We start from the raw sequence: 115,343 nt of genomic DNA, 5'->3' as shown, positions 1-115,343 counted from the left end.
GGCAATTGCGCATGGGCCGGGCGCTCGACTATGGCATGGTCGCCATCAACCGCGTCAAGATCACCGGCGCGCCGGTCCCGTTCGGCGGCGTCAAGCAGTCCGGCATCGGCCGCGAGGGTTCGCGTCACGGGCTCGAAGCCTTTACCGATCTCAAATATCTCTGCCTCGACGTGGCGTGAGCCGCGCCGACACATTTTCCTCAGGAGTAGAAAAATGCTCGACCAGTCAAACGAACTCGCCGCGTGGGATCGCGATCACTTCTTCCATCCCTCGACCCATATGGGAACGCATGCGCGTGGCGAGAGCCCGACGCGTGTGATCGCCGGTGGCGAAGGCGTCACCATCTGGGACAATAACGGCAAGAAGAGCATCGATGCCTTCGCCGGGCTCTATTGCGTCAATGTCGGTTATGGCCGCCAGAAGATCGCCGACGCCATCGCCGCACAGGCCAAGAACCTCGCCTATTACCACGCCTATGTCGGGCACGGCACCGAGGCGTCGATCACGCTTTCCAAGATGATCATCGACCGCGCGCCGCAAGGCATGTCGAGGGTCTATTTCGGGCTCTCCGGTTCCGACGCCAACGAAACCAATATCAAGCTGATCTGGTACTACAACAACGTGCTCGGCCGGCCCGAGAAGAAGAAGATCATCTCGCGCTGGCGCGGTTATCACGGCTCCGGCATCATGACCGGATCGCTGACCGGCCTCGACCTGTTCCACAACGCCTTCGACCTGCCGCGTGCGCCGGTCCTGCACACCGAGGCGCCCTACTATTTCCGCCGCGCCGACCGCTCGCTGAGCGAAGAGCAGTTTTCGCAATACTGCGCCGACAAGCTCGAGGAGATGATCCTCGCCGAAGGGCCGGAAACGGTCGCCGCTTTCATCGGCGAGCCGATCCTCGGCACCGGCGGCATCGTACCGCCGCCGGCCGGCTACTGGGAGAAGATCCAGGCGGTGCTGAAGAAGTACGACGTGCTTTTGATCGCCGATGAAGTGGTCACCGGCTTCGGCCGATTGGGTACCATGTTCGGCTCCGACCACTACGGCATCAAGCCCGACCTGATCACCATCGCCAAGGGCCTGACCTCGGCATATGCGCCGCTCTCCGGCGTCATCGTCTCCGACAAGGTGTGGCAGGTGCTGGTGCAGGGTTCAGACAAGCTCGGCTCGCTCGGCCATGGCTGGACCTATTCGGCGCATCCGATCTGCGTTGCCGCCGGTGTCGCCAACCTGGAACTGATCGACGAGATGGACCTGGTGCGGAACGCCGGCGAGACCGGTGCCTATTTCCGCGCCGAACTGACGAAAGCCGTCGGTGGCCACAAAAACGTCGGCGAGGTACGCGGCGACGGCATGCTGGCGGCGATCGAGTTCGTCGCCGACAAGAACGATCGCGTATTCTTCGATGCCTCGCAAAAGATCGGACCGCAGGTCGCGACCACCCTTGCGGCAAGCGGCGTCATCGGCCGCGCCATGCCGCAGGGCGACATTCTCGGTTTTGCGCCGCCGCTCTGCCTGACGCGGCAAGAGGCCGACATCGTCGTCTCCAAGACGGCCGACGCGGTGAAGAGCGTGTTTGCCAATATCTGAAAACCGACATGAATGCCATGACCAAGACCATCCCCGCCACCATGGCCGCCGTGCAGTTGATCGGTCACGGCGGACCGGAAAAGCTCGTCTACCGCACCGACGTCAAAGTACCTTCGCCCGCTCTGGGCGAGGTGCTGGTCAAGGTCACCGCTTGCGGCATGAACAACACCGATGTCTGGGTGCGCCAGGGCGCCTATGGCACTGAGGAGGATGCCGCGGCCGTGTCGACCTGGCGCCGCCAAGGCAACACGCTGACCTTCCCGCGCATCCAGGGCACCGACACGGTCGGCAACATCGTTGCCGTCGGCGACGGCGTGTCGCCGGCCCGCATCGGCGAGCGGGTGATGGTCGACTTCTCCATCTACAATCGCGACGACGATTCATTGGCCGACATCGACTATATGGGCCATGGCCGCGACGGCGGCTATGCCGAGTACCAGACAGTGCCGGCCGAGAACGCCCATATCGTCGACACCGATCTGAGCGATGTCGAACTCGCCACTTTCTGCTGCGCCTATCTCACCGGCGAGCAGATGCTGGAACGCGCCGCATTGAAAGCCGGCGAGCGTGTGCTGGTCACCGGCGCCTCCGGCGGCGTCGGCTCCGGCCTCGTGCAGCTGGCGCGGGCGCGCGGCGCCATTCCCTATGCAATTGCCGGCAAGGGCAAGGAAAAGGCGGTGCGTGACATCGGCGCCGAGGCGGTGATCACCCGTGGCGTTGCCGATCTGCCGGCCGCCGTCAGCGCTGCGACCGAGGGCCAGCCGATCGACGTGGTGGCCGATCTGGTCGGCGGCGCGATCTTCAACGACCTCCTGCGCATCTTGAGGCCGGAAGGTCGCTACACCACGGCTGGTGCAATTGCCGGCCCCGTCGTGCAACTAGATCTGCGCACCATGTATCTGAAACAGCTGCAACTGCACGGCTCGAGCCAGGGCACGCGGGCGGATTTCCGCCGCATCGTGCGCTACATCGAGGAGAAGAAGATCCGGCCGCTGGTCGGCGGCGTCTACAAGCTCTCCGATTTCCATCGCGCCCAGGCCGATTTCATCGCCAAGGACTTCGTCGGCAAGCTGGTCGTTGTGCCGGACGCGGTCGGCGTCGCTAAATAGCGCGATCAGCTCTGCGATCGGACCTGCTTGACCGCAGCTTCGAGCGACCGTTCAAACGAGTCGATCACCTGGTCGACCTGCGGCTCGGTGATGATCAGCGGCGGGCAGAAAGCCAGCGCATCGCCCATATTGCGCGAGATGACGCCGTTCTGCTGCATGAAGCCGTTGACGAGTCCGCCCAAGGCACCGACCGTGCCCCACGGCGCCTTGTTCGCCTTGTCGCCGACCAGCTCGACCGCCGCGATCAGACCGATGCCGCGCACCTCGCCGACAAGCGGGTGCGAAGCGAGCGTGCGCAGCCGCTTCTGCATATGCGCGCCGACCGTACGCGCATTGCCGACAAGGTCGCGCTCCTCGATCAACTTCAGGTTCTCGAGCGCGACCGCTGCCGCAACAGGATGGCCGCCGCCGGTGAAGCCGTGTCCGAAGGTGCCGATACGATCGCTTTCGTCGGCAATCGGCTCGAATACCTTGTCGTTGATCAGCAGGGCCGAGATCGGCAGATAGGACGAAGAGATCTGCTTCGACAGCGCCACGATATCGGGCCTGATGCCGAAGGTCTGCGAGCCGAACATCTCACCTGTTCTGCCGAAGCCGCAGATCACCTCGTCGGCGACGAGCAAGATGTCGTATTTCGACAGCACCGCCTGGATCTTCTCCCAGTAGCCGGAAGGCGGAACGATGACGCCGCCAGCACCCATGATCGGCTCGCCGAAGAAGGCGGCGATGGTTTCCGGTCCTTCGGCCAGGATCAGCTTTTCCAGCTCGTCGGCAAGCCGCGTCGAAAACAGCTCTTCGCTTTCACCCGGCAGCGCCTCGCGCCAATGGTGCGGCGTCGAGGTATGCAGCACATTGGCAATCGGCAGATCAAAGGAAGTGTGGTTGTTGGGCAGTCCGGTCAGGCTCGCCGATGCGATGGTGACGCCGTGATAACCCTTCTTGCGGCTGATGATCTTCTTGCGCGCCGGCCGGCCGAGCGCATTCGACCGGTACCAGATCATCTTCATGGCCGTATCGTTGGCCTCTGAGCCGGAATTGGTGAAATACGCCTTGCTCATCGGCACCGGCGCCATCTGCACCAGTCTCTCGGCGAGATCGATCAGCGGCGAATGCGATTTGGAGCCGAAATCATGATAGTAAGGCAGCTTCGACATTTGCCGTACTGCCGCATCGACCAGCCGCTTCTCCGAAAAACCGACCGCGACGCTCCAAAGCCCGGCCATCGCCTCGATATAACGGTTGCCGGCAAGGTCCTCGACATAGATGCCGTCGCCCTTCTCGATGACGAGCGGTCCCGACTTCTGATGCTTGCGGGCATTCGTGTAGCCATGCATGTGAAAGCTTATGTCGCGGGCTTCGGGAGAATTCGGTCGTGCGTCCATGATGGCTCCTGTGCTGCACGCGGAAACAGTCCTGCCGCCGGTCCGCCTCGGCAGGTCCCCGTGCATTATGCCGTTTGATGCATCTTTCCCGAACGGTATAGTGTCAAGCGCTTTCGACAGGGCCAGCGGATGGATGGACGCATGCAGAACTTCGGCTTGACCTGACCGTGGACCATGTCGACTGCATTGTCGCCGGCGCCGGCGTTGTTGGCCTGGCGATCGCGCGAGAGATGGCGCAGCGCGGCATCGACACGCTGGTCCTGGAAGCCGAGAGCGCTATCGGCACCGGAACAAGTTCGCGCAACTCGGAGGTCATCCATGCCGGCCTCCACTATCCGGTTGGATCGCTGAAGGCCCGGCTCTGCGTGGCGGGCCGGGAAAAGCTCTATCGCTACTGCGACGAGCGTGTGATCCCGCATTCGCGCTGCGGCAAGCTCATCGTCGCCACAAATGCCGAACAGGAGCCCGTGCTCGCCTCAATCCGAGCCAATGCACGCGCTTGCGGCGCCGGCGACCTGATGCCGTTGCGCGAAGCCGAGGCGCATGCGCTGGAGCCCAGCCTTAAGTGTACGGCGGCGTTGCTGTCGCCCGCCACCGGGATCATCGACAGCCATGCCCTGACGCTTGCCTTGCTGGCTGATGCCGAGGCGCACGGGGCGGCACTTAGTCTCAACACCCGCATCGCCTCCGGCCGCATCGAAGCGGGCCGCGTCGTGCTCGAGACGGTGGACGCTACCGGCGGCGAGCGCTTCGAGATCGCCACTCCGCGCTTCGTCAATGCCGCCGGGCTTGGCGCCGCAGCGCTTGCCGGTTCGCTTGAAGGGCTCGACCAGCAATTCGTGCCAAAGCTCCATTATGCCAAGGGGAATTATTTTTCGGTTGTCGGCGGGGCGCCGTTCTCGCGATTGGTCTATCCGGTGCCCGAACCCGGCGGGCTCGGCGTTCATCTGACGCTCGATCTCGACGGCGTCACCCGCTTCGGGCCGGACGTCGAATGGACCGATCAACTCGACTATCGCGTCGATCCAGCTCGTGGCGAGCGCTTCTACAGCGAGATCCGAAAATATTGGCCGGACCTGGCCGATGGCAGCCTGCAGCCCGCTTACAGCGGCATCCGGCCAAAACTGTCCGGTCCCGGTGAGGCCAATGCCGACTTCGTCATCCAGGACGTGGCGGTGCACGGCGTGGATAGCCTGGTCAATCTGTTCGGCATCGAAAGCCCCGGCCTGACCTCCTGCCTGACGATTGCCGACCATGTCGCGCAGTGCCTCGCGCCGAAGTTGTAGCGTGCGGCGCCCCGCGCAACGATCTGCACTGTATCAAGGCGCATTGCGTTAACTTTCAGACGCAAGTCGCCTATGAGGCACATCGCGCACTTGCAGCCCGCTCCGCGCTCTGATTCCCTGCATTCTGGGCTGTCCTGATTCGCACTGCCCGGTTCAAAGTTTTCGCAGTGCGCCCGGGACAAGCTTCCAGCGACCACTCGGCGTATCCAGGGAGAACGGCAATGAACACCGCGACGAGGCCGGTAATCTCGGAAATGAGGCCCAAGATCACCGTCGTCGGGGTCGGCGGCGGCGGCGGCAACGCCGTCAACAACATGATCGCCGAAGGCCTGCAGGGCGCGGAATTCATCGTCGCCAACACCGATGCCCAGGCCCTTGCCATGTCGAAGGCAACGAGGCTGATCCAGTTGGGCGCTCATATCACCGAAGGTCTCGGCGCCGGGTCCCTGCCCGAGGTCGGCCGTGCCGCGGCCGTGGAATCCATCGACGAGATCATGGATCACCTTGCCGGAACGCATATGTGCTTCGTGACCGCCGGCATGGGAGGCGGAACCGGCACCGGTGCCGCGCCTGTTATAGCGCAGGCAGCGCGGGCAGCCGGAATACTGACCGTCGCCGTCGTTACCAAGCCATTCGTCTTCGAAGGCAGGCGCCGCATGTACGCTGCCGATGAGGGCATCGAGCGCCTGCGCGAAAGCGCCGATACCGTCATCGTCATCCCCAACCAGAACCTGTTCAGGATCGCCGACGCCAGAACCACGTTCGCCGACGCCTTCGCCATGGCCGACCGGGTTCTCTATGCGGGGGTCGGCTGCATTACCGATCTGATCGTCAAGGAAGGCCTGATCAATCTCGACTTCGCCGATGTAAAGTCGGTGATGCGCGACATGGGCCGCGCCATGATGGGAACCGGCGAGGCCGCCGGAGAAGGCCGCGCCAAGAAGGCGGCGGAAGCGGCAATCGCCAACCCGCTGCTCGACGAAGCTTCGATGATGGGCGCCAAGGGCGTCCTTGTCTCGATATCGGGCGGCATGGACATGACGCTGTTCGAGGTCGATGAAGCGGCTACCCGCATCCGCGAGGAGGTCGACAACGATGCCGACATCATCGTCGGCGCCATCTTCGACAAGGCACTCGCCGGAAAATTCAGGGTGTCGGTCGTGGCGACCGGCTTGCGGCGTGGCCTGGAGATTCCACTGCTGGCGGAACCGGAAGTTCGCATGAACTGAACGCGTATCGCGTGCGGCTCGCTCAGCTGATTGCCAGCCTCGCGTCACCAGGGCCGCGCGCCGTCGATGACTTCCATGGCGCGTACAGCAAAACGGCCGGCCAGCGGTCCCACGTCCGCCGCATCGGCCGCAACCGCGCTGCCGGCCAGCACGCGGTCGGCGATGCCGACGAAGATCACCGCAAAGCGGAACATGGCGAACACCAGATGGAACCGCTGCAGCGGCGCCGTCGGCACGGCGTGGGCGAAGTAATGATCGAGGAATTCGCGCTGTGTCGGAATACCGAGCGCCGCCTGATCGAGGCCGAGGATGCCGCCATATTCGTCTGATGAGGAGTGCCAGGGCATCGAGCAAAAGCCGAGATCAGCAAGCGGATGGCCGAGCGTCGACAATTCCCAGTCGAGTATGCCGATCACTTCGGGCCGCTCGGAATGAAAGATGAGATTGCCGAGACGGAAATCGCCATGCGCGATCGAGACGCGGCCGTCGTCTGGCGGAAGATTTCGCGGCAGCCATTCGGCTACGGCTTCGAGCGCGGCGATGCGGTCGCTCGGCGATTCCCGCAACTGTCTGGTCCAGCGCGCAATCTGTCGTTCGAAGTAATTTCCTGGCCGGCCGTAGTCGCCGAGCCCGATCTCTTCCGGCCGGACGGCGTGCAGCTTCGCCAGCGCCTCGGCCATGCCAAAATAGACGCCGCGCCGCTCGTCCCGCGCCAGTCCCGGCAACGAGCCATCGTGGAACACCCGGCCGTCGAGCCGCTGCATCAGATAGAACGGCGTGCCGAGCGGCTCGTCGCCGTCGTGAAGGAGCACCGGCCGCGGCACGGGCACGTCTGTCGCCGCTAGCGCTTCGATCACCCTGTATTCGCGATCGACGGCATGAGCGCCGCGCAGGATCGGTCCCGGGGGTTTCTTGCGCAGCACCATGCGGCGGCCGCCGTAGTCGACGAAATAGGTCGGGTTGGATTGGCCGCCGACGATCCGCTCAAGCGACATCTGGCCATCGCCAAAATGCGCTCTCAGAAAATCCTCCAGGCGTACTGGATCGAAATCCATCCTCATTGCCGGCTCAGCGGTTCCCGCCGCGACCTGTTTCGTCTTGTCTGCCGGCTTCGACATGCCAGCGCCAGAAGCCTGTACCTTCCTCGTTGAGGAAGCGGTTGAGCACCATCTTGTGAACCTCGTCGGCGCCGTCGACCAGGCGAGCCTGGCGGGCATAGCGGTAGATCCATTCGAGTACAGTGTCTTTCGAATAGCCGCGGGCGCCGTTGATCTGGATCGCCACGTCGGCGGCGTCATGCAGCACGTTGGCGACCTGGATCTTGGCCATGGAGACCTCCTTGCGGGCAAAGCCGCCGCGGTCGAGCTCCCAGGCCGCCTTCACCACGAGCAGCCGCCCGATCTCGATGCGCATGGCAAGGTCGCCGAGCATCAGCTGGATACTCTCGCGGTCGGCCAAAAGCTGCCCGAAGCCGCTACGCTCGGCGGCATAAGCGCGCGCGATTTCGATGCAGCGCTTGGCAAGGCCGAGCCAGCGCATGCAATGAGTGAGCCGCGCTGGACCGAGCCGGACCTGTGTAACCATGAGGCCGCTGCCTTCACCAGCAAGCACATCCTCGACCGGGATTTCAAGCCCGTCGAATTCCAGCTCGCAATGGCCGCCATGCTCTTCCGGTCCCATGATCTCGATGCGCCGCAGGATCCGCCAGCCCGGCTGGTCCTTGTGGAACAGCAAGGCCGAAAGGCCATGACGCGGATCGTCCGAAGTGCGCGCTATGAGAATGAAGTGGCTCGCGTCTTGCGCCCCGGTGATGAACCATTTGCGGCCTTTGACGACGTATCTGTCGCCGCGCCGTTCGGCTCTGGTCATGATCATCGACGGGTCGGAGCCGCCGCCCGGATGCGGTTCCGTCATTGCAAAAGCCGAGCGTATCTTGCCCTCGACGATCGGTTTCAGCCATCTTTGCTTCTGCTCCGGCGTCCCCAGCCGTTCCAGCACCATCATGTTGCCATCGTCGGGGGCCGCAGAATTGAACACGACCGGACCGAAGATCGAGCGGTTCATCTCTTCATAGCAGACGGCCATATCCACCTTGGAAAGGCCGGCCCCGCCGGTCTCGGGTTTCAGCTGCAGGCACCACAGGCCGGCTGCCTTCGCCTTGCCCCGCAACGTTTCGAGCAGCGGCAGTGCGATATTGCCATGGCCGTCATAGGAAGCCTTGTCTGCCTCGAGCGACAGTATCTCGCGCTCGACGAAGTCGGCGATCCGGCTACGGAAGGCCTCGGTGCGGACGGAAATGTCGAAATTCATGGCGCTCACAAGGATGAAACGAGATGCCGCCATCGGCTCCGATGGTCGCGCCGGTAGTGTAACTGCCGTCGTTGACTGGGAGCAACAGCAGTGCGCCGGCCGTTCCTTGCGCACGTCAAAGCGCCGGTTCGATATGGATCGATGCCGGCGTGCTGCCGATGCCGGTCGAATTCCAGGATCAAAGAGTACTCAGGTTTCGTATGGCTAACGTCCGCGACAATGCTCAGATCAATTCGATGACAGCGCAGCCATAGCCGTCCAGCGTCAACACTCCGGAGACAGGCACTTCGCTATCGAGCAGGTTGCTGCCGGAGGGAACGCCGGTTACCGCAACGGGCGTGTCTTTGATGTTTTGCACGAACAGCAGCCGGCGTTCGTCATACTCGCGCATCGTGACCTCGACGCCGTCCGGCAGATCCGGAACCAGAGGCCCCACATTCGCATCCACGAAAGTGCGCGTAGCGAGTTGAGCTGTCAGCTCCGGGGTTAGATAAGTGCCGACATAGAGCACACGGCCCTTGCCGACGGCGCGGGAGGTAATTGCAGGCGCTCCCACCGCGTAGCGGTTCGACCAAGCCCCGATAATTTCGACTTCCGGTTCGACTGCGAGGTTCTCATAGAAATAACCGGCATCGAACTCGTGGTTTCCGACGGTAAAACGACGGATACGGCGGCTGGATTCGGCCGGTCTGTCGGGAGGAATGACGAGCCCGCCGGAGCGCGACATGGTGTTGAACAGGCCATTGGCCCCAGGTGCCGCCAGCCGCCCGAAATCCTCGACGCGAACGCCAGTCAGCTTGGACAGCGACCGGCCCGGCGCTGTCTCGCGGATGACGTGGTTGTTTTCGTCGCGGGTTCCCGTGCGCGCGCCGATGATGACGGTACCGCCATTTTCGGCAAAGACTTGCAGCCGCTCGGTCCAGCTGTCCTTCCAGATCACCCAATGCGGCACGTAGAACACCTTGAGCTTCGACAGATCGTCTTCCGGGTGGATGAAGCCGCAGGCGATGCCGCGGTCATAGCAATACTGATGCAGCAAGGTTGCATCATCCTGCGGACTTGGCAGGCCGATGGGGAAGGTCTTGTGGGCTTCCTGATTGTCGAAGTCCGAGCCGGCGATGCCGACATCCATCCGCACATGGGTGCCTAGGATCTTGTCTTTAAGCGCCGTCATCTCGGTGGCGAACTGCCTCGCTTCGTCATAGCGGCGGCGAGCGACATCATCGTGATCGATGATGCCCATCCAGTATATCTCGGCGCCGAAATGCGCGGGACGCCAGCGGAAGAACATGATGCCATCGGCGCCACGCGCAACCGACGACATCGCCATGCGCCGCATTTCGCCCGGCTCCGGCGTCAGCGTGCAGAAGCCCGGCTGGGCGCCAAAGCCCGACTGTTGTTCCGGCACTATGTAGTTGCCGGAAAATCCCCTGCAGATGTCGAGATGCAGCGCCTGGATCTTGGCGTGGTTGCCTAGGCGAAAGAACTCGTCATAGAGGAACGGATAGATGTCGTAGCCGACGAAGTCGAGATCGGTGGAGAACTGGCCGCGAAAGTCGATATCGCGCAATCCGCCGAGATTGTGGAAGATAAACCAACTGGCATTCGCTTCTCTCAGGATCTCGACCTGGTCGTGCTGGAACCGTGCTGTCGAAAAGGCGAGAAAGCGGTGGTAGTCCTGGAGGTGACCGGGACCGGGAAAGGACGGTGAGAATTCCAGCGGGAAGACAATTTCGCTGAAATCGCTGTAAGCCGTCGCCCAGAAGTCGCCACCCCAGGCGAAATTCAGCCTATCTATCGTCTGGTAGGTTTCCTGGAGATAGGCTTGGAATTCCTTCAATGCCGACGGCGAATAGGATTCCGGCATGCTGGTGTTGAGTTCGTTGTCGGTCTGCCAGCCAATGACATTTGTGTTGTCGCGGTAGTGGTCCGCCATCGCCTTGGTGATCTTGCGGCTATAGTCGCGAAACACCGGGCTGCTGGTATCGGCATACTGGCGTGAGCCGTGGCTCATCGACCGGCCATTTCCATCACGCCGCAGGATTTCCGGATGTTTTGCCGTCAGCCAGCGCGGCGGAGTGGCGGTCGGCGTGCACAAGATCGTGTTGACGCCGTGACGCGCCAGCCCCTCGATTGCCCGGTCGAACAGGCTGAAATCGAAGATGCCTTCACGCGGTTCGAAAATGTGCCAGGCGAATTCGCCGAGGCGGGCGACGTTGAAGCCGGCCTCGGCCATGCGCCGGGCGTCGTTGTCCAAGTAACTCTCGTCCACATGCTGGGGTAGTGCGGCGCGCCGACCAGAAAGCGGTCGGTCTGGATCGTGCGCCAGACCGACAGGGCGCGGCCTTTTGAAGTCTTGTTCACGAAGGATACTCCTGCAGATCAGTCGGTGATGGTGGATTTGCGGGCACTGATCGTCCGCTCATCGACAGAGGAAAAGAGCTAGACGTCACGCGGCTCGACCTTGAAGCCGACGGTCGCATCCGCAGCGACGGCACTTGCATGGCCGATCTGGACGGTGACGTTGCCGCTGCCGCTTTCGGAACTGACGCATTGCAGCGGGCCGGCGTCGGCATAGAGGATGGTCTCGCGGCCGAGATGCTCGACCAGCCGTGCCCGTCCGGCAAAACTCGCCGTCTCTTCCGCGGCCAAGCTGATGCTCTCCGGCCGGATCCCCATCGTCACCCTATCCCCGACCTGTACGGATGCAGCTTCCGTCAATTCGACAGTCAAGGGAGAAAGACCGGCGGTCGACAGCGTGGCGGCGCCGCCGGAGACAGCGGCGACCGTCACTTCGAAAAAATTCATCCGGGGTGCGCCGAGGAAGCCGGCGACGAAGAGATTGGCCGGATTTCGATAGAGTTCGAGCGGAGCGCCCACCTGCTCGACCGAGCCGCGATTGAGCACGACGATACGGCTTGCCATTGTCATCGCCTCGGTCTGGTCGTGCGTGACATAGACCATGGTGGCGCCGAGCCTGGCATGCAGATCGGAAAGCTCGACGCGCATCTGCGTGCGCAAAGCTGCGTCGAGGTTGGACAATGGTTCGTCGAACAGGAACACGTCGGGCGAGCGGGTTATCGCACGGCCGATGGCCACACGCTGACGCTGGCCGCCGGAAAGCTGTTTCGGCTGCTTGTCGAGCTGGTCGGCAATGCGAAGGATCTTGGCGGCTCGCAGCACGGCGGCGTCGATCTCGGCCTTGGGGCGATGCGCCATGCGCAGGCCGAAACCCATGTTCTCGGCGACCGTCATATGCGGGTAAAGCGCATAGGACTGGAAGACCATGGCAATGCCGCGCTCACCGGGCTCGGTGGTGGTGACATCACGGCCGTTGATGAGAATCTTACCGGTCGAGACGGTTTCAAGCCCGGCGATGATCTTCAACAGCGTTGACTTGCCACAGCCGGACGGCCCAACGGTGACAATGAACTCGCCCTGTTCGACGCTGAGATCGATGCCGCGCAGCGCGTGGTAGCTGCCATAATTCTTTTGTATCTGCCGGAGTTCAAGACTGGTCATGGAGCCCTGCTTGCGAAATCAGTTTCGGATCGGGTGGGCGACGCCTTGAAGCCATGGTCGCTCATCCCTTGACCGCTCCCATGGTGAGGCCGGTGATGAAGTGCTTCTGCATTAGGAAGAACATGGCAACCGGCGGCAAAGCCACGACGATGGTGCCAGCCGAGATCAGGTTCCAGGCCGAGACCCATTCGCCGCGCAGATTGGCGAGGCCGGCGGTGACCGGTTTGACGGTATCGCTGATGGTGAGCACGACCGCCCAGAAATAATCGTTCCAGATAAAGGTGAAGAGCAGGATGGCCAGCGCTGCGAGAGCCGGCCGCACCAATGGGACCACGACATGTACCAATGTCTGAAACGGCGTCGCGCCCTCGGCCCTGGCGGCCTGAAACAGTTCTCCCGGCAAGGCGGCGATGAAGTTGCGCATGAACAGTGTCGCAAACCCGGTCTGGAACGCGATGTGGAAGATGATCAGGGCCGCCATCGTGTCGTAGAGGTTGAGCCGCACCATGAGATCGCGCACCGGGATCATCATGATCTGGTGCGGCAGGAAGTTTCCGCCGACGAACAGGGCGAAGACGAGCATGTTGCCGCGAAACCGATAACGGGCGAGCACGAACCCGGCGAGCGTGCTCAAGATGAGAACGCCCATCACCGAGGGGATGGTGATGGTCAGGCTGTTGAGGAAGTAGCGGGCCATTGGCGTCTGGGTGAAGACCGCCGTGTAGTTGTCGACCAGGCCGAATTGCGTCGGCCAGCCCCACAGATTGCCGCCCATGACATCCTGCGTAGAGCGGAACGAGGTGAGAATGATGGCAAAGAGCGGTGCCAGCCAGACAATCAGGATGCCGGTCACCAGCACGACATAGAGGCGACGCCGCCAAATAGCAGTTTCGGGAAACGGGCGAGGAAACATCAGCCGCCCCTTTCATCGGCGCGGATCATCCGCGTCAGGTACCAGGCGATGAAGACCGCCATGATCACGAACAGCACCGAAGCAATGGCCGCGCCATAGCCGAAGCGGTAGGAAAAGATGGACTGCTCGAACATCTGATAGGCAAGCACCTCGGACGAACCGAAGGGGCCGCCGCTGGTCATCACCGAGACCATGTCGAAGGAACGCAGCGCGCCGACGACGGTGACGGCGATGGCGATAAAGGTGACCTGCGTCAGCTGCGGCAACACGATGTGGCGCAGCATGTTCCAGCCCCTGGCGCCGTCGACCCGCCCGGCGCCGATCAGGTCCTCGCTGAGATTGTTGAGGCCGGCGAGATAGAGCACCATGCAGAAGGCGATCTGCGGCCACAACGCTGCGATCACGACGGCGAAGGTGACGAAGTTTTCATCCGACAGCACTGCCGGGGCGGTCGCGCCGAAGGTGCGGAAGATCAGCGCGAGAAGCCCGAATTCCGGCGTATAGACCCAGGTGAAGACAACGCCGACGGCAACCGAAGCCAGCACCAGCGGAATGAAGAACAGCGATTTGAGCAGGCGCATACCTCGGATTTTCTGGTTGACGAGCAGCGCGATGGCGAGGCCGAGCGGCGGCGCCAGCATGAACATCACCAACCAGATCAGATTGTTCTTCAGCGAAACATAGAACTGCGGGTCGGCGAACAGTTCGCGGTAGTTGCCGAGGCCGATCCAGACCATCGGGCTGAAGCCGTCCCATTCGTGCAGGCTAATCCATAGGCTCTCGACCGCAGATGCCAGAATGACGACGGAAAACAGCACAGCGGCGGGCAGAATCAGGAGTGTCGGTGTCAACCACCAGCGATGGCGGCGCCAAAGCTTCGTCATTTTGGGAGACCTCATTCACGGAAAGCATCGGGGAGCAGAGCACGAACCCCGCTCCCCTCCGCTGGGAGGCGCTAGATCTTGAAGATCCGGCGACGAGTTCCCTCGAGACGCTGAAGAATGACATCCCGGCGCTCCGGCTTGGCCATGAATTCCTGGAAGCCGACCAGGCCGGCCTGGGCCATGTCGGGATCGGTATCGCGGTCGTAATATTGCGACGTGCCGGCCACCGTCTTCGGGCTTTCCACAGCCGCGTTGACCAGCGGGTCCTTGCTGGCCGGAAGGTCGTTGCGCGGCGGAACGTTGCCGCCAGGTTCCAGATAAGGGCCGAAATTTTCCGGCTGGTAGAAGAAGGCGAGGAACTCGCGGGCACCCGCCTTGTTCTTGGCGTTGGCCGGGATGTGGACCGAATTGACCGAGAATTCTTCGTAGCGGTCGAGGGCGCCGTCAATCTTCGGGAAAGGCGCGAATGTCAGCTGCTCGAGATCCTGCTCAGGGAAAGTAGCCTTCACGAAGGCGCCGAGGTTCATCATGCCGGCCTTCTTCTGGGCGAGGAAGGCGCCGGCCTCCTGCCAGCCGAACGACGTCTGATCCGGCGTGAAGAAACCCTGCTTGATCAGTTCTTCCCAGTGGTCGAAAACAGCCTTCAGCGCCGGGTCGGTATAAGCCATCTTGGCGTTCATCAAGGCAAAGTGCTTGTCGAGACCGTTGATCCGCAGGTTCATCTGGTCGAACCATCCGGCCGCCGGCCAGAGTTCCTTGGTGCCGATGCTGACCGGAATAAGGCCGGCAGCCTTGGATTTCTGGCCGTAAGCCAGGAATTCGTCCCAGGTCGCCGGTACCGTCAGTCCGTGCTCGGCAAAGACGTCCTTGCGATAGAACATGCCCCACATCGTGCCGCCGGTCGGCAGGCCATACTGCTTGCCGTCGACCGTGACCGCACCGGTCGTGGCACCCAGCACGTCCTTATATTTCTCCTTCTCGAACAGATCCGAAATGTCGTCGAACAGGCCGCGGGTGACGAAAGCGCGCATGCGGTTTCCGGAGAACCAGAAGCAGATATCCGGCGCGCCGGCCACAAGGTAGTTGCGGATCGCGGTCTTGTGGGCCTCGTGATCCATGTTGTTGATTACAACTTTGGTGCCTGACTGCTTCTCGAAATCGGCCGCGATGCGCCGCAAAATCTGCAGGGCATCGGCATTGTTTTCGTCTGAAATGATGGTGACTTCGCTCGACTGGCTGAGTGCCGGCATCGGGAAGCCCGCGAGCGCTGCGGCGGAAATGCCGCCCGCTCCCTTCAGGAAATTGCGCCGCGTAGAGGGCTTTCCAATCCACTTGAACGTCATTGTTACTCCTCCCGTGTTGTCAATTCTCTACTGGCACTCCGGCCGGCGCGGTTGTTCTTCTTCAACGGCGCGGATCGGCAGCTCACCTCCCGGGCAAGAGAATATGCTTGCCCGCCCCTTCAGAGCGCGGTGACATTGCTAACCGGATTAATTTCGCTGACCACGGTTCGGGTGTTGAACAGTCGGGCAACTTATGCATATGTTTTCTCGAGATGCAATAATTAATTTACAAAATTAAGAAAGCGGATCCGTGAAACTCAAGGGTGACCCGAGTACGACTCGGGCGATGAACCGCAGACTGATCCTCAATCTCTTGCGGCAGGAAGGAGCGCGCAGCCGGGCCGACATAGCGTCAGTTACGGGCCTTAGTCCGGCAGCGGTCACCTTCGTCGTGGCCGACCTCATCGAGGAGGGCCTGCTGATGGAAGGCAAGACAGTCGTGGGCTCGGCTGGGCGCCGCCCTATTCCGGTGGATATCAACTATGCCAACGGCCTTGCCATAGGTTTCAAGCTGATGGTCGGATCGGTCGAATGCGTGGTCGCCGATCTTGCGACCAATCCGTTGGGCTCTCTGCGCGTCAAGCTCTCGGACAGCGATCCCGACCATATCATAGCGACCTTGGCCAAGGCGGTACCGGAGCTGATTTCGATTGTCGATCGGCCCGCTGCCAAGCTTGCCGGGATCGGCGTTTCAATGCCTGGCGTCATAGACAACCAGAAGGCTGTGTGTATCCGCAGCAATCGCTACAACTGGGACAACGTTCCCCTTGGCCCGATGCTGGCCGACCTGGTAGACGTCCCCGTGTGGCTTGAGGACGACACCAATGCCTATGCCATTGCCCAGCAACTCTTCGGCCTGGGACGCCAGCACCGCAATATGGCTGTGCTGGCGATCGGCGTCGGAATCGGCTGCGCGCTCGTCTTCGATGGCAAACTCTATCGCGGCGCGAACGGTGCCGCCGGCAAGTTCGGCCACAGCTCTTATGAGGAGAACGGCCGCCTTTGCGAGTGCGGAAAACGCGGCTGCTTGATGGCCTATTACGCCGAGCCGGCGATCCTGCGCACCTGGCGCGAAGCCACCGGGCACGACGAAGCGGATAGCAAAGTCAGCCTTATGGCAGCCTTGGCAGACCGCGAACCGCGAGCCGTCGCCATTCTCGAAGAAGCCGGACATGGCATCGGCCGGCATCTCGCCAATCTTGTCAACATCACCGACCCGGAGGTCATTGTCGTCGGCGGTGAAGCCGTGTCGTTTGGCGATGCGCTGTTTGGCCCAATGCGGCTGACGCTTGGGAAAAATACCTTTCGCGCGGCACCACCAATGCTGCTGGACTGGGAGGACAATTCCTGGGCAAGGGGAGCGGCTGCACTGGTGACGCAGAAGCTCTTTGATTTCGAAACATCGGCCGGCAACGCCGCGCCGCTTTCAAAGCAGGTCCTACGGTCGGCATAGAGCGATGAACTGGGCAGCCCTGCCCTGCTCGACAATGAACAGCCGAGTGGGATTGGCGCCTCAGGCCGCCCGAACGCTGCGCGCTCCGCGCGCCCAGGCCGGCAGCCAACCGCCATGCGCAACCAGCAAATCATCGACCAGCGACCATATCTGGTCGAGGTCGAGCTCGGCCGCCGTGTGCGGGTCCATCATCGCCGCGTGATAGATGTGCTCGCGGTTCTCGGTCATCAGCGCCTGGACCGTCAGCTCCTGGACGTTGATATTGGTGCGGATCAGCGCGGTGAGTTGCACCGGCAGGTCGCCGATGAACGTGGGTTGAATGCCCGAGGCGTCGACGAGGCATGGCACCTCGGCGGCGCAATTATATGGCAATGACGTGATGCAGCCATTGTTGCGGACGTTGCCGTAGATCACCGACGGCTCGCCGGTCCAGACCGAGTTCATGATCGAGGACGCATATTCCTTCGACTGCTCCACTTCGATCTTGTCAGCCGAGCGATAGGCTTCCGCTTGCCCCTTCCAGCGTTCGATCTGCTCGATGCAGCGCTTCGGGTATTCGTCGAGCGGGATACCGAATTTCTCGATCAGATCTTCGCGCCCGTCCTTGATGAAATAGGGCGTGTATTCCGCGAAATGTTCGGAGCTCTCGGTGACGAAGTAACCGAGGCGCTTCAGCATCTCGTAGCGCACCTTGTTCGGGCAGCGCGGGTTCCACCCCGGCTTCGGCGCCCGCCCTTCGCTGTAGGCGCGCAGCAGATCCGGATAGAGATTGCGGTAGGAGCCGTCCGGCTGGCGATGCTCGAACTTCAGGTAGAAGGCCATGTGATTGATGCCGGCCGAGCGGTAGCGAATTTCCTCGTAGGGAATGTCGAGGTCATGCGCCAGCTCCATCGCCGTGCCTTGCACCGAATGGCAAAGGCCGACCTGCTTGATGTCGGGGTATTTTTCCGCGATCGCCCAAGTGTTGATCGCCATCGGGTTGACATATTGCAGCATGATCGCCTGCGGGCAGATGGCGCGCATGTCTTCGCAGATCTTCCAGAGATGCGGCACGGTTCTCAGGCCCCGCATGATGCCGCCGACGCCGAGCGTATCGGCGATGGTCTGGCGCAGCCCGTATTTCTTCGGAACTTCGAAGTCGGTGACCGTGCAGGGCTCGTAGCCGCCGATCTGGAAGGCGACGACGACGAAATCGACGTCCGCCAGCCCCTTGCGCTGGTCCGAATAGGTTTCGGCTTTGGCCTTTACGCCAAGCGTCGAGATCAACTTGCCGACGACGATTGCGCTTTCCTCGAGCCGTTGCGGATTGATGTCCATCAGCGCGATCGTCGCGCCGGATAAAGCCGGACGCTGCAATATGTCGCCGACGATGTTCCTCATGAACACCGTCGAGCCAGCTCCGATGAAAGCGACCTTGGGATTTCTTGCCACAACGACCTCCGGCATAAGCAATCAGGCTACCTCGAAAGCGGCTTTGACCAGCCGTTCGGTGTAAGCGGTTTTGGGATGGGACAGGACTTCGTCGACCGGCCCCTCTTCGACGATCCGGCCGTGCTGCATGACGATGACGCGATGGCACAGCGCCCGCACGACCTTGAGGTCGTGCGAGATGAAGATGTAGCTCAGGCCCCGTTCGCGCTGCAGCTTGCGCAGCAGTTCGATGATCTGCGCCTGGACCGAGAGATCCAGCGCCGATGTCGGCTCGTCGAGCACGATGAATTCGGGTTCGAGCGCGACGGCGCGGGCAATCGCAATACGCTGGCGCTGGCCGCCGGAAAACTCGTGCGGGAAGCGCGACAGGATATCGCCGGGCATGCCGGCGCTGATCAGCGCCTCGCGCACCCGCTCGATCCGATCGTTCCTGGTGGCGCCCATGCGGTTGACGACCAGCCCTTCCTCGATGATCTGGCCGATCGTCATGCGCGGGTTGAGCGACGAGAACGGATCCTGGAAGACGACCTGCATGCGCGACCGCAACGGCCGCATCTGCGCCCGCGAACAGCCATGGATCGGCTGGCCATCGAAATAGATCTCGCCGCTGTCCGTGGTGTTGAGCCTGAGCAACGCCTCGCCGAAGGTGGTTTTGCCCGATCCGGATTCGCCGACGAGACCCAGCGTCTCGTGCCGGAGAAGTGTCAGGCTGAGGCTGTCGACGGCGACGAGTTCGCGCAGGTCCGGCCTCATGAACGTGCCATGCCGCAGCATGAAGGAGACGCGCACATCCTTGGCTTCAAGAATGACGTCGGCGCCTTCCGGCAACGGATTTGCCTGGCCGCGCGGCTCGGAGGCAAGCAGGTGACAGGTGTAGGGATGCTGCGGATTGGCAAACAGCTTCTCCGTCACATTGTGCTCGCGCATCTCCCCATGCTGCATGACGTAGACATAGTCGGAGAACTGCCGCACCACCGTCAGGTCGTGCGTGATCAGGATCACCGCCATGCGCAGTTTCTTCTGCAGGTTTCGGATGAGATTGAGGATCTGCGCCTGAACCGTGACGTCGAGCGCCGTCGTCGGCTCATCGGCGATCAGCACATCCGGATCGTTGGCCAGTGCCATGGCGATCATCACACGCTGGCGTTGGCCGCCGGAAAGCTGGTGCGGGTATTGCTTCAGCCGCGCCTGGGGTTCAGGAATCTGCACCTGCTGCAGCAGCTCGAGCGCTCTTGCTTCGGCCTGCCTGCGGCTCATCTTGCGATGCACCCGTATCGCCTCGACGATCTGGCTGCCGATCGTGTAGATCGGGTTGAGCGAACTCATCGGCTCCTGGAAGATCATCGAGATGCGGTCGCCGCGCAGTTTGCGCCGCGCACGCTCGGAAAATTTCAGGATGTTCGCGCCGTTGTATTCGACGGTCGATTTCGGCGACACCACCGCGCGCTTCGACAACAGCCCCATGACGGTGCGCGCCGTCACCGACTTGCCCGATCCGGACTCGCCGACAATGGCGATCGTCTCGCCGCGATAGAGCTGGAACGAGATGTCCTTGACGGCTTCGACCATGCCGTGTTCGACCTTGAAATCGACGGCGATGTTGCGGGCATCGATGACCGGGTTTTCCGAACGGCCGTCATGGTCGAGCCGGACAGGCGGTGCGAAGGATTTGACGAGCGCGTGTTGCATCATGTCACGTCAATACGGATCGACCGCATCGCGCAGTCCATCGCCAAGCGCGTTGAACGCGAAGACGGTGACAAGCACGAAGCCGACCGGCGAGAGGATCCAGGGATAAGTGCCGATGACCGAATAGGTCGCGGTGTCTTGCAGCATCAGGCCCCAGGAGATCAGCGGCGGCTTCACCGCGAAGCCGAGAAAACCAAGGAAGGATTCGAGCAGGACCACGCTGGGGATTGCCAACGTGACCGCAACGATGACGTGGCTCATCACGTTTGGAAAAATATGTTGCATGATGATGCGGCCGTCCGTGGCGCCGACCGCCATCGCCGCACGAACGTAGTCGATCCGCGCCAGTGCCAGGGTCTTGCCGCGCACCTCGCGCGACATCTGCGCCCAGCCGAGTGCCGACATGACAACGATCACGAAGGCCAGAAAGACATTCGTCGGCGCCGTCACCGGAACGAGTGACGTCAGCGCCAGATAAAGCGGCAATTGCGGAAATGCGAGCACCAGTTCGACGAAGCGCTGGACCCAGACATCGAATGTGCCGCCGAAATAGCCCGACACCATGCCGACCGTCGTGCCGATCACGGTGACGATGAAGACCACGGTCAATGCGATCATCAACGAGATGCGCGAACCATAGATCGCACGAGCCAGCACATCGCGGCCGAATTTGTCGGTGCCAAGGAAATGCACCGGCTGGCCGTCGGTCGAGCCGAAGAAGTGCCGGTTCGCGGGAAGCAGGCCGAGCAGTCTGTACTCCGCTCCCTTGACGAAGAAGCCGAGCAGCCGCGGATGGTCGTAGTCCGGCCCGACGACGGGTTGGAAGGTAACCGGGTCGAGGTCTTCCGAATCCGCCAGGGCATAGACGCGTGGCTGGAAGACGAAGTTGCCGTCTCTGTCATGGAAGCTCATCATCTGCGGCGGGGCAAAGCCGACATCGGTCACCTTGGGATCCATCGGTGCGAAGAAGTCGGCAAACACCGCCAGCAGCACCAGAAACGCAACCAGGATGAGCCCGGCCATGCCGGTCCAGGACCGTTTCAGGCGGCGCCAGACGAGCGCGATGTAGCTCTCATTGCCGCGCGGCTTGACCTTGGCCGGTTGCTCGGCAAGTGGCGGCAGCGAGGGCTCGAAAGCAAGCATCTCAGGACCCTGCATATTGGCGCACACGCGGGTCGAGCATAACGAGCAGCATGTCGGCGATGATGTTGCCGACGATCAGCGTCGCCGACAGCACCATCATGAAGGTCGCCGTGACATAGACGTCGCCGACCGCCATCGAACCAACGATCGCCGGGCCAACGGTCGGCAGGGCAAAGATGATCGCAGTCTCGATCTCGCCGGTCAGCATATAAGGCAGCACCACGCCCTGATACATGACCAGCGGATGCAGCGCATTGGGCACCGCATGGCGCATGACGACCGCACCGCCGCTGAGGCCCTTGGCGCGAGCGGTTTCGACATATTGCGCGTTCAGCGTGTCGAGCAGATTGCCGCGCATCACCCGCATGTTGTAGGCGAGCCCGCCGAAGGTGGCGATGGCGACAACCGGCCAGACATGTCGGACGAGATCGACGAACTTCGCCCAAGACCACGGCGCCCCGCCAAATTGCGGCGAAAAGAAGCTGCCGATCTCGGAGACGTTGAACTGGAAGACCAGCAGATAGACGATGATCAGCGCCATCAGGAAGCGCGGTACCGTCATGCCGAGAAAGGAAATCGCTGATAGCGTACTGTCGATCCAGCTGTACTGCCGGGTCGCCGCCCAGATGCCAAAGCCGATTCCCAGCACCGAAGCCAACAAGTGGCAGACAAGCGCAAGCAGCAGCGTGCGCGGCAGCCGCTCGCCCACCACGTCGGCGACAGGCTTGTTGTAATACAGGCTGTGGCCGAAATCGCCGCGGGTGACGATGCCGGCGATCCAGTTCAGGTATTGGAGCGGAACCGGCTTATCGAGGCCATGCTCCACGCTGTAAGCCTTCGCCTGGGCATCGGCCTCGGCAAAGGAGGCTCCACCCTGGTTGATGAGCTGCAAGCGGATATAGTCGGCATAGTTACCCGGCGGTGCCTGGATGATCGCGAAGGTAACCACGCTCAAAATGGCGAGAACCGGTATTGCGGATGCTATGCGCATAAGCAGAAATCGCAGCATCGACCGTTTTTCTCCTCGCTCAGGTTCTCAGTTATCCCTCACCGCTGGCTTTGTCCCGGCCGCGCCAGCAGCGCGGCCGGGAATTTTCAAGTCAGGGGAGGAAACTCAGTTCGTCGGACCCTTGTCGCCGGGCTTTCCGGGAAGCTGCTCGGGAAACAGTTCATATTTCTGCTGCTTGTCGGCGGCCACCCAGACCCGCTCGCGGACGATCGAGTCCTCGGCCCAGTTGAACATGAAGATCGGCGTTCCCTGCGGGATATTGGAGAAACGTTTGTTGATGATCAGCGCGCCGGGATATTCGGTGAGCCCGACGGTATAGACGTGTTCCGTCGAGACCTTCTGGAACTGCTTCATCAGACTGGCGCGCTGGTCATTGTCCTGCGCCGAGACGAACTTGTTGACGATGTCGACAAGGTCCTTCTCGAACGGCATCAGATCAACCTGGCCGTTTTCCGGAGCGCGGTGGTTCCAGCTGGTGCGTGGACCGACCGGCGCCAGTTGCTCGGTGTTCTGCACTACCGAGGTGAGCTCCGTTTCGTTGCGCCTTACCAGCCAGTCGAAGCGACCGGAGTAATTAGCCTGATCGCGCTGGGTACCGTTCAACCCGTTCAGGACAACGCGAAGACCTAGCTTCTCCATCTGGCCGACGATGCCCTCCGCGAGGCTCTTGTCGGTGGTGTAATCGTTGTTGACGAGCATCACGATCTCGACATTCTTGCCGCCGGCGGTGCCGGCAGGAAAATTGACGAACCCGTCGCCGTCGGTGTCCTTCAGGCCTGCCTTGGCGAGTTCCGCCTTGGCGCCTTCGAGATCGAAGGGGTAGTAGACCGTCGACTTCCGGTCGTAGAAGCTCGTACCCGAGGAGAAGCCGCCCGGATAGATGGCAGTGAACGGACCCTTGACCAGCGAGTCGCCGAGCGCCTTGCGGTCGAGCGCCATGGTGACGCCCTTGCGGAAATCCTCGTTGCGGTTCAGCTCGCGTACCGCCTGTCCGCGCTCGTCGGGGTTGCCCCAGCCATTGGCTGAGAAATTCATGCGCAGATTATAGCCGATCAGCCGCGGGCCGAAGGCAAGCCGTGCCGGCGCGTCCTTTTGCGCCGCTCGCTTCAGCGAGGCGACGAAGTTCTCCGGCTGCTCCAGATTGGAGAAGTCGCCCGCCCCCGACACCGCCTGAACGTCGCGGTCGGCCCAGGTCGACAGCTTGTAATGCAGCTCGTTGAGATACGGCAGCTGGTTGCCCTTCTCGTCGACCTTCCAATAGTACGGATTGCGGCGCATGACGATGATGTCGTCGGGGCGGTATGCCACCGGCACCCAGGCACCCATCACCGGCATGTTCATATATTCCGGCGGGAAGGCGTTCTTGAACTGCTCGTAGGTGTTCTTCGAATATTTCGGATGCTGCGGCTTGAGGATATGCGACGGGCCCGGACAGAAGGTGCCGTAAGCCATGGCGTAGAGATATTGCTTCGGAAAGGCGTCCTTGAAGGTCCACTCGACGGTATAGTCGTCGATTTTCTTCAACGTCGTGCCGACGCCGAAGGTCTCCTGCGTCGCGCCGTTCAGCGGCGACACATTAGGGTCGATCACCTCGTCGTCCCAGTAGAACATCACATCGTCGGCGTTGAACGGAACGCCGTCCGACCATTTCGCGCCCGCGACCAGATGCATCGTCAGCGTGTGGCCGTCCTTCGACCAGTCCCAACTCCTGGCGAGGTTAGGCAGCGGCTCCGTGTCCTTGGCCTCGACCTGGAAAAGCGGTGCGGTGCGCGTCAGGCATTCGGAAAGGCCGATGTCGATGCCGCCCCAGCCCTGCGTCTGGCCGGCGCCATAGTTCCAGCCCTCCGGCCGGCCGCCGATGACATGGCGCATGGTGTCACCGTAGACACCGACGCCGTCCGGCATATTGCCGGTCTTGAAGACCAGCGGCTCCTTAGGCAGCCGGTCCTTGACCGGCGGCAGCTTGCCTGCCTTGACGTATTTGTCGGTGACCCAATCGGGTTCGTGGTATTCTGGAAGTGCCTTGAACTCCAGGATCGAGTCGCGCGCGACGTGTTTGATCTTTCCCTCGGCGGGAAATTGCGCGGGCACCGGCGGCACCGTCGGCTCGGATGCATATGCGCTCAGCGCCGAGGCCGAGACGCTAAGCGCCAGCCCGGCGAGAATGCCAATGTTTCGAAAGTTCCTCATCGTCTCTCCTCCCTGTTGTTCAGGAGCGCGTTGACGCCGCTCCATTTCTCCTCGAACGATATGCAGACGGTGCGGCGCCGAAAATCCCTCCGAAACTTTACCGCAGTCCGTCCTGATGAAATTCAGACGGCCTGCTTGAGAGCCGATTTTTCCGCACGCAATTCCTCGATCGAACGGACGTCGCGTCGCGCCGCACCGGCCCATTCGCGGGTCTTGACCCTGGATTTCGAAAGCCGCTCCTTCGCGGCCGGCACCGCATCGGCATATTGCGGGAGCCAGCGGGACTGGGCGACGACCATCTCGTCCACCATTTGCCAAACCTCTTCCGGCGTCGAAACCGCGCCGACCAGCGGGTCGTGCAGGACCGCGAGCTTCAGCAGGTCGATATCGCCGGAGATTGCCGCATGAACCGACATGCGCTGGACGTTGATCGAGGAAATGCAAGTGGCAGCGCAGGCCTCCGGCAGCGTGATGCCTGCCGCCATGTTGATACCGAAGCGGTCGACGAAGCCGGGCGACTCGACAATCGCGTCCTGCGGCAGGGTGGTGATGATGCCGTTGTTCTTGACGTTGAAGTGGCCGCGATAAACGCGGTTCGTCTCCAGCGCTTCGAGAATGTGGCTGGCATGCTCGTTGGAGCGTTTGGCGGGGTCTATCGGCCTGGCGGCGGATTCGAGAAATTGTGGGAATTCGGTTTCGAACCAGTTGCGCGTTTCGGTCGAATAACGAAGGTAGCCGCCGGTCTCGCCGTGGATCCAGTCGGACATGTCGATCCAGCGGGTGATTTCGTCCGGCCGCTTGCGATACCATGGCAGGTATTCGGAAAGATGGCCGTTGCTTTCGGTCGAATAGACGCCGAAGCGCTTCAGGACGTCGATGCGCAGCTTTTCCTGCTGCGAATAGACCGGATGCGCCTCGAAGGCGGCAACCAGCTCGTCCTTGCCGATCTTGCGGCCGTTGAGACGCAGGTCGATGAACCAGGTCTGGTGATTGATGCCGGAGCAGATGTAGTCGAGCTCGGTGCGCGACTTGGCGCCGAGCACTTCGGCGATCTGGTCGGCGCCATGCTGGACGCCGTGGCAGAGGCCGACAGTATCGACCTTGCCATATTCGATCGCCGCCCAGGTGTTCATGGCCATTGGGTTGGCGTAGTTCAGGAATTTCGCCCCAGGCTCGGCGACTTCGAGGATGTCCTTGCAGAAATCGAGGATTACCGGAATGTTGCGCTGGCCGTAGAGGATGCCGCCGGCGCAGATCGTGTCGCCGACGCATTGGTCGATGCCATACTTCAGCGGAATGCGGATGTCGTCGGCATAGGCTTCGAGACCGCCGACGCGAACGCAGCTGATGACGTAGCGGGCACCCTCGAGGGCAGCACGGCGGTCGGTCGTTGCCGTAACCTTGGTCGGCAGCCTGTTGAATTCGACGACCCTGTCGAGGATCGACTTGATCATCTGAAGGTTGCGCTCGCTGAGATCGGTCAGCGCGAATTCGACATCCCTGAATTCAGGAACGCACAAAATGTCGGTAAAGAGCTTCTTGGTGAAGCCGACGCTTCCGGCACCGATGATAGCGATCTTGAAACTCATCAGTCTCACCTCGACCTGATCGAATGCTAGGGCAAAGGCGGCGAAAAGAGGCCCGGCCCGCCTGCCGTGGCATGCAGGCTGGAATCCGGCACTTCCTCCCGTCCGCTCTTTGACCGCGGTTTCTTTTGCTTTTCTCGAGGGATTATGCGCCTAATTCAGCACGCGACCAGAGAAGGATTATGCTTTTAGGGGTAATTTTGTGCTGCGGAACTTGATCGACGCCGGGCCGGCGGGCAGGACGGTATCGCTGCCGCGCGGCCGCCAGCGCCTGCACACCATGCCGACAAGCACCGGCTATGAAGTTCGCGAGAACGAGGTCTACGACTGGGATGGGCGCAGGCGCGGCCAGACGCCGTTTACCGTGCTCCAGCACACGATCAGCGGCACCGGCCGATTGCGCTACGAGAACCGGAACTACCGCCTGCAAAAGGGCGATACGTTGCTGGTTCTCGTGCCGCACAACCACCGTTACTGGCTGGCCAGGGGCGAACGCTGGGAATTCTTCTGGATATCGATGAACGGCGAGGAGGCACTGCGCATCCACAAGTCGATCCTTGCCGCCGTCGGTCCCGTGCTACGGCTGAAGCCCTCGACGATCGATCATCTGGCCGATTGCAGCGTGCGCCTGATCACGGGCGCGGTCTCGCCCGGAGCCGCGTCGGCCGTCGCCTATGAAGCAGCCATGGCGCTCTACGACGATGTCTTCGGCTCGCATGCCGTCACCGACGACAAGAGCGCCATGCAGCCGGTCATCGATCACATCAAGGCCAACCTCGACAGGCCGCTCCGCGTTGCCGATCTCGCCGAGATCAGCGGCCTGAGCCGTGCGCATTTCTCGCGCTGCTTCGCCGAGAGCGAGGGACTTCCACCCGCCGAATTCGTACTGCAGCAGCGACTGCAGCGCGCGGCGAAGTTGCTGACGAAGGCCGATTTCCTGCCGGTCAAGGAGGTCGCCATCATGTGCGGCTTCGAGGATGCCAATTATTTTTCGAAGGTCTTCCGCCGCCTCTACGGCGTCAACCCGACGCAATTCCGCACCAACGGAATGTATGCCAGCCTGGGAACCGCCCGATAGGTTGGCATCGCTTGGCATCGGATGTGGGAACGCTTTTGCTTCCCCTTGGTTTAGGACAGGAGAGCCTGCTCGCCGCTGCCGCAACCCGCTCTTGGCGGAGATCAGGCCACAGATGTCACGGGAGTGATCGATGAACAATCCCGATCCGAACAACCCGAATCCACTGCCGGACAATCCCAATCCGGAGCCGGCCCGGCCGCCTGCCCCGCCGGAGACTCCGCCGGCAGAACCTCCAGGCGTACCCCCGCCCTCGCCGGATCCAATTCCAACGCCGGACCAGGAGCCAATCGGAATTCCTCCTGGCACGCCTTCCGAAATTCCTTCGGAACCGACCTTTCCCGGGCCGACCGCCTGAAGGGCGGTCGGTATGGAGGATGGCAAGGGTGATTTTGGCGAAGCGCTCGAAACGGGTCTTGCCATGGAACGTTTTGCGCTGGCGCTCATTCACCCTTCCATCATGGAAACCGGCGGCGGGCCCTGCAACCAATGGAGGTTAAAATGAAAGTCGGCAACTGCATGACAAAGGACGTCGAGATCGCCAGTCCGCAGCAAACCCTGCGCGATGCGGCAGAAATGATGGGTCGCCTCGATGCCGGCGCAATGCCGGTGGGCGAGAACGACCGGCTTGTCGGCATGGTAACCGATCGCGACATCGCAATCCGCGGCGTCGCCCAAGGCAAGACACCTGACGCCAAGGTACGGGAAGTGATGAGCACCGAGGTCAGGTATTGCTTCGAAGACGAAGACGCGGAGGATGTTCTGCGCAACATGGCTGACCTGAAAGTGCGCCGGTTGCCGGTGCTAAACCGCGACAAGCGCCTGGTCGGCATCGTTTCGCTGGGCGACCTCGCCACCAACAGCGAGACGGCGACAGCAGGTGAAGCGCTAAGCGGCATCTCGCAACCCGGCGGCGAGCATTCGCAAACGATACACTGACCCCGCACGACCGGCCGGCCTTTGCTACGACCGAACCGCCGGGTGGATAGACGCCGGCCTGCCGGCGAAACTGTTCAGAGGCGAACTGGACTGCAACCCGATGAGGAGCAAGCCATGATTACTATGAAGGCCGTCCGTATCCACGATTTTGGTGGACCGGAGGTTCTTTCGCTGGATGCGGTTCCGTTGCCTCAGCCGCATGACGACGAGGTCACGCTCAAGGTCTACGCGGCAAGCGTCAATCCCGTCGACTACAAGGTTCGCGAGGGCTCTTCGGGCGCGGATCTGCCCGTCACGCTCGGCCGCGACGTATCCGGTGTGGTGGAACTGTGCGGCACGCGGGCCCATACGCTGAAGAAGGGCGATCCGCTATATGCCATGCTCGGCAACGACCGCGGCGGCAACGCCGAATATGTCGTCGTCAAGGCAACGGAGGCGGCGGCGAAGCCGCAACGCTTAAGCCACGCCGAAGCCGCCGCCGTGCCACTTGCGGGCCTTACCGCGTGGCAAGGCCTTTTCGATCACGGCGGTCTCAAATCCGGGCAGCGGGTCCTCATCCATGGTGGCGCCGGCGGCGTCGGTCATCTGGCGGTGCAGTTTGCAAAGGCTGCGGGCGCCTTCGTCGCGACGACCGTTTCCGCGCAGGATTTCAATTTCGTCCGCGCGCTTGGCGCCGACCAGGCGGTCGATTACAAGAACCAGCGCTTCGAGGAGGTTGTCGAGGACGTCGACCTCGTCTTCGACCTGGTAGCGGGTGAAACACAGGACCGCTCGTGGGACGTGCTCAAGCCCGGCGGGACGCTCGTCTCAACGCTTTCCGAACCGTCGGCGGAAAAGGCCCGCCAGCATCGGGCTCGCGGCGTTTCCTATTTGACCAAGCCGAACGCGGCACAGCTTGCCGAGATCAGCCGCCTCATCGACGCCGGGAAGGTCAGGCCATTCGTGCAGGCAATCTATCCTCTTGAGGAAGTCGCCAGAGCCGAGGAACAGCTCGAGAAGCAGCACACGCGCGGCAAGATTGTGCTTCAGGTAGCTGCCTGAGCACTCGCCGAACAACAGGCCGCAGGCCCGTTTGCGGAGTGCACGGACACAGGCCGTCTTCTGCTGTCCAGAAGCCCGGCGGCCGAGAGTTTGACACAGGACGGCGCGCCGGGCCTGGCCGGCTTAGACAGGTGCCGGCTGAAGCAGCATGCGCCGGGTTTGCCGGGATGCGCAAATCAAACAAATCAAGGAGATGCAACGGATTGTGAGGCACGTCGCGACGACACCGTCGCACGGGCCGCCGTCAGTTAACTGCGAAGCGAAGGGCACAGCGTTTACCGACAGGCGGGCTAGGTTCCTACCGGCCGCAAGCCGCAAAAAACCGCTTCAAACTGTCGGACACCGGCGATAGGTTCGAACCATGTCTCAATCCGCCAATCCGACCTCCATTGCCCGTCGCGATCAGATGTTTCCAGCGCTGACTGAGGCGGACCTGGACCGCATGGGCCGTTTCGGCGAAGCCGTGTCCTATGCCACAGGCGAACAGATCGTCAAAGCCGGTGAGCTGGCGCCCGGTCTGATCGTGGTCCTGTCCGGCAAGGTGGATATCATCCAGGGCGGCAGCTTCGGCCGGCGCGAAACAATCGTCACGCACGGTGCAGGCAATTTCGTCGGCGAGTTGGCGCAGCTTTCAGCCCGACCCTCACTGGTGGATGTGGAGGCGGTCGAGCCGGTCGACGCGCTCGTCATCCCCTCGCAAAGGCTGCGGGACCTGATGGTGCAGGAAGCAAACCTCGGCGAGCGCATCATGCGGGCGCTGATCCTGCGTCGTGTCGGCCTGCTCGAGAGCGGCACAGCCGGACCGATCATTGTCGGACCGGTCGACAGCGGCGACGTGTTGCGGCTGCAAGGTTTTCTGGCCCGCAGCGGTCAGCCGCATCGGGTTCTCGATTCGGCTACCGATTCTTGCGCCAAGACGCTGATCGAACGCTTCCATGTCGATATCCACCATTTGCCGATCGTGCTCTGTCCGAACGGCAAGCTGCTGCTCAATCCCGGAGAGAACGAGCTTGCCCGCTGCATCGGCCTGGTGAGGCCGATCGACGCCGGCAAGCTGTACGACGTGGCCATTGTCGGCGCCGGACCGGCCGGCCTCGCGGCGGCCGTCTACGCGGCTTCCGAAGGGTTGTCGACGATCGTGCTCGATTGCCGTGCCTTTGGTGGACAGGCGGGCGCCTCCTCGCGCATCGAGAACTATCTCGGTTTCCCGACCGGCATTTCGGGGATGGCGCTGATGGCGCGCGCCTACAATCAGGCGCAGAAATTCGGCGTCGAGATGGTGATACCGGACGAGGCGAAGCGGCTGGGCAGTGCAAGCGACACGTCCGGCGCCCACTACACGCTCGCTGTCGGCAGCGGGGAGACCGTGCGGGCACGGTCGGTGGTGATCGCCAGCGGAGCGCGCTATCGCCGCCTCGACATGGCAAACCTGGCGCAATTCGAGGGAACCTCCGTGCATTACTGGGCTTCGCCAATCGAAGCGCGGCTTTGTGCCGGGCAAGAGGTAGCCCTGGTCGGCGCCGGCAATTCGGCTGGCCAGGCTGCCGTCTATCTGGCGGCGCATGTGAACAAGGTATGGCTGCTGGCGCGCGGCAGCAGCCTCGATGCGAGCATGTCGCGTTATCTGGTGGAGCGCGTCAGGGCACAGCCGAACATCGAAGTGCTGGCTGAGACGCAGATCACGGCGCTGGAAGGCGACGACGGCAATCTTAGCAAAGTGCGCTGGCGCAACCGCGACACCGAGACAGCACGTCCGATCCGCCACCTCTTCCTGTTCATCGGCGCCGACCCGAACACCGACTGGCTGGCGCAATGCGGCGTGGCGTTGGACGCGAAGGGCTTCGTTCGCACCGGGCCTGACATTGGCCAGGAACGTGGTGCACTGGAGACGAACCGCGGCGGCGTGTTCGCCATCGGCGACGTGCGCTCCGGCTCGATCAAGCGCGTCGCCGCTGCCGTCGGCGAAGGCGCCCAGGTGGTTGCAGCGCTGCACGCATATCTCGCGCACGATGGCAGTCTCGCCGTGGCGCCACAACTGGTCAGGAGCGTATGATGGCAGACGAATGCAGGCATGCCGGGGATATTCGCGACGTGACGCCGAGCGCGCTCGGTTGCGAGGAATGCCTGAAGAGCGGTTCGCAGTGGGTGCATCTGCGGCTCTGCCGCACATGCGGCCATGTCGGCTGCTGCGACGACTCGCCCAACCGTCATGCCACCAAGCATTTTCGGGCAACCGGCCATCCTGTCATCGAAGGCTACGATCCGCCGGAAGGTTGGGGATGGTGCTACATCGACGAAATCTTCCTCGATCTCGGCGACCGCACCACGCCGCAAAACGGACCCATACCGCGCTTCATTTGAGCTTTTTGCGAGCGGGCCGCTACAGCAATTCCAGGAAAAGTGTGAACGGTTTTCGTCCGGAATTGCGTCAAAACAAAAAAGATGGAGCGGTTCGGCGTTTCCGTGAAACGATGAACCGTTCTGATGCATGTCGCGCAAAAGTGTGCAGCGGTTTAGCGATAACGACATGGATAAAAACAAGAATCTAAAGCGCGTCGCATGAGGCCGATCGAACGCGACGCGCTTTAGTCCAAGGCTGTTTCGGCTTGAGCGGGCGCATCGCGTCCCTCTGGTGGTGCCGATGAACGCTCGCGCATATGCCTGACGGTCTGAAGGACACGATCGGCAAGAGATGCAAGCGCACCCTGTGCCGTGCGCGTTCCGATGACGGATTCCAGCGTAACCGCCTGCGTTGAGAATTTGTGTTTGAACGACTCTGCGCCACAGAGGAAATCGACAATGCTCAAGCCGTGATCGATCGACCACTGTACGTAATCCATCAACAGGATCACACCCGGCGACGCCCGGCCGAAATCCGGATCGAACGTCGTCACGAAGGCCATCATCACATCGTGCTGGACGAAGTTGATCGACACCGCGACCATCACGCCATTGCATTCGAGGACGAAGATATGCAGCACGCCGGCGCGCGCCAGCGCATCGACGAGCGCGGCGAGTACTGGCACGCCCTCTTCGAAGAGGTCTGACTCACGCATGCGCTCGGTCAGCCATTTCCGTTTCAAGGCCGCGAGGCGTTCCAGTACCGGTTGCAGCGGCTCGTCGGGCGCAAGCAGGCGAAATCTCACCTCTCCGGCTTCTTCCAGCGCTTTGATGCCGCGCCGATAGTTCTGGCGCGTCTTTTTCGACTGGTCCGCAAACCATGCCGCTCCGCTTTCCCATTGTCCGGCAACGCGATAGCTGACTTCCGTTCGGTGAAAGTGACGAAGCCTGATGCCGCCGGAAGCTCCCGGCGTGAAAATTTTGCGGGCCGCCGCATCCGGCGAGAGACGACTGATCAAGGCAAGATCGAAGCCACCTGCATCGCAGAGTTGGGTCCATAGCTCCTGCAGCGCCGACAACGAGCATTCCGGAGCAACGAGAATATCCCCATAGTCGGTATAGCTGCCGGCCGCCCATTCGAGAAACCGCAGCCCCCTGCGCCTGCCGATCGCCAGCGGAACGACGCCGACGAGTTTCTCGCCCTTCCAGACCAGGCCGATCCGCAATGCGCGCTGGTCACGGCGTTGTACGGTACTCCACCATGCCGAAATCCAGGCATGGCTTTGAAAGATCAGCCCGTCGGTGCGATGCCAAAGCTCCATCCAAGCGGCTTCGACCGCAGCCAGGCGATCCGCCGAACGGACGATTTCCAGGCGCTCCGCGCCTAGGACGTCGATGGAAACGGCGGTGTTCATGAAGGAGAACTGTCCTGTGGCTGCGCGACCACATTGGGCCGTCTGTGAAACAGTCGCATGACATGCCTTGCCATCTTCTTGAGCGGCAGGATGTAGAGCCCAAAGAGCGACTGGTAATCGCGCACATCGCGATCGACCAGGCCAAATTTCAGGTCTTCATCCGGCTCCGGGACAAATTGCGTTCCGAACAGACGATCCCAGAACGAAAAAAGCAGGCCGAAATTCTTATCGTAGTGACGCGGGTCGATGCTGTGATGCACCTGGTGCCAGTGCGGACACAGGATGATGTTGTTCAACGGGCCGAACGATATCTTGAGATGCGTATGGCGAACAAAGTCCATCATCAGGATGTTGCGGATGACGTAGACGTTGATGCCGAAGATAGCGACCTCTACCGGATCGAGTGCGATCAGGCTCCAGATACCGAAGCAGATGCCCGGGATGACGCCATCCCACATACGGTTCATCAGATCGTCCAGCGGATGAACCCGGTCCTTGGTGATCCCCACCATCACCTCGGCCGAATGATGCACCTTGTGCAATTCCCACAGGAACGGGAAGCGGTGCTGGGCGACGTGGTACAGGTAGTATGAAATGTCATAGGCGACCAGCATGGTTGCGGTGAAGATGACGATCGTCACCGGTCCCGCCGGGCCGGCGAGAAGCAGCGCGTGGATGTTAAAGAGCCAGCCGATTGCCTCGCGTGTGCCATAGCCCACCGCGACGACGAAGGTGACGCCGGCAGGAATGAGCAGGAAAGGCATCATCGCCCGTTTCGTAATCCAGAACAGGGCGTCGGCTCGCGCCGACGGGTGCAGGATGACTTCCGGCGGGAAGGCGAAGTCGAAAAAGTCCCTGAGGGATTTATGTTCGACAGTTCGCCAGTAGGCGATCACCGCGCTGCCCAGTGCGGTGAGGAGAAGCAGGCCGAGCGTGGTCAGATTGACGTTCGAAAGCTTTTCCACAATCGCTCTGGCAAATTCGGAAAACATCGTTGCAGCGGCTCCTGGTCGTAAGAAGGCAGTCTGGGGTCGTAAGAAGGCGATCTGGCGAATAGCAAAGCACAAAATTCCCGCCAAACTCGCTACGCCGCCTGCAACCAGTGGCTGTTGCGGGCACGGCGGGCAAAGCAGGCTGGATGGTGCGAGACTAGCAGATCAACGGTAACGAAACCGCTAAATGTCCAAACGTAATTAATGTCGAATACGGCTGGAACTCGCCCGGCAACTCTACGTTGGCGCCGGTTTTTTCCGTTGCGGCGGGTGAATTGGGGCAAGATGGATATCGATCCCGGTTTCGCCCACTTCGCCGTGCCAAGCGAGCCGTTCGGCTTGCTGCCTGGTGCCAAAACGCAGTGAAACCCAACCGCCTCGGCCCGGCATGTCACCGCCGGCGCCGATATCGAGCGCAGCATCAGGAAAGCGGATGGCCAACAGCGCCTCGTCGCCGCGCAACACCGTGACCGTATTTTCGTGCCGGTCGGCATGGAGACCGGCCGCCAGCTGGAAGACGATCTCGGACTGGCGCCTGCCGCCGAGCAGTTGGTCGGTGATGAGGATGCCATCGGCCTGGCGCGCCAAAGTGCGCTGATGCACGACGCCGAAGCGGCTTCTATAGCCGTCATGCCGGGCGCTCAGCCTCCAGTGCGTTCCCGGCTCGCTCTCCACCAGCGCTGCGACTGCCTTGTGCGACCAGTTGAAATTTCCAGCGATGGTGCTTTGGCTTTTACCCTCGATGTTCAGCGTGTTGTGCGCCGGTGTGGAGCGGAACCAGTCGCGCCATGCGCCTCCCGAACCGTAGAGCCAGGTGCCGGGATCGACCAGCACCGGCTCACCGTCGATGCACAGGGTAAGCGACAGCGCGTCGGCATGGCCGTGCGCCGCTATCGAGAGATAGCCAAGCGGTCCATGATCGAACGTCAGTTCGACATTGCGGCCATTCATTGCTCCGCGCCAGACTGAGAGCCCGCCTTGCGCGAATGTCTGCAAGCCATGCACCGCGGGCGCCGGGCCCGACGGCGCACCAAAGAAAAGCGAACGAAAATCGTCAGGCTCCGGCGTGTTGCCGGGCGTCCCCAGTAAGCCGTGGATGGCGGCCGCGACGGATCGGATATAGTTCGGCTCGTCGCCCAGCTTCAGCACATGGCCCTCATCGTCGTCGCCGAAGCGGGCGGCTTTCTGTGGCAGCCAGCCGACGAAATTGGCGAAGGCGCCCAGACGCGCTTCGACAGCCGAGGGAAACGGCGTTCCCGCCTGGCGTGCCGCGGCGGCGCACAGCAAGATGAGTTCGGCGCTGAAGGCTGCATAGGTCGGCGTTTGCTCGGCACCGGCGCCGTCGGCAAGAATCTGCTTGTGCGTCTCATTCAGGAGGGCGCTGCGGGCAATTTCGGTTTCGGCTCCGAGCGCCAGGCCGACCAGATATTCGCCAGCCAATTCCGCGACGAGATGGTTGTTGGCGGAGGAATATCGCGATGGAAACCGCGGCAGCCAATAGGCGCTTGCCGCGAGTATTTCACCGGCTTTCCGCAGTGTCGCCGGGTCAAGCCGGTCGCGGACGAGGTCCAGGGTGACGATCAGGCTGATGGCTCGCAGCGCTACTTCGATGCCGGAAGCCCAGCCAATGCCTCGGAACGGCGGATTGGCGGAATACCAACTGCCGATCGCCAACTCAATGGCACTCCGGGACCGATTATCCTCGCTGAGGAGCAGGTGTGCAGCCAGTGGCGGCAATTGCTGCAGCCGGTTGATCTCCCAGACATATTTTATATCGCCAAGGTCGCCGCCATGGCGAAAATCGATGTCGAAAGTATGAGCCTCGGGGCCAGGCCAAAGCCTGCCGGTCACCGGATCAAGACGCCAAAGCTCAGCAGGAAACAAAAGATCGGGCTCGCGCTTTGGCCATGTCCGCCCGAGTGCCGAAAAACGGCCCTGAAGCATCTCTTGCGCGGCCGCCGCTAGGGCTTGCCGTTGAGCGTCGGTCGCTGCCAGCGCAGCATGACGAAATCCGGGCAGCACCGGGTGCAACTGCGGCGATGGATAGCGCTCCCACCCATCATCGCGGCGGCGCGACGCGATCCTTCGACGTTGCTCCACCAGCCGGTGCAACACCTCGGCCGGTCCCATGCTGCGCAATCGGTTGATGTACCAGCCGATTCTCATGCAGGCTCCGTCCGGGTTTCGGTCCTTGTATACCATGCCGTCGAAAAGCTGCGGGCCGGCAATCTTCTTTCCCGTTCGTTGCGGTTAATATCTCCCGCGAGCATGCGGAGGGAGCGATGGGAAAAGCGGTGTATGTTGTTGCCTGGGTGCTCGCCTTGCTTGTGGCGGCCGACGCAGCGCCCATCCCTCTCAAGCGCGGCGTTGGCGTGCATCAGTGGCTCAACTGGTCGCCGGTGGAGAAAGACGGAACCTACGTTTGGCCGCCCTATCGCAGCGAAAAGGAGTGGCTTGCGGAAAGCAGGCCGCTCACCGACTGGCCGTCCGGGGAGGTGTTTGCCCACATCCGATCGATGGGCTTCGACTTCGTCCGGCTGAGCGTCGATCCCGGCCCGCTGCTTGCCAGCGAGGGCGCCAGGCGGCAGCAGGCGCTGGACATACTTGCCGCCGCCGTCGAGCGGATCACGTCGACCGGCCTCAAGGTGGTTTTCGACCTGCATGGCGTCACTCAGGTTCCCGACTACAGCATGGAGATGATCTATGGCGGCGCCGACAGCGAGGGCGTTGCCCGCTATCGTCAAATGGTTGTGGCGGTCGCCGCCATGCTGGTCAAGATAGGCACCGACAGAGTCGCCCTCGAACCTTACAACGAACCCGCATACTACCCATGCGATGCGAGCGGCAGCGATGACTGGCAGCGGATCATGGCAGGGACCGTCCACGACATTCGAGCGGTCAGCAGCGAACTTACCATCGTTGCAACCGGCGCCTGCGGCGGCAGCATTGCCGGATTGGTCAACCTCAGCCCCGGCTTTGATGACCCAAACCTCTATTACAGCTTCCATATGTATGAGCCGCACAGCTTCACCCACCAGCGGCCCGATGACACAATCAGCTTTGCTTCGGGACTTCCCTGGCCGGCCGACAGCAGTACACCCGAAGTGGTGACCGAAACCCTTAGAGCGCGGATGGAAGCTGCCGGCTTGAGCAGGGTCGAGCAGATGATGAACATGGCCACCGCGCGCCAAGCAATCGCGAAATATTTCGAGCAGAACTGGGGCCAGAGCCAACTGGAGGCGAGCTTTCGCCAGGCTGTCGACTGGGCTGAAGGCCATGGCATTCCCAGCCGGCGGCTCTTCATGGGCGAATTCGGCGCTATCCTCATGTCAGCGGACGGCCGCATGGGCGCCTTTGAGGCCGACCGTTCGCGCTATCTCAAGGCAGTGCGCCGAGAGGCCGAACGCTTTGCGATCCCATGGTCTGTCTGGGAGTTCTCCAATCCCTATGGGATGAGCCTCATCCGGCCCGATGGCCCCCCGGTACCCGACCCGGAGATGCTGCAGGCATTGGGCCTGCCATAGGTGCCGTCACTCCCCCTCACCAGCGAACAACCGGTGGCAACCCCTGACCGCCAGGCTTGATCGAGGAACGGCCCGTAGCAGCTTTTCTCCCGGTTGGGTTGTATTGGCACGAAGTGTTTAACACATTTGTTGTACTGAAGTGAGGAATGCGCGCGCCTAGGGGGGACAATGTGTGGAATTGCCGGATGGATCGGTCGAAGGGCCGAAAATCCACAAGAGCGGGCCGCCAGAATGTCAAATGCATTGCGGCATCGCGGTCCCGATGCCGAAGGCACCGAGATATTGGACCTGAATACCGGCGAGGAACAATTGGCATTGGTCCATCGCCGCCTGGCGATCATTGACTTGGCGCCCGAGTCGAATCAGCCGATGCAGATTGAGGACGGCCGTCTCAAAATAATTTTCAACGGTGAGATATATAACTACATCGAGCTGCGCCAGGAACTGATCGGCCTTGGTCATCATTTTCGAACGCGCTCCGACACCGAGGTGCTGCTCCGAGCCTACGATCAGTGGCATTTGTCCATGTTCGACCGGCTGAGCGGCATGTTCGCCTTTGCCCTCTGGGATGCTCAGAGGCAGGAATTGATCCTCGGCCGGGATCCCTTCGGGGAAAAGCCGCTTTACCTCATGCAAAGCGAAAAATTGCTGCTGTTTGCCTCGGAGATCAACGCATTATTGTCGTCGCGGCAAGATGCGCAGCAACTCGATCTGGATGCCGTGCACGAGTATCTGAACTGGCGTTATGTGCCGGGACCACGCACGCTTTTTAAACAGATCCGCAAGCTCAATCCCGGCAGCTATGCTGTCTGGTCGCAAGGGGTAGTCAAGGAAACGCGCTACTATACGCCTCCGGACCAGGCGGCCCTGACCGAGCGGATTGACGGAAAAACCGCCAAGCGGCGATTTCTGGAACTGCTCGACCATTCCGTCGAGATCAGGATGCGCAGCGATGCACCTTTTGGGGTCTTTCTCTCCGGAGGACTCGACTCCTCGGCTATCGTCGCGCTGATGGCCAGGCACAGCGCCACGCCCATTCGCACGTTTTCTGTCGGGTTCGACGACGCAGCCTATAGCGAACTTGCATTCGCCCGGCGCGTTGCCGATCATTTCAAGACCGAACATTGCGAACTTGTCATCCAGCCAGGCGATCTGATGGATCACCTGCCAGCGATGGTTCGCCAACGCGGGGCACCTGTTTCGCAAAGCAGCGATATTCCAATTTACCTGATGTCGGAGCGAGCCTCCCAGGACGTCAAGATGGTGCTCACCGGAGAAGGAGCCGACGAGATTCTCGGCGGCTACCCCAAGCATCGCGCGGAATCACTGGCCGGTATCTACCGGTCGCTTGTCCCAGCCTCGCTGCACGATAACGTCCTTACCCCTTTGGTACGCGCCATGCCGGGCGCGTCGGCCAAGGTCGATACGTTTGCCCGCACCGCGGGCGAAAGGGACTTTGCCGCCCGGATGGTCTCCTGGTTTGGAGCCGTTTCGGCGCGGCAGCGCGCTTGCCTGATCGGTGCGTCCGCAAATCGCCGTTATGAGCGCAACGACTTTCCGTTCTCGTCAAGCGCTGCGGCCTCCCATCTTCGCCGCGTGCTGTTTTTCGATCAGACATCGTGGCTGCCCGACAATCTCCTGGAACGAGGCGACCACATGATGATGGCCGGTTCAATCGAAGGAAGAATGCCGTTCCTCGATCGCGACCTGGTTTCGTTCGTCAGCAAATTGCCCGATCGCTACAGGTTGGGTTGGTTGCACAGCAAGCAGATCCTGCGCGACAGCATGGCCAATATCCTTCCGGAGGAAATTCTCAGCCGCCGCAAGGTCGGGTTCAAGGTACCGGTCGCCGAATGGTTTCGCGGATCGATGAGGAACTACGTGCATGACCATCTTTGCTCGCCTCACTCCGTTATTCGCAGCTATCTGAGTCGGAAACAGCTTGATCAAATCGTCTCGGAACACACCACGCGTGCTGCAGACCACGAAAAGCTGATATGGGCGCTGTTGAATTTGGAGATATTCCACCGCGAATTCAGGCTCGAAGCGCCGCCGCGATCGTCGGCCTCAGCGCTTGACCGGTTGACGGCTTGACGCGGCCGACCGCCAGACATCGCAGATTGCGCCGACAAATGGGGCGAGCTCAAGCCGTTCCCGATGCACGGCCATGGCACCGGCACCAAGCCTTGCCCTTAGTGCCGGGTTCTCCACGAGGCGGCTCAACGCGTCGGTCAACGCTGTAATATCGCCTGGCGGCACCAGCAGCCCGCATTGCCCGTCGGTGATTATGTCTTCGACCGCGCCAACCGGGGTCGCCACCACCGCCAAACCGGCTGCCATGCCTTCGATAACCGACATCGGCAGATTTTCGGCGAACGAGGGAAGAACCAGAATATCGGCCGAAGAGATCAGCGATGCGACATCGTCAGGTCCCACCCAACCCGGAAAGGCGATCCGGTCTGCAATCCCCAGCGCGGCTGACTTTGTCCGTGCCGCCTCGACTTCGCCATCGCCGGCAATCGTCGCGCGCCAATTCTTGACAGGGGTCATGCGGTGCAGCGCCTCCAGCAATTGCGGTACGCCCTTGCGGTCGCCGATGCGACCGAGGAACAGGATATGCACATGGTCGCCGCCGCCGACATGCGCCAGCAACGGGACTTCGGTCGCATTGGGCACGATCACGATATTGCCGGCAGCGCCCGGCGCCCGGTCGGCGACGAAATCGCGCCAAAGCCTGCCCAAAACGATCACCCGATCGGCATGCTCGAACAGAGCTTTGATACGGCGGCTTATGAAACCACGGTCGGCTTTCCAGAATGTCTGATACTGCGCCCCGTGCAAATGCAGGACATAGGGTATCGACAGCAGCCGTGCGCAGGCGGCGATCACCATCTTGCGGTAGGTGCTACCGGAAACTGAGATGTTGATATGAATGACATCGGCGCGTCCAGCCAGACGCGCTTTAAGCATCCGTAAGCAAAAGCCGAGCATATAGAAGACCGAAAGTCCGACATGGCCCGGGCCACGGCTGGCAAGGAAGCACACATCGATGTCGGCGATTTCTTGCCGTTCGAACTCCTGCTTCAGCGCCCCCATGATGCGGTCGATGCCGCCCTGCCCCGAAACGCCCGACGGCGTCGCGACCAGGACATGTATTTTTCGATCTGATATGAGGCGCTGCAACATGATGGTACTCTAAATAACACAGACCGGGTAACTGCAAAGCAAACGTTCCCGATAAGGTTTACGGCAAATCTTTTAGTTCAAACTGAATCTGTTCACCCTTCGCCGTCATCGCGCTGGATTTTCCGCCAGTCGGCGGCTAGTCGAAGGTGAGTTTTCCAGGGACACGCCCTTGCTGCTCCGTTCCACGCTCATTTATGCTCCGGCGATCCTGCTGACGCGAATTTCGGCGCTGCTCCTGCTGGTCGTCGTGACGCGTTTGATCGACCAGACCGAGTATGGCCTGCTCACCCTGGTGGTGACCGTCGGTGAAATGACCGACATTGCCGTCACCAACTGGCTGCGCATCGCCTTGCTCAGGCTGGGCGGCAAGGGCGAGGTCAGCCGCGGCAGCCTGATGCTGGCAGGGCAGGTGCTGCTTGCGACCACGACCCTGGCGCTGGTCATATCGGTAGGCGCGTCGGCGCTGGTCGTGCCGGAACGCTGGGTCGAGTTCGCGATCGCGGTCTGCGGCTATCTGGTCGCCGGATCCATCAGCCGCTTCGCGTTGACGGTGCTGCAGATGCAGCAGCGCCATTCGGTCTATTCGATGCTAGAAGCCCTGCGTGCCCTGCTGCAACTCGCGTTGCCGATCGGCGCCATCCTTGTCTTCCAGGATAGCTTTCTGACGGTCTCGCTGGGCTCGAGCCTCGGCGCCTTGATTGCCGGCATCGTGGCGGGCATCATGGCATCCCGGCGCGTCGTTACCGGTCCGCCGCGCTTCACCCACAGGGACTTCTTTGCGCTCGGTGTGCCGCTGATCATCATGGCGCTGGTAGGCTTCGGGCTCAACAGTGCCGAGCGTCTGTTCCTCAAGATCTATTACGATGCCGGCGCTGTGGCGATCTTCGCCGCAGCCTATGCGCTGGCCCGCCAGCCGATCGACATGGTCGCCAACGCCATCAACATGGGCGCCTTTCCCGAGGTGGTCAGCCGGTTCGACGAGGATGGGCCCGCGGCGTCGGGCCGGCTGCTGTCGCAACTGATGGCGCTGATGATGCGGCTTTGCCTGCCGATTGCAGCGATGCTGGTCGCGCTCAGCAGCGATATCACCGAGCTCATGCTGCCCTCGCAATATCACGGCCGCTTCGGCCTGCTGTTTCCGATCATTGCCTTTAGCGTGCTGTGTGCCAACCTCACCAGCTTCGTTTATGGCGTCGTGGTGCACGCGCACAAGCGGCCGTGGCTGCTGATCATCGCCAATCTCTTCGGCTCGGTGGCAACAATCACATTGTCCCTGCTGTTGATCCCCCCGATGGCCGAGATCGGCGCCGCTTTGGCGCTAGCGGGCGGCTCGGTGGTGGGCTCCATAACCTGCATTATCATCAGCGAGCGGCTCACGCCGGTGCCGGTGCCGTGGCGCGACATCGGTGTTTCGGTGATCATCTCGCTCAGCACGGGGGTGGCCGCCAAGCTTGCCAGCATGGTGGCCGGCGACGTGCCTGCGATCTTCTCGCTTGTCGCTGGCGGCACCGCCGGCGCTACGGTTTTCTTCGGGCTGACCTCGTTGTTCCACCCTGTGGAAGCGACGCAATTCATCGCCCAGCTGCGGGCTCGGCTGCGGATCGCATAAAGCAAAGTCCAGAGCCAACGCGTCTATTTGTGGGTGAACGCGAACCTATAAACCGGCGTTTCGGCGCCAGCGACGCTCCCAGAACTCCCGGCACAGCAGCCCGGCATAGGCAGTGTTGGTGTCGTAGTAGCGGCGCCACAAGCGTCGCGGCTCCTGGACCACGCGGAACAGCCACTCCAGGCCCGCCGCTTGTATCAGCTTCGGCGCACGGGCAACCTTGCCGCCATAGACGTCGAAACTGCCGCCCACGCCCATCACGAAGCTTGAGGCGAGTTCATCGCGGTAGCGTTTGAGAAAGCGTTCCTTGCGCGGTGTCGGCATGGCCACCAGCAGGCAGTCGGCGTCCGAGGCGTTGATCGCCGCGACGATCCCGGCCTCGTCCTCCGGCTTGAAATAACCGTTGCGCATTCCCGCTATGCTGAGGCTCGGATGGTCTTTGGCAAGTCTCGCTACAACCGCGTCGAGAACGTGCTGTTCGGCCCCCAGCAGATACGGCCTGAATCCACGCTTCGCGCAGAGGCTCAGCAGATTGATCATGATGTCGACGCCCGCCACCCGCTCGGGCAGCGCGACGCCGCACAGACGGGCGCCCCAAAGCACGCCGATGCCGTCGACATTGACCACGTCCGCCCCTGCCACGTCCTCGCGCAGTTCGGCATTCTGGCGCATGGTCACCAGCTTGGCGACGTTCACGACCACATGATGCAGCGGCCGTCGCAGGGTCATCGCCTCGTCGGCGATGGCCAGCGTCTCTGCCATGGTCAGCGCATGGATAGGTGCGCCAAGGAACTCCCGGCGCCGTGACGCCAACAGGGAATGCTGCGCCCATGCCGGGGCGTGCGCGTTCATGCGGCCTGCTCCCTTGCAAGCGTCACTTGTGCTACCTCTGGTTTCTTGCCTTCGATGCGGGCGTCGGGCTTGCGTGCCTTGCGCCACGTCCACAGGCCCCTCGTATCGACGAGCTTCTTGTCCTTGAGCGCTTCGGGGTCGACCAGATTGAATTGCCGATGGTCGACCAGGAGGACGACGATATCGGACTTGTCGATGGCTGAAAGTGCGTCGGTGAACACGATGCCCCTGCCCTCGAGCTCATGCGGCAGCGCATTTGTGTTGGGTTCAGCCGCAATGATCTTCACATTGGGGATATCGGACAGAAGCTTCACCACCTCGACGGCCGGGCTCTCGCGCAAATCGTCGATGTTGGCTTTGAAGCTGAGACCAAGACAGGCGATCGTCTGTTTGCGGGAGGGGTCGAGCAAGGCCTCGATATCCCTGACCACCGACATGGGCCGCTCGGAATTGATCCGGCGTGCCGAAGCCATCAGCCGCGTGCTGTTGGGTGCGGCGTCGATGATAAAATAAGGATCGACCGCAATGCAGTGACCGCCAACGCCCGGGCTCGGCTGGAGGATGTTCACGCGAGGGTGCCGATTGGCGAGATCGATCACTTCCCATACATTGAGCGACAGGTCCTGACACACTGCGGCAAGCTCGTTGGCAAAGGCGATGTTGACGTCGCGGAACGCGTTCTCGGTCAGTTTCACCAACTCAGCACTTTCGGCCGTTGTCATGAACAGGTCGCCGGTGACGAAGGTCGAATAGAGTGCCGCGGTCCGTTCCGACGATTTGCGGGACAATCCGCCGATCGAGCGATCGTTGTTGATCAGCTCGGTCAGCACCTTTCCCGGCAGCACGCGCTCGGGCGAATAGGCAACCAGCACATCGGCGTCTTCGCCGTGCTCGACAGGAAATTTGAGATCGGGCCGCAACTCGGCAAGCAGCCCGGTCATGATACGCGTGGTTCCGACAGGCGATGTCGATTCCAACACCACAAGGTCTCCCCGCTTCAGCACCGGCGCGATGCTTCGTGCCGCCGCGAGCACGTAGGTCACGTCCGGCTTATGGTCGTGGGTCATCGGGGTCGGCACGGCGATGATATAGGCGTCCGCCGGCTGCGGCGTGCTGTAGGCCATGAGCTTGCCGTTAGCCACGACCTTCTGGATCAGGCCGTCAAGGTCCGGCTCGACGATGTGGATTTCGCCGCGGTTGACCTTCTCGACCACCGCCCCGTTGACATCGACGCCAATGACGTTGAGCCCGCGGCTGGCGAAAATGGCGCAGGTCGGCAGGCCGATATAGCCCATACCGATTACGGAAACGGTTTTGATTTCAGCCATGATGCAGCAGTTCCTCAACAATCCGGTTACTGGCCCGGCCATCGCCATATGGGTTGTGTCGTTCCGCCATGCCGCGATAGGCAGCCTGATCGTCGAGCAGGCGATTGGCGTTGAACAGGATTTTCTCGACATCGGTCCCGACAAGACGGGCGGTGCCGGCCACGATCCCCTCGGGTCGCTCGGTATTTTCGCGCATCACCAGCACCGGCTTGCCGAGCGAAGGCGCTTCTTCCTGCACGCCGCCGCTATCGGTAAGCACCAGATAGCTCTGCTTCTGCAGGTACAGAAACGGCAGATAATCCTGCGGCTCGACCAGATGGATGTTCGGCACGCCTTCCAGCTCTGCGTTGACCACCGAGCTCACATTGGGGTTTGGATGGACAGGGTAGACGATCTGCACGTCTCCGCGCGCCGCCAATCCCGTCAACGCCGTACAGATGCGCTGGATGCCGCCATCGAAATTCTCGCGGCGATGGCCGGTGACGAGGATCATTTTCTTGGAAGGGTCGAGGAAGGGGAAGCGGGCAGCGAGCTTCGCGTTCATCAGCCTGTCGGCATCGATCGCATTTGAAAAATGCAACAGCGTGTCGATCACCGTGTTGCCGGTCACGAAGATGGTGCTTTCGGCCTTTCCTTCGGCGATGAGATTGTCGCGCGCCTGAACGGTCGGCGCAAAATGCCAGGTGGCGATGTTGCCGGCAATCTTGCGGTTCAGTTCTTCAGGAAACGGCGAATTGATGTTGTGGCTGCGCAATCCTGCTTCGACATGAGCGACCGGGATACGCTTGTAGAAGGCAGCCAGAGCCGCGGCCATCGCCGTGGTGGTGTCGCCCTGTACCATGACGATATCGGGCTTCGCCTTGTCCAGCACCTCGGCCATGCCCAGGAGCACGCGCGAGGTCACGTCGAACAGCGACTGGCCGGGTTGCATGATGTTGAGATCGTGATGCACAGGCAGGCCGGTCAGCTCGACAACCTGGTCGACCATTTCACGATGCTGGGCGGTAATGCATATTTCGGTGATGAAGCCTGGATGAGCAAGGGCGGCACGCGCCACTGGAAAGCATTTGAGTGCCTCCGGCCTCGTGCCGAACACGATCAGCAGTTTCTGCCTGGACGGCAGTTTTGGACGTGAAAGGACGTTCATCGCTGATCCTGGTCGCCTGCAGCCCTCGGGACATGCCGACTATTGCCCGCAAGAGCCATAATAGCGCCGGACAGCGCCTTCGTGATCTCAATTCTTAATATATGATTAACAACCAAGGCCGCGTTCTCCTGGATTAACTCTTGTGAAAGGTTGGGCTGACAAGTAGTCTATGGTAATAGTCTTGAAAAAGAATATATTGGATTGACTAATATTTTAATCATCGGCCACGCCAACGCATCCCGGCGCTGGGAAAATGAGCTTCTGGCGCGGTTGAGTGCGGCTGGACATGCGGTTTCGAGTAGCCGCGCGCCGACGCCTGAACCCAATGCGCGCGGGATGGATAATGTGCTGGCGCTCGAGGGCCGGCGCTTCGGCCCCTCACTGGCAAGCCGTTCCGGGCCGTTGCCGTCCGGCGATACCAGCCCAGTCGATCTTATAGTCGATCTCACCGCGACCGCCGTACGACGGGGTACGCCTGTCCTGACGCTCGAATTTTGCGGCCACAGCAGCTTTGCCGCGGGCATGACCGAGATGCTGGCGAGCGGGCGGTTGCCCGAACTGACCGCGCGCCTCGACGGCGTTGCCGTCGCCAGGGCGCGGCCGATGATCAGCGACCGGTTGTGGCTTTCCCGAACCAGCAACGACCTGCTCGCCGGCACCATCTCCCTGATTGCCCAATGTGTCGCCCGCTTCTCCACGGGCAAACTTGCGCCGATTGCCGAGAGCCCGGCGCCGCCCCTGCAGAAAGGCGGATTTATCAGGCACTATCTGCCCTTTTTCGGCAGGGGATTGGTTGACCGCGCCGTGCAAAAACTGCGACGTGGTCGGCGCCCCTTCTATTGGCAGGTTGCTTACCGGCTGATCGACGGTCCAGGCGTCGCCGAAACCGGACAGCTGGATGGCAAGCCGTTCACCGTGCTTGCCGATGACGGGCAGCGATTCTACGCCGATCCGTTCGTTCTCGAGCGCGACGGCCGCCACTTTCTTTTTGTCGAGGAGTTCCCCTACGCCATCGGCCGCGGCGTGATTTCTGTCGCCGAACTTGGCACCGACGGCACTTTCGGCGTGCCGAAAATGGTGCTGGAGGAAGCGCATCACCTGTCATATCCGCAGGTGTTCGCTCACTCCGGCGAGATTTTCATGATCCCCGAAAGCGCTACGGCGCGAGAACTGGTGCTCTACCGTGCCGTGCAGTTTCCCGATCGCTGGGTACGCGATACGGTGCTGATGACGGACAGGGATTTCAACGACGCCACGCTGCTCGAATCCGACGGCCGCTTCTGGCTGTTGGGGACTGAGCGGTTCGGTCACGGCAGCGCGTCCGACACGATGGCCGTCTATTCCGCTCCGGCGCTGCGTGGGCCCTGGGCTGCGCACGCGCTCAATCCGGTCGCGGTCGACCACTCCGCCACTCGGCCGGGCGGCGCCTTTATCCGCCAGGGCGAAGCTTTGCTGCTGCCGGTGCAAAACGGCTCGAGAGCCTATGGCGGTGGCCTGGGCTTGATGCGACTGGATCGGCTTGATGATTTCGACGTCCGTTTCGAACTGCCCCAGCCAATCGATCCCGGGACGGCATGGGCTCGGTCCGGCATTCACACGCTCAACCGCGCGGGACGTGTCGAGGTCGTGGACAGCGCCGGCTGACCGGATTTGAGGCCCGTGCTTAACGGATCTCAGCCGGCTTCAGGTTGGAATGCAGCGACCGAAGACGTGCTCTCCGGCTGGTTTCTGTAGGGCTGGTTCCTGTAGGCAAGTAGCAACACCACGATGATCGTCATGTCCGGCGTTTTTGACGAAAGCGCGTTATTTGACAGCGCGGCAAGCAAGAACGTTATAGTGCCGATCCATGCCGGCAGCGGCGCCCCGCGCAGCAGCCGGAAGACGAACCAGAATATCAGCGCTATAAACAGCAGGGCTATGGGCAGGCCGAAGAGCAAGATAATTACCACCGGCGCGCTTTCGATGTAGGGAAGATGCAGCTTCTGCCGGACGATCGCCAGCAGGTCGTCAACGTTCATGCCGAACAGGATGTCGTTCCAGCTGACCAGTCCGAACACCTGGTAAATCGTCACCCGGGCCATGAAGTTTTCGTCGAAGATGGTGTTGCTGAACCGATTCAGCAGACCACCCGCAAACAGTACTGCCACGAGCACCGCGCCACCCGTGACGGTGAACATCAGTACGACAAATTTGGCCTGCCGCTCGTATTTGAGCGATAGGCCCGGCCAGGGCACGAACAGCAGCAGAATGAGGATTTCCGCCGTGGCGAGCATCAGCGCAGCGCGAGCGCCTGATGCAGCGCACCCGATGAACAACAGGAAGATCGCCATGACCCGCACCCAGATGCGCCAGTGCGTCAGCGGCACGAATCCGATGGTTGTGGCGCAGAGCGCGCCCAGTGCCAGCGGATGGGCCGACAGGCCAGTTGGCCTGAATTGCAGTTCGTTCAAGCCATAGGGCAACAACCGATGTTGAGTCACCGCCTCGATCGTGCCGATGACAGCGCTCAGGATCGCCATTCCAAGCACGACGTCTCCCAGCGCCCGCCGCACCTCTGCATTCAATGCCAGCATCAACAGGCCTGTGGCGCCGGCCACCAGATAGGTATCTATGATGAACCCGGAGGAGCCCGCACGGCCGGTAACGAACAGATAGGGCACCAGCACGAACATCAGCACCGAATAGCGGATCAGCGCCTTGAATATTCCAATTTCGTCGCCGTGCAGCAGAAACGGCCGGCTGAAAAGAACGATAGGAAGCAGCAGGATGATCGCATAGGTGCCGAAATGCAGCTTTTCGTAGAACGAGCCTCCCTGGGCCGTATAGTCGACGACCATGTTCATCACCTGCGGCGACACCGTAAAGCGAAGCAGGAGCGCGAACGCCGCGCATAGGAAAAACAGCAGCGACAGCGCGTTCTGACGGCGCGCTCGGCTGGATGATAATCGTTCCGAAGCGGCAGCGGGATAGCTCATGGCCCATCCAAATGGCGATATTCGAACGGCATTCTGGGCAACGAAATCCCTTCAACGTCCGCCGGACGGACGGGGTGTATGAACAGTAAAATGGGCCAACTTGGAAAATAAGATGTTAACGATGTTTCTATAGAGCAGGCCAAGCGTAATGATTTAACAAGGGTTGTCACCATGTCTGCCGGTTCCGGCACACCCCCTATCTCCGCGACGGCTTCCAATAACAGTGCATTCGAGCGTATCGCCAATGCACGGCGCAGGGCATTGCTGCAACAGCATGGCCTAGTCGCGGCGCTAAGCTCCGCGCCGGTGACGCCGCAACCTCCAGAGCCTGTCGCAACGGTGACCCTGGACAAGATCGGCGATTTCCTCGAGCTCGATTTTCGACGCCTGTTCGTCTGGCTACGGGCCGGCCTCGCCCTGGCGTTCATGCTGGCGGTAATCGGCGGCATTGTCGGCGGCGCCTATGCATTGCTGAGCAAGCAGCGTTACACCGTCACGACGGAGGTCCTCATCAACCCATCCAATTTGCAGGTTGTAGAAAACGACCTCTACTCACAACCGGGCCAGGTCGATAGCCAGCTGCTCAGCACGCGCAGCAAGCAGCGCATCCTGACCTCGGGCAACGTGCTTTCCCGTGTGGTGGACGAACTGAATCTGACTCACGATCCGGAATTTTTCGATCCGGACCGGGGCACATCCTCGTCGGGCGCTGTGGCGAAGCCCGACCCGAGGCTTATCGCCTTGAAGAACCTGGCGGACCGGGTAGACGCCACCGCGGACCCGACCTCGTTTGTCACAACCCTCTCGGTATCTGCGGAAACCACCGCCAAGGCGATCCTGATCTCGCAGGCCATAGTTAAAAACTTCCAGGAAGAACTGGCCAAGGCCGAAGCTGCCGGCGCCAGCCGTGCCGCGGCTGCCCTTGACAGCCGGCTTGGCCAACTCAAGAGCGACGTGCAAGCTGCCGAAGAGAAGGTCGAGAGCTACAGGCGCAGCCACAACCTGTCGTCCAGCAATGGCCAGCTCGTCAGTTCGCAGACGCTGACGCAGCTCAATGGCGAAATCGTCGATGCGCAATCGCGTGTCATCGCCGCGCAGGCAAGTTACGACGCCCTGGTTGCCTCCGGTATCAACGGAGCCAATCCCGACCCCACGGTTTCGGAAGCGCTCGCAGCGCTGCGCGACAGGTCAAACAGCCTGGGGCAGCAGATCGATTCACAGTCGATGACCTTCGGTCCGCGTCACCCGACGATTGTCAGGCTCAGGACGGAACTCGAGACCGTCAACTCGCAACTCCGGGCCGAGTTCTCCCGCACCGTCGGCACGGCAAAGGCCAGCCTGGACAAGGCTAGGGCCTCGTTGGCTTCTCTCAACGCCAGGATGAACGATCTGAAGAGCAATGTTTTCACCGACAGCGAGTCCGAAGTCGCCCTGCGTGAGCTTGAACGCGATGCCGCGTCCAAGAGAGCGGTCTATGAGAGCTTCCTGTCACGTGCGCGCCAAATCAGCGAGCGCGAGCAGATCGACACCACAAACGTACAGGTGATTTCGACCGCGGTGCCGCCACCAGGGCGCTCCTGGCCACCGCGCCCTGCCTTGGTGGCAGGCGCAGGAGCGTTCGCAGGCTTTGGCCTGGGCATGCTACTGGCCATCGGCATGGGCATCATCCGCGACATGCGCCGGCCGCCGAACCGATCAGGCCTTGCCGCCAGCCGAGCCTGAAGCAAGGCATGGTGAAGCGCATCGTTTTTCACATTGCCAGCCTGAGGGGCGGCGGCGCCGAGCGTGTCTTCGTCCTGATGGCAAATGAACTGGCGTCGCGTGGCCACGAGGTCACGCTTTTTACCTGGAACGCGGAAGGCCCTAACGCCGCGCTGCGCTCCGCTGCCGTGCATCTGGTCGACTTCGGCCTTCTCTTGCGCGGCGAGGGTTACGCCAAGTCAGCGACGCTGAAAGGCATCGTGCGAAGCGCAAATTTGTTCCGCCGCCTTGATCCTGATGCGGTCTATAGCGCCCCGGAATTCGCCAATCTGGTGATGGCGCTGTCACTCATGTTGGCCAGAAGCCGGGCAAAATTCTTTCCAAGCTTCCACGCCGCCGCCTCGCTGCCTGCCAGCGGCCTCGGCGCGAGGCTGGCGATCTGGCTTTACGCGCTGGTTGCAGCGCGTGCAACCAAAGCCATCGCCGTTTCGGCGGGTGTCGGCCGTGACATCATCGCGCGCGGCTTCCCCGAATCCAAGGTCGTCGTCATCAACAACCCGCTGCCGCCGGCTGAAGCACCGCAGGGGACTTCCTATGCCTGGCAGGCAGCGTTGGCGGCGATGGGCGATGGCCCGGTCATTGCCACCGCCGGGCGCCTGGTGCCGGTCAAGGACCACCGGACTTTGCTGCGGGCCTTCGCTGCCCTGCGCGCCGGCCGCCCTGCCCGGCTTGTCATCTTCGGCGAAGGTCCGCTGGCTGCCGAATTGCACGCCTATGCCGAGCAGATCGGCATTGGCCAGGACGTACTCTTTGCCGGCTACGTCAACGATCCCGCAGCCTGTTATGCCGCAGCCGATCTGTTCGTCCTTACATCCACCAGCGAAGGCTTTGGCAACGTCTTGGTCGAGGCCATGGCTGCTAGTGTCCCCGTAATCTCCACCGATGCTCCGCATGGCCCGCGCGAGATACTCGGTGACGGCCGTTTCGGCACCTTGGTGCCGGTCGGTGACGCCGCAGCCCTGACGGAGGCGATGGCCGAGATGCTGGACCACCCCACCCCTGCTGCCGTGCTGAAAAGCAGGGCGGCGGATTTCACAGTCGACAAGATTGGCGATCAGTACGAAACCTTGCTCTAGTTGTCGCGCACGGCAGCAGGGTCGCGGTTGGATGCGATCGACGTGGTCGGGCTTTGATTGCCGTAATCTCTTCACGGGCTGGGGCGCAACGATTCATCGTGAGGCGTTCCGTCGTTCCTTGAGTTGTTGGGCGAGGAAATCCTTGACCGAATCGAGAACCGCGTCCCGTTCATGAGATACGCCTGGCAGCAAATCGAAGCGCACGCGCGCACCCGCTGCCTCGAACGATCGACACAATGCCATGAGGCGTTCCGGCCGTGTTCGCCCCGCATCGTTAGCACCCGGCATCCAATGGGCGCTGCCTTGGACATGAGTGATTTCCCAAGTCTCCAGGTCGGCGTCGCCGACGATCATCTGGAAAGGCACTTTTGCCAGCGCTGTGGCATCGAAGGTGATGCAGAACTTCTCCGGCAGATCACGAATGCCCACCCACCAGTCACGCGTCGGATCGAGCAAGGTCACCGAGCCTGGCGCGCCGATTGAGGCCGCCCAGAGCCTGTCGGGATGCAGGATAGCAAAACGATGCGTGAAATGCCCGCCGCCGGAAAATCCGAACATGGCAAAGCGGCTCCAATCCTGACTGTATTTGGCGCTGACCTCCTCAACCATGGCGAGCAGCACCTGATCGTAGCGTATGTTGCCCTCGAGCATATATTTGTACCCGCTGCGGGCATCATCCCCGAGAACGCCGATTGGAAACAGCGGACACAAAACGGCGCAGCCGTTCCAGCGTCCGAACTCGGAAAACGCGTCGCGGAATCCAAGAAAAGAGGTGCGGCCGGTGCCATGGATGGCGACCATCAGATCGACTTTGGCCCCTTCCCCAACCGCGGGAGGCACATACAGGCAGTAGTGAAAGCGCGGGTCTAATTTGGAAGCAAAGATGGCCGTCCCGCCAAGATCATAGGTAGCACGACCGCGATCCGCGACCGACTTCTTGGCAATGGTAGTCAATTCGACGACTCCTTAGTAGGCTCGGCGTTCATGGCAATCGTATACCGGTCGGCCGACCTAGTGAACTGGAGACGCCTCCAGGCAGCCACGAGGAGAACCTCGTCGTGCATCGGAAGCAAGGCGCCGGCGGGGCGATCGGAGGCAAAAAGAATGCCTCCCCCAACGCCTCGGGAAGCCGCCATTAACTTTTCGTTAACCATGCCGGGCTAGCCTTAACCAATCAGTAAGGACTCGCCTCTGTGACCTGCGTCGCTCCCATCCAAAACAAGTCCATACGCTTTCGAGCGCGCTCGTTTGTAGCCTTCACCCTCACCCCTGAGGCCCCTTTAGGGGAATGGCTGCAAAGCCTCGATCACTGGACCGAAAACTCTCCCGGCTTCTTTGCCGGCCGTCCGGTCGTGCTCGATCTGACTATGCTCAAGCCCGAGGTGGGCGAGATGCGGGATCTGGTCTCCCAGCTCGCAGAGCGCGGGATTCGCATCTACGCGATCGAGGCCGATGGCAACGTTGCTCTCGACGCCGATCTGCCGCCGCTCCTCGTTGGCGCCAAGGAGGCCACCGCTGACGCGCTTTACGTGCAGCCGGACCCGAAGGCCGCCACTGAGGCCAAGACGGAAGAGCCGCAGGCGCCGAACTCATTGATGATCAAGGCACCGATCCGCTCCGGCCAGTCGATCTTTCATCCCGATGGCGATGTGGTCATTGTCGGCTCCGTCAGTTCCGGATCCGAGATCATCGCCGGAGGATCGATTCACGTCTACGGCACGCTGCGTGGACGTGCGTTCGCCGGCGCCACGGGAAATTCCGCGGCTCGCATCTTTTGCCGGAAAAACGAAGCCGAACTTCTGGCGGTGGACGGCTGGTACCGCACCGCCGAGGAGATGGACGCCTCCTCGCGAGGAAGGCCGGTACAGGCCTTTCTCGAGGACGGCGCACTTTGCGTCGCACCGCTCAACTAACAACATTGGAGGCACAAATATGGGCAAGGTAGTGGTTGTCACATCCGGCAAAGGGGGTGTCGGCAAGACGACCTCGACGGCCGCTCTCGGCGCCGCGGTCGCGAAAACCGGCAAGCGGGTGGCCCTCGTCGATTTCGACGTCGGCCTGCGCAACCTCGATCTGATCATGGGCGCCGAGCGGCGCGTTGTTTTCGATATCGTCAACGTCATTCAGGGAACCGCCAAGCTCTCGCAGGCGCTGATCCGTGACAAGCGACTCGAAACGCTGTTCTTGCTGCCGGCCTCGCAAACGCGCGACAAGGACGCTCTCACCGAGGAAGGCGTCGCCGATGTCATCGACAAGCTGCGCTCGGTTTTCGACTACGTCTTCTGCGACAGCCCCGCCGGCATAGAGCGGGGCGCGCAACTTGCCATGCGCTTTGCCGACGAGGCGGTAATCGTCACCAATCCGGAAGTGAGCTCGGTCCGCGATTCCGATCGCATCATCGGCCTGCTCGACTCCAGGACGATGAAAGCCGAGCAAGGTGAATCGATTGCCAAACACGTGCTCGTCACGCGCTACGATGCTGCGCGCGCCGCCCGCGGCGAGATGCTCAGCATCGATGACGTGCTCGAGATCCTGTCGACGCCCTTGCTGGGAATAATTCCCGAGAGCCAGGACGTGCTGCGCGCATCCAATGTGGGCGCGCCGGTTACGCTCAGCGAAAACACCAACCCCGCCGCACGCGCCTATATCGACGCGGCAAGAAGACTCGAGGGCGAGGACCTGCCGGTCATTCTGCCTTTCGAGCGGAGGGGCCTCCTCGACCGGCTGTTGGGAAGGAGGGCAGCATGAACCTGCTCGATATCTTCAAGCGCCGCGGCAGCGCGCCCGTGGCGCGCGAGCGCTTGCAACTGCTGTTGGCTTACGAGCGTCGAAGCCGCAACCAGCCCGATCTCGTCTCCGTGCTGCGCGAGGAGATCATGGCGGTGATCGCCCGGCATGTTCAGGTCGATCAGGATTTCCTGCAGGTGAGCATGGATCACGGCGAAACGACTTCGAGATTGGAGATCGACATCCAGATCCCCAACAAGGTCGCAATGCCCATGGCCGCGGCGTTCTAGCGGAATCCTTCAGTCAGGGCTTGCGTCGGCAGCTGCCGAGGTTGCGGCATGGTGGTTGGCGTGTTTGACCGGTCGCCACCGCCAAGTCGCGCAACTCGAGGATAATAACCACTGCCTCACCAAAACCCCGCGGCCGTTTCCAGCCGCGGGGCGCCTTGGGAGGGCCTTTCGAAACCCGTGGTCAGATGTTGGCGAGCAATTCGTTGACGCGACTTTCCATGTCGGCAAGGGCGGTGTCGACGTCCTTCTGGCCGCTGATTGCTGCACTCATCTCTTCGCCCATGATGTCCTGGATCGCAAACTGACGCTGTACGGCGGACGGCAGCGGCTTGCCGAGGTCGGCGACCGCAGAGATCGTGTTGCGATGCGGCAGGGCCTTGAAGGCGTCCGAGGTGATGACGGCCTTATAGGCCGGCAGGTGACCGGTGCGCGACCACTCAAAGTCGTTGTCGGCGAAGAACTTCAGGAATTTGCCGATCGCCGCGATCTGTTCAGGCGTGCGGTCTTTCTGCGAAACGGCCCAGGTGTGGCCGTCGGCATATTGCGCGTGGGCGCCGCCAAACAGCTGCGGATACGGATAGACCGCATAGCCGCCCTTATTGAGCGCCGTACCCTTGGTCTCGGACTGGGCGTTGTAATCGCCGACCACCCAGGTGCCGTTAAGGTGGACACCACCCTCGCCGGCAAGGAAGGCGTTGATCGAGCCGCCATAATCGAGATCCTTGGTGGTGTAGCCCTTCTCGAAGATCGCCTTGTACATCTCGACGACCTTCTTGGCTTCCGGCGTATTCAACTTCACATGCTTCGGATCCGCAAAGAAATCGGAATCCTGCTGGAAAAGATAAGTGTAGAGGTTGCGTGTGTAGAGTGCAGTCTCATTGGCCAGGTTCTGGACGAAATAAGGCTTGCCCGTCTTCTGCTTGAACTGTTCGGCCTGGGCGAGCAGTTCCTCGGGCGACTTTGGAAAAATCGGCGTGCCGTCGGCATTGACGAGGCCGGCTTGTTTGAAAAGATCCAGGTTGACGTGATAGAGCATCGTCCAGCTGTCGATCGGCAGGCCGTAGATCTTGCCGTCTTTGGTGGCGCCATTGCGCGCCGCGTCGGTGAAGGCGTCGGGTGTCACGCCGACCGACTTCAAGAGATCGTCGAGCGGCATCAACAGGCCCTTCGACTGATAATCCGACAGTACGGATTCATGGATCGTGACGATGTCCGGAGCGTCGCCTGAAGCGAACTGCGCGGTCAGCTGATCATAGCCGGGCCATTCCACGGTGGTGACGTTGACGTGGACATCGGGATTGTCGGCGTTGAACTTGTTGATCAGCGAGGTGATGATGCCGCATTCGCCAACGGCCTTGGTGGGATCGGTGTTGGTGCCGAAATCGGCATCGCAGGCGCCGAAAAAGCGCTGCACGCTCAGTTCCGTGGCCGCGAAGCTTGGAGCTGCGAGCATCATTGCGCCCGCAGAGACTGCGGCAAACAGCATTTTCTTCAGTTTCATATCAGTTCCTCCTACTGAGTTTCCGCCGCTCCACCCTGGATTGGCTTTCGTGCTTCAATTGCTGGGCATTCCCCCGGCCGTCAGGCAAACTTCGTTATCTCACCGCAGCGCCGGAGACCGCCGTGACGATGTATTTCTGGAAGAACAGGTAGACGATCAGGATCGGTGCACCGGCAAACACCGCCTGCGCCATCAGAAAGCCGATGCCTTCGGACTGGGCGAAGTTGGTCTGGGTCGAGGCCATGCCGACCGTCAGCGTGAACATGTCCTTCCTCGTCGCCGAAATCAGGGGCCAGAAGTAATCGTTCCAGGCGCCGAGAAAGGTGAAGATGCCGAGTGTCGCCTGCGCAGGCAGCGTGAGCGGCAGAAGCACCTTCCAGAAAATCCCGAGCCGGCTGGCGTTATCGAGCATGGCGGCTTCGTCCAGCTCCTTCGGGATGGCCTTGAAATATTGGGTCATCAGGAAGACGCCGAACGGAGCCGAAAGGGCCGGCAGGATGAGCCCTTGATAGGTGTTGTGGAACTTCAGCATGCTGAAAATCTGGTGACGGGCGACAAGCACGGCCTGTTCCGGGACCGCCAGGCCGAACAGCACGATCACGAACAGCACGTCTCGGCCGGGGAAATTCAGCCGTGCAAAGCCGTAGCCGGCGAGCGACGACAGGATCAACGTCCCGAGCGTCAATCCGCCCGAGACAATGATGCTGTTGCGCACCCAGATGAACACCGACGAGGTGCCGACGGTGTTGATGTAGTTCTTCAGCGTATAGGGCGCGTGAAACACCGAATTCGGATCGGCCATCAGCTCCGTATTGTTCTTGAGTGACAGGCCGATGACCCACAGAACCGGCGCGATCATGGCGATCGAAAGCAGGATGACCAGGGCCAATAACAAATGGTCGCCAAATGCCCGGCCCTTGATGGAAGCTGCTGGGGCGCTCATGCCTGATCTCCCCTGCTGCGTGTCACCAGGTACTGGGCCATGGCCGCGACCAGGATGAGGATGAACAGGATTTCCGATGCAGCGGCGCCCAGGCCGAGATCCCAGCGACGGAATGCGGTATCGTAGATGTAGAGCACGATCGGCTTGGTCAGGTTGTTCGGACCGCCGCGCGTCATCAGCCAGGCCTGGCCGAACAGCTGGAATTGAAGCACGATCTGGATGATGATCACCAGGATGAAGGTCCGCTTGATCGACGGCAGCGTGATCGAGCGTAGCGTCTGCCAACGATTGGCATTGTCCAGGGCTGCCGCCTCGTAAATATCCTGCGGAATCTGCTGGAGCGCCGAGAGAAAGAGCATCATCGGCAGGCCGATGCACCACCAGATGGTGGCAATGGCGATGCCGACCATGGCCAGATTGGGATCGGAAATGAAGGCCGGGGCCGTTGCGCCGAACCATCCGTAGATCGTCGACAACAGGCCGACATTCGGAATGAAGACGATGCGCCAGATCAGCGTGACGATGGTGACCGACAGCACCGAGGAGGAAAAGAACAGCGTCCGCAAAACCGCGGCAGTGCGCGTGCGGCGATTGAGGCAAAGCGCCAGGAAAAGGCCGATCAGCGCCAGCGTCGGCACCGTCAGAAGCACGAAGTAGAAGGTGTTCCAGATCGATTGCAGGAAGACCTTGTCGTGATACAGCCTGGCGTAATTGCCGAGACCGACAAAATTTCCGGACGAGAACGTGTCGGCCTTGTGGAAACTCAGCCACATCCCCCAGAGCAGCGGGAAGAGCAGCAGCGTGGTGAAGAAGAACAAGAATGGCGCAACGAAAATGACGTTTCGCCATTGCGGCGCATAGATGTCGGCGGTAGGGGCTCTGACGCCGACAGCAAGCGTCGCGGTCGGGGACATCGCCAGCCGGTCAGCCATCTCAGGCCTCCCTCGCATGCCAGGCGCGGCCGGTCTCGTTGAACAGATGCGATTTCTGGCCGTCGAAGGCGAGCCCGATTCTGTCGCCGACGGCGACGCGGCTGTTGCCGGCATCCGAGCCGACGATCTGCTGGCCATCACCCAGCCGCGCGTAGATCAGGGTGCGTTCGCCGAGCCGCTCGAGCACATCGACCACGCCGCCGGCATTGCCCTGTCCGGCGGCAACGATGCGCACGTCTTCCGAACGGATGCCGAAAGTGTAGTGGCCGTCGGTCAGTTGGCTGGAGGCGATCTCGGTCTGCACCGAGACGCCGTCCGCAAACCTGGCCGTGGCGTTCTCGCCGGATTTGTCGAGCGTCGCATCGACGAAGTTCATCGCCGGCGCGCCGACGAAACCCGCGACGAATTTGGTCGCCGGGCGCTCGTAGATCTCCATCGGGGTACCGATCTGGTCGATCTTGCGATTGTTCATGACGACGATGCGGTCGGCCAGCGTCATTGCCTCGACCTGGTCGTGGGTGACGAAGATCATCGTCGATTGCAGCCGCTGGTGAAGCTGGGCAAGCTCGATGCGGGTACGGGTGCGCAACGCCGCATCGAGATTGGAGAGCGGCTCGTCGAACAGAAAGGCCTTCGGCTCCTTGACGATCGCACGGCCGATGGCGACGCGCTGGCGCTGACCGCCGGAGAGCTGGCCCGGCTTGCGATCGAGCAGATGCGGCATTTCCAGGATGCGGGCGGCTTCGTTGATGCGCGCCTCGATGACCTTGCCTGGTACGCCGATATTCGCAAGCCCGAAGGCCATGTTGTCGCGCACCGTCATATGCGGATAAAGCGCATAGGACTGGAACACCATCGCAATGCCGCGCTTGCCCGGCGGCAAATGATCGATGCGCTCGTTGTTGATGGCAATCTCGCCGCTATCGACAGCTTCGAGCCCGGCGATCATTCGAAGAAGCGTCGATTTTCCGCAACCGGACGGCCCTAGGAACACGATGAATTCGCGTGCCCTTATGGAGAGCGACAGATGATCCAGCACCGTCATGGCACCGAACTGCTTGCTCACGTTCCTGATCTCGATATCGGCCGTCACGTCGACGCTCCTCCTCAGCGTTTGCGCTTTCTCGATGATCCGCCTGAACTCAGAGCCTCAGGCGTATGACCTGGTAGGAATAGGCCGGCAGCGACAGGCTCAGCTTGCCGCCGACGAGCGAGGCTCCCTCACCCTTCCTGGGGCCGACATTGCCAGGGTTTTCGGCCGAATTGACGGCTTTCAGATCGGCGTGTGCCATCACCTGGTGATCGACGATCTCCGCCGCGCCGAAGCCGGTGAGGTCGACCACTGTTTCGATTGCCTCGCTCGAATGGCGGTTGACGGCGAAGAAGGTGACGTGGCCGGTTTGCCTGTCGTGCACGCCGGCAACATCGACATAGGCGACGTCGCCCGCAACGGCGGATTTGTAGGTCGGGCTTTCCACCTTGAGATCCAGCGCATTGCCGCGGCCATAGCTAGAAGCAAACAGATAGGGATAAAAAATCGTCTGCCGCCATGCCGGGCCATTCGGAACGGTCATGATCGGCGCGATGACATTGACCAGTTGTGCCAGGCAGGCGATCTTGACGACATCGGAACGGCGGATGAAGGTGTTGAGGATCAGGCCGACCTGCAGTACATCCTCGAAATTATAGATGTCTTCGAGCAACGGCGGGGCGAACGGCCAACCGTCGCTGCCGCCGAGTATTTTCTTGTCCTGCTCCTTGGAATGGTACCAGACGTTCCATTCGTCGAACGAGATGTAGACCTGCTTGTTGGAGCGCTTCTTGGCCTTGATATAGTCGATGACGCCGGCGACCGAGACAATGTAGCCGTCGAGCTTTTCGCTCATGGCGAGATAGTTCGGAGCGTCGTTGGCTTCGTTGTCGAAATACATGTGCAGCGAGATGTAGTCGACCTCGTTGTAGGTATGGTCGAGAACCGTCGCTTCCCATTCAGGGTAGGTCGGCATCTTGGCATTCGAAGAGCCGCAGACCACCAGCTCGAGCGACTTGGAGAAGGCGCGCATGGCCTTGGCCGTCTCATGCGCGAGGCGGCCATACTCGTCCGCGGTCTTGTGGCCGATCTGCCAGGGACCGTCCATTTCATTGCCGAGGCACCAGAGCTTGACGTCGAACGGCTCCTTGCGGCCGTTGGCGATGCGCTTGTCGCTCCATTTGCTGCCGCCGGGATGGTTGGCGTACTCCAGCAGGTTGCGGGCTTCGTCGAGGCCGCGCGAGCCGAGATTGACGGCAAGCATCATCTCGGTGTTGGCGCAGGTGCACCAATCGGCAAATTCATGCAGGCCGACTTCGTTGCTTTCCGATGTGTGCCAGGCGAGGTCGAGGCGGACTGGGCGCTGTTCCTTGGGGCCAATGCCGTCTTCCCAATTGTAGGCCGAGACGAAATTGCCGCCGGGATAGCGGACGATCGGAACATTGAGTTCCCTGACGAGATCGATGACGTCCTGACGCATGCCGTTGGCGTCCGCTGTCGGATGGCCGGGCTCATAGATGCCGGTGTAAACTGCCCGCCCCAGATGCTCGATGAAGGATCCGTAGAGCCTCGGATCGATTTCCGAGACAACATAATGCGGATGAGCCATAACGGCTGCCTTCATGCATTCCTCCCATCGATATCACAAACGATGATTTAAATCATCTTGCCCGATATCAAAGCGGGATTGGCAGTCCTTCGTCAAGCCAAAATACCCAAATGTAGGACAATTAGACGAACGCTTTGGCACAGCAGAAAGCCAGCAACTTGAAATTGCTAAGTTATCTTCAGAATCCGGTTTCATGATATCAACCAGTTTTGATCCTGAGCAGGATGTCCTGATCGTAATTTCCAAAGCCCTTGCCGAAAATGTTGATCCCGCCGGGGCGCTTGGCGTCGTCCTTGACGCCGATACGGATGCGGATTGAATGATGGCTCTTCAGATCGAGTGCGGCGAGGCCGGTTTCGGAAATCCTGAGGCCGTCGACATAGGTGCCGTCATTGGCAATTCGCCAGTTCTTCAACTTGCCGTATTGCGAGCCCTTGAGCTTCCACCAGGAGGGCGTGAAGACGCCGCGCTTGTCGCCGAAATCCCCCGGCGACGTCCAGGTGCCGACATCGACGCCATTGATTGTCAGCGTAATGTCCGAGGGCCAATCGGCGCTGGTGCCCGGCACTTCCGAGGACAGCTCTATCGCCACTTCGAGTTCGGTGATCTCGGCATTGGCGAGCTTGGCATTGTTGGGGAACTGGTATTCGACAAAACCGCGCGTGAACCATAGCAGACCGGCTTTCATGCGGTCCGGATCGAGGAAAGTGTTGGGAACATCGAGCAGACCGATGATGCCGTCCGGCGAGCAAAGGCCGCAGGGCGCGGTAACCTCGAAGCCGGTGTAAAGCCCGATCGGCATCGACACTTCGATCGCGTCGTTCTTGACCGCACGATATTCGCTCTTGAACACGACGAGCACTTCTTCGGCCGTCGGATAACAGATTTTCTGACTGCCTTTCTTCGCTTTCAGATTCTCGGTGCGGATCAGCCCCGCATCCTCCAGCACCTGGATGTTGGTCGAGACGGTCGATTGCGGCAGCGACAGCACGGCGGCGATTTCGTTGACATTCATCGGCCCCTTCTCATGCAGCAGTTTCAGCATCGAGATACGCGCCGAGGAGGCAAGCCCCTTGAGCACGGCAATGCCTTCCTCAGGTTCAATCACCAGAAAATTGCGACTCATGAAATTGCCCGACCCATGCAAAATCTATATCCGAAATTATCCTGTATATCGGGATATCTGATTTAATCAATGCGCAGGCAGAACGCCGAGCAATTTGTTGAATCCAGCAAGGCCGGTGGTCGCGCGGTGGCCCTGCACAGAATTTGTGCAGGAGCCATATGCAGAGTGGACACCTGAACGCCGATCGCCCAATCTAGTCCGGAGCCGAGCCGGTGATGGCGGCTTGCACTTAAACGGTTGGACGGGTCGTGACCAAAGGGTGGAAATTATACGATCAGCGACTGGCCTGGGTCCTCGTCGCGCCCGTGCTTTTGCTGCTTACCCTGCTTCTGCTGCTGCCGATCGCGATGATGACGGTCTACACGTTTTTCACCTTCGTCACCGCGGGTGTGGAGTCGGCGGTGCTGACCTTCGACAACTGGAAGGAATTCCTCACCGATAGTTACTATCACGGCTTTCTTTGGAAGACCGTTCGGGTCGGCGCCATCACCGCTGTGATTTGCGCGATCCTTGGTTATTTCCCCGCCTATTTCATCTGGGCCACGACTTTCAGGCACAAATGGCTGCTGTTGCTGCTGCTCATCGTGCCGTTCTGGATCAGCTTCACCATCCGGACATTCTCGTGGATCCATATTCTCGGCGAACAGGGGCTGATCAACGTCGTGCTCATCAGGCTGGGGGTTATCAACGAGCCGTTGCCGATGCTCTACACCGAGGGCGCCGTCATCATGGGGCTGCTGCATTTTCTGCTGCCCTATATGATCCTGAACGTCTATGTCAGCCTGGAAAGCATCGACCGCACGCTGATCGCCGCCGCCCGCTCGATGGGCTGCACCAGCACGCAGGCGTTCCGCGAAGTGACCCTGCCGCTATCGATGCCGGGGCTGGGCGCCGGGCTGCTGCTCTGCTTCGTGCTGGCGGCCGGCTCCTATGTGACACCGCAGCTGCTCGGGGGAAGTCGCGACGCGCTGTTCGGCAATTTGATCTACGACACCATCATGGGGCAGCTCAACTGGCCGATGGGCGCAACGCTTTCCATCGTCCTGTTCGTCCTGCTCGGCGCGGCCGCGGCCGCTTACAGCCGCTATATGGGCCTGTCGCAGATCATGAAGGGTCTCAGTGCATGAGAGCGGATCATCCCGATCGCGAAGGCAGATGGGCGTGGCGGCTGACCGGCGCGATCACGGTGTGCGTCTATGTCTTCATGTTCGCGCCGATCATCGCCACGGTCGTGCTTTCCTTCAACGCCTCGATGTTCGGCGGCTTTCCCCTCACCGGCTTCAGCCTGCGATGGTATGAGAAGCTGCTCACCAACGAGCCGGTTCTCGACGCCTTCCGGACATCGATGTGGATTGCCCTGGTGACGGCGACGGTGACGACGCTGCTCGGCATCATGGCGGCATTGGCGCTGGTGCGCTTCGAGTTCCGTGGCAAGCAGGCGATCAACACGCTTGTCATTCTTCCCGCGCTGGTCCCCGAAACGATACTCGGCGTCGGCCTGCTGGTCATGATCAAAGCCGTCGACCAGCCGCGCAGTATGACGCTTCTGGTGCTCGGCCACATTCTGCTCACGCTCCCCTACGTGGTGCTGATCGTCCAGGCGCGCATGGTCGGCATTAAACGTTCCTATGAGGAGGCGGCACTGTCGCTCGGAGCGCCGCGTGTGTCGACATTCCGCGAAATCACGCTGCCGCTGCTCATTCCCGCAGTGCTTGCCAGTGTTCTGCTCGCTTTCACCATTTCGTTCGACAACACCTCGGCCAGCCTGTTCTGGCGGCCGGCGGGCGTCGAGACCATGCCGACGCAAATCCTTTCGATGCTGAAGATCTCGATCAGCCCCGAGGTGAACGCGCTCGGAACCGTCATGATCCTTTTGACGGTCGGCATTCCCTTGGCTGGCGGGCTCATCCTGCAAAGCCTGACCTGGTTCAAGGCAGGCAAGTGAAAATGAAAATGGGAGAATGGAAATGAAACTGACAACCACCAAACGACTGGAGAGGCTCAACGAACGCTATGCCAATGGCGACATCAGCCGGCGATCATTCCTGACGCTGACGGCCGCCGCTGCCGCCGCCACCGGGCTTTCCCTGCCCTGGATGGGACGGGCGCTGGCCGCGGTTTCGGAAGTGCGCTTCGACGGATGGGGCGGCGTGGTGCAGGAGGCGATCGACAAGTACGCGTTCCAGCCTTACACCGCCAAGTCCAAGGTCAAGGTCGTCCAGGGCACCTTTGGCGACGAGAACGAGATCATCACCAAAATCAAGACCTCGAAACCAGGCGACTTCCAGATCGTCCATTCTTCCGGCGTCAACTACTACATCAAATACGTCAATGGCGGTTTCAATTCGGAGATCAACGAGGCGAACATTCCAAACATGGCGAATGTGCTGACCGCCATGATCGAGCCGTTCCGCAAGATCACGCCGAAGCTGTCGGCAGTGCCATATGATTACGGCACCACCGGCATCGCCTACAACAACAAGGTCATCTCGCCGGAGGAAGCCAAAGAAAAGGGCGCCAACCTGCTTACCGACACGAAATATGCCGGCAAGATCGGCGGCTACGCCGATATGACGACGCGCGTCTGGTATGCGGCGCTGCAGACGAAACAGGACCCCAACAACATCCAGGATATGGATGCGGTCTGGGCCAGGGTTCGCGAGACCCGCGACCTGGCCAAGAAATTCTGGAGTTCCGGCGCGGAACTCATGGACCTCCTGTCGCGCAACGAGATCGTCGTCACCGACGCCTGGTCAGGACGTGTCGCCGCCCTGCAGCAGCAGGGCCAGCCGATCGGCTATCTCGACCCTGCCGGCTCATACGCATGGATGGAGGACATGCTGGTGCTCAAGGGATCGCCCATGGCCGAATGCGAGGAGTTGATCAACTTCATGCTGGATCCGGCCACGTCGATCGCCGTCGCCGAGGGCCAGAACTATCCGCCGTCCCTTGACCCCACCAAGGTGAAGCTGACCGATAAGATCGCCGCGCTTCCGGCCTTCGACCCGACCGGATCGATGAAGTCGCTGACCTTCGCCGATCCGCTCTACTGGGCGAAGAACGAAGACGCCTGGACCAAGCAGTGGGACAGGGTGTCGAAAGGTGCATGACGACAACAGCCACGACCATCAGCCCCGGCCGGCTTCGGCCGGGGCTGCTGGCGACCCGCTCGCCCAGAGCGAGCGGCAGCCGATAGGAAAGCCTGCGGTCGAGTTTCGCGACATTGATATTTTCTACGGCAAGTTCGCCGCTGTGCGCGATTTTTCACTGGCGATCCGCAAAGGTAGTTTCGTCACCTTGCTGGGGCCGTCCGGGTGCGGCAAGACGACGATCCTGCGATCGATCGCGGGCCTGGTCGACATCTCCAGTGGCCAGATCTCGATCGGCGGAAAGCGGGTCGACGACATCCCGATCTACAAGCGCAACATTGGTCTGGTGTTCCAGAACTACGCGCTCTTTCCGCACAAGAACGTCTTCGACAACGTCGCATTCGGCCTGAAATACCGAAACGTGCCGAAACCGGAAATCGTGCGCCGGGTCAAGAAGGCGCTGGATATGGTGCGGCTGCCCGGCAGTGAGACAAAGCTGCCCTCACAGCTTTCGGGCGGCCAGCAGCAACGCATCGCACTGGCCCGCGCCATCGTCTTCGAGCCGGAAGTGCTGCTGCTGGACGAGCCCTTGTCGGCGCTCGACGCCAATATGCGCGAGGACATGCGCGTCGAGATCAAGAAAATCCAGAGGGAGACGGGCATCACCGCTATCTTCGTGACGCACGACCAGGAAGAAGCCTTGTCGATGTCCGACCACATCGTCGTGATGAACGCCGGCCTGATCGAGCAGATCGGCTCCCCCGCGCAGGTCTATGACCGGCCGGCCACCGCATTCGTCGCCAATTTCCTTGGCAAGGCCAACATGCTGCCCGGCAGCGTGACGGTGATGGACGGCAAGATGGCGATGATCGCGCTGGCCAGCGGCCATGTCGTAAAGGTGGCCGCGCCGAAGGCGCTCGCGACCGGCAGCGCGGTCACCGTCGTCGTTCGCCCGCAGAAGCTTACCGTCGGTACCGCCGGTGCTGCCAACAGGCTGGCGGGACGGATCGTCTCGACCTCCTATCTCGGCGGCAATGCGGTCTACGAGATCGACATCGGCGCCGGCACGCAGGTGCGCGCCAACACGTTGATCGACGGCCAGCCGCTGCGTGAAGGCGAAACGGTCGATGTCTGCTTCGACCCGCTGGGCTGCGTGCTTCTCGACGCGCAAGGCTTACGCATCGCCTAGCGAGGCGGAACTGAGCCGTTCAGTCTTTCGCGTCACCCTTTGGCCCGAGAAACCGCGCATAGACCTCACCGACAATACCGCGCCGGAAAACCAGCACGCAGACCATGAAGGTCAGGCCGGTGGCGATGGTCACCGGAAAACTCGAGGTGGCGAGCGTGTTTTCCAGGCCGACGACCAGACTGGCGCCGATGATCGGCCCGACCATAGTGCCGATGCCGCCGAGGAGCGTCATCAGAATCACCTCGCCCGACATCTGCCAGGTGACGTCGGTGAGCGTGGCAAACTGAAAAACGATCGCCTTGAGCGCGCCGGCCAGCCCGGCCAATGTCGCCGACATGACGAATGCCGCCAGCTTGTAATTGGCAACGGAATAGCCGAGCGAAATGGCCCGGCTCTCGTTTTCCCGGATGGAACGCAGGATCATGCCGAAAGGCGAGTTGATGATGCGCCAGATGGCGAACACGCCGATCAGGAAGACTGCCAGCACGAAATAATAGATGTTGATCGATACGTTCAGGTCGAGCATTCCAAGCAGCTTGCCACGCGGCACGCCCTGGATGCCGTCCTCACCTCCGGTGAACGGCGCCTGCACGCAGAAGAAGAAGAACATCTGCGACAGCGCCAGCGTGATCATGGCGAAATAGATGCCTTGCCGGCGGATGGCAAAGAAGCCCATCACAAGGCCGAGCAGCGCGGCTCCCAGGACACCGAGCAGGATGCCCGCTTCCGGCGGCCAGCCCCAGACCTTGACCGCGTATGCGGTGAGATAGGCCGCCCCGCCGAAGAATGTCGCATGGCCGAAGGACAACAGCCCGGTGTAGCCGAGCAGAAGGTTGAACGCGCAGGCAAACAGCGCAAAGCACAGCATCTTCATCAGGAAGATCGGATAGACGAAGAAAGGCGCCACCAGCAGCGCCAGGATGCCGAGCCCCACCAGCGTCCATTCAAGCCATACCGAACTTTTGACGCGCGTCTCGCGAAGTGAGAGTTCGGCCATCTCAGGCATCCCTTCCGAACAGGCCGGCTGGCCGGACCAGAAGCACGATCGCCATGATGACGAAGACCACCAGATTGGAGGCTTCGGGATAGAAAACCTTGGTCAGGCCTTCGGCGAGGCCAAGCATGTAACCGGTGACGATCGCCCCGAGGATCGATCCCATGCCGCCGACCACGACGACGGCGAAGACGACGATGATGAGGTCAGATCCCATCAGCGGGCTCACCTGATAGATCGGCGCGGCGAGAACCCCCGCAAGCCCGGCAAGAGCGGCGCCGAGGCCGTAGGTGAGAGTCAGCAGCAACGGCACGTTGACGCCGAAAGCCTGCACCAGGCCGGGGTTCTCCGTTGCCGCGCGCAGATAGGAGCCCAGTCTGGTCTTCTCGATCAGCGCCCAGGTGACGAAACAGACGATCATCGAGGCGACCACCACCCAGCCGCGGTAATTAGGCAGGAACATGAAGCCGAGATTGGTTCCCCCGGAGAGCAGCGGCGGCACGGAATAAGGACTTCCCGATACGCCATAGTAGTAACGGAACACCCCTTCGAGCACGAGCGCGAGGCCAAAGGTGAAAAGCAGCCCGTAGAGCGGGTCGATGTCGTAAAGCCTCGAAAGCGCCAGGCGCTCGACCACGACGCCGAAGCAGCCGACGATCAGCGGCGACAGGATCAGAGCCGGCCAGTAGCCGATGCCGAACCGGGTGAGAAGCAGGTACCCGATGAAGGCGCCGAGCATATAGAGCGCGCCGTGGGCGAAATTGATGACGCGCAACAGGCCGAATATGACAGCCAGGCCCAGGCTCAACATTGCGTAGAACGAGCCGTTGATGAGGCCGACCAGCAACTGGCCGAGGAAAGCCTGAACGGGTATTCCGAAGATCATCGTCATGGCGCCATCATACACCCAGCACTTCATGCAGCAGCGTCATACGATCCGGCAGTTCGCCGACGGGAAAGCCCGCCACGACCTTGCCGTGCTCCATCAGGTAGAAACGGTCGGTGACGCGGCTGGCAAAGCGGAAATTCTGCTCGACCAGCAGGATCGTCATGCCGCGCTTTTTCATCGTCGCCAGCACGTCGCCGATGCGCTGCACGATGACGGGAGCCAGTCCCTCGGTCGGCTCATCGAGAAGCAGCATTTTCACGCCGGTCCGCAGCATGCGCGCGATCGCCAGCATCTGCTGTTCGCCGCCCGACAGCCTGGTGCCGGGGCTGTTGCGTCGCTCCTTCAGATTGGGGAAGAGATCGAATATTTCCTCCACGCTCATGCCGCCCTCAGCGACGATCGGCGGCAAGACCAAATTCTCGTCCACGGTCAATGTTGCGAAGATGCCGCGTTCCTCCGGCACCAGGCCAATGCCTTGATGCGCGGTCCGGTGCAACGGCAGGCGCATCAGATCCTTGTCGTCGAAAAAAATCTGGCCGGTTCGCTGGCGGATCAGCCCGATAATGGCGCGCAATGTCGTGGTCTTGCCGACGCCGTTGCGCCCCAGCAACGTCACCGTTTCACCTGGAAAGACGTCCAGGTCGACGCCGTGCAGCGCATGGCTCTCGCCATACCAGGCGTTGAGGCCGCGGACTGCGAGAAGCGGCGCGGCGTCACTCATCGGCGGTGCCCATATAGGCGATCCTCACCCGCTCGTCGCGGCTGACCGTGGCGTAGTCGCCCGCGGCAAGGATTTCGCCGCGCTGCATGACGGTTATCCAGTCGCAAAGATCGGCTACAACAGTCAAATTGTGCTCGACCATCAGCACCGAGCGCTCCTTGGCGACCGAGCGGATGATGTCGGAAACCGTGCGCACATCCTCATGCCCCATGCCGGCCATCGGCTCGTCGAGCAGCAGCACTTTCGGGTCGAGCGCCAGCGTCGTGGCGATCTCGAGCACGCGTTTCCTGCCATAGGAGAGATCGGCGGCGGGCCTGTTCTTGGCATCGTCGAGGCCGACCGACCGCAAAAGCTCCTCGGCGCGCGGCGTCAATCGATCGAGCGCAGACAGCGAGCGCCAGAACTGAACGCTGAGCCCGCCCGGCCGCTGCAGCGCAACGCGCACATTGTCGAGCACGCTGAGATGTGGAAACACCGCCGAGATCTGGAACGAGCGCACCAGGCCCATCCGCGCGACCTTGGCTGGCGAGGTGCGGGTGATGTCGTGGCCGAGCAGTTCGATCCTGCCGCTGGTCGGCGGCAGGAACTTGGTGAGCAGGTTGAAGACGGTGGTCTTGCCGGCGCCGTTAGGTCCGATCAGTGCGTGGATGTTGCCGTGGTAGAGGTCGAGATCGACATTCCTGACCGCGACGAAACCGGCGAAGTCGCGCCGCAAACCGCGGGCGGAAAGCACCACCCGCGGCTCACTCGGTTCGGGCGGTTCCATCGGTCCGCCAATCACTCGCCAGCCGTGGGACAGCCGCTCTCCTTGGGGCTCAGGAACGCCTCGTTACCGGGGATCGTGGCGAGCGGTTTGTAATAGTCCCACTCCTTGGTGCTCTCGCTCGGCGACTTGACCTGATAAAGATACATGTCGTGGACCATGTTGCCGTCGGCCTGCACTTTGCCATTTGCCGTAAAGACGTCGTTCACTGGCATCGCATGCAATTCCTTGGCGACCGCCTCCGTTCCGTCGGTGCCGGCTTTGTCGATCGCCTTCAAATACTGGGTCACCGCCGAATAGGTGGCGGCCTGGATCATGTTCGGCATGCGGTTGGTGCTCATGAAGAATCGTTGGGCGAACTCGCGGCTCTTGTCGTCGCGATCCCAGTAGAAACCTTCGGTCAGCACCACGCCTTGCGCCGCTTCGAGGCCGAGCCCATGCACCTCGGCCAGCGTGAACAGAAGTGCTGCAAGACGTTGGCCGCCCTGCACGATGCCGAATTCGGCCGCTTGCTTGATCGAGTTAGAGGTGTCGAGGCCGGCATTCGCCAGGCCGATGACCTTGGCACCCGACGATTGCGCCTGCAGCAGGAAGGATGAATAATCGGTCGAGCCGAGCGGGTAGCGCACCTCGCCAACCACCTTGCCGCCATGGCTCTCGACGAACTTTGCGGTCTGCTCCTTCAGCGAATAGCCGAATGCATAATCGACGGTGACGAAGAACCAGCGGTCGCCGCCTTGTTGGACGAGAGCACCACCGGTCCCCACTGCCTGCGAATGCGTGTCGTAGGCCCAGTGGAAGCCATAGGGCGAGCACTGTTTGCCGGTAAGCTCGGTGGTCGCGGCGCCGGTGACGATGTCGATTTTCTTCTTTTCCTTGGAAATCCCTTGGACGGCGAGCGCCACCGAGGAGGTTGTCAGTTCCATGATGGAATCGACCTGTTCGGTGTCATACCACTGCCGCGCAATGTTGGAGGCGATGTCCGGCTTGTTCTGGTGGTCGGCGCTGACGATCTCGATCGGCGAGCCTTGTACCTTGCCGCCGAAATCCTCGACCGCCATCTTGGCGGCCTCGACAGACCACTTGCCGCCGAAATCGGCATAGACGCCCGACTGGTCGTTGAGAATGCCGATCTTGACCTTGCCGTCGGAAATCTCGGCGGCTGCGGCAGGCATCGCAGTCGCTGCAAGAAGCGCGGCCGAGACCAGGTACGATATCTTCATTGGTGACTTCCTCCCTTATGATCGACAACCGAGCAACATATCGGCGGCTGCCTGCTGCGGCACGGAAGAGTGGCCTCCCACATTCCCTCCTCTCCGGCGCAAAATCACGCAGCGCTCTACGGCCGCTTATGCCCGTCCCTCAAATCGTAGCATCGCTCGGCAACGCGAGAACAGTTACTTTAGTATTAGGCATTTGCGATGCCGGCCGCGCACCGCCGAAGCGCAACATAGCGTCGGATCGTGCGGCGTCCAGATCGGCCTCTATTCTCGCCGAAGCAACGATTATGGCTGAACGGTCCTGATCCGATATCGCTGACCGAGAATTCCCATCGTCAACCCTCGGCTGGATGATGGCACGCAACTAGGCGGCGCTCGCCAATGCTTTGGAGAAGCGGACGCTCGCTGCTGCAGATCGGGGTGGCAGCTGGGCAACGGGTGTGGAACCGGCACCCGGAGGGTGGGCTCATCGGGCTGGGCAGGTCACCCTTGAGCACCAGCCGGCCGCGCCGCGCCCGGTCGATGCTGGGTACCGGCACGGCGGAACGCAGCGCTGCGGTGTAATGATGTCTGGGCGCCGCAAAGACCTCGTCGGTCGGCCCGCTCTCCACGATCGATCCCAGATACATGACCGCCACACGGCTCGAAATCTGACGCACCACGGAAAGGTCGTGGGCGATGAACACATAGGTCAGGTTGAACTCCTCGCGCAGGTCGGCGAGCAGATTGACGATCTGCGCCTGGATCGACACGTCGAGCGCCGAGACCGGCTCGTCGGCCACGATCAGCCGTGGCCGCAGCGCCAGCGCGCGGGCGATGCCGATACGCTGGCGCTGGCCGCCGGAGAATTCGTGCGGATAGCGCGATGCGTGCTGGGGCGACAAGTCGACCCGGCGCAGAAGGTCGGCCACGCGGTCCGCCATTTCCGATGCCGAGAGGCGTTCATGGATGCGGAATGGATCGGCCAGCAGATCGCCGACCCGCCGGCGCGGATTGAGCGAAGCGCTGGGATCCTGAAAGACCATCTGCATTTGCCGCCGCAGCGGACGGAGCTGGCCCTGGGATGCGTCGCTGATATCGCGGCCCTCGAATTCCAGCGACCCCGAGCTGATTTCGGTCAGGCGCACCAGACACCGGCCAAGCGTGGACTTGCCGCAACCGGACTCACCGACGATGCCGAGCGTTTCCCCGGGCCAGATGTCGAGCGACACCGTATCGACCGCATGCACCGTCCGGCGCTGCGCCGGAAAGATCGAGCGGCCGACGCTGTAACGTTTCGACAGATCGCCGGCGCGAAGCAGCGGGCGCAGCACGGCATTCATCGTTGCATCTCCACGCCGCCAGCCCTCTGGGCAGCGAACTGTCTGCGCGTAGGCTCCGGCAACAGGCAGGCGGCGCGATGGCTCTCGCCTTGCATGATCGGCAGTTGAACCAGACAGGCGTCGTGGCGAAAGGCGCAGCGGGGGCCGAAGGCGCAGCCTTTCGGCAGGTTGGAGAGCGACGGCGGAATCCCCGGGATGGCGGCGAGCCGGGCTGGACGTGGTCCCTCCATCGGCGGGATCGAGCCGAATAAGCCCCATGTGTAGGGATGCAGCGGCGCCCGGAACACGCTGCTCTTGCCGCCCTCCTCGACAAAGCGTCCGCCATACATCACCAGTACCCGGTCCGCGACTTCGGCGACGACGCCAAGATCATGCGTGACCAGGATTACCGCGGAGCCGAACTGGTCGCGCAATCGTCCGATCAGTTCGAGGATCTGCGCCTGCACTGTAACATCGAGGGCTGTAGTCGGTTCATCCGCGACGAGCAGCGCCGGGTTGCAGGAGAGCGCCATGGCAATCACCGTACGCTGGCGCATGCCGCCGGAAAGCTGGTGCGGGTAGTTGTCGACGACCCGATCCGAATTTGCGATGCCGACCGCATCCAGCAATTGCACGGCCCTCGCCCGTGCCGCTTTCGCCGACACTTTTTCATGCGCGCGCACCTGCTCGGCGATCTGGTTGCCGATCGTATGCACCGGGGTGAGTGCCGACATCGGATCCTGGAAGATCATCGCGATCTGGCGGCCGCGAATGGCATCGAGCGCACGCCGCTTGAGTCCGATCAGCTCCTGTCCCATGAAACGGATGGAACCGGAGACGATAGCGTTGGGGCTGTCGATCAGCCCCATAATGGCGAGCAAGGTCTGGCTTTTGCCCGAACCGGATTCGCCAACCACACCGACGATCTCGCGCTGCTCGACGGAGAACGAAACACCTCCCACCGCGCGCACCAGGCCCTCGTCGCTGCGGAAGGAGACGGTGAGGTCCTTGACCACCAGAAGAGGAGCATCAGCCGACATTGCGCGCCCTCGGGTCGATGATGACGAAGACCACGTCGACGACGAAGTTTGCCATCACCACGAAGAAGGCGGCGTAGATCACCGTGGCCAGGATCATCGGCAGATCGAGCGTCTGCAGCGCCTCGTACGTGAGTTTTCCGACGCCCTGCAGTCCGAAGACCACTTCGGTCAGCAGCGCGCCGCCACCGACCAGGGCACCAAAATCGAGGCCGAACATGGTAACAAATGCGACCAGCGAGGTCCTGAGGCCATGATGCAGCAGCACCCGGCGTTCGCCGATCCCCTTGGCCCGGGCCGTGCGGATGAAATCCTCCTGCATCATCTCGATCAGGCTTGCCCGCAGCACCCGGCCATAGAGGCCGACATAAAGGGTTGCCAGCGTGAACCACGGAATGACGAGCGCCTTGAACCAGCCCCAGGGATTCTCGGTCAGGGGGATGTAGCCGAGCGGAGGAACCCAGGAAAACAGCCAGCTGTCGTGCCAGCGGCTTTGCGTCAGCAGGTTGGCGACCTCGCCCAGCCAGAAGACCGGGATCGACACGCCTACCAGGCTCAGGATCATCAGCGCGCGATCAATGAATGTACCGCGCGTTGCGCCTGCGATCACCCCGACGATCAATCCGCCGAGCACCCACAGCACTGCCGCGCCGCCGACCAGCGACAGCGTCACGGGAATGGCGCTTATCACGGTCGGAATGACGCGCTGCCCACGATTGACGAAGGAGGTGAGATCGCGGCTGACAAAAAGCCGGTTCATCATCAGCCCATATTGCACCGGCAATGGCCGGTCCAGACCGAATTCGTGGCGCACCTGGATCAACGTCTCTTGCGAAGCATTGCGGCCGGCAATGCGCGCCGACGGATCGGCGCCGGGCGTCGCAAAGAAGATCAGGAAAGCGACGACACTGATGCCGAACATGACCAGCACCATCTGGCCAAGCCGGAAGCCGAGCGCGGCAACCACTAGACGCCCCTCGGCGAGGATTTCGGATCGAGCGCGTCGCGCACGCCGTCGCCCAGAATGTTGAGGGCCAGCACCGTGATCACAATGGCTAACCCCGGCGCCAGTGCCACGACCGGCCGCGAATAGAGCAGGCCCTGGCCGTCCTGGATGATCGTGCCCCAGCTGGCATCCGGCGGCTGCACGCCGATCGACAGGAACGACAGCGAGGATTCCGTCATCATGTTGAGCGCCAGAATCAACGGCACGAAAACGATGATGCGGGTCACCACATTGGGCATGATGTCGCGCAAAAGGATGCGCCAGGGCGACGCGCCTAGGCCGATCGCAGCGGTGACGAATTCGGCATGCATCAAGGTCAGGACATGGCCGCGGATCGGCCGCGCCACATAGGGCACATAGACGATGCCGATGATGAAGACCGGTAGCCACAGGCTGCCGGAGCGGATTTCCAATGGACCGATCTGGATGCTCTGCGCAATCAGCACGATCGACAACGAAATCGCCAACAGGAAAATCGGAAAGGCCCAGAGCACGTCGAGAATGCGCGACAGGCCGATGTCGACGATGCCGCCGAAGAAACCGGAAACGACCCCCAGAAACGTCGCGAGGACAAGGCACAGCACGGCTGCAGCACCCGAGATCAACAGCGAATCCCGTCCGCCGTAAAGCAGCCGCGCCGCGACGTCACGGCCCTGGTTGTCGGCACCGAGCATATAGGGGCCGATGCGCCAGGTCGGCCCGATCGGCGTCATGCCGAGGCCAAGGCCTTCGGTGGAGGGCTGCAGCACCGGCTGGGTCACCCCATCGACGACGATCTCGCCATTGAGATTGGTCACAAATGGATCGGTGCTGGAGACGTATCGCGCATAAAGCGGCGCCGCGAGCGAGGCGATCACGATGACGACGAGCACGGCGAAGGCAGATATTGCCGAACGATCGCCTTTCAGCTTGCGCCAAGCGGTGCGCCACGGGCCATCGGTGGCCCGGCGAACCGGGATGGCGGGCTGGTCCGCAATGACATTGACCATGAACAGGATTGCCTAGGAAAAATCGCGGCCTCGAAGATGCGCTGATCCGCCGGAAAAGGAAATGCGACGGAGAGCCAGCGGCACTCCGTCGCATTGGCTCCGGTCGGCTATTCCACCCAGGACTGGCTGACAATCCAGTAGAATTGCGGGCTGAAGGTGAAGTTCTTCAGCCTGGAAGAGATCACATCGACGCGCTTTGGCGTGAACAGGACAGCGACCGGAGCCTTGTCCGTCACGGCCTTGTCGATGGCGGTCCAGAGTGTCGCGCCCTTGGCCGGATCGGCGATGGTGGCTGCCTCTGCCTCGTCCATCGATGCGTCGATCGACTTGTCGCAGAACCCCGAAATATTGACCGAGGCGTCGGAGCCCGGCGTAAACGAGGCACAGCTGAACAAGACCTGCAGGAAATTCGACGGCGCCGGGTAATCCTGGAACCATTGCGAGATCGAAATCTGCACCTTGTTATTGGTGTTCTGGATGTAGGTGAACTGTATGTTCTGCGAGATCGGCTTGACCGACGTCTTGTAGCCAAGCTGGTTGAGCACATCCTGCAGGTAGACGCCGATCGCCTTGGAGACCGTGGTGTCCTCGGTGATGATCGTCACCTCCTGACCTGCGGTTCCCGATTCAGCGACCAATTGCTTGGCCTTGTCCATATCCGGCGCCGACCACTTCTCACCCGGATTGGCGGTGAACGGGCAATAGGCTGCGAATGACGGGAAGCCCGGCGGCAGAATCTGACAGGCCGGCTGCGCCAGATTGCTGCCGCCGAACAGCTTGACGATCGCGGCGCGGTCGATCGCGAAGTTCACGGCTTGGCGAACGCGGATGTCGTTGAACGGCGCCAGATTGGTGTTCATCGGCGCGTACCACATCGCCGTCAGCGGGTGAACCGTGACCTGCTTGGCATATTTGGTGCCGAGTTCGGCGAGACGGTCGGACGGCGGCGGATCGAACATCCAGTCCGCCTGGCCATTCTCGACCGCCGTCACCGCCGCCTCGTCGGTAAGGCCGAATTCATAGTCGATCTCGTCCGGATATCCGGCCGGCTGCGCTTCCTTGCTCCATTCCTTGAAATGAGGGTTGCGCACAATCTTCATCAGCTTGTTGGGGTCGTAGCTGGCGATCATATAGGGTCCGGTGCCCGGAATCGGATCGGTGCCGGCGTCCTTGAGCGGCGCGCTCGCCGGCAGGATCGACGCGTGTGGAACGGCCAGCTTCTGCAGGAACTCGGCATCCGGCTGGACGAGTTTGAAGGTAATGGTTCCGGCCGCATCGTCAACCGACAGGCCGCCGTCGAGGGTGCATGTCGCGGGCGCCTTCAAGCACGCATCCGCACCAACGATGCCTTTGTAGAAGGTCCCGGCCGTCGGCCCGCTGATCTTGAAGATGCGCTGGAACGAAGCCACCACGTCCTTCGTGGTGACATCCGAGCCATCCGCGAATTTGATGCCCTTGCGCAGCTTGAAGACATAGGTCTTGCCGCCGTTCTCGACCTGCGGGAGGCTTTCCGCCAGATCCGCGACGACCTCGAAGCCGGTCTTGTCCCCGGCCTTCTTGTAGGTCACCAGGCCATCGTAGAGGACATAATTTATCTGGAAATACTGCAGCGTGTAATTGATGTGCGGATCGGCGGTGCCTGCCGCGGCATTGGCCAGCAGTCGGAGTGTGCCGCCTGGCTTGCCCTCGGTGGCCAAGGCCGGCGACATCATCGTCACGCCGAGCAGAGCCAGCCCGGGTATCAACGCTGTAAATGCTTTTTGGAGTCGCATATTTGTTCCCTCATGGAGGCGTGTCGGCTTTTGCCGCGCTGGACCCGGTCGATCGACCATCGCGCGGCTGAAAACAGTGCTGGGTTTGCGAACGGCGTCCGCTACTTCGCCCAATCGCAAAAGACTACGGCGAGCGAAGCCGGACGGGATAGCTATTAAGATAGATAGGGTCGGACAGGCTTATCGCCGCCTATTTGTTGAGCAGCCGGCCGACATGGCTATTTGACAAGCAATCATCAGCGGGTAAGCTTGCCGGATGCAAAGCCTTCCAGGCGATCTAGAGAGCCGGTTCCGAACTGGAATGAGCATCGACGCTGCCATGGCCGTGGCAACGGAGGTGCTGGAGCCCATCGGTTTCACTGCATTCATCTACGACTATACGCCCGTGCCGGTCAGTCACAAGGGCGAGCTTATCACGCCCTCGCTGATGGCTCTGCGCAACGTGCCGCGCGACATGCAGGATCTCTGGTGCAAGGGCGGATATTATCAGCTTGACCCGGTGCAGGAGGCCGCGCTCACCGTATCGAGACCGTTTCTCTGGTCGCACAGCGGCGTTCAGAGCACCGTCATGCAGCGCGTACTCCAGTCCAAGCACGATCCTGTGGTGAGCTATTTGCTTGACACCAGGATGACCTGCGGCGTCACCGTACCCATTCGCCTTGCCGGCGGCGATCTCGCCACCTTCACCGCGATACGTGCCGATCCGGAGGCCGGGTTCGAGCTCGAAGCCAGACCCTTCATCGCCGAGATCGGCGATCTGGGTCATCTGCTCCATGACTCCGTCTACGCCGGTTTCGACGCCGGAATCCGCACCTGCCAACATGTCCATCTGACGTCGCGCGAACGCCAGTGCCTGCGCCTGGCCGCTGCCGGACTGACGGCCAAGCAGGTCGCGCGTGAGATTGGCCGCGCGGTACCGACCGCAACGCTGCACCTCAACGCGGCGACGCGAAAGCTTGGCGCGCGCAATCGCTTCCATGCCATCGCGCTCGCCGCCCATTACCGGCTGCTTGAACCGGAGCATTGAGGCTCTCGACCTGCGGGCGATCGGCCTCGCCTCGGGCAAACCCGTAACCGGCGAACCTATAAATAGTGCTAGCTGTAAATGCGCCGGGCCGCTTAGTACCGTCGGCCGCAAACAAGGCTTGGGAGGGGCGCACCAAAGTGGCTCCTGCCGCGCCATGATGCGGAGCTGGACTGTGACGGCACATGCGATCACCGAAGGATTTAGCGACTACAAGGGCTATCGCACCTGGTACCGTGTGACCGGGGACCTCGGGTCGGGCAAGCTGCCCCTGGCCGTCGCACATGGTGGACCGGGCTGCACGCACGACTATGTGGACTCATTCAAGGAGCTTGCCGGAACCGGGCGAGCCGTCATCCACTACGATCAGATCGGCAATGGCAAGTCGACCCATCTGCGGGACAAGGGCGGCGACTTCTGGACCGTCGATTTCTTCGTTGGCGAACTCGATGCGCTGCTCACCCATCTCGGCATCGCCGGCCACTATGCCCTGCTCGGCCAGTCCTGGGGCGGCATACTTTCGGCCGAGCACGCCGTGCGCCGCCCTGAGGGGCTCAAAGCGTTGATCCTGGCCAATTCACTGGCCTCGATGGCGCTGTGGGTGGAAGGAGCCCGGCAATTGCGCGCCGAGTTGCCAGCCGATGTTCAAAGTGCGCTCGACCGGCATGAAGCGGCGGGAACCACCGATCACCCCGAATATGTTGCGGCGACGAAGGCTTTCTACGACCGTCATGTCTGTCGCATCGTTCCAATGCCGCCGGAGGTCGCCCGGACATTTGCGGCAATCGAGGAAGATCCGACCGTCTATCACACCATGAACGGCCCTAATGAGTTCCACGTCATCGGCACGATGCGGAACTGGACCATCGTCGACCGCCTGCATCAGATCGAGACGCCGACCCTGGTTTTTCGCGGCTTCTACGACGAAGCGACCGAGACCTGTGTCCAGCCCTTTCTCGATCGTATTCCGCACGTCGAAGGCCTGGTCTTCCCGAATTCCAGCCACATGCCGCATGTCGAGGAAAAGCACGACTGCCTCGCCGCCGTCGGTCGCTTCCTGGCCAAATACGATTGACATTCCAGCACCACGCCCTTCAGCCTGCGGTGGCCGAAGACGAATGACAGTCCACTCTCGGCAAGGTCGGCGAGCAACTCCTCGTTGCCGCCGCCGGTGCCATGACGATGCCGTCGATGCGGCGCTCCAGCACCGGGTCGATCTCGCGCGCTTCGCGTGCCGTGTTTCTCGTCGGTGTTGAACAGCAGAATATTATGGCGCTCGGCGCGCTGGTGGGCCGCGTCCTCCACTCCGCATACGAACTCGGCGAAAAAGGGGTGGTGACGTCCGAAATCGGCGCGGCGATGGTGCCGGTCTGGGCGGCGCGCAGGCTGCGCGCTATGCCATCCGGCCGATATCTCAGCGCGCTGAGCTGTCTTGAGCTTCTTTTGGTCTCGACGCTCAGGGCGCGCGAACCGTTGACGACAGGCGAGACCAGCGCGGTCGACGCCGAGTGCGAAGGAATTCGGTGCCTCCAGGTATGGAACGTGTCCCCCCAAATTTCGCCAAGCACGTTGCAACCGAAACCATTAGCGGCCGTTAAAGTTCGGGTGGTTTAGCGGGAGGCTTTCATGCAGACGTATCTCGTCGAGCGTATGGACGGCGACGATGTGATCTCGGTGCGCGTCGTCAACGCGCCGAGTCCGTTCAGAGCTGCGGCCATGGTGACCGATGGACATATTACCTTCCGAAAATGGGAAAAGGACTGGATCCGTGTGACTGACGAAAATCGGGGACAGATCTATGCATATTGTTTCGTCTCCGGCAGCTATTCCGATACCGAAGCGTCGCCGGTATCGCCCGGGACAAACACAGAATAGGCAATATGCTGAATAATGCCTGAATAGCGGCAAATTCCGTCTTCGATCCCACCTTGGTCTTCGATCCCGCCTTGGCATGTGTGCAACAGGCGTTGCCAACTTGGCACAAACGCCAGTGCTCGCTGCGTCATGCGCACCACAGCACCCAGCGAGCCCGGAATGATTGGCTCGGCCGGCGGCTTGCGAAACAGGCGAAGTGATTAACCAAGCGTCCTTGAGGGAAGATCAGGGCATCATCAGAATGATCGATGAAAAGATTGGGGCGGGGGGCGATAAGTGACCCTAATCTTAGCATAGGCAACTCATGTCTTCGGCATATTTGGGATCAGAAATCGCGGATCAGGATCTAGCGGTGGATTGTCAGACAGTGACCTCCGATAATTGGTCAAGTGTCTCACAATACGCACTGGATCAGGGTGGTCCCGTACTGCGCCCATTTCAAAGATTGGGCGCCGATTTTACCAACATTGCCGCCTTCGAGCACCTGAGAAGTATCGTCCGCCAGTACCCCGACAAGCTTGCAATCAGCGACGGCGCCAATCGTCTGACCTATTCCCAGCTTCTCCGGTCAGTTGAGACGCTGTCCTACCAGATCGCGGCGGCCGTCCCAGACGGACAGGCGATAGGTATTCTTCAGGCCAACTCGGCCTGGTATCCCATCGCCATGCTCGCAAGCATGACGGCTGGACGGCCTTCGGTGCCACTGAACGCGCGAGATCCTAGCTCGCGGATTCTTGAAATCGTGGCCGGGGCGCGGCTCTCAGCTGTCCTGGGCGAGGGCAATGTCCGACCCGACGGTTTGCCTCACCGGGTCAGTTGGATCGATGTGTCGACCAGTGCGGCCTCGCAGGCTGGGCAAGTGCCTCAGTCTTATTCCGTATCTGTCGATGCGCCCGCCATCGTGCTTTATACGTCAGGAAGCACGGGCCGGCCCAAAGGCATCGTTAACAGCCAGCGCAGCTTGCTTTGCCGGGTCCAGCAATATGTCGATGCATGCCACATCAACTCGGATGATGTTTTCCTGCCATTGACCGGACCCGCCACAATCGCGGGGTGCCGGGAAATTCTTGCAGCCCTTCTCACCGGCGCCACCTTGCATCTGGTCGAAGTCGAAGCGATCGGCTTGCGCGCCGTCCAACGCCTCGTGCGTTCCGAAGGCGTGACAATCACCTATCTGGTGCCGGCGCTGCTTCGCGCGCTCATGGCAGACGGACCTGCTGAAGCGTTCCATTCACTTAGAGTCGCCCGGATCGGTGGCGAGAAGGTGCCCTGGACCGACATCGCCCTGCTGCGCAAGGCCGTCTCCGATACGTGCCTCATCCAGATCGGTTACTCGTCAACCGAGACGACCGGCGCGCAATGGTTCCTGCCGCGAGACTGGCCGGAGCATGGAGATTCGGTTCCAGTTGGCTGGCTGCTGCCTGGAATCACCTTCGCAATTGTCGACGAAACGGGCCGCCGCGTTCAACCGGGCCGCAGAGGAGAGCTTCTGATCAGGAGCCCGTATGTCTTGCTTGGCCATTGGGAGGACGGGGCGGTTGTCCCGGCAACATCAGACCCGGACGATCCAGGCCTTCGGATTTTCGCGACAGGTGACCTCGTTCGACTTGATAATCAAGGCCTACTGCACATCGTCGGTCGCAAGGGGCGCCAGGTAAAGATCAATGGTCGACGCGTCGAGCCAGCCGAACTCGAACGGGTGCTGCGTTGCGCACCCTCTGTTGCGGATGCTGTGGCAATCGTGGCTGCGGCGAATGAGCTTGTCGCCTTTGTTGTTCCTCGGGGCTCGGCCGAAGCGACCTTTTCGGACGAGCTTCGCCAGCTTGTCAGGACCAATCTGCCGCCGCCGCTGCGTCCCTTGCGGTTGCACACGATCGCCGAGATTCCGCGTCTGCCGAGCGGCAAAGCCGACATCACGACACTTGCAGAGATGGATCTTTCAGCCAGAGAGACAGCAGCGACCGCGCGTCCGCTCGAGCCGCGAGGCAAGCTGACGGCGCAGCAGGTCGTCCAGCGGGCATGGACCAGCATTCTCAATACGCGCGTGGCGGCAGGGCGCTGGGATGACGCCGGAGGAGATTCGCTGAAGCTGCTACACTGCGTCATGGAAATCGAAAGCGCCATCGGGCAGGAACTCGGTCTTGAGGCCTTCACCGTCGGGATGAGCCTGGACGAAATGGTCAAGGCGGTCGTATCTGCCCAGGCAGGCGATCAAAGCGCGCGCGCCGAGAAGCACAACCCTCCCATTCTTTTTCTGTTCCCGGGATCCGTCGGCTATGGCCCGAGCCTTGCTGCCTTTGCAGCAGCGATGGGCAAGGTCACCCGCGTTGCCCCGATCAGGTATCCGGCTCTGGCTCTGATACTGCGCGGACAAAACAGCCTCGCCGACATGGCCGATGCCGCCGTAGAGCAGATCCGCCGCGCTCAACCGTCGGGCCATGTACGACTTCTCGGCCATTCGCTCGGTGGCGCTGTTGCTTTCGAAGTTGCGGCGCGGCTGCTGGCCGCCGGGCGAACCGTAAAGTTCCTCGGCATCCTCGACACCAGCCTCGTCGGCGAGCGAAGCGCCTACTTGGAGACGTTTACGCGCACATTCAATCGAATCCGGACCAACCGCGTATCCGCTTACCGGATGGCTTGCCGCGCCCTCGCGAAAGTCGCCGTGAAAATGCGGCGAGAGGCGCAACTGGTCCAGCTTCTCGATCGCTACGCTCAGGGACAGTTCAATGCGACGAGCTTTAGAACCAAACTGGAACTGCAGGAGGTTTTGCGGGCACGGGCCTTCTTCCAATGGCTGACAGAGCCGAAGCCGGCGCTGCCGATCACCGGCACCCTGTTTCGCTGTGCTCGACCCGGAATGACTCTGGCCATCGGCTGGGATCGCGTTTTCGCCCATCTGGACGTGATTCCGATCGTCGGCACCCACATCGATCTGGTCATAGAGCCTCACCTCGCCACCAACCGTCCCCTTATCGAGAAAGCGGTGGCGCAGACCTATTCGCCAACCGAGTCTCGCAAACTGGAGTACAAGTCATCGACCTGACCTCAACATTCGGCAAGGACGCGCTGGTGCTCGACGCTGGCGCTGAAGTCGATCGCATCGTCCAGATCTTGCGCCAGCAGGTCTTTGGCACGCTGCGACGTCGAGGGGTGGTTGTCGGCCTCTCAGGCGGCATCGACAGCTCAGTCGTCGCGGCGTTGTGTGTTCGCGCCTTTGGGAAAGACAAGGTCCTCGGGATATTCATGCCGGAGCGCCATTCCTCCGGCGACTCGCTAAGGCTCGGCCGCACTGTTGCCGCACAGCTTGGTATCGATACGATCCTGGAGGATATAACGCCGGCCCTTGAAGCGATCGGCGCCTATAGACGGCAGACCGAAGCAATCCAGACTGTCGTTCCCGAATATGGGGACGGCTGGAAATGCAAGCTGGTGCTCGCCTCGGTTCTCGAGAGCAACGGTCTCAACATCACGCGCCTCACGGTTCAGGACCCTGAAGGCAAGACCGACACGGTGCGTCTGCCGTCGGCCGCCTACCTGCAGATCGTCGCTGCAACCAATTACAAGCAGCGCCTGCGCAAGATGACCGAATACTACCATGCCGACCGCCTCAACTACGCGGTAGCGGGCACGCCGAACCGCCTGGAGTACGACCAGGGCTTCTTCGTCAAGCAGGGCGACGGAATTGCCGACCTGATGCCAATCGTTCACCTCTACAAGACCCAGGTCTACCAGTTGGCCGAATATCTTGGGGTGGAGGAAGAGGTCCGGCGCAGACCGCCCACCACGGACACCTTCTCGCTGGCGCAGAGTCAGGAGGAGTTCTACTTCGCGCTTCCTTATTATCTGATGGATCTGTGCCTCTACGGCTTGAACCACGGGATTGCCAACGAAGACGTCGCTGAGGCCACCGGCCTCACCGTGGTGCAGGTTCAGAAGGTTTTCAAGGATATCGACAGCAAGCGGCGCGCCGCCCGTTATCTTCACGCGCGGCCGTTGGTGTCCTCTTCAATGGGCGAGGGCTAGGCGATGTGCGGCATCGCCGGAATTGTGTCGCTGAGCACCGCCGCGGCGCCCCCGTCCCGGGATGCGCTGATGCGCATGGTGGGCGCGCTGGCGCATCGCGGCCCGGACGAGCGCGGCCTTTACCGGGACAGACGTGCCGGATTGGCGCATGCCCGCCTGTCCGTCATCGATCTCGCGAGCGGCCAGCAGCCACTCGCCGGCGCGGGCGACACAATGTGGATCGTCTTCAACGGCGAAATCTTCAATTACGTCGAGCTGCGACAAGACTTGGTCGCGCTCGGCTATCGCTTCCGCACACGCAGCGACACCGAGGTCATCGTCCATGCCTATCATGCCTGGGGCGAGGCCGCCTTCGAACGAATGAATGGGCAGTGGGCAGTCGCCATCTGGGACTCCGTGGCGGGTCGTCTCGTCTTGTCGCGGGATCGGTTCGGCATCTGCCCGCTGCACTTTTGCGAGCATGGCGGGCGGCTTTACTTCGCCAGCGAGGTGAAGGCCATTTTCGCGGCCGATGCGGACATACCCCGCGCCTTCGATCCAGCCGGCATCGATCAGACTTTTACACTTTGGACTGTCGCGCCGCCACAAGGCGTGTTTGGAGGAGTAAGCGAACTCACGCCGGGGCATGTCCGCATTTATGACAGCGGCGTCGTTCGCGAGCGGGCTTTTTGGAAGCCTGGCTATCCAGAGGTTGGCGCACCCGGCGATGATGAATTCAGCGGCTCGCTTGATGACGCGGTGGAGGAAGTGCGCAGCGCCCTGGAGGCCGCGACGGCGCTCAGGATAGTACGCGCCGACGTGCCGGTCGGCTGCTATTTGTCCGGCGGGCTCGACAGCTCACTGGTCACCACGCTGGGGAGACGCTTCGCGGGCGAGCGCTTCCAGACCTTCTCGCTGCGTTTTGCCGACGCCGAGTATGATGAGACGCATTTCCAGCGCCTGGTTGCCGGCGTGGCCGGCAGTGACCACCATGAGGTGGTTGTTTCGCGCAGCGATATCGCTGGCATCTTCCCTGAGGTGATCTACCACACCGAGCGGCCAATCCTTAGGACCGCGCCGGCGCCACTGTTCCTGCTCTCGAGACTGGTGCGCGAGCATGGCATCAAGGTCGTGCTGACCGGCGAAGGGGCCGACGAAATGTTCGCGGGCTACGATTTGTTCCGCGAGGGCAAGGTCCGCCGCTTCTGGGGACGCCAGCCCGCCTCGACGCGACGCTCCCGTTTGCTGGAGCGCCTCTATCCCTATCTCAGCCGCTCGCCGGTGCAGCAGCAGGCGATGGCACGCCAGTTCTTCGGGCGCGACATCCACGCCTGTGACGCGCCTGGTTTTGCGCATGGCACGCGCTGGCGTACCACAAGCGCCATCAAGCGGCTGTTTTCGGCAGACATGCGCTCCCAAACGGAGCGCCGCAACGCCGTGTCCGAGCTGCTTGCCCGCCTGCCACCGGAGTTTTCGCGATGGGGCTCTCTTGCGCAGGACCAGTATATCGAGATCCAGACGCTGATGTCGGGATACCTGCTTTCCTCACAAGGGGACAGGATGCTGATGGCTCATTCCGTCGAGGGGCGCTTCCCGTTCCTCGATCATGAACTCGTGAGGCTCGCGAATTCGCTTCCGGCCGCCTACAAGCTGCGCGTGCTCGATGAAAAGCATGTGCTGAAGCGCGTGGCGCAACCGATCGTGCCGTCGGAAATCGTCACCCGCAAGAAGCAGCCTTACCGGGCCCCCAACGCGCTTTGCTTCGTCGCAGATGGCGCTCCGGCCTATATTCGCGAGGCACTTTCGGAGCCGGCGCTGCGCGAAGCGAACGTCTTCGATCCTAAGTCGGTTACCCGGCTCCTGAGCAAGTGCCAGGCCAGCGCCGGCGGCGGCGACCTGTCCAACTCCGACAATATGGCGCTGGTCGGGGTGCTATCGACGCAGCTTCTCCATCAGCAATTTATCGCGAGCCGTCCAAGTGGGGCTCGCACGCTCAAGCTCAGCATCGATATCGACCGCGTGCATCGCGAAGAGGTGCTCGCGTGATGCATGGCGCCGTACCGCTCCTGCACGACTATCTCACCCACTCTGCCAGCCGGCTCGGCGGCAAGGTGGCCCTGGTGTGCGGCAACCAACGTGTCACCTATGGCGATCTCGATATGCGCTCGAACGCCATAGCGCATAATTTGACCGAGGCTGGAATCACACGTGGCGATCGGGTGGTGATTTTCGCCGACAACACTGTCGAGGCTGTCGTTGCGTTCTGGGCGGTGCTCAAGGCCAACGCCGTGGTGTGCATCGTCAATCCGCTCACCAAAAGCGACAAGCTTGATTATCTGCTCAACGATTGCCGCCCGACGGCATTGATCACCGACAAACACCTGCACTCGATTTTCAGGGAGCCGGCGCGGAATTGCCCATCGTTGCGCCGCATGATCGTCTCCGGACCGATCGAACGCAACGACCTGCAAGAACTGCCGCATGCTGTGCGTTGGGATACTGCGGTCGCGCCAGCCCGCAGCACGCCGCCCGCGCGCCGCTGCATCGATATCGATCTCGCTGCGATCATTTATACGTCCGGCTCGACGGGCGAACCCAAGGGCGTGATGCTGACGCACCGAAACATGATTGCCGCGTGCGCCTCGATTTCCTCATACCTGGCGCTTGCCGAAGACGAGGTGATCCTCAATGTCCTGCCGCTCGCCTTCGACTACGGTCTTTACCAGATGATCATGGCATTCGGCGCCGGCGCCCGGCTGGTGCTTGAACGCTCGTTCGCCTTCCCGGCGCAGATCCTTGGGCTGATCAAGCAAGAGAGGGTGACGGGTTTTCCCGGCGTACCGACCATCTTTGCCACACTCGGGGAGCTCAAGTCTCTCAGGGATCAGGATTTTTCGAGCATTCGCTACGTCACCAACACTGCGGCCGCCCTGCCGCTCAAGCACATTCTCCTGCTTCAGGAGCTGTTTTCTGGCGCCCGTATCTATTCGATGTACGGCCTTACCGAATGCAAGCGCTGCACTTACCTGCCACCGGACGATCTGGAGCGAAAGCCGTTGAGCGTCGGGATCGCCATCCCCAACACGGAAATGTGGATTGTCGACGAGCATGACAGGCGGGTCGGCCCCGGCGTCGTTGGTCAGCTCGTCATCCGCGGAGCGACGGTGATGAAGGGCTATTGGGGCAAGCCGGAGGCGACAGCCAGGAAGCTCAAGCCCGGCCCGCTGCCGGGTGAGCAGGTCCTGTACACGGGCGACTACTGCCGGATGGACGCCGAGGGCTACCTCTACTTTGTCGGTCGCGGCGACGAGATCATAAAATCGCGCGGAGAGAAGATAGCGCCGAAGGAGGTGGAAAACGTGCTGATGAACATTGCGGGCGTGCGGGAAGCCGCGGTCATCGGCGTTCCGGACGAGCTGCTCGGGCAAGCAGTGAAGGCGTTTGTCGTGATGGAGCAGGGAAGCATGATCGGTGAAAAGCAGTTGCAGAAAGAGTGCCAGAGGCGGCTGGAAAACTTCATGGTTCCGAAGTCCATCGTCATCGTACCCAGTCTGCCGATGACCGACACGGGCAAACTCAAAAAAACGGCCCTGTCATGAGTCGGTACCAGGGCGAAGTTGATCAGCATTCATCTTTTGTACCGGAGGCGAAATCAATGTTATCTACCAAGGATAGAACCGATACCTGCAGCGAACAAATTCGCGCTTTCCTGGCCTCGAATTTCTATATAGCCGATCCGGAGAGCCTGGAGAGCGACACCTCGCTTCTCGACCAGGGCATCGTGGACTCGACGGGGGTGCTCGAGGTTATCGGCTTCATCGAGGAGACCTTCGGCATCACGGTCGAAGACAGCGAGTTGCTGCCCGAGAACCTCGATTCCATCCAGGGAATTGCGCAATACGTCATGCGCAAGAGAAACTGATTCCCGAAACCTTGCAGCTCTGTTTCAAGTCCCCGGCCGTTAAGCCGCGACAGCGTGTCTGAAGCCTGCCGCGACTGCAGTGCTTATGCCTGCGCTTTTGTGTGTCCCGCAACCACCCTGCCCTCGCCCGCTGGATTGGTAACTGCCCGGATACTCTCATAAGCCTTGGAACGCTCGAGCAAACTCATGACCTGTCGGTCCTGGCCAAGCCCGACCTCGAAAAGCAGGATGCCTCCGCGCCGCAAATATCGCGGCGCCTCCTTGAGCACCCGCATATGGATGCTCAGGCCGTAGGGGCCGGCTGCGAACGCTTCACGCGGCTCGAGTTCGACCAGATGCGAACGGTCGCCCTCGAGCCGTTTTTCGGAAATGTAGGGCGGGTTGCAAACGATCACGTCGATCGTGCCGTCAAGCTCCAGGCCGGAGAAGGCGCTGAATAAGTCGCCCTGAAGCACCGTTACCCGCTCCTCCATATCAAGATGGATGACGTTGCGGCGCGCGACCTCCACGCATCCGTCGGTAAGATCGCTTGCCCACACGCGCGCGGTGGGAGCGTGGTGTGCGATGGCGCACGCCAGATTACCCGCGCCACAGCACATGTCGACAACGCGAGGTACCGGCAAGTTCAGTTGGCTCAGAACATCGAGAGCGGCCTTGCCGAGCAGTTCCGTTTCCGGCCGAGGAACAAGCGCACCGGGCGAGACCAGCAATTGCAATCCCATGAAGGTGCTGCGGCCCCTGCCATAGGCATCGGCGACATTGATCTCTTCGCTCACGACACTCGCCTTCCCGTTTTAGCCGGCGTTGGTGGCCGACAATGGCGTACCGATGAAGTGTATCTCAAAATCGTTTAACTCTCGATCGACAAAATCAAAACCCATCGCTCCCCAGACGCTTTGAAGCCTTGATGCTACGAAGATGACCATAAGCTTCTGCGCCGTGTCATGATTAGGAATATCTCCTTACTCGACCCGGTTATCCCCAGCCTGGCGAGCCAGTTGCCGAATTCTCAGCCTGGCGTCACGATTTTGCTACATTTTAATCAAAGAAGGCACGTATGTAAGCAATTCGTAATGTTCCAGCAGCGGGGCGGAGCTGCTGCTTCCCGGAAGGTTAAAGTTTGTCCCTCATCGAAAGAACCGACGAGATTGCGCGGCAATTTCGCGTCAACGAGCGCACATCATGAAGTCAACCAAAGGGCGCTCGCTCGATCTACGCTCCGCAATGTTCGGCTGTGTGCATGGCCTCGTTGGCGTAGGCGTTTTCTCCGGATTGATAAATATCCTCGCCTTGACCGGCTCCGTCTACATGCTCCAGGTCTACGACCGCGTGCTGCCTTCGCAGAGCGTGCCGACTCTTATCGGATTTACAGTCGGGATGCTGGGACTTTACGCGGCCTATGGGCTCCTCGATTTCGTGAGGCTTCGCCTGTTAGTCCGCATCGGCAGCCGCCTGCATAAAAATCTTCAGCAAAAGGCGTTCGCAGCCTCGCTTTCCCTGCCCCTCGTCGCCGGGCCGGATGCGAACCGGGTACACCCGCTTCGTGATCTGGACCAGCTACGTGGCTTTCTTTCCGGACTGGGGCCGACCGTCTTATTCGATGCTCCCTGGATACCATTTTATATGGTGGTCATCTATCTGCTGCACCCGGCGCTTGGTGTGCTGGCAACGCTCGGCGCATGCGCCGTTGTGTTTTTGACGGTGGTTGCCGAGATCATCGGCCGCAAACCCGCGGCTCGTGCATCTGAAACACTCGTAGCACAGCGGCTTCTGGCCGATTCCGGCCGCCGCAACGCAGAGGTTGTTCAGGCGATGGGCCTGTCCGCTCCGCTTAGCCGGCGCTGGAACGAGGTCAGTCATCTTTATCTGAAGAACCAGGAACGGCTTTCCGACGTCGTCGGCGCAGCGAGCTCACTGTCGAAGACGCTTCGAATGGCCTTGCAATCATGTGTGCTGGGGCTTGGTGCCTACCTTGTGATCGGGGGCGAAGCCTCGCCGGGCGTGATCATCGCATCGTCCATTTTGCTGGGCCGCTCACTGGCGCCGGTCGATGTGGCCATCGCAAACTGGAGGGGGTTTCTGGCAACCCGCAAAAGCTATTCCGAGCTGGCGGCAGCACTGGATGCTTTTGCTGGCCAGCAAGAGACAATGGAGCTGCCGCGCCCAAAGGCGGAGCTAGCGGTCGAAGAATTGACCGTCGCGCCACCAAGTCTGCAGAAGCCAACCATCTTCAATGTAAGCTTTCGCTTGGCGAGAGGCGCAGGGTTGGCGGTCGTCGGCCCGAGCGGCTCCGGCAAGACCACGCTCGTGCGCGCTTTGGTCGGGGCATGGAAGCCGCTTCGTGGCACGGTAAGATTGGACGGCGCCTCGCTCGATCAGTGGAATTCAGAACTGCTCGGCATTCATATTGGCTACCTGCCACAGGACGTTGAGCTGTTCGACGGGACGATCGCCGACAATATTTCGAGGTTCGGTGGCAAAAGCGACGCAAAAGGCGTGCTGGCAGCTGCCAAGGCTGCGGGCGTGGACAAGATGATAATGCGTCTTCCGCAGGGTTTTCAAACACGCATCGGAGAAGGCGGCGCGGCCCTTTCGGCTGGGCAGAGGCAGCTCGTCGGGCTTGCCAGGGCACTTTACGGCGATCCATTCCTCGTCGTTCTTGACGAACCAAATTCCAATCTGGATGCAGACGGCGATGCTGCTTTGGCCGGCGCAATCCTGGCAGTGCGTCAGCGCGGCGGTATCGTGATCGTCGTTGCGCATCGCCCCTCCGCTCTCGTCAACATCGATCAGGTACTCGTCCTGTCGAACGGGATGCTCCATTCGTTCGGCTCGCGTGAAGACGTTCTGGCAAATGTGATCCGGCCCTTCCCGCGTCCGGACAAGCCAAACATTGTCGTTCCGCTGCAGCACGGTGCAAGCGGGCATGCGTGAGGTATTGCTTAGTGTCTAACGTGACCATGTCGTCGTATGCTGCGGTTGGCGGCGAAGTCCAGCCGACCGGGGCGAAGCCGGAGTCGGATGGCATTCGAGCCAATCTACCCTGGGGTAATCTGGTCCGGAGCCTGGCAGCGAATTGTCGTTCCGCCGCACAAAGGTGCAGCCGGGCATATGTGAAGTATCGCTCTACTGTTACCGTGTCGTCATACGTCGCCGCCGGTGGCGAGAGCCGTTCGTTGGAGACGAAGCCAGATCCGGATGGAATCCGGGCCAATCTGCTCTTGGGCCTGGCAACCAGCTTGCTGTTGATCTTTGGCGGAGGGCTCTGGTTGGGATTGACCAAGATTGCCGGCGCGGTGATTGCGCCTGCGACTGTGGTCGTCGAAAGCAACATAAAAAAAGTCCAGCATCAAACCGGCGGCACCATCGGCGGAATCTTCGCGCAGGACGGCGATCATGTGAAGGCCGGCGACGTGTTGGTCAGGCTGGACAACACCTTGACCCGAGCAAACCTGCAGATAATCACCGAGGATCTCAATCGCGCCACCATTCGTCTGGCCCGACTGGAGGCCGAGCGCCAGGGTCTGCCGGAAATGCAGATCCCGCCCGACCTTCGGGCTCAAATGGGTGACCCGCAAGTGGCGGCACTTGTCAGTGGCGAGCGTGCCTTGTTTGAAAGTCGTGCTGCGGCGCTGGCTGGCCAGAAGGCACAATTGCAAAGCCGCGCGAAGCAGCTGGAACGTCAGATCGATGGCCTCAAATCGCAGCAGTCTGCGACGGACGAGTCTCTGGATCTGCTGACCAAGAACCTTGCAGATGTTGAATCTCTCTACGCAAAGAAGTTGGTGTCCAAGGAGAGGTTGAGCAATGTCAGCCTGGAGAAGACCCGGACTCGCGGCGAATCGGGACGCCTTGTCGCAGCGATAGCGGAGGTACAAGCTCACATCAGTGAAACGGACCTGCAGGTGCTTCAGCTCGACGAACAAATGCGGAGCGACGTGACCAACGAACTTCGCGAAACGGAAGCCAAGCAGACCGAGCTCAGCGAGCGCAAGGTGGTGGCCGAAGACGAACTCGGCAGGACAGACATTCGTGCCCCGCAATCGGGCACGGTACAAGAATCCTCGGTCCACACCGTCGGCGGCGTGATTGGCGCTGGAGAGGTGCTCATGATGATTGTGCCCGATTCCGACAACCTTGTCGTCGACGCTTCGATTCCTCCGTCGCGTATCGATGAGATTCATCCCGGACAGCAGGTGTCGATCCGCTTTCCGGCGTTCGACGCCGGCACCACACCTGCTTGCGAAGGCTCAGTCAACCGCGTCTCAGCAGATCTGATCAAGGATCAGCAACGCCAGCTTTCCTATTTTTCGGCGCGCATCGACGTCGAGAATGAAGCGACCTGCCTGACAGGAGACAAAGTACTCAAACCCGGCATGCCCGCCGAAGTCCACATAAGAACCGACGAGCGCAGTGTCTGGTCCTACTTGATGAAGCCTCTTACCGATCAGTTTTCCAGAGCCTTCAGGCAGTAAAGGGGTTGCCAAACTCAACCGGCAGTGCGGCGGCCAATTGGATCGGAGCCCGGCCGATCGCTATCGGGTCGCCGCGTTTTCGAGAGCGCTGCTGAACCTGACCTCGATCGTGTCTCCCGGCATGACCTCGGTGTCTTCTTGGGCCGGCTGTTTCCGCCATTCTTCGTCGACTTTGCGAATGATCGTGACCTCGGCCTGGATCCTTTCGCCGGCAACCGGCAACGGCAGGGCGGCAGCTCCCGTAGGCTGCAACTTCTGGCTCGCGGCGCGAAGCCTTGCGCTGACGTCGGCAAGACGCACATTGGTATCCTTCAGCTCGGTCAGCAGACCGATCCTTCTTTGGTTGTCATTGCGTTCGTGCTGTCTGGCAAAATCGTCCTGCTGACGTCGTGCTCTCATTAGTTCAACCGAGGTTTCGAGTGCCCGGCTGGAAGAGAGCACCAAAGCGCGCCGGACATCGGCGAGCCGGGTATTGGTTAGATTTCCCGACTCAAACGCTTTTCTTACGCGCGCCAGCTCGTCTTCGTCCGCCTTCACCCCATCCGCTTCGGCCTGCTCGCGCTCGAGCAAGGTCTCGGTTTGTGCAGCAGCATCCTTGCCACTTTTATCGAGAAAGCTCTGCTCTTTCTGGAAATTGTCCAACGAGAGCTTCAGACCTTCTGCTTCGGCCTGCGCGATCGCCGACGCAAAACTTGCCGGCAAAGGCGACCCTTGTGGTGGCTGCATGTCGAAAGTCGACTTACCCTGAAGTTCGGCGCGGATACGAGCGCTGTGAAAATAGTCTCTCGTGTATTCCCCCCAAAGCGACTCATAATCGCGCCGCAGATCCACCGGATCGGGGCCAACCTGGTTTGCCCGGGACCGCAAAAGGCTGAAACCACCTGACACGGCGATCGCCTGCCGCACGGTCATCAGCGGGCGGTAGGCCTGCTGTCCGGGAGTGAGCACGTCGCCGGTCACATAGATCGGCCTGTACTCTGCAACCACGGCGGTCACGTCTGTCGGCTTGATGACGATCATTTGCTCCCGCCCGTCAGGCAGCCGCTGGTGGAATATCTTGGTTGGCAAGATCGTCTGCATGCGTGTCTGCAATTCGGCCGGAGTCAGGCCGCCCACCGAAACCATCCCGACTTCGGGAAGCGCGATCGTGCCGTCCATCTGGACCACCGCACGTTGCGTTCGCTCAGAGATGGAGGCAATTCCTATCTCGACGGTATCGCCCGCGGAAAGTCGATAAGCAACCCGCGCTTCCGCTGCAGCGGCCGTTTCCACGGTAGCCAGCATACCGAGCACGACAAGAAGGATTCGATTAACGAGGACCATTGGCGGCAATCTCCTTCTGGTTCGACCGCGGCTCTTCCGGCCAATCGAGACGGGTGATGAATTCGTAGACCGGCCCGCCAGGCACACCCCAGTTGCTCGACCAGATTACCTGAGAGCCGTCGGGTGACGGCGAGGCATGGGTTTCGCTCCAATAGTCGGACGGGACGTTGTGGGTTTGCGTGACCCGTCGAACCTCACCGCTGCCATCGAGGCGCAGCGCGATCACCTCTCGCGCATATGGCGCCCAGTCGGGATTGGCAGAGATCTCATCGGGATTGCCGCCATAGCTCACGAACACCCAGCCGCTCCTGTCCAGTGCCCGCACGGACGCATGCTCGGCTTCGCCAAACTTCATAAGCGAGGTGACCTTCCCGTCGACCAGTCTCCTTTTGATGACGTGATATTTGTCAGGGTCGGATTTGCTGATGCCCACGAAAACTTCGCTGCCGTCTTCATCGACCGTCATATCGCCATGGCCGGGCCGATGATGGTCCGTCCATCTCTGCCGCAACGTCCCGTCGACGGAGAAAACAGCTCGCTGTTCTGTGTCTTCCTTCACGTTCTGAAAGCACAGGATGTTCGCTCCGAGCGGGGAGATCGAGCAGGCGCTGACGGTTCCGGCAAGCTGGGCAAGATCGATGTCCGGAAATTTCCGGCGCTGCTTGAGATCATAGGCAAAGGCAACCATCGCACCATCGCCACGGATTGCGCGCACTGCTATGCGATCGCCGTTACGGCTGGGATTGCCTTTGGACGGCCCGAACTGAAGATCATGGTAATTCGGCGACACGAACAGCACGTCTTCGCGATTGGTCCGCGGCGCCCAGGTCGAAATTTTCCGGTCCTGAACGCAAATCATCAGATCGGCATTTTGCGGATGCCATTCGCATTCAGCCGATCGAGCGCGACGGAAAAGCGGGACATAGGTCTGCCCGTCGAAAAAGCACATGCCATTGCAGCCGTTGGTGATGACGAGGAGACTCTGGTCTGAATTCCACGCCTGGGAGCTGGAATAACGGTGGCTGCAAAATTTTTTCTCGCATACGACGCCATTGCCAAGAGCGCCAGGCTTGGTAATGCGCATGAAAATTGTCCCGAAGGCTGGATCCGTCGCGGGTTGGAGATAATCGGGCAGATCCATCATCACTGGCGCGACAAACTGTGTAGGCGCGCTGTCTTGCCGGCCGCCGGCCGTGGACAAATCCAACGACAAGGCAGCCGCAATCAACAGTGGAGCCAACCCACGCGGGCGAAAGGTCATGTCATGTAGCCCATTTCGTGTCGCACTCGGCCTTCGCTGAGGCGCCCTTGCCACCATCCGATGGTCCGCTCCAAGCCTTCGCGCAGGCTGGTCTGGGCGCGCCATCCAGTCTTGCTTTCGAGGAGCGAAGAATCGGCCAGCAAGGCACGCACCTCGGAATTCTGCGGCCGAAGGCGGCGCTCGTCGCGGTGAATCGGTTTCTTGCAGCCACTCAACTCGATCACCAGATCCAATACGTCCGAGATCGTCACAGCGCGCTGGCTTCCGGCATTGTAGGCATGGCCAAATTCGAGCTCGGCCGAACCTGCGGTCAAAAACGCCGCCGCAGTGTCTTCCACGAAAGTAAGATCGCGGATCGGGCTTGTGTCTCCCACCATGATCGCCGGGCATTTTTTGTCGAGAGCCTGACGTATGATGGTCGGCACGATGGCCCGCTCACTTTGGCGTGGGCCGTACGTATTGAAGGGCCGCATGATAACCACGGGGATGTCAAACGATCGGGCGTAGGACTCCGCCATCATGTCCGCACCGATCTTGGATGCCGAATATGGTGATTGTCCCTGCAACGGGTGGGATTCGCTGATAGGCATTGTCAGCGCGGTGCCATAAACCTCGCTTGTCGAGGTGTGCACCACACGCTCAGTCTCCCATTGACGCGCCGCTTCGAGGACGTTGACCGTGCCCAGGATGTTGGTTTCCACATAGGACTGGGCGGCCGCATACGAATACGGGATAGCGATCAGTGCGGCGAGATGAAACACGACCGCCTGGCCACGCACGATCCGATTAAGGAACGCGCTGTCGCGAACATCGCCGCGGATGAGGTTCAGCTGGCTTCGTATGGTGTCCGGTAAATCGTCCAGCCAGCCGTGGCTGTCGAACGAATTATAGAGAGCCACCGCCGTGACGTCCGCACCGCTACGGACGAGTGCTTCGGTGAGATGCGAACCGATGAACCCATCGGCACCCGTAACCAGAACTTTCCTGCCCTTGTATGCCATGACCCAAGCGTTCCCCCTATGACGTGAGGCACTGACTTTGCAAATCCACGAGAGCGCGGATGTCCCGCCTGCTCTCAAGTTCCGATCGGCGGCGGCGAAACGACGCCAAGCACCGCCAGCAGCCCGCGCACCATCCACACGACATCGGAGACGATTGTGCGCTGCGGATAATAGGAAAGGTCGAGCCTGGCTTTCGCAGGAAACAGAACCTCGCGGTAGAACAGTAGCGGGTCCACGGATCCCGGATAAAAATGCGCTTCATTCCGGAAGAGGACCTGGGCTGGACCCAGCAAGCCTGGCTTGTATTGTAAAATACCCTCGAAGCTCCCGCGAAAACAATCGGCGAAGACAAGGCTCTCCGGGCGGGGTCCGACGATTGCCATCTCGCCTCTGAAGACGTTCCAAAGCTGCGGCAGCTCGTCGAACTTGGTGGCGGCGAGGAACCGTCCTACCGGCGTCATGCGGCTGTCATAGGCCATGGTCAGCGCCAAGCCACCGGGATCGCATTGCACGCTGAACTTGCGGAACTTGTACATGCGGAATGGGCGAGCACCGGCCCCGACGCGGGTCTGCGTAAAGAAGATGGGCCGACCACCTTCCAGCAGCAGCGCCACGGCAATCAGCAGCATCAGCGGAGCGAAGACGATCGCCGCGGCCGCAGCAACGACGAGATCAATTGCTCGTCTCACAGACCCATGGGCGGCGCTCGAGACGTTAGGCCGGTGAATGGCTAGGTCCAGGGCATTCATGCGGCTGTTCCTGTCTGGGCGCAACTGTTAACCGCTGCGGCAAGAGCGACAACCACCGTTTCGACCAAAGGTGCTGTGACCTGCGGATGCAGCGGTACCGTCAGCTCGCGCTGCGCGAAATCTTCAGTGCGCGGTAAATGAGTACCGGGAATAAGCTCACGATAGAGCGTCATCTGGTGCACCGGCGGGTAGTGGATAGTGGTTTGTATCCCTTGCGCGCGCAGTGCGTCGATGACGTCTTGCCTGTCGGCGTAACGTGGCAAAAGGATAGGCATGATGTGGTAGGCCGACGTCCGCGGCTCGTGGAACGGGATGGTCACGGCCGGGCAATGCTTGGCTATGAGACGGCGATACAGCATGACCAGGATACGCCTGATCTCATTCCACTCCTGCAAATTTTGCAGCTGGACCAGTCCGATCGCAGCCCGCAATTCATCCATGCGATAGTTGAATCCGAGCATGGTGACATCATACTGAGGGGTGCGGCTGTTCAGCCTTTGACGTGTCCCGGTGGTCATCCCATGTCCACGCGCCTGGCGGATTGTCTCGAGCAGACCGGCATCCCTGGCGATCACAGCCCCGCCTTCCGCCGTGGTCATGTTCTTGTTGCCGTAGAAGCTGAAGGCGGCCGCGGCACCAAATGTCCCCACCTCCTTCAAGCCCGGCGCATGCGCCGCGTCCTCGACGATATGCAGCCCCCGGGCACGGGCGAACCTCTGCCATTGTTCCCGATCGGCGAGGTAGCCGGCGAAATGGACGAGAATGATTGCCTTGGTGCGGGTCGTGCATTTCGCTTCGGCTTCCACGATCGACATCAGCGGCACGTCGGCTGACTCGATGTCGACGAAGACCGGCGTCGCACCGACATAGAGGACCGCATTCGCGGTCGCCACGAAAGTCAAGGATGGCACCAGCACCTCGTCGCCCGGTCCGATACCAAGTGCGTGCAAAATGAGATGAAGTGCTGCGGTACAAGAGCTGACCGCGACGCAATCCTCCGCGCCATGCACGTCGGCAAAAGCTTGTTCGAAGGCTCGTACCTGCTCCCCCATGGTCAGCCAGCCGCTGTCGATGACCTTGGTCAAAGCAGTCTTCTCCGGCACACCCAAGATCGGGGCACTGACCAAGAGCATCACAACCTCCTAGACTGATAACTGTGGGACCGGGCTCGTGATTTCGTCATGCAGCCGTCGCAGTGACCTCGATCGACGCCGACTGGTCTTCCCAGGAAATGGTCTGTGCGTTCTGAAAGTCGTCGACGCGCCCGATATCGAGCCAGAGACCCTCATGCTTGTACACGTGCACGGTCGTGCCGTTCTGCATCATCTGCAGCATCAGGTCGTCGAACCCAAAGGGTATGCCGGATGGGATAAACTGCAGAACGTCCGGGTTCATGCAGTAAATTCCCATGCTGACCAAATGCGAGAGCGTCGGCTTTTCGCGAAAGACCTGCACGGTATTGTCGACTTCGTCGATGACGCCGAAATCCATCTTGATCAGGCGACAGGCTGTTGCGATCGTCACTGGATCGGTGTGCTTACGGTGCGCTGCTACAAATCGACTGAGGCTAAGATCCGTGAGGACATCGCCATTGAGAACGATGAATGGCTCCGTCAGTTCATCCCTGATCAAAGACAGCGGCCCGATGGTGCCAAGCGGCTCCATCTCCTGCGTATATCGAATTTTCAGGTTCCACTGCGAGCCATCTCCACACACGGTGCGGATCAAGTGGCCGAGATACCCGGTTGTAATATAGACTTCCTGAATACCGTTGCGTCGCAACCATTTCAGAAGCATCTCGAGAACCGGCCGTGCGCCGATCGGCATGAGCGGCTTCGGCAAGACCGAAGTGAAGGGGCGGAGGCGTGTTCCCATTCCTCCACATTGAATAACCGCTTTCATCCTGGTCCTCCCTTGTTCATTCGGCCTGAACGCTGTCGTCACGGGCCGGCTATCCTGCCCTGGTCAGCACCCGGGAAACGCGTTCTTGTCCCCTCAGAAGAACCGGTGAGATTTCCCGTAGAAGACCGGTGAGATTTCCCCACTGTCCCCTGATCCGGACATTGCATCTGGATGGTATGTGGCCGTCAGGGTGGATGTCGTCGTGCATTCGAATGGTAACAATTCAGCCGTTTTGCTGTTCTATGTCTTTAGACCTATAGCAGTGCTGAACGACCGACCGGTCTGTCAGCTGTCCAAAAGGTCAGAACGTATGTTCGATGACGTTCGGCGGGTTTCGCTCATAAGGGGCAAAAAAAAGAGGAGCGTTTCCCGTCATTTAAGATTATATTAGAAATCTGGCGTTTGCGGTGTTCGGGGTGCCGCAGCGTCGGCTGGATGAATCGACGAGTGGATGGCCACGACTTTCAGGCCATCACCGTTCAATCCATTCAGATAGGCGTTGGGGTAGTTCAATGTATCGAATCGTCATCGCCGACGATCACGGCTTGTATCGTCGCGGCTTGCGATTGGCACTGACCGCAGGCATTCCAGGTGTGGAGATATTTGAAGCGTCTTGTTTCGACGCGGTGCTCAGTTTGCTGGCCGAGCAATCGTTCGTGGACCTTGCGATCCTGGACCTGAATATGCCGGGCCTGTTCAATCAAGAAGTGCTCGGCGGGATTCTGTCTGCCTATCCGGACACGCGATTTGCGATCGTTTCGGGAAACGATTCGCGCTCGGAAATACTCACGGCTCTGTCGATCGGGCTTCACGGCTACATCGTAAAGTCCCAGACGGACGAAGAGGTTGTTTTGGCCGTCAACGAAATCCTCTCCGGCCGCATCTATGTTCCTGCACTTCTGTCACGCTCGGGTGCAACGCAAACAACCCACGCGCATACCCATTCCGACGACAAAAGCCCACAGAGGCGTACCGCTGGCGTCAACCTTGGCAGGCTGACCTCGAGGCAAAAGGAAGTGCTCAAGCTGATGGCGGAAGGCTATTCGAACAAGGAAATTGCGCGCGATCTGGAAATCGCGGAGGCGACCACGAAAATCCACGCTGCTGCGGTTCTGCGTGAGTTGGGGGTACGCAATCGGACCGAGGCTGCCGTTATGCTGAAGACTTGGCTTTCGAGACATGCCAGCTAGAACGCCGCGCGTCCTTTTGGACGTGCAAACGGCGTCCCAAGACTCCTCATGCATATTACTGCATATCCCAATGCCGCGGCGCAGCTTTGGGCCAACGACATTCTTGGAAGGAATCCTGCGCATCTCAAAGGCCGCTCAGCGACCCGCCTTTTGATATCTGCTTTCCGATTGGAGCACTGCACTACGAACCGATTTCCTTGCGTGACAGCCGCAGCGAATACCGCAACCCTTGGTCCGATATCTCCAGCTTGGGAGAGTGACCGACAAGCGGCGATCCATCCACTCCGATTATCATGGAACCGAAGCCATGACGGACTACGCTTGAGGTCCGCCGCCGCCCTGATTCCACCCACTCGAACACAATATCACTGCCTGTGTCTTCAGGTGCGAACGTCCAGCTTACGTCGATTCGGCCTTTTGGATCGCCAAGCGCTCCATATTTCATGGAATTGGTGGCAAGCTCGTGAACGATCATTGCAAAACTCTCGGCGGCGCCTCCCGACATCGCCACGGAAGGACCGCTGACCGATATGGCGCGTGTTCCCATATAAGGGTGCAACTCTTGCGCAACGAGATCGTTTATCGCCCCCGATACGCTGCCGTTGCGTGAAAGGAGCAGATGGGTTGCCTCGAGCGCGCGTATCCGGTCGATCAGCATTTCCTTGTATTTGGCGACGTTGTTTCCGGGAACATCGACCATCTTCACGAGCGCCGTGATCACCGCGAAAACATTGCCGAATCTATGACGCTGTTCCAGCATGATACGCTCCCGCTTCTTTGCCGCGGCGCGCAGCAGCATGGTTTGTCGTCTCTCGCTCAGGTCGGCAGCCACTCCAAGCCGCTGTCCACCATCGTCATGTCTTTCCTCCCTTCCGCGCAGGGCAACCCAGCGGATATGTCCGTCCGGTCGGCGGACGCGTATCTCAACATCGTAATCCGTGACCGATGGTGCGGACTTTCTCGATGCCGCCAGCTTTGGCCAGTCCGCCGGATGAACGACAGCTGATAGTTCCTCTAAACGGCGGCGATTGGCGTGGGCCAGGCCGAGAATGTCCCAGAACGTGTCGGAGCCCGTGACTGTCCCGTCTTTAAGGTCGATCCGCCACGTGGCCAAGCGTCCAGCAGACAGGGCGAGGTCGAGCCATTCCTTCTGAGCCCGAAGCGCTTCGTGAGCAGCTCGTCGGTCCGAAATATCATCGACCACCACGAAGATACTCTCCGAAAGAACCCCCTCGGGCACGGACGAAGAAAGCGTTAGACGAGCCCAGAATGCCGTACCGTCCTTTCGTGACAGACGCACCTCCGAAACGAACGAAGAAATGTCATTGCCCAGCCTCGCCAGCAATTGCGCCAAGGTGTGCCGGTCGTTCGGATGGGCGAGCGTATCGAGCTGCAATTGGGCAAGCTCCTCCTCCTTGTACCCGGTCATCTCACAAAGGCGTTTGTTGGACTGCAGCAACTCGCCTTTCTCGTTGGTGTTCGCGAATCCCATGGCAGCACGTTCGAAGGCCCAACGATAGCGGCTTTCGGTCGCTTCGACGGCAGCGAGCCTGGCCTCGGCGACTTCCAGCAACTCACGCAAGTCCTGCCGAAGGCGATGGAACGTCATGGCAATCACCCCGCCCGAAACCAGAAGCAGGATTGCGCGTGCCCAATCTCCATTTGAGATCTGATCGTGTCCTCGTGCCCACAGGCCGACAGCCACCATCAGAATGGTCGCAGCGAGCGCAGGTACGCGATCTTCGAGATAGGCGATAATAATAATAGCCGGAACAAATTCCAGAAAACTGGCGCCTTGCCCAATATAGCCGGACGATTTTATTTCAAATATCAGTGTGGCAGCTAATACCGATGCAGAGGCAATATGAGTTAGCAATCTGCCTGACGGGTTCGAATTCGACCTGCGCGACTGCGAGCTCATGGACACAGACTACAACCTTCTGACTAGCCCGTCGAGACTAGAGCAAAAAACGTACAGCTTAGTACCACTGCCGGATTGCCATACCGCTATCATAGCGCGCATTTTATCGGATGCAGCGGGGCCTAAGAGCTGCCTTAGAACTGTCAGATCATACTAAGTTTTCAAGGTGGTGATGCACATATCATCCGTCAGCGCATAGAAGACTAGAATCCAGCTAAACATAGAAGACTGTCTGAATCCCGATTACTTATTTCGGGCGTGTGAAACTTTTGGGTTAGGGGTAGAAAATGAATCTGATCGATAGAATCGATAGACAGGTCGATGCTTCTTCGAGCAATCGGTACATTGCTACGAGGACCAAGTATGATTTTGAGGCGCGGAATACGCGACCCTCTTCTGGTCACCTTCCCGATCGTGCATCGGATCCATTGGACGCAAGGCTCGGGGAACCAAAAGGCCGCAGTCTGGAATCCATAACCGGCGTGCTTGATCGCATTGGCTGTGGCTATCTCGTGCTGAATCGCGAAAGAAAAGTAGTCGAGTGGAACGCAGCCGCCCAAACCACGCTTGAGCGCCAGGGCGAAGCGGCCGACACGGCGAGCGGACTTACGGCCGCCCTGAGGCGGCTGATCGCGAATGTTCCGGGCCAATTCCTGCCGGGCTCGTTGTCCTGGGTCGTGATCCGCAGCAGGGGCGACCGGCCGGTGATACTGAACGAGAACGGCGTTATCGCTCCCGACGGAACGAGCATTGTGGCGTTGCTGGATCGGGACAACAGATCTGGGCCAAATCCTCGCACGTTGCAAAGAATGTTTGGCTTGACGAGCGCAGAAACGCACCTCGCCTTGCGCTTGGCTCAGGGCGACGCACCTTTGGAGATCGCTCGCAGCTGGCGTCTCAGCCGCACCACGATCCGTTCCCAGCTTGCCTCGCTGTTCGCCAAGACCGAAACAAAACGCCAGGCGGAACTGGTGGCCCTTCTTGGACGTATTTCGGTCCTGCCATAAGGGCCGGTCACTTGGACACAATCGCCGGACGTCGGCATCCGCCCGGGATTTGGTTGGCGCAAGTTGGAGTGTCATGACTTGGCAGGTCGTGCACCGCATTGCGCACTCCACCAGGTTCGATGCGCCGGCGTAAATATCGGAAGCCGCAATCCCGGACCGGCAAGTCGGTACTGTCGAACGGATTCGAAAGGCGACAAGTTGGACAACGATCTATGCAGCGAGTCTGTTCTTGCCGCAGCGGAGAAGGTGGAAATCGCTCGATCGCGTTCGGACCGCGCGGTGAAGAGACTTGCACGGACCGGACCGATCGTCGTCACCGGCGCGGCAGGCTTCATTGGTTTCCACGTCGCCTTGCGGCTTTTGCGTCTGGGTGTCGAAGTCATCGGCGTCGACAATTTCACCCCCTACTACGATCCACGACTCAAGGAAGCGCGCTTTGCGCGCCTCTGTGCCGAGTCCGGCTTCACTCCGATGCGAATTGATCTGGCGGATGCGGCGCGCGTCCAGTTGCTGTTTTCAGAAGTTCGACCTTCAAACTTTGTGCATCTCGCGGCTCAGGCCGGCGTGCGACATTCACTAGTTGACCCGCATGCCTATGTGCAATCGAACATAGTGGCGTTTCTCAACGTCCTTGAGGGCTGCCGGCACTTCGGTGTTAGTCACCTCGTCTACGCCTCCTCGAGCTCCGTCTACGGCTCAAATCGAACCATACCGTTTTCCGAGCATCACGGCGCCGATCATCCTGTCAGTCTGTACGCCGCAACCAAGCGTTCAAACGAATTCATGGCGCATTCATACAGTCACTTGTTCGGCTTGCCCGTGACCGGACTGCGCTTCTTCACCGTTTATGGCCCCTGGGGCAGGCCCGACATGGCGGTCTACATGTTCACGCGTGCGATTATCGAGGGGAACCCAATCGAAGTAGCCAATGCCGGCCGCGTGTGGCGAGACTTCACCTATATCGACGATATCGCTGAGGGCGTGGTTCGAGCACTTGCTGCACCGCCGCGGCCCGATCCGCATTGGGACCCTTGCACCGCCGACCCTGCTACAAGTTCCGCGCCGTATCGCGTCTACAATATCGGCAACGACCGGCCCGAGGAGATCAACCGGCTGATTTCGATCATCGAGACCGCCCTTGGCAGCCGGGCGCTTCGCGTGGATGTGCCGTTGCCGCCTGGCGACGTTCTGGAGACACGCGCCGACGTCAGCGATCTTCGCAAGGCCGTCGGCTTCGTCCCGACGACACGGCTTGAGGACGGAGTGCAACGCTTTGTCGAATGGTACCGGGACTTTCATGGAACAGATGCCGCGGCCAGCATACGGCAACAAACGTTGATGCATGTAGAGGCCACCGTGTGATCCGGCCTTATCGGAGCGACGGATCCACGCGTCCGCTATCCTGGTCGCGGCTGCTGGTCTGGTCAAAAGATCAAGCTGATGCCACATAGTGTAATGATGACATTTCCGGGCATCGATGCGCGATCCTCGCAGAATCAGCTCATCGCGGGCAACTCCAACGAGCGATCTCTATTCAGAGACTGCAGTTGTACTTGGCACGTAGCACAAAGAATTCGCCGCATCCGCGCTGTGCCGAACGATGTCATTCAGATGGATGATGGTGACGTTCAGGCCCCATCGTAAGCTCTGCTCAACCGCATTTTGCCTCCTCGGAATCGCGAGCTCATGTCCCAAAGCTACTTTCTGAGATCCAGGACGGTTCCTACGGTCGAGAAAATAATCACCCGTGTTCCTCCAAGCCCGATCGGCGGTATTCTTCGCGCGGCAGGAGGCGTTTCGGCCATGGCGATTGCCGGCCAGCTGACCCTCGTCGCCGCTATTCCCGTTTTGGCCCGGCTCTATTCCCCGGCAGATTTCGGGATCTTCACGATTTATCTGTCGATCGTAAACATCCTCGGTGCGATCGCAGCACTGCGTTTCGAGGCCTCTCTTTATGGGGTCAAGGACAGTGCGCAGGCATATGTGACGGTTAAGCTCATTCTCCTGGCTGTCTCGGTGACGAGTGTCCTGGCCTTTGCGGCAGGACTGCTGTGGGCGAGCATCGCTCCAGCGCGGGTTGGCCACCTCGCCTGGCTTGTTCCACTTGGGATGGGGGGCGCCGGTCTCGTCGAAGCAATGAACTGCTGGAGTCTGCGCGTAGGCCTGCTACGCGACTTCGCCCTCGGCCGCCTGATTTTGCCGGTGACCATGGCCCTGCTGCAACTAACTTTTGGGCTCGCCCATTTCGGAGGTGAGGCGATGGTGCATGCTCATATCCTGAGCCAATTCGTCTTCATCGGAATCCTCGGCTCTCGGATTCTGAGCAGGAAGGACATAGGCGGCATCGCCCGAGCGCCGTGGCGGACCGTCTTTGCCGTCGCCAGGCGAGAATACAAGTTTCCATTGTTCGACATTCCCTCGGCCCTAGCGAGTTTTGCCATCATCAATCTTCCCGCAATACTCGTGGGTTCGCTGTTTGGCGCCGCTTTTGCCGGTTACCTGGGAGTTGCGTCGCGGCTGGTGACTGCACCCGTCACGCTGATCGCCAACCCGCTTAGCAATGTTTTTGTATCTGAGGCGAACAAAACCAGCAGTCGCGCCCATTTGCTCGGCACCGCGCACGGCCTCTTGATGCTTTCAGCCGGCCTCACTGCATTGCCAATATTAGCGCTTGGCCTAGCCGCGCCATATATCGTCGTTCCCCTCCTGGGCGCGCCTTGGGTTCCCGCCGCAGACATTATGACCGCGCTGGCGTTCATGGGTGCTACGCAGGCGTTGTCGACACCGCTTCAAGATGTCCCAGCTCTTCTGCGGCGGCAAGAGGTACGACTTCTCGTCGACGGCGCGCGGACGGCGCTTGTATTTGGCCCGCTACTCGCCGGTGCTGAGGCAGGTTGGGAACCACTCAAAGTCATTTATCTGATGGCGGCCGGCGGCGCCGTCGGGTTTGCACTGAAAACGGCGGCCTCTCTGTATCTTCTCCACCACAACGTTGAACCGGCGGGAGCCGCCATACCAAAGCAGAGTCATCATCTCGAGGGAAAAACACCATGAAGCAATCGCAGCTTGATCAGCTTCAAACGACCGATGTGGTTGACCAACATCATCGCGCTGATGCTTCGCGACTGCGCCCTTTCATTTCAGTTGCCATCCCAACCTTTCGCCGACCGGACACGATCCGCCGGGCGATGGATAGCATTCTGAGTCAAGATTTTGCCAGTTGGGAGCTGGTCGTCAGCGACGACGAGGGCCGAGAGGGAGCGACCTGGGCAATCGTGGCCGAGTATTCACGGACCGAGCCTCGCATCCGAATTGTCGAGAACGGCCGGGGCCGGGGTCAGGTCGAGAATACCAACAACGCCATGCTCGCTTGCGTTGGAAAATGGATCAAGCTGCTCCATGACGATGACTGGCTCGCCCCAGGCGCACTCAAGACCTTTGCCGAGGTTTCCACCAAGCATCCCTCGGCTGCATTCATGACCTGTGCAGCGAACATAATTGAGGACGATCGGATGAAATTCCGATTGCCACCGCAAGGGCGACAACGGATCTCCGTCTACTCGAGCCAGCAATGCCTGACGGACCTCTATCTGGTCCGTACGACGCGGAGCCTTGGGATCATCCCGTCGACGCTGTTGATCAATCGCGACGTCATTCACGCGGGTTGCCTGATGCGCGCGCACAATTCAATCCCGGCCGGAGTCGACCAGCTGTTCTTTGTTGACCTGGCCTGCCACGGAGACATGGTTGCAATAAGTGACGGCTTGATCTTCTACGATGCTACGAATCACCCGAGCATCACTACAACTAAGAGTTTCGATGAAGTTGATCAAGTAACTCTTGCTGTCAAAGAGCTTAATTGGAATCTAATTCAGGATCGTAAACACCTCCCTCGCCCCGAGACTTTGTTACGGGCGCTACGGGTTGCTCGTATTCCTAGCAGATTCCACCAGCAGTCCTGGCGAGCGACGATCCAAGATGCCATGCAAATTCTTCGTCCATCAGTTATGAAAATTGCGAGCCAGCACATTCTTACTTACGTGTTCGCGATCCGCCCGAGACTGGGCCGGTTGCGTAGCCGGAGACGAATTTAGCGTGGCGGCATCGTCGAGGGCCTGCCTTGGGCCGGCTGCTACGCATTCTATACCGTCGAAGGCGGCTTTCCTTCGTCCAGGCTTCAGGGATAGCGAGATGACCATTTGTCCGGCGTGTGGCAGTGTATCAACCGCAAAATTGTTCGAAGTGACAGCAGACGAGGCCTCTCGACATTTCATCAATCCGCGTCAGGACCCCGATCGCTCTCGAAAGTTAACAAGCCACCTGTCGGATCTCTGGGGCAGTAACACTTGCGACATTCGCAAATGCGCAGATTGCGGATTCGGTTTCGCAGATCCGTTCGTCGCCGGCGGCTTTGAGTTTTATAACTTAGCCTGGGCGTACCCTTCTTATCCAACTATGAAATGGGAATATGCAAGGACAATCGAAGAGCTCGCGGGCCTGAATACTGGCGGAAAGACTGCTCTCGAGGTGGGATCGGGGTTCGGGTATTTTCTCGACCGCATCAACAACAAATTCTTCCATACTTCGGATATTTCTGCGGTCGACTACAACGAAACGGCGCGATCAGTTTTGGCGTCAAAAGGCTTCAAGACCTTTGCGAGCGATTTTCGGGAGGACAGCTTCGATTCTATGAAAGAGGCCTTCGATTTTATTTTCATGTTTCAGGTCTTCGAGCATATGGACCAAGTGGATGAGGTTTTTGCTCGCTTAAAATATCTTCTGAAGGCGCAAGGATCTGCCTTCATTGCCGTGCCAAATGAAAACAGAACGTACTATATGGAGTCTCACGGCTCGCTCGTAGACATGCCACCAAACCACATTGGCCGATGGACGAAAGAAGCCTTCGATGCCATATGTCGGCGGCACGGCTTGCAATTGAGCAAATGCGAGCGCGAGCCGTTCAATCTCGCCAAATTCCTGAAGCAAGACATCGTCCACAGCTTTTTGCGAAAGGGACAAAAACCAGGTAGTGTGAGTGAGTTCGTGCGGGCCCTGCCGCGAAGCAAAGCGCAACGAATGGCGCAAGGTTTGACTGCCCTTGCGATTTCACCGTCACGCTTGCCGGCATGGGCATACGCCATCAGGAACGCATCTACGATGGGCGGGAGCGCACTCTGGGCGAAAATCGACAAAGTCTCGTCACCTGCGCTACGGATTCATCGCCAAGCCAAGCAGTAATGAGCGGTGCGCCATGCCGCTTGCAGCGGGAAGGTGATTTTGACATCACCAGGCTGCGGGACCTGCCAAGCAGACGAAGGACGGCGTCAGGGGCGTCGCCTCAGGTGTGGGTTCCGGAATTCATGAATGCCCGTCCGGCGGCACTTCGGACCCACGCTCCGGATGGACCTCTCCGCGACAACCCCAGCTACTGGCGGATGGCCCGCGCCCAGCAGCCGATCGGCGTAGCGCCTAAAGCGGTGATTTTCAACCAGGCGGTGGCGGGAAGTACGCAACAATAAAAGCCGCGCTCGTCATGCCCTCTCCAGCAAGAGATCAGCGCTGTCCCCGAACCGGTAACCCGCGTGCTTCCTGAGATTAACCTTCGTGAGAACGCTGGCGACGGGAACCGAAGCTGGCGTATCGCCCGCAAGCAGGTCTAGAACGCCTCGCGCGATGCTGCGTCGCGTTTTCGCCCAGCGAACGGCGAAAAGAACCACGTCACCCCAGCCTGTCAGGAGTCTGGCCTCTGGTCCCTCAAGCCCCAGCGGTCCATTTATGATGACCACCCGATAGACCGAGTGCAGTTCATCTTTGAAAGGGGAGCCATCGACACTGGACAGCAAGGGCAGCAGATCCTCCGACGGTGCGAGCGCCATGAAATCGATTCCGATTGCCGACATTCCAGCTATCGCATCGTGCAGCGCACAACGGTCACTGATATAGTCTCCGAAAAAATTGTGCGGCTTACGTGCGCTGAATTCCTTCACAAACTCGCCTGTAAGGCGGCGGTCCGTGCGGTCCAGATCAATAAAGAGTACTCGCCCTGCAAGTCTGGTGGCCGCCAAGGCCATGCTCCATGCGAGCTCGGTCTTGCCATCATCCTCACCGCAGGATGTTATCAAGATTATGTTCGAGCAATCTCTCGCCCGTTGGGGCGCCGCGGCGACAAGCAGGGCCGTCACGGCGCGGCTGTATCTGGACTCCTGCTGGCCTGAAACCAGCTGCTGCAGTCGCTTCGCGTGCGTTGTGGCAGCCTGGGGTATTAGCCCGAGGCACGGAACCTTGAGCGCTGCTTCAGCTTCGGCCTCTCCGCGCAAGGTGCTATCGAAGCGTTGGCGGACAAGTATGAATATCCCCCCAATCAGGCCAAACACGACCATGCCGGGCGGAATAAGAAATATCGGCGAAAGAGTCGTTGGATTGGTAGGGGGCCACGCCGCTGAGAGAAGCCTGACTCCGGGGGATGGACTTGCAATACGCCGCGTCAAGTCTTGTTGCCGGGTCAAAAGGTCGTTGTAGCGCTGCGTCAGGATGCTGACCTGCGGCTCGAGAGCGCGCAATCCGGAAAGCCGGCCGGCTGTGTCGGCTACGACCGCATCCAGGACATCCTTGCGCTTTTGCAGCGCCGCAATCTGAGAGCGATAGATGTTGGCCTCGGCAGCGGCGCTGGCGATTTCTTGGTCAATCTGACGGTCGATCGCATCTGTGACGTCCTCATCTGTCGTGTCGTTGGCCTGGCGTGCCAAGAGATCGGCCAGCACCGGTGATCCGACGGCTTCGGCGATCGAGGCAACCGACGCGCCCCGCTTTCGCAAGTCCTGAATGTGTTGGAGTCGAGATTCCGATGCGGAGAGATCCGCTTTCGACAAGGAGATTTGCTGGGTAAGTTCGACTATCTCTTTGGCGGCATTGTCCGCTGCACCTTGGTCGACCGCGCCATGGCTCAGCCGATACCTCTCAAGACGATCGGTCGCTTCTGCGAGACTGTTTTGTGTAGCTGGAAGTCCGGCAACTATCGATTCGAGTTCCAGTCTGTCCGATGCTTGGCTTTTCCTTGCCAGATCGCCAATATACACTTGGGCGAACGTGTTGGCGATCAAGGCGGCCCGCGCCGGATCGTGATCGGTGAAGCCGACACTGATGACCCTCGATCGCAGCTCCTGGCCGATCCTTATACCCTTGCGCAGTATCTTGAGCTCAGCCGCATCTGGCTCCGCCGGAGTGCTTCGCGGCCAAATTTTGGCTAGCAGATCGGCTGTACCCGAGCGCTTCGGCGGCTCAAGGCCCGCAGGGTTAGCAGCAGAATTTTCGGTGCCAGCATCAACCTTTGTAGTACTGTTGAGAGCGTCCGTTTTGCGCAACGCTGCCACCACGCTTCGCAGATGGCTTTGCGACGAGAGCATGGTTATATGGTCGTCAATGCTGGAATCCAGCGCATCCTGAGCAGAGACCAAGCCGCCGGCAGGTCCCGCTCTGCTGGGTGCGTCGACGATCACCTGTGTGGTGGCTTCATACAGGGCAGGCCGTGCAAGACCGGCAAGCGCGGCTAATACGCCGCCGCTGACGACCATGGTCATCAGGAACCATTTTTTTCTTGCCAGGGTAACGAGGAGCTGATGGAACGGGGTTTGCGTGTCCATCTGTTCGCGTAGCTGACGTTTCATGCGCGGAGCGATTTCGCGCGCAGGCACGTGCATTTCGTTAACGTGCGGAAGGTGGATGCGGCTAACTATGGACCCTTCCATCTTAATCTCCTGTAAGTTCGGGCACGCGAGAACCCGTTGCGGGCGGCGATGGCCGCCTTGCCTCGTTGTGCCAGGCCTGGAACATCAAAGCGGGCCACAATTTGCGAGAATGGTCGTGCCTGCCATCAACGTGATCGCGCCAGCACGCATCGAGCTCCGCAAGGTCGAAAATCCCGTCTCCGGACAAGCGCATATCGGCGACAAGATCGTTTGCCCAACTGAGCAGCGGGCCTCTCAGCCAGACTGCTATTGGAACATCAAAACCCTGCTTCGGCCGCTCGATCAGCCGCTGCGGAACGTACCGGCGCAACAACTGACGAAGGATCCACTTGCCTTTGCCATTACGAACCTTCGTATTCGTCGGCAGGCGCCAGGCAAATTCGACAACACGATGATCGAGCAGCGGGCACCGCCCCTCGAGGCTATTGGCCATGCTGGCGCGGTCCAGCTTCACCAATATATCCCCGGGCAGGTATCCGGCCATATCGTCATACAAAAGCCGGGACAGCAGCCCATCAAGCCGGTGCTCGACGTGAATTGATGAGGATGGCTGGTGGAGGCTCAGGTTCTCGGTCGATGATCCCGTAAGTCGCCGATACAACTCGTCCTCATTGGCTGCAGCGAGCAGCTGAGCGAGGCGATTCAGCCGATCCCCCCGAAGCGCATGCCGTGCACCCTCCGAAAGCGGCAGCTTGCCGACGAGATCGTGACGGGCTGCACGGGCCAGTAACCCAGTGCCTGCCGCGAGCGCCCGACGCAGTGCTGACGGCAGAGTATGCTGTCGTCGCAGACGGGCCGCCATGAAGTGGCGGGCGTAGCCGGCGAAGCATTCATCGCCACCGTCGCCCGACAGAGCCACCGTAACGTGCCGGCGGGCGAGCCGCGCCACCAGCAGAGTTGGTATCTGCGATTCGTCAGCGAAAGGCTCATCCCAGATCTGCGGCAGTTCTGGAATGACGTCGCGCGCTACGGCAGCCGAAAGGTGGAGTTCGGTATGGTCGGTGCCCAGATGCCGCGCGACTTCCGCGGCGTGCGGAGCCTCATCGAACCCGCCCTCTCCGAAAGCGATCGTGAACGTGCGCACGGGCTTTTCCGATTGAGCCTGCATCAGGGCCACAACCGTCGAGCTGTCTATTCCGCCCGACAGGAAGGCCCCAAGCGGGACGTCAGCGATCATGCGCTCCCGAACGGCAAGCCGAAGCAGGCCGTCCAGTTCATCGGTGAGTTCCTCGTCGCTGCCGGCGACCTGCTCCGTCCGCCCTTTCGTGGCGGCTTCGGCCAGCGACCACCAGTGTCGAATGCGATGCGACAGGGAGGCGACACTGCGTTCCCCGGAGAACTCAGCGGCCGTTACCGACAGGACCGAACCCGGCGGCAGCTTGAATACGCCTCGCCAAATGCAGCTGTCATCCGGTACCCATCCCTTCGAAAGCATTGCCGCGGCCGCATCGATATCGAGCTCCTGGCAAAACCCTGGAAAACGGTTGATCGCCTTCAACTCGGAAGCAAAAACAAGTGCATCGCGTGTTGAGGCGACATAAAGCGGCTTTTTGCCCATTCGGTCGCGGGCGAGATGGAGCGTCCTTGTCTTAAGGTCCCATAATCCTAAAGCGAACATGCCGGCGAAACGCGTGAGTGCTTTTTCGAGGCCCCAACTCTCAACTGCGGCGAGCATGACTTCGGTATCGCTGGCGCTCCGAAAATGATGGCCTGTACTCTCCAGCTCACGGCGCAAATCACGGAAATTGTATATTTCGCCGTTGAATGTGATGACATATCGGCCGCTTTCGGAATGCATCGGCTGACAGCCAGCCTCCGACAAGTCAACGATTGCCAGCCGCCTGTGACCGAAGGCGACACCCGATTCACAGTTTACCCAGAATGCCTCGCCATCCGGCCCGCGGTGGCGAAGTGCGGCCGTCATCTGCCCTATTGCCCTGAGCGGCCTCGTGTCCGCTGAATCGGATGCAAGAAGAATTCCGGCAATACCACACATACCATTACCCCGGATTGTTGGAGATTGCAGAAACTGCTTTCGGCGTACCGGCGACAAGGCAGATGGTCAGCGCAAACCACACGATCGGGTGGCGGATGATCAGGTGCGGCATCCCGAAGATGATGATTGACACCACGAGCGCTAACAGCGCGTCGAGCTTCGCACGCCAAACCGACATGATGGCGGCGCCGACGATCCAGACCAGCGCCAGAACCGCAATGAGACCACCTTGAGTGTACAGGTCCAGGATCGTGTTGTGAGCCTCGAAGGGTCGTTCCAGAAATTGCGAGTCGAACACTGATGGGCGCTCGAGATGCGGACCTGGACCAAGGCCAAGCGATCCGGACTCGGCGCCCTTCTCCAACGCTTCGTCCCAGAGATGCACGCGGAGCGCGGCGGTTTCCGCAGTAGCCTCGCCGCCCTTGTCCTTGGTCAGGCCCTTGGCGAAGTTTTCGAGGACGCTCGCCTCCGTTACGGCATAGGGGGTTATCGCCATCGCCAACGGAAGGATACCGACAAGCAACAGGAGGACGGCTTGCCGTGAAAAGCTGATCCCGTTGCCACCGGTCTTGAGCCATGTCCTGATCCGCAGCCCGAGGAATGTCAGGCAGGTCAGGATGCTGGTGTACAAATAGGTATCGCTCTTTGTCAGCCTCCCGACATAGAAGGTCAGGAACAAGCTGGCGATCCCAAGAAACCTGCCCCATCGGTTGCTGGTGGTGGTCGCAAGATGCAAGGCTAGCGGGCCAAAGATTGCGCAGTAGAGCGCGAGCTGGTTTGGATTATGCGACCAGCCACGAAAGCGGTCCCAGTACCAGGGATCGACGCCAGCTCGGGGGATCCAGCCCCAGCCCTGTCCCAGCTGAATGGCAAGGGCCATATTCGCGATGCCCACAACCCACCAGCCAGTACGACGCAGACGGCGATCAGCCTCGGGTTCTGCAGCGGCAAGGCACGTGACGCTGACCAACAGCAGGTAGGCCATCGTATCGTGCATCAGGCCCGTCAGGTACAGAATTGTGGTCAGATAGCCGACAACGGTGCCGACCCCGAGAGCAAGCGCCATGATCGTCCAGTAGCTTGCAAGGAGTGTCAGCGCCGGCCTGGTCTCCAGGCGACCGCCGGCCAGCACGCGCGCAATCGAGAGCATGATCCAAAGCACAAGGAGTAGTTCGCCAATCCCCAAGGGCGATCCAGGAATGTCGAGTTGCACCGCATAGGTCATTGCGAGGCCGCAGGCCAGGATCGCGTCCCGGATCATCGGCGCACATCCAATCTGCTTCTCGCAGCACCCTCTCCAAACAAGATCGGAGACGCCGGTCGGGCGAGATCGCTGTGGGATTTGGCGCCAAGGATATTTTTGTACAGATCGCAATATTGGGCCACCACCCGCGGCAGCGCGAACTGCTCCCGGACAAGTTCGACAGAACGACCGCCCATGACTTTTCCGCGACTGCGGTCGGACAGGATGTCAACTATTCGAGATGCAAGGCGATCGGCGTCGTGCGGTTGGACAAGGTAGCCGTTCCATCCATCCTCGACCACTTCATTGCAGCCGGGCATCTTTGAGGCGACGATGGGCAATCCCGCCAGCCCTGCCTCGAGCAGGACGCGCGGGATTCCTTCTCGATATTGTGTGGGGAAGGCGAACACGTCGGCCATACCAAGAAGGGCTGGAACATCGCGTCGTGGGCCAAGCGCGATGACATGAGGAGCGTGTCGATCGATTTCCAACTTGTCGACTGCAAATGGACCTTCGGACTCCCAAGGGCCGACAAGCACGAAACGAGCATTAGGCCTTTTAGAAAGGACGCGGGGGACTGCTTGAAGCAGTACCGGGATGCCCTTCTGGCGGGTCAACCGGCCAACAAAAATTACGATCTCTGCTGACTGGAGCCCGAGTTCCTGGCGCATTTTCGTTGCCGGCGGAGCAAGATGCCTCGCCATGGCGAACGCATCGACGTCGATGCCAGAACTGCGGATGACTCTTCCGCTGCCGGGTTCAATCAATCGAAAGCGCTTGAAGAAAGCCTCATCGTCCCGATTCTGAAACACCGTCGCTGCCGTCCAGAAGGAGGCAAGCCATTGCAATCCGCAAAAGATTGGACGCAACGCCAGAGCCCGCGGTTCCAGCGAGGAGAATGTCCAGCCCAGGCCGTTGATCGTGCGCACGACCGGCACCGTTCCGCGCACCGAAAACGGTGCCAGCAGGTTGGGCTTGGTGTCGAAACTTTGGACGATGTCAGGCCGGAGTTCCGCAACCAATTTCCGAATCGCTCTTACGGCGGTCCACTCGCCACTGCCGCTGGCAAATCGGTCGAAACCGTAGCGGCGATGCGGAATGCCATGCCGCAAAAACGCAGCCTCATCGCCGGTCGAAACTGCAGTGACCCGGAAGCCGCTTTCGCGCAGCGACATTAGGAACGGAATTCTCAGGGCGTGATCTTCGCCTCCCACACAAACGAGATGCGGATTCATCCCGAAGCTCCCGTCCGTGCGCCGTGTTTCGGCCGCGTGAAGTAACTGCCTTTCGCATCTGCTTTCATGGTTTTGCTTCGTTACTTCTGTGCGCGTGAAAGGGTACGGTAGGAGGAGGCTTGCCTACTGTCCTCGTCTGTTTGAATGAGGTAAACCGCATTGGGATCACGGCCTTACGCATATCGCGAAGCACCTCGACAGCATCTTGTGGGTACGCGGATGAATTGCGCCTCGAACTCTAGGGAGTTGTGCCAAGCCGGACTCGCCACTGATAAGACAACCGAAGAAAGCGCTTCCGACAGTCGTGCGCTGTACGGCTGCTCTACGCTGGGATTCCTAAGCTCCCTGTCCGGGTCCGCGTGCTACCAGGCATGATGATCAGCCCCTCAGCCACAACCCCTGACGCGACTTGCCTCCTTGCGACCAGCGGATAAGCCGATTCGACCCCCTCCGATGTCGGAAACCTGATCTGCCGACCGATATCCGGCGACGAGCGCGCAGACGCCTACAACTTGTCCACAACTAATTGGTTGCGGCAATGAGACTGTGGAGGGGCTTGGCTCTCAGATTAAACGTTTGTCTGATCTCTTAATTGGCAGATGAACAGTCGAATAGAAATTTATTTCACAATTGCATTCCGCAACACGCAAGCTATTTTTTTAGACCATGAAACTACCGATCTCCAATTAAATCAGATAATCTGGATAGATATACGGACGTAAAGCGATGATATTCTTGATATCTATTGAATATCTCTATTTAGATTTCTCCTTCCGTGCGAGCGTTCCTATTGGCGATCAACCATTCTATCAGAGCCTGCAGGTATGTGATTTGGCGCTAATATACACCCTCTAGTAGGCAAGCCCCGGGGCGCTATCGAATGAGACAAAGGAATATTGGATGGCAACTCTGCACTACGCATCGGGTGGATCCGCCACCGAAATCGCAACCGCCGGCTTCAATCTGGCTGACGTTCAGTATGTTTCGCTGGTCAACGCATTGCCGGATGGCATGA

The 115,343-nt window shown here is 60.7% G+C and carries 92 protein-coding genes and 1 pseudogene (1 of these 93 running past the window's edge); 42 read left to right on the top strand and 51 right to left on the bottom strand.

Translation table 11 applies throughout. From position 1 onward, the window contains the following. The 3 genes in view from NKI95_RS16680 to NKI95_RS16670 are tightly spaced (at most 34 nt apart) and all read left to right on the top strand, a layout consistent with a single transcriptional unit that may run on beyond the window. Window positions 1-179: the final stretch of an NAD-dependent succinate-semialdehyde dehydrogenase gene (locus tag NKI95_RS16680; RefSeq protein ID WP_352718106.1), read on the top strand. 1,315 nt of this gene lie to the left of the window's left edge; the window shows 179 of its 1,494 coding nt (coding positions 1,316-1,494); its start codon lies beyond the left edge, outside the window; its stop codon occupies window positions 177-179. Between the two features lie 34 nt (window positions 180-213). Further along, a complete protein-coding gene (locus NKI95_RS16675) occupies window positions 214-1,593 on the top strand; it encodes an aspartate aminotransferase family protein (protein ID WP_352718104.1) in 1,380 nt (459 codons plus the stop codon). Window positions 1,594-1,601: 8 nt separating this feature from the next. Further along, complete coding sequence (locus tag NKI95_RS16670) at window positions 1,602-2,702, top strand: alcohol dehydrogenase family protein (protein ID WP_352718102.1); 1,101 nt, start codon at window positions 1,602-1,604, stop codon at window positions 2,700-2,702. 5 nt (window positions 2,703-2,707) lie between these two features. Here the strand turns inward: NKI95_RS16670 and NKI95_RS16665 are convergent, their stop codons facing one another. Then, window positions 2,708-4,084, bottom strand: coding sequence for an aspartate aminotransferase family protein (locus NKI95_RS16665; protein WP_352718100.1), 1,377 nt, complete (start codon window positions 4,082-4,084; stop codon window positions 2,708-2,710). A gap of 167 nt (window positions 4,085-4,251) precedes the next feature. Here NKI95_RS16665 and NKI95_RS16660 point away from each other — a divergent pair, with 167 nt between their 5' ends. Both NKI95_RS16660 and ftsZ read left to right on the top strand, forming a co-directional pair. After that, window positions 4,252-5,370, top strand: a complete 1,119-nt coding sequence (locus tag NKI95_RS16660; protein ID WP_352718098.1) for an NAD(P)/FAD-dependent oxidoreductase — start codon at window positions 4,252-4,254, stop codon at window positions 5,368-5,370. 221 nt (window positions 5,371-5,591) lie between these two features. Next, window positions 5,592-6,599: a cell division protein FtsZ gene (gene ftsZ / locus NKI95_RS16655; RefSeq protein ID WP_023677189.1), complete on the top strand. Its 1,008-nt coding sequence runs from the start codon at window positions 5,592-5,594 to the stop codon at window positions 6,597-6,599. Window positions 6,600-6,643: 44 nt separating this feature from the next. On the opposite strand, the gene NKI95_RS16650 is transcribed toward ftsZ, so the two are convergent. From NKI95_RS16650 to NKI95_RS16620, 7 genes and pseudogenes are all read right to left on the bottom strand, one after another. Continuing rightward, window positions 6,644-7,660 (bottom strand): phosphotransferase family protein, encoded by a 1,017-nt coding sequence (locus NKI95_RS16650; protein ID WP_352718282.1) that lies wholly within the window; start codon window positions 7,658-7,660, stop codon window positions 6,644-6,646. 7 nt (window positions 7,661-7,667) lie between these two features. Further along, entirely contained in the window at window positions 7,668-8,909 is a 1,242-nt protein-coding gene (locus tag NKI95_RS16645) for an acyl-CoA dehydrogenase family protein (RefSeq protein ID WP_352718281.1), read from the bottom strand. A gap of 223 nt (window positions 8,910-9,132) precedes the next feature. Beyond that, window positions 9,133-11,273 (bottom strand): annotated as a pseudogene (locus NKI95_RS16640) (beta-galactosidase). Window positions 11,274-11,351: 78 nt separating this feature from the next. Further along, a complete protein-coding gene (locus NKI95_RS16635) occupies window positions 11,352-12,431 on the bottom strand; it encodes an ABC transporter ATP-binding protein (RefSeq protein WP_352718097.1) in 1,080 nt (359 codons plus the stop codon). Between the two features lie 61 nt (window positions 12,432-12,492). Then, complete coding sequence (locus NKI95_RS16630) at window positions 12,493-13,344, bottom strand: carbohydrate ABC transporter permease (RefSeq protein ID WP_352718095.1); 852 nt, start codon at window positions 13,342-13,344, stop codon at window positions 12,493-12,495. Continuing rightward, a complete protein-coding gene (locus NKI95_RS16625; RefSeq protein ID WP_023677182.1) occupies window positions 13,344-14,228 on the bottom strand; it encodes a carbohydrate ABC transporter permease in 885 nt (294 codons plus the stop codon). Before NKI95_RS16625 ends, NKI95_RS16630 begins: the two co-directional genes overlap by 1 nt. Window positions 14,229-14,299: 71 nt before the next feature. Further along, window positions 14,300-15,571: an ABC transporter substrate-binding protein gene (locus tag NKI95_RS16620; protein WP_352718093.1), complete on the bottom strand. Its 1,272-nt coding sequence runs from the start codon at window positions 15,569-15,571 to the stop codon at window positions 14,300-14,302. A 250-nt stretch (window positions 15,572-15,821) separates the two neighbouring features. Between NKI95_RS16620 and NKI95_RS16615 the strand changes: the two genes are divergently transcribed. Next, entirely contained in the window at window positions 15,822-17,024 is a 1,203-nt protein-coding gene (locus NKI95_RS16615; protein WP_352718091.1) for an ROK family transcriptional regulator, read from the top strand. A 60-nt stretch (window positions 17,025-17,084) separates the two neighbouring features. On the opposite strand, the gene NKI95_RS16610 is transcribed toward NKI95_RS16615, so the two are convergent. The 6 genes from NKI95_RS16610 to NKI95_RS16585 form a co-directional block, all read right to left on the bottom strand. Next, complete coding sequence (locus NKI95_RS16610; RefSeq protein WP_352718089.1) at window positions 17,085-18,455, bottom strand: alpha-glucosidase/alpha-galactosidase; 1,371 nt, start codon at window positions 18,453-18,455, stop codon at window positions 17,085-17,087. 21 nt (window positions 18,456-18,476) lie between these two features. Next, window positions 18,477-20,144, bottom strand: a complete 1,668-nt coding sequence (locus tag NKI95_RS16605; RefSeq protein ID WP_352718280.1) for an ABC transporter ATP-binding protein — start codon at window positions 20,142-20,144, stop codon at window positions 18,477-18,479. 9 nt (window positions 20,145-20,153) lie between these two features. Next, window positions 20,154-21,287, bottom strand: a complete 1,134-nt coding sequence (locus NKI95_RS16600) for an ABC transporter permease (protein WP_352718088.1) — start codon at window positions 21,285-21,287, stop codon at window positions 20,154-20,156. 1 nt (window position 21,288) lies between these two features. Then, window positions 21,289-22,296 (bottom strand): ABC transporter permease, encoded by a 1,008-nt coding sequence (locus NKI95_RS16595; RefSeq protein WP_352661884.1) that lies wholly within the window; start codon window positions 22,294-22,296, stop codon window positions 21,289-21,291. A 105-nt stretch (window positions 22,297-22,401) separates the two neighbouring features. Beyond that, window positions 22,402-24,486, bottom strand: coding sequence for an ABC transporter substrate-binding protein (locus NKI95_RS16590; RefSeq protein WP_352718087.1), 2,085 nt, complete (start codon window positions 24,484-24,486; stop codon window positions 22,402-22,404). A 122-nt stretch (window positions 24,487-24,608) separates the two neighbouring features. Further along, on the bottom strand, window positions 24,609-26,075 hold the full coding sequence (locus tag NKI95_RS16585) for an alpha-glucosidase/alpha-galactosidase (protein ID WP_352718085.1): 1,467 nt from the start codon (window positions 26,073-26,075) through the stop codon (window positions 24,609-24,611). Between the two features lie 277 nt (window positions 26,076-26,352). On the opposite strand from NKI95_RS16585, the gene NKI95_RS16580 reads away from it, so the two are divergent. The 6 genes from NKI95_RS16580 to NKI95_RS16555 all read left to right on the top strand — a co-directional run bounded on the left by NKI95_RS16580 (window position 26,353) and on the right by NKI95_RS16555 (window position 31,488). Continuing rightward, entirely contained in the window at window positions 26,353-27,150 is a 798-nt protein-coding gene (locus NKI95_RS16580) for an AraC family transcriptional regulator (protein ID WP_352718279.1), read from the top strand. A gap of 367 nt (window positions 27,151-27,517) precedes the next feature. Next, the gene (locus NKI95_RS16575; protein ID WP_352718083.1) at window positions 27,518-27,652 is read left to right on the top strand and encodes a hypothetical protein; all 135 of its coding nucleotides are present in this window, start codon (window positions 27,518-27,520) and stop codon (window positions 27,650-27,652) included. After that, window positions 27,649-28,086, top strand: a complete 438-nt coding sequence (locus NKI95_RS16570) for a CBS domain-containing protein (protein WP_352472517.1) — start codon at window positions 27,649-27,651, stop codon at window positions 28,084-28,086. The genes NKI95_RS16575 and NKI95_RS16570 overlap by 4 nt, the downstream gene beginning before the upstream one ends. Window positions 28,087-28,200: 114 nt before the next feature. Continuing rightward, a complete protein-coding gene (locus tag NKI95_RS16565; protein ID WP_352718081.1) occupies window positions 28,201-29,127 on the top strand; it encodes an NADP-dependent oxidoreductase in 927 nt (308 codons plus the stop codon). 361 nt (window positions 29,128-29,488) lie between these two features. Then, entirely contained in the window at window positions 29,489-31,180 is a 1,692-nt protein-coding gene (locus tag NKI95_RS16560) for an FAD-dependent oxidoreductase (RefSeq protein WP_352718080.1), read from the top strand. Beyond that, window positions 31,177-31,488, top strand: a complete 312-nt coding sequence (locus NKI95_RS16555; RefSeq protein WP_036238601.1) for a UBP-type zinc finger domain-containing protein — start codon at window positions 31,177-31,179, stop codon at window positions 31,486-31,488. Before NKI95_RS16560 ends, NKI95_RS16555 begins: the two co-directional genes overlap by 4 nt. 224 nt (window positions 31,489-31,712) lie before the next feature. Here NKI95_RS16555 and NKI95_RS16550 read toward each other — a convergent pair whose 3' ends face one another. The 3 genes from NKI95_RS16550 to NKI95_RS16540 all read right to left on the bottom strand — a co-directional run bounded on the left by NKI95_RS16550 (window position 31,713) and on the right by NKI95_RS16540 (window position 36,040). Then, window positions 31,713-32,546, bottom strand: coding sequence for a GNAT family N-acetyltransferase (locus NKI95_RS16550; RefSeq protein ID WP_352718078.1), 834 nt, complete (start codon window positions 32,544-32,546; stop codon window positions 31,713-31,715). A 332-nt stretch (window positions 32,547-32,878) separates the two neighbouring features. Next, a complete protein-coding gene (locus tag NKI95_RS16545) occupies window positions 32,879-33,874 on the bottom strand; it encodes a sterol desaturase family protein (protein WP_352718077.1) in 996 nt (331 codons plus the stop codon). A gap of 237 nt (window positions 33,875-34,111) precedes the next feature. Then, window positions 34,112-36,040, bottom strand: coding sequence for a heparinase II/III family protein (locus tag NKI95_RS16540; protein WP_352718075.1), 1,929 nt, complete (start codon window positions 36,038-36,040; stop codon window positions 34,112-34,114). Between the two features lie 116 nt (window positions 36,041-36,156). On the opposite strand from NKI95_RS16540, the gene NKI95_RS16535 reads away from it, so the two are divergent. Both NKI95_RS16535 and asnB (NKI95_RS16530) read left to right on the top strand, forming a co-directional pair. Further along, window positions 36,157-37,398, top strand: a complete 1,242-nt coding sequence (locus tag NKI95_RS16535; RefSeq protein WP_352718073.1) for a glycoside hydrolase family 5 protein — start codon at window positions 36,157-36,159, stop codon at window positions 37,396-37,398. Between the two features lie 168 nt (window positions 37,399-37,566). Continuing rightward, window positions 37,567-39,492, top strand: a complete 1,926-nt coding sequence (gene asnB / locus NKI95_RS16530; RefSeq protein ID WP_352718071.1) for an asparagine synthase (glutamine-hydrolyzing) — start codon at window positions 37,567-37,569, stop codon at window positions 39,490-39,492. Here asnB (NKI95_RS16530) and NKI95_RS16525 read toward each other — a convergent pair. Continuing rightward, window positions 39,466-40,584 (bottom strand): glycosyltransferase family 4 protein, encoded by a 1,119-nt coding sequence (locus NKI95_RS16525; protein ID WP_352718069.1) that lies wholly within the window; start codon window positions 40,582-40,584, stop codon window positions 39,466-39,468. The genes asnB (NKI95_RS16530) and NKI95_RS16525 overlap by 27 nt on opposite strands. A 169-nt stretch (window positions 40,585-40,753) precedes the next feature. Here NKI95_RS16525 and NKI95_RS16520 point away from each other — a divergent pair, with 169 nt between their 5' ends. Continuing rightward, the gene (locus NKI95_RS16520; RefSeq protein WP_352718068.1) at window positions 40,754-42,193 is read left to right on the top strand and encodes a lipopolysaccharide biosynthesis protein; all 1,440 of its coding nucleotides are present in this window, start codon (window positions 40,754-40,756) and stop codon (window positions 42,191-42,193) included. Between the two features lie 45 nt (window positions 42,194-42,238). Here NKI95_RS16520 and NKI95_RS16515 read toward each other — a convergent pair whose 3' ends face one another. Genes NKI95_RS16515 through wecB form a run of 3 tightly spaced genes read right to left on the bottom strand, consistent with a single transcriptional unit; the run spans window position 42,239 to window position 45,517 of the window. Continuing rightward, window positions 42,239-43,042, bottom strand: coding sequence for a WecB/TagA/CpsF family glycosyltransferase (locus tag NKI95_RS16515; RefSeq protein WP_352718066.1), 804 nt, complete (start codon window positions 43,040-43,042; stop codon window positions 42,239-42,241). Beyond that, the gene (wecC, locus tag NKI95_RS16510; RefSeq protein ID WP_352718064.1) at window positions 43,039-44,370 is read right to left on the bottom strand and encodes a UDP-N-acetyl-D-mannosamine dehydrogenase; all 1,332 of its coding nucleotides are present in this window, start codon (window positions 44,368-44,370) and stop codon (window positions 43,039-43,041) included. The genes NKI95_RS16515 and wecC overlap by 4 nt, the downstream gene beginning before the upstream one ends. Next, on the bottom strand, window positions 44,363-45,517 hold the full coding sequence (gene wecB / locus NKI95_RS16505) for a non-hydrolyzing UDP-N-acetylglucosamine 2-epimerase (RefSeq protein WP_352718062.1): 1,155 nt from the start codon (window positions 45,515-45,517) through the stop codon (window positions 44,363-44,365). Before wecB ends, wecC begins: the two co-directional genes overlap by 8 nt. Window positions 45,518-45,853: 336 nt before the next feature. On the opposite strand from wecB, the gene NKI95_RS16500 reads away from it, so the two are divergent. Beyond that, the gene (locus tag NKI95_RS16500) at window positions 45,854-47,161 is read left to right on the top strand and encodes a glucosamine inositolphosphorylceramide transferase family protein (protein ID WP_352718061.1); all 1,308 of its coding nucleotides are present in this window, start codon (window positions 45,854-45,856) and stop codon (window positions 47,159-47,161) included. 29 nt (window positions 47,162-47,190) lie between these two features. On the opposite strand, the gene NKI95_RS16495 is transcribed toward NKI95_RS16500, so the two are convergent. Next, window positions 47,191-48,492 (bottom strand): VpsF family polysaccharide biosynthesis protein, encoded by a 1,302-nt coding sequence (locus tag NKI95_RS16495; protein WP_352718060.1) that lies wholly within the window; start codon window positions 48,490-48,492, stop codon window positions 47,191-47,193. Between the two features lie 171 nt (window positions 48,493-48,663). Here NKI95_RS16495 and NKI95_RS16490 point away from each other — a divergent pair, with 171 nt between their 5' ends. Then, complete coding sequence (locus NKI95_RS16490) at window positions 48,664-50,214, top strand: GumC family protein (RefSeq protein WP_352718059.1); 1,551 nt, start codon at window positions 48,664-48,666, stop codon at window positions 50,212-50,214. Window positions 50,215-50,222: 8 nt separating this feature from the next. Continuing rightward, the gene (locus NKI95_RS16485) at window positions 50,223-51,329 is read left to right on the top strand and encodes a glycosyltransferase (protein ID WP_352718057.1); all 1,107 of its coding nucleotides are present in this window, start codon (window positions 50,223-50,225) and stop codon (window positions 51,327-51,329) included. A gap of 93 nt (window positions 51,330-51,422) precedes the next feature. Here NKI95_RS16485 and NKI95_RS16480 read toward each other — a convergent pair whose 3' ends face one another. Further along, entirely contained in the window at window positions 51,423-52,283 is an 861-nt protein-coding gene (locus NKI95_RS16480) for an alpha/beta hydrolase (protein WP_352718056.1), read from the bottom strand. 239 nt (window positions 52,284-52,522) lie between these two features. Here NKI95_RS16480 and minC point away from each other — a divergent pair, with 239 nt between their 5' ends. The 3 genes from minC to minE are packed head-to-tail and all read left to right on the top strand — an operon-like array spanning window position 52,523 to window position 54,346. Continuing rightward, complete coding sequence (gene minC, locus NKI95_RS16475) at window positions 52,523-53,242, top strand: septum site-determining protein MinC (protein ID WP_352718054.1); 720 nt, start codon at window positions 52,523-52,525, stop codon at window positions 53,240-53,242. 19 nt (window positions 53,243-53,261) lie between these two features. Then, window positions 53,262-54,077 (top strand): septum site-determining protein MinD, encoded by an 816-nt coding sequence (gene minD, locus NKI95_RS16470; protein ID WP_254819515.1) that lies wholly within the window; start codon window positions 53,262-53,264, stop codon window positions 54,075-54,077. Then, on the top strand, window positions 54,074-54,346 hold the full coding sequence (gene minE, locus NKI95_RS16465; protein ID WP_023677151.1) for a cell division topological specificity factor MinE: 273 nt from the start codon (window positions 54,074-54,076) through the stop codon (window positions 54,344-54,346). Before minD ends, minE begins: the two co-directional genes overlap by 4 nt. A gap of 181 nt (window positions 54,347-54,527) precedes the next feature. On the opposite strand, the gene NKI95_RS16460 is transcribed toward minE, so the two are convergent. The 6 genes from NKI95_RS16460 to NKI95_RS16435 form a co-directional block, all read right to left on the bottom strand. Next, on the bottom strand, window positions 54,528-55,847 hold the full coding sequence (locus tag NKI95_RS16460; protein WP_352718053.1) for an ABC transporter substrate-binding protein: 1,320 nt from the start codon (window positions 55,845-55,847) through the stop codon (window positions 54,528-54,530). 94 nt (window positions 55,848-55,941) lie between these two features. After that, window positions 55,942-56,790 (bottom strand): carbohydrate ABC transporter permease, encoded by an 849-nt coding sequence (locus NKI95_RS16455; RefSeq protein ID WP_352718051.1) that lies wholly within the window; start codon window positions 56,788-56,790, stop codon window positions 55,942-55,944. Beyond that, window positions 56,787-57,704: a carbohydrate ABC transporter permease gene (locus NKI95_RS16450; RefSeq protein WP_502909178.1), complete on the bottom strand. Its 918-nt coding sequence runs from the start codon at window positions 57,702-57,704 to the stop codon at window positions 56,787-56,789. Before NKI95_RS16450 ends, NKI95_RS16455 begins: the two co-directional genes overlap by 4 nt. 19 nt (window positions 57,705-57,723) lie before the next feature. Then, a complete protein-coding gene (locus NKI95_RS16445) occupies window positions 57,724-58,815 on the bottom strand; it encodes an ABC transporter ATP-binding protein (protein WP_352718048.1) in 1,092 nt (363 codons plus the stop codon). A 49-nt stretch (window positions 58,816-58,864) separates the two neighbouring features. Beyond that, window positions 58,865-60,376 carry an arabinosylfuranosidase ArfA gene (arfA, locus tag NKI95_RS16440; RefSeq protein ID WP_352718046.1) on the bottom strand — a complete coding sequence of 504 codons (1,512 nt, stop codon included), beginning with the start codon at window positions 60,374-60,376 and terminating at the stop codon, window positions 58,865-58,867. Window positions 60,377-60,560: 184 nt separating this feature from the next. Further along, window positions 60,561-61,487 (bottom strand): ArsR/SmtB family transcription factor, encoded by a 927-nt coding sequence (locus tag NKI95_RS16435; RefSeq protein WP_352718044.1) that lies wholly within the window; start codon window positions 61,485-61,487, stop codon window positions 60,561-60,563. 248 nt (window positions 61,488-61,735) lie between these two features. Here NKI95_RS16435 and NKI95_RS16430 point away from each other — a divergent pair, with 248 nt between their 5' ends. The 4 genes from NKI95_RS16430 to NKI95_RS16415 are packed head-to-tail and all read left to right on the top strand — an operon-like array spanning window position 61,736 to window position 65,765. Then, window positions 61,736-62,614: an ABC transporter permease gene (locus NKI95_RS16430; RefSeq protein ID WP_352718042.1), complete on the top strand. Its 879-nt coding sequence runs from the start codon at window positions 61,736-61,738 to the stop codon at window positions 62,612-62,614. Beyond that, the gene (locus NKI95_RS16425; protein ID WP_352467122.1) at window positions 62,611-63,432 is read left to right on the top strand and encodes an ABC transporter permease; all 822 of its coding nucleotides are present in this window, start codon (window positions 62,611-62,613) and stop codon (window positions 63,430-63,432) included. The genes NKI95_RS16430 and NKI95_RS16425 overlap by 4 nt, the downstream gene beginning before the upstream one ends. A gap of 22 nt (window positions 63,433-63,454) precedes the next feature. After that, window positions 63,455-64,597, top strand: coding sequence for an extracellular solute-binding protein (locus NKI95_RS16420; protein WP_352718041.1), 1,143 nt, complete (start codon window positions 63,455-63,457; stop codon window positions 64,595-64,597). Continuing rightward, window positions 64,590-65,765, top strand: coding sequence for an ABC transporter ATP-binding protein (locus tag NKI95_RS16415; protein WP_352718039.1), 1,176 nt, complete (start codon window positions 64,590-64,592; stop codon window positions 65,763-65,765). The genes NKI95_RS16420 and NKI95_RS16415 overlap by 8 nt, the downstream gene beginning before the upstream one ends. A 19-nt stretch (window positions 65,766-65,784) precedes the next feature. Here NKI95_RS16415 and NKI95_RS16410 read toward each other — a convergent pair whose 3' ends face one another. The 10 genes from NKI95_RS16410 to NKI95_RS16365 all read right to left on the bottom strand — a co-directional run bounded on the left by NKI95_RS16410 (window position 65,785) and on the right by NKI95_RS16365 (window position 76,457). Next, window positions 65,785-66,762, bottom strand: a complete 978-nt coding sequence (locus NKI95_RS16410) for a branched-chain amino acid ABC transporter permease (protein WP_352718037.1) — start codon at window positions 66,760-66,762, stop codon at window positions 65,785-65,787. A gap of 1 nt (window position 66,763) precedes the next feature. After that, window positions 66,764-67,651: a branched-chain amino acid ABC transporter permease gene (locus NKI95_RS16405; RefSeq protein WP_352718036.1), complete on the bottom strand. Its 888-nt coding sequence runs from the start codon at window positions 67,649-67,651 to the stop codon at window positions 66,764-66,766. Between the two features lie 7 nt (window positions 67,652-67,658). Further along, a complete protein-coding gene (locus NKI95_RS16400; protein ID WP_352718035.1) occupies window positions 67,659-68,369 on the bottom strand; it encodes an ABC transporter ATP-binding protein in 711 nt (236 codons plus the stop codon). After that, window positions 68,362-69,135 carry an ABC transporter ATP-binding protein gene (locus tag NKI95_RS16395; protein WP_352718034.1) on the bottom strand — a complete coding sequence of 258 codons (774 nt, stop codon included), beginning with the start codon at window positions 69,133-69,135 and terminating at the stop codon, window positions 68,362-68,364. The genes NKI95_RS16400 and NKI95_RS16395 overlap by 8 nt, the downstream gene beginning before the upstream one ends. An 11-nt stretch (window positions 69,136-69,146) precedes the next feature. Further along, the gene (locus NKI95_RS16390) at window positions 69,147-70,355 is read right to left on the bottom strand and encodes an ABC transporter substrate-binding protein (RefSeq protein WP_352718033.1); all 1,209 of its coding nucleotides are present in this window, start codon (window positions 70,353-70,355) and stop codon (window positions 69,147-69,149) included. Between the two features lie 332 nt (window positions 70,356-70,687). Further along, complete coding sequence (locus NKI95_RS16385; protein ID WP_352718032.1) at window positions 70,688-71,674, bottom strand: ABC transporter ATP-binding protein; 987 nt, start codon at window positions 71,672-71,674, stop codon at window positions 70,688-70,690. Continuing rightward, window positions 71,671-72,693, bottom strand: coding sequence for an ABC transporter ATP-binding protein (locus NKI95_RS16380; protein ID WP_352718030.1), 1,023 nt, complete (start codon window positions 72,691-72,693; stop codon window positions 71,671-71,673). The genes NKI95_RS16385 and NKI95_RS16380 overlap by 4 nt, the downstream gene beginning before the upstream one ends. Then, complete coding sequence (locus NKI95_RS16375; protein WP_352718028.1) at window positions 72,683-73,657, bottom strand: ABC transporter permease; 975 nt, start codon at window positions 73,655-73,657, stop codon at window positions 72,683-72,685. The genes NKI95_RS16380 and NKI95_RS16375 overlap by 11 nt, the downstream gene beginning before the upstream one ends. Further along, on the bottom strand, window positions 73,657-74,685 hold the full coding sequence (locus NKI95_RS16370) for an ABC transporter permease (protein ID WP_352718026.1): 1,029 nt from the start codon (window positions 74,683-74,685) through the stop codon (window positions 73,657-73,659). Before NKI95_RS16370 ends, NKI95_RS16375 begins: the two co-directional genes overlap by 1 nt. Window positions 74,686-74,792: 107 nt before the next feature. Then, window positions 74,793-76,457: an ABC transporter substrate-binding protein gene (locus tag NKI95_RS16365; RefSeq protein ID WP_352718025.1), complete on the bottom strand. Its 1,665-nt coding sequence runs from the start codon at window positions 76,455-76,457 to the stop codon at window positions 74,793-74,795. A 301-nt stretch (window positions 76,458-76,758) separates the two neighbouring features. Here NKI95_RS16365 and NKI95_RS16360 point away from each other — a divergent pair, with 301 nt between their 5' ends. The 9 genes from NKI95_RS16360 to NKI95_RS16320 all read left to right on the top strand — a co-directional run bounded on the left by NKI95_RS16360 (window position 76,759) and on the right by NKI95_RS16320 (window position 87,280). Beyond that, a complete protein-coding gene (locus NKI95_RS16360; RefSeq protein ID WP_352517215.1) occupies window positions 76,759-77,484 on the top strand; it encodes a LuxR family transcriptional regulator in 726 nt (241 codons plus the stop codon). Between the two features lie 157 nt (window positions 77,485-77,641). Beyond that, window positions 77,642-78,556, top strand: coding sequence for a proline iminopeptidase-family hydrolase (locus tag NKI95_RS16355; RefSeq protein WP_502909177.1), 915 nt, complete (start codon window positions 77,642-77,644; stop codon window positions 78,554-78,556). 101 nt (window positions 78,557-78,657) lie between these two features. Continuing rightward, window positions 78,658-79,095, top strand: a complete 438-nt coding sequence (locus NKI95_RS16350; protein ID WP_352718022.1) for a hypothetical protein — start codon at window positions 78,658-78,660, stop codon at window positions 79,093-79,095. Window positions 79,096-79,107: 12 nt separating this feature from the next. Further along, the gene (locus tag NKI95_RS16345) at window positions 79,108-79,356 is read left to right on the top strand and encodes a hypothetical protein (protein ID WP_352718020.1); all 249 of its coding nucleotides are present in this window, start codon (window positions 79,108-79,110) and stop codon (window positions 79,354-79,356) included. Between the two features lie 304 nt (window positions 79,357-79,660). Beyond that, on the top strand, window positions 79,661-82,399 hold the full coding sequence (locus NKI95_RS16340; RefSeq protein WP_502909170.1) for an AMP-binding protein: 2,739 nt from the start codon (window positions 79,661-79,663) through the stop codon (window positions 82,397-82,399). Further along, window positions 82,396-83,379: an NAD(+) synthase gene (gene nadE / locus NKI95_RS16335; RefSeq protein WP_352718275.1), complete on the top strand. Its 984-nt coding sequence runs from the start codon at window positions 82,396-82,398 to the stop codon at window positions 83,377-83,379. Before NKI95_RS16340 ends, nadE begins: the two co-directional genes overlap by 4 nt. A gap of 3 nt (window positions 83,380-83,382) precedes the next feature. Then, a complete protein-coding gene (gene asnB, locus NKI95_RS16330; RefSeq protein ID WP_352718019.1) occupies window positions 83,383-85,404 on the top strand; it encodes an asparagine synthase (glutamine-hydrolyzing) in 2,022 nt (673 codons plus the stop codon). Beyond that, window positions 85,404-86,957, top strand: coding sequence for a class I adenylate-forming enzyme family protein (locus NKI95_RS16325; protein ID WP_352718274.1), 1,554 nt, complete (start codon window positions 85,404-85,406; stop codon window positions 86,955-86,957). Before asnB (NKI95_RS16330) ends, NKI95_RS16325 begins: the two co-directional genes overlap by 1 nt. Before the next feature lie 56 nt (window positions 86,958-87,013). Beyond that, window positions 87,014-87,280 carry an acyl carrier protein gene (locus NKI95_RS16320; protein ID WP_292653750.1) on the top strand — a complete coding sequence of 89 codons (267 nt, stop codon included), beginning with the start codon at window positions 87,014-87,016 and terminating at the stop codon, window positions 87,278-87,280. A gap of 83 nt (window positions 87,281-87,363) precedes the next feature. Here NKI95_RS16320 and NKI95_RS16315 read toward each other — a convergent pair whose 3' ends face one another. Then, window positions 87,364-88,056, bottom strand: coding sequence for a N5-glutamine methyltransferase family protein (locus NKI95_RS16315; protein WP_352718018.1), 693 nt, complete (start codon window positions 88,054-88,056; stop codon window positions 87,364-87,366). Window positions 88,057-88,462: 406 nt separating this feature from the next. Between NKI95_RS16315 and NKI95_RS16310 the strand changes: the two genes are divergently transcribed. After that, complete coding sequence (locus tag NKI95_RS16310; protein WP_352718016.1) at window positions 88,463-90,214, top strand: type I secretion system permease/ATPase; 1,752 nt, start codon at window positions 88,463-88,465, stop codon at window positions 90,212-90,214. Between the two features lie 242 nt (window positions 90,215-90,456). Next, window positions 90,457-91,755 (top strand): HlyD family type I secretion periplasmic adaptor subunit, encoded by a 1,299-nt coding sequence (locus NKI95_RS16305; protein WP_352718014.1) that lies wholly within the window; start codon window positions 90,457-90,459, stop codon window positions 91,753-91,755. Between the two features lie 60 nt (window positions 91,756-91,815). Here the strand turns inward: NKI95_RS16305 and NKI95_RS16300 are convergent, their stop codons facing one another. The 6 genes from NKI95_RS16300 to NKI95_RS16275 form a co-directional block, all read right to left on the bottom strand. Beyond that, window positions 91,816-93,078: a polysaccharide biosynthesis/export family protein gene (locus NKI95_RS16300; protein WP_352718013.1), complete on the bottom strand. Its 1,263-nt coding sequence runs from the start codon at window positions 93,076-93,078 to the stop codon at window positions 91,816-91,818. After that, window positions 93,065-94,339, bottom strand: a complete 1,275-nt coding sequence (locus NKI95_RS16295; RefSeq protein WP_352718012.1) for a hypothetical protein — start codon at window positions 94,337-94,339, stop codon at window positions 93,065-93,067. The genes NKI95_RS16300 and NKI95_RS16295 overlap by 14 nt, the downstream gene beginning before the upstream one ends. After that, window positions 94,336-95,340 (bottom strand): SDR family NAD(P)-dependent oxidoreductase, encoded by a 1,005-nt coding sequence (locus tag NKI95_RS16290; protein ID WP_352718011.1) that lies wholly within the window; start codon window positions 95,338-95,340, stop codon window positions 94,336-94,338. The genes NKI95_RS16295 and NKI95_RS16290 overlap by 4 nt, the downstream gene beginning before the upstream one ends. Window positions 95,341-95,414: 74 nt before the next feature. Continuing rightward, window positions 95,415-96,089 (bottom strand): sugar transferase, encoded by a 675-nt coding sequence (locus NKI95_RS16285; RefSeq protein ID WP_352467096.1) that lies wholly within the window; start codon window positions 96,087-96,089, stop codon window positions 95,415-95,417. Then, the gene (locus tag NKI95_RS16280) at window positions 96,086-97,222 is read right to left on the bottom strand and encodes a DegT/DnrJ/EryC1/StrS family aminotransferase (RefSeq protein WP_352467095.1); all 1,137 of its coding nucleotides are present in this window, start codon (window positions 97,220-97,222) and stop codon (window positions 96,086-96,088) included. Before NKI95_RS16280 ends, NKI95_RS16285 begins: the two co-directional genes overlap by 4 nt. A gap of 46 nt (window positions 97,223-97,268) precedes the next feature. Beyond that, a complete protein-coding gene (locus tag NKI95_RS16275; protein ID WP_023675619.1) occupies window positions 97,269-97,991 on the bottom strand; it encodes a nucleotidyltransferase family protein in 723 nt (240 codons plus the stop codon). A gap of 512 nt (window positions 97,992-98,503) precedes the next feature. On the opposite strand from NKI95_RS16275, the gene NKI95_RS16270 reads away from it, so the two are divergent. Then, on the top strand, window positions 98,504-99,181 hold the full coding sequence (locus NKI95_RS16270; RefSeq protein WP_352467094.1) for a LuxR C-terminal-related transcriptional regulator: 678 nt from the start codon (window positions 98,504-98,506) through the stop codon (window positions 99,179-99,181). 181 nt (window positions 99,182-99,362) lie between these two features. Here NKI95_RS16270 and NKI95_RS16265 read toward each other — a convergent pair whose 3' ends face one another. Next, entirely contained in the window at window positions 99,363-101,102 is a 1,740-nt protein-coding gene (locus NKI95_RS16265) for a sensor histidine kinase (protein WP_352467093.1), read from the bottom strand. 287 nt (window positions 101,103-101,389) lie between these two features. Here NKI95_RS16265 and NKI95_RS16260 point away from each other — a divergent pair, with 287 nt between their 5' ends. The 5 genes from NKI95_RS16260 to NKI95_RS16240 all read left to right on the top strand — a co-directional run bounded on the left by NKI95_RS16260 (window position 101,390) and on the right by NKI95_RS16240 (window position 107,347). Then, window positions 101,390-102,109, top strand: coding sequence for a helix-turn-helix transcriptional regulator (locus NKI95_RS16260; RefSeq protein WP_502909169.1), 720 nt, complete (start codon window positions 101,390-101,392; stop codon window positions 102,107-102,109). A gap of 279 nt (window positions 102,110-102,388) precedes the next feature. Then, on the top strand, window positions 102,389-103,471 hold the full coding sequence (locus tag NKI95_RS16255; protein ID WP_352718271.1) for an NAD-dependent epimerase: 1,083 nt from the start codon (window positions 102,389-102,391) through the stop codon (window positions 103,469-103,471). Window positions 103,472-103,912: 441 nt separating this feature from the next. After that, window positions 103,913-105,163, top strand: coding sequence for a lipopolysaccharide biosynthesis protein (locus NKI95_RS16250; protein WP_352718010.1), 1,251 nt, complete (start codon window positions 103,913-103,915; stop codon window positions 105,161-105,163). Next, a complete protein-coding gene (locus NKI95_RS16245) occupies window positions 105,160-106,203 on the top strand; it encodes a glycosyltransferase family 2 protein (protein WP_352718009.1) in 1,044 nt (347 codons plus the stop codon). The genes NKI95_RS16250 and NKI95_RS16245 overlap by 4 nt, the downstream gene beginning before the upstream one ends. Before the next feature lie 97 nt (window positions 106,204-106,300). Beyond that, on the top strand, window positions 106,301-107,347 hold the full coding sequence (locus tag NKI95_RS16240; RefSeq protein ID WP_352718007.1) for a class I SAM-dependent methyltransferase: 1,047 nt from the start codon (window positions 106,301-106,303) through the stop codon (window positions 107,345-107,347). Window positions 107,348-107,640: 293 nt separating this feature from the next. Here NKI95_RS16240 and NKI95_RS16235 read toward each other — a convergent pair whose 3' ends face one another. Genes NKI95_RS16235 through NKI95_RS16220 form a run of 4 tightly spaced genes read right to left on the bottom strand, consistent with a single transcriptional unit; the run spans window position 107,641 to window position 114,328 of the window. Continuing rightward, window positions 107,641-109,854 carry a GumC family protein gene (locus tag NKI95_RS16235; RefSeq protein WP_352718006.1) on the bottom strand — a complete coding sequence of 738 codons (2,214 nt, stop codon included), beginning with the start codon at window positions 109,852-109,854 and terminating at the stop codon, window positions 107,641-107,643. Between the two features lies 1 nt (window position 109,855). Further along, window positions 109,856-111,850, bottom strand: coding sequence for an asparagine synthase (glutamine-hydrolyzing) (gene asnB / locus NKI95_RS16230; protein WP_352718269.1), 1,995 nt, complete (start codon window positions 111,848-111,850; stop codon window positions 109,856-109,858). 4 nt (window positions 111,851-111,854) lie between these two features. Further along, complete coding sequence (locus NKI95_RS16225; RefSeq protein ID WP_352718005.1) at window positions 111,855-113,111, bottom strand: O-antigen ligase family protein; 1,257 nt, start codon at window positions 113,109-113,111, stop codon at window positions 111,855-111,857. Then, entirely contained in the window at window positions 113,108-114,328 is a 1,221-nt protein-coding gene (locus NKI95_RS16220) for a glycosyltransferase (protein ID WP_352718004.1), read from the bottom strand. Before NKI95_RS16220 ends, NKI95_RS16225 begins: the two co-directional genes overlap by 4 nt. Window positions 114,329-115,343 lie beyond the last annotated feature (1,015 nt).

The organism is Mesorhizobium sp. M0306 (genome assembly GCF_040321655.1).
GTDB lineage: Bacteria > Pseudomonadota > Alphaproteobacteria > Rhizobiales > Rhizobiaceae > Mesorhizobium.
The sequence above is the reverse complement of the archived record's forward strand: the minus strand, read 5'-3'. Positions and strand labels throughout refer to the sequence as shown.

Excerpts from the sequence above, each read along its gene's own strand:
- NKI95_RS16675 (WP_352718104.1), top strand. The coding sequence starts at position 214 with ATGCTCGACCAGTCAAACGAACTCGCCGCGTGGGATCGCGATCACTTC.
- NKI95_RS16670 (WP_352718102.1), top strand. The coding sequence starts at position 1,602 with ATGAATGCCATGACCAAGACCATCCCCGCCACCATGGCCGCCGTGCAG.
- NKI95_RS16665 (WP_352718100.1), bottom strand. The coding sequence starts at position 4,084 with ATGGACGCACGACCGAATTCTCCCGAAGCCCGCGACATAAGCTTTCAC.
- ftsZ (WP_023677189.1), top strand. The coding sequence starts at position 5,592 with ATGAACACCGCGACGAGGCCGGTAATCTCGGAAATGAGGCCCAAGATC.
- NKI95_RS16650 (WP_352718282.1), bottom strand. The coding sequence starts at position 7,660 with ATGAGGATGGATTTCGATCCAGTACGCCTGGAGGATTTTCTGAGAGCG.
- NKI95_RS16645 (WP_352718281.1), bottom strand. The coding sequence starts at position 8,909 with ATGAATTTCGACATTTCCGTCCGCACCGAGGCCTTCCGTAGCCGGATC.
- NKI95_RS16635 (WP_352718097.1), bottom strand. The coding sequence starts at position 12,431 with ATGACCAGTCTTGAACTCCGGCAGATACAAAAGAATTATGGCAGCTAC.
- NKI95_RS16630 (WP_352718095.1), bottom strand. The coding sequence starts at position 13,344 with ATGTTTCCTCGCCCGTTTCCCGAAACTGCTATTTGGCGGCGTCGCCTC.
- NKI95_RS16625 (WP_023677182.1), bottom strand. The coding sequence starts at position 14,228 with ATGACGAAGCTTTGGCGCCGCCATCGCTGGTGGTTGACACCGACACTC.
- NKI95_RS16620 (WP_352718093.1), bottom strand. The coding sequence starts at position 15,571 with ATGACGTTCAAGTGGATTGGAAAGCCCTCTACGCGGCGCAATTTCCTG.
- NKI95_RS16605 (WP_352718280.1), bottom strand. The coding sequence starts at position 20,144 with ATGCAACACGCGCTCGTCAAATCCTTCGCACCGCCTGTCCGGCTCGAC.
- NKI95_RS16600 (WP_352718088.1), bottom strand. The coding sequence starts at position 21,287 with ATGCTTGCTTTCGAGCCCTCGCTGCCGCCACTTGCCGAGCAACCGGCC.
- NKI95_RS16595 (WP_352661884.1), bottom strand. The coding sequence starts at position 22,296 with ATGCTGCGATTTCTGCTTATGCGCATAGCATCCGCAATACCGGTTCTC.
- NKI95_RS16590 (WP_352718087.1), bottom strand. The coding sequence starts at position 24,486 with ATGAGGAACTTTCGAAACATTGGCATTCTCGCCGGGCTGGCGCTTAGC.
- NKI95_RS16585 (WP_352718085.1), bottom strand. The coding sequence starts at position 26,075 with ATGAGTTTCAAGATCGCTATCATCGGTGCCGGAAGCGTCGGCTTCACC.
- NKI95_RS16580 (WP_352718279.1), top strand. The coding sequence starts at position 26,353 with ATGCCGACAAGCACCGGCTATGAAGTTCGCGAGAACGAGGTCTACGAC.
- NKI95_RS16575 (WP_352718083.1), top strand. The coding sequence starts at position 27,518 with ATGGAGGATGGCAAGGGTGATTTTGGCGAAGCGCTCGAAACGGGTCTT.
- NKI95_RS16570 (WP_352472517.1), top strand. The coding sequence starts at position 27,649 with ATGAAAGTCGGCAACTGCATGACAAAGGACGTCGAGATCGCCAGTCCG.
- NKI95_RS16565 (WP_352718081.1), top strand. The coding sequence starts at position 28,201 with ATGATTACTATGAAGGCCGTCCGTATCCACGATTTTGGTGGACCGGAG.
- NKI95_RS16560 (WP_352718080.1), top strand. The coding sequence starts at position 29,489 with ATGTCTCAATCCGCCAATCCGACCTCCATTGCCCGTCGCGATCAGATG.
- NKI95_RS16555 (WP_036238601.1), top strand. The coding sequence starts at position 31,177 with ATGATGGCAGACGAATGCAGGCATGCCGGGGATATTCGCGACGTGACG.
- NKI95_RS16545 (WP_352718077.1), bottom strand. The coding sequence starts at position 33,874 with ATGTTTTCCGAATTTGCCAGAGCGATTGTGGAAAAGCTTTCGAACGTC.
- NKI95_RS16540 (WP_352718075.1), bottom strand. The coding sequence starts at position 36,040 with ATGAGAATCGGCTGGTACATCAACCGATTGCGCAGCATGGGACCGGCC.
- NKI95_RS16535 (WP_352718073.1), top strand. The coding sequence starts at position 36,157 with ATGGGAAAAGCGGTGTATGTTGTTGCCTGGGTGCTCGCCTTGCTTGTG.
- asnB (WP_352718071.1), top strand. The coding sequence starts at position 37,567 with ATGTGTGGAATTGCCGGATGGATCGGTCGAAGGGCCGAAAATCCACAA.
- NKI95_RS16525 (WP_352718069.1), bottom strand. The coding sequence starts at position 40,584 with ATGTTGCAGCGCCTCATATCAGATCGAAAAATACATGTCCTGGTCGCG.
- NKI95_RS16515 (WP_352718066.1), bottom strand. The coding sequence starts at position 43,042 with ATGAACGCGCACGCCCCGGCATGGGCGCAGCATTCCCTGTTGGCGTCA.
- wecC (WP_352718064.1), bottom strand. The coding sequence starts at position 44,370 with ATGGCTGAAATCAAAACCGTTTCCGTAATCGGTATGGGCTATATCGGC.
- wecB (WP_352718062.1), bottom strand. The coding sequence starts at position 45,517 with ATGAACGTCCTTTCACGTCCAAAACTGCCGTCCAGGCAGAAACTGCTG.
- NKI95_RS16500 (WP_352718061.1), top strand. The coding sequence starts at position 45,854 with ATGGATAATGTGCTGGCGCTCGAGGGCCGGCGCTTCGGCCCCTCACTG.
- NKI95_RS16495 (WP_352718060.1), bottom strand. The coding sequence starts at position 48,492 with ATGAGCTATCCCGCTGCCGCTTCGGAACGATTATCATCCAGCCGAGCG.
- NKI95_RS16490 (WP_352718059.1), top strand. The coding sequence starts at position 48,664 with ATGTCTGCCGGTTCCGGCACACCCCCTATCTCCGCGACGGCTTCCAAT.
- NKI95_RS16485 (WP_352718057.1), top strand. The coding sequence starts at position 50,223 with ATGGTGAAGCGCATCGTTTTTCACATTGCCAGCCTGAGGGGCGGCGGC.
- minD (WP_254819515.1), top strand. The coding sequence starts at position 53,262 with ATGGGCAAGGTAGTGGTTGTCACATCCGGCAAAGGGGGTGTCGGCAAG.
- minE (WP_023677151.1), top strand. The coding sequence starts at position 54,074 with ATGAACCTGCTCGATATCTTCAAGCGCCGCGGCAGCGCGCCCGTGGCG.
- NKI95_RS16460 (WP_352718053.1), bottom strand. The coding sequence starts at position 55,847 with ATGAAACTGAAGAAAATGCTGTTTGCCGCAGTCTCTGCGGGCGCAATG.
- NKI95_RS16455 (WP_352718051.1), bottom strand. The coding sequence starts at position 56,790 with ATGAGCGCCCCAGCAGCTTCCATCAAGGGCCGGGCATTTGGCGACCAT.
- NKI95_RS16450 (WP_502909178.1), bottom strand. The coding sequence starts at position 57,704 with ATGTCCCCGACCGCGACGCTTGCTGTCGGCGTCAGAGCCCCTACCGCC.
- arfA (WP_352718046.1), bottom strand. The coding sequence starts at position 60,376 with ATGAAGGCAGCCGTTATGGCTCATCCGCATTATGTTGTCTCGGAAATC.
- NKI95_RS16435 (WP_352718044.1), bottom strand. The coding sequence starts at position 61,487 with ATGAGTCGCAATTTTCTGGTGATTGAACCTGAGGAAGGCATTGCCGTG.
- NKI95_RS16425 (WP_352467122.1), top strand. The coding sequence starts at position 62,611 with ATGAGAGCGGATCATCCCGATCGCGAAGGCAGATGGGCGTGGCGGCTG.
- NKI95_RS16420 (WP_352718041.1), top strand. The coding sequence starts at position 63,455 with ATGAAACTGACAACCACCAAACGACTGGAGAGGCTCAACGAACGCTAT.
- NKI95_RS16410 (WP_352718037.1), bottom strand. The coding sequence starts at position 66,762 with ATGGCCGAACTCTCACTTCGCGAGACGCGCGTCAAAAGTTCGGTATGG.
- NKI95_RS16405 (WP_352718036.1), bottom strand. The coding sequence starts at position 67,651 with ATGACGATGATCTTCGGAATACCCGTTCAGGCTTTCCTCGGCCAGTTG.
- NKI95_RS16400 (WP_352718035.1), bottom strand. The coding sequence starts at position 68,369 with ATGAGTGACGCCGCGCCGCTTCTCGCAGTCCGCGGCCTCAACGCCTGG.
- NKI95_RS16395 (WP_352718034.1), bottom strand. The coding sequence starts at position 69,135 with ATGGAACCGCCCGAACCGAGTGAGCCGCGGGTGGTGCTTTCCGCCCGC.
- NKI95_RS16390 (WP_352718033.1), bottom strand. The coding sequence starts at position 70,355 with ATGAAGATATCGTACCTGGTCTCGGCCGCGCTTCTTGCAGCGACTGCG.
- NKI95_RS16385 (WP_352718032.1), bottom strand. The coding sequence starts at position 71,674 with ATGAATGCCGTGCTGCGCCCGCTGCTTCGCGCCGGCGATCTGTCGAAA.
- NKI95_RS16380 (WP_352718030.1), bottom strand. The coding sequence starts at position 72,693 with ATGTCGGCTGATGCTCCTCTTCTGGTGGTCAAGGACCTCACCGTCTCC.
- NKI95_RS16370 (WP_352718026.1), bottom strand. The coding sequence starts at position 74,685 with ATGGTCAATGTCATTGCGGACCAGCCCGCCATCCCGGTTCGCCGGGCC.
- NKI95_RS16365 (WP_352718025.1), bottom strand. The coding sequence starts at position 76,457 with ATGCGACTCCAAAAAGCATTTACAGCGTTGATACCCGGGCTGGCTCTG.
- NKI95_RS16360 (WP_352517215.1), top strand. The coding sequence starts at position 76,759 with ATGAGCATCGACGCTGCCATGGCCGTGGCAACGGAGGTGCTGGAGCCC.
- NKI95_RS16355 (WP_502909177.1), top strand. The coding sequence starts at position 77,642 with ATGCGGAGCTGGACTGTGACGGCACATGCGATCACCGAAGGATTTAGC.
- NKI95_RS16350 (WP_352718022.1), top strand. The coding sequence starts at position 78,658 with ATGACGATGCCGTCGATGCGGCGCTCCAGCACCGGGTCGATCTCGCGC.
- NKI95_RS16345 (WP_352718020.1), top strand. The coding sequence starts at position 79,108 with ATGCAGACGTATCTCGTCGAGCGTATGGACGGCGACGATGTGATCTCG.
- NKI95_RS16340 (WP_502909170.1), top strand. The coding sequence starts at position 79,661 with ATGTCTTCGGCATATTTGGGATCAGAAATCGCGGATCAGGATCTAGCG.
- asnB (WP_352718019.1), top strand. The coding sequence starts at position 83,383 with ATGTGCGGCATCGCCGGAATTGTGTCGCTGAGCACCGCCGCGGCGCCC.
- NKI95_RS16325 (WP_352718274.1), top strand. The coding sequence starts at position 85,404 with ATGCATGGCGCCGTACCGCTCCTGCACGACTATCTCACCCACTCTGCC.
- NKI95_RS16320 (WP_292653750.1), top strand. The coding sequence starts at position 87,014 with ATGTTATCTACCAAGGATAGAACCGATACCTGCAGCGAACAAATTCGC.
- NKI95_RS16310 (WP_352718016.1), top strand. The coding sequence starts at position 88,463 with ATGAAGTCAACCAAAGGGCGCTCGCTCGATCTACGCTCCGCAATGTTC.
- NKI95_RS16300 (WP_352718013.1), bottom strand. The coding sequence starts at position 93,078 with ATGGTCCTCGTTAATCGAATCCTTCTTGTCGTGCTCGGTATGCTGGCT.
- NKI95_RS16295 (WP_352718012.1), bottom strand. The coding sequence starts at position 94,339 with ATGACCTTTCGCCCGCGTGGGTTGGCTCCACTGTTGATTGCGGCTGCC.
- NKI95_RS16290 (WP_352718011.1), bottom strand. The coding sequence starts at position 95,340 with ATGGCATACAAGGGCAGGAAAGTTCTGGTTACGGGTGCCGATGGGTTC.
- NKI95_RS16285 (WP_352467096.1), bottom strand. The coding sequence starts at position 96,089 with ATGAATGCCCTGGACCTAGCCATTCACCGGCCTAACGTCTCGAGCGCC.
- NKI95_RS16280 (WP_352467095.1), bottom strand. The coding sequence starts at position 97,222 with ATGCTCTTGGTCAGTGCCCCGATCTTGGGTGTGCCGGAGAAGACTGCT.
- NKI95_RS16275 (WP_023675619.1), bottom strand. The coding sequence starts at position 97,991 with ATGAAAGCGGTTATTCAATGTGGAGGAATGGGAACACGCCTCCGCCCC.
- NKI95_RS16270 (WP_352467094.1), top strand. The coding sequence starts at position 98,504 with ATGTATCGAATCGTCATCGCCGACGATCACGGCTTGTATCGTCGCGGC.
- NKI95_RS16265 (WP_352467093.1), bottom strand. The coding sequence starts at position 101,102 with ATGAGCTCGCAGTCGCGCAGGTCGAATTCGAACCCGTCAGGCAGATTG.
- NKI95_RS16260 (WP_502909169.1), top strand. The coding sequence starts at position 101,390 with ATGAATCTGATCGATAGAATCGATAGACAGGTCGATGCTTCTTCGAGC.
- NKI95_RS16250 (WP_352718010.1), top strand. The coding sequence starts at position 103,913 with ATGGCGATTGCCGGCCAGCTGACCCTCGTCGCCGCTATTCCCGTTTTG.
- NKI95_RS16245 (WP_352718009.1), top strand. The coding sequence starts at position 105,160 with ATGAAGCAATCGCAGCTTGATCAGCTTCAAACGACCGATGTGGTTGAC.
- NKI95_RS16240 (WP_352718007.1), top strand. The coding sequence starts at position 106,301 with ATGACCATTTGTCCGGCGTGTGGCAGTGTATCAACCGCAAAATTGTTC.
- NKI95_RS16235 (WP_352718006.1), bottom strand. The coding sequence starts at position 109,854 with ATGGAAGGGTCCATAGTTAGCCGCATCCACCTTCCGCACGTTAACGAA.
- asnB (WP_352718269.1), bottom strand. The coding sequence starts at position 111,850 with ATGTGTGGTATTGCCGGAATTCTTCTTGCATCCGATTCAGCGGACACG.
- NKI95_RS16225 (WP_352718005.1), bottom strand. The coding sequence starts at position 113,111 with ATGATCCGGGACGCGATCCTGGCCTGCGGCCTCGCAATGACCTATGCG.
- NKI95_RS16220 (WP_352718004.1), bottom strand. The coding sequence starts at position 114,328 with ATGAATCCGCATCTCGTTTGTGTGGGAGGCGAAGATCACGCCCTGAGA.